This is a genomic window from Ruegeria sp. O5 (genome assembly GCF_056535105.1).
On record NZ_JBQERN010000005.1, the window covers coordinates 1 to 113,721 of the forward strand.

112 protein-coding genes and 3 tRNA genes (1 of these 115 only partly in view) are annotated in these 113,721 nt (G+C 57.3%); 54 read left to right on the forward strand and 61 right to left on the reverse strand.

Annotated elements, in window-relative coordinates:
* The coding region (locus ACR0M3_RS09040; protein ID WP_480910348.1) for a hypothetical protein at nt 1-294 on the forward strand (294 nt) is incomplete at its 5' end.
* Between the two features lie 28 nt (nt 295-322).
* On the opposite strand, the gene ACR0M3_RS09045 is transcribed toward ACR0M3_RS09040, so the two are convergent.
* Nucleotides 323-1,468 (reverse strand): adenylate/guanylate cyclase domain-containing protein, encoded by a 1,146-nt coding sequence (locus tag ACR0M3_RS09045; RefSeq protein ID WP_480910351.1) that lies wholly within the window; start codon nt 1,466-1,468, stop codon nt 323-325.
* Nucleotides 1,469-1,898: 430 nt separating this feature from the next.
* Between ACR0M3_RS09045 and ACR0M3_RS09050 the strand changes: the two genes are divergently transcribed.
* Entirely contained in the window at nt 1,899-2,144 is a 246-nt protein-coding gene (locus ACR0M3_RS09050) for a type II toxin-antitoxin system ParD family antitoxin (protein WP_209504385.1), read from the forward strand.
* A gap of 56 nt (nt 2,145-2,200) precedes the next feature.
* A complete protein-coding gene (locus tag ACR0M3_RS09055) occupies nt 2,201-2,434 on the forward strand; it encodes a type II toxin-antitoxin system RelE/ParE family toxin (RefSeq protein WP_480773609.1) in 234 nt (77 codons plus the stop codon).
* A 257-nt stretch (nt 2,435-2,691) separates the two neighbouring features.
* Here the strand turns inward: ACR0M3_RS09055 and ACR0M3_RS09060 are convergent, their stop codons facing one another.
* Nucleotides 2,692-3,534 carry an SDR family NAD(P)-dependent oxidoreductase gene (locus ACR0M3_RS09060; RefSeq protein ID WP_480910354.1) on the reverse strand — a complete coding sequence of 281 codons (843 nt, stop codon included), beginning with the start codon at nt 3,532-3,534 and terminating at the stop codon, nt 2,692-2,694.
* Between the two features lie 35 nt (nt 3,535-3,569).
* On the reverse strand, nt 3,570-4,382 hold the full coding sequence (locus tag ACR0M3_RS09065; protein WP_480505776.1) for an SDR family oxidoreductase: 813 nt from the start codon (nt 4,380-4,382) through the stop codon (nt 3,570-3,572).
* A gap of 200 nt (nt 4,383-4,582) precedes the next feature.
* Between ACR0M3_RS09065 and ACR0M3_RS09070 the strand changes: the two genes are divergently transcribed.
* The 7 genes from ACR0M3_RS09070 (at nt 4,583) to ACR0M3_RS09100 (ending at nt 12,002) form a co-directional block, all read left to right on the forward strand.
* On the forward strand, nt 4,583-5,290 hold the full coding sequence (locus ACR0M3_RS09070) for an IS6 family transposase (protein WP_480910357.1): 708 nt from the start codon (nt 4,583-4,585) through the stop codon (nt 5,288-5,290).
* Between the two features lie 296 nt (nt 5,291-5,586).
* Nucleotides 5,587-6,057, forward strand: coding sequence for an Rrf2 family transcriptional regulator (locus ACR0M3_RS09075; RefSeq protein WP_480476276.1), 471 nt, complete (start codon nt 5,587-5,589; stop codon nt 6,055-6,057).
* Complete coding sequence (locus ACR0M3_RS09080; protein WP_480505772.1) at nt 6,054-6,719, forward strand: Crp/Fnr family transcriptional regulator; 666 nt, start codon at nt 6,054-6,056, stop codon at nt 6,717-6,719. Before ACR0M3_RS09075 ends, ACR0M3_RS09080 begins: the two co-directional genes overlap by 4 nt.
* A 150-nt stretch (nt 6,720-6,869) precedes the next feature.
* Nucleotides 6,870-7,490 carry a hypothetical protein gene (locus tag ACR0M3_RS09085; protein ID WP_480505770.1) on the forward strand — a complete coding sequence of 207 codons (621 nt, stop codon included), beginning with the start codon at nt 6,870-6,872 and terminating at the stop codon, nt 7,488-7,490.
* 92 nt (nt 7,491-7,582) lie between these two features.
* Entirely contained in the window at nt 7,583-8,467 is an 885-nt protein-coding gene (locus ACR0M3_RS09090; RefSeq protein WP_480486479.1) for an MBL fold metallo-hydrolase, read from the forward strand.
* A gap of 15 nt (nt 8,468-8,482) precedes the next feature.
* Complete coding sequence (locus ACR0M3_RS09095) at nt 8,483-10,165, forward strand: bifunctional protein tyrosine phosphatase family protein/NAD(P)/FAD-dependent oxidoreductase (RefSeq protein WP_480910360.1); 1,683 nt, start codon at nt 8,483-8,485, stop codon at nt 10,163-10,165.
* Nucleotides 10,166-10,265: 100 nt separating this feature from the next.
* On the forward strand, nt 10,266-12,002 hold the full coding sequence (locus tag ACR0M3_RS09100; RefSeq protein ID WP_480910363.1) for a SulP family inorganic anion transporter: 1,737 nt from the start codon (nt 10,266-10,268) through the stop codon (nt 12,000-12,002).
* 61 nt (nt 12,003-12,063) lie between these two features.
* Here the strand turns inward: ACR0M3_RS09100 and ACR0M3_RS09105 are convergent, their stop codons facing one another.
* The 5 genes from ACR0M3_RS09105 to ACR0M3_RS09125 are packed head-to-tail and all read right to left on the reverse strand — an operon-like array spanning nt 12,064 to nt 16,863.
* Nucleotides 12,064-13,542 (reverse strand): aldehyde dehydrogenase, encoded by a 1,479-nt coding sequence (locus ACR0M3_RS09105; protein WP_480910366.1) that lies wholly within the window; start codon nt 13,540-13,542, stop codon nt 12,064-12,066.
* Between the two features lie 9 nt (nt 13,543-13,551).
* Nucleotides 13,552-14,586, reverse strand: a complete 1,035-nt coding sequence (locus ACR0M3_RS09110) for an LLM class flavin-dependent oxidoreductase (protein ID WP_480910369.1) — start codon at nt 14,584-14,586, stop codon at nt 13,552-13,554.
* A 3-nt stretch (nt 14,587-14,589) separates the two neighbouring features.
* Nucleotides 14,590-15,507, reverse strand: coding sequence for a flavin reductase family protein (locus tag ACR0M3_RS09115; protein WP_480773524.1), 918 nt, complete (start codon nt 15,505-15,507; stop codon nt 14,590-14,592).
* Nucleotides 15,504-16,292 carry an alpha/beta fold hydrolase gene (locus tag ACR0M3_RS09120; RefSeq protein WP_480910372.1) on the reverse strand — a complete coding sequence of 263 codons (789 nt, stop codon included), beginning with the start codon at nt 16,290-16,292 and terminating at the stop codon, nt 15,504-15,506. Before ACR0M3_RS09120 ends, ACR0M3_RS09115 begins: the two co-directional genes overlap by 4 nt.
* Nucleotides 16,264-16,863: an amino acid synthesis family protein gene (locus ACR0M3_RS09125; RefSeq protein WP_480481716.1), complete on the reverse strand. Its 600-nt coding sequence runs from the start codon at nt 16,861-16,863 to the stop codon at nt 16,264-16,266. The genes ACR0M3_RS09120 and ACR0M3_RS09125 overlap by 29 nt, the downstream gene beginning before the upstream one ends.
* A gap of 107 nt (nt 16,864-16,970) precedes the next feature.
* Here ACR0M3_RS09125 and ACR0M3_RS09130 point away from each other — a divergent pair, with 107 nt between their 5' ends.
* The 9 genes from ACR0M3_RS09130 (at nt 16,971) to ACR0M3_RS09170 (ending at nt 27,182) form a co-directional block, all read left to right on the forward strand.
* On the forward strand, nt 16,971-17,843 hold the full coding sequence (locus ACR0M3_RS09130) for a LysR family transcriptional regulator (RefSeq protein WP_480481714.1): 873 nt from the start codon (nt 16,971-16,973) through the stop codon (nt 17,841-17,843).
* Between the two features lie 69 nt (nt 17,844-17,912).
* Entirely contained in the window at nt 17,913-18,956 is a 1,044-nt protein-coding gene (locus ACR0M3_RS09135) for a pyridoxal-phosphate dependent enzyme (RefSeq protein ID WP_480910375.1), read from the forward strand.
* Complete coding sequence (locus tag ACR0M3_RS09140; protein WP_480910378.1) at nt 18,953-20,098, forward strand: M24 family metallopeptidase; 1,146 nt, start codon at nt 18,953-18,955, stop codon at nt 20,096-20,098. The genes ACR0M3_RS09135 and ACR0M3_RS09140 overlap by 4 nt, the downstream gene beginning before the upstream one ends.
* Nucleotides 20,095-20,802, forward strand: a complete 708-nt coding sequence (locus tag ACR0M3_RS09145; protein ID WP_480910379.1) for a maleate cis-trans isomerase family protein — start codon at nt 20,095-20,097, stop codon at nt 20,800-20,802. Before ACR0M3_RS09140 ends, ACR0M3_RS09145 begins: the two co-directional genes overlap by 4 nt.
* Before the next feature lie 139 nt (nt 20,803-20,941).
* The gene (locus ACR0M3_RS09150; RefSeq protein ID WP_480486135.1) at nt 20,942-22,042 is read left to right on the forward strand and encodes an ABC transporter ATP-binding protein; all 1,101 of its coding nucleotides are present in this window, start codon (nt 20,942-20,944) and stop codon (nt 22,040-22,042) included.
* Between the two features lie 103 nt (nt 22,043-22,145).
* The gene (locus tag ACR0M3_RS09155; RefSeq protein ID WP_480481704.1) at nt 22,146-23,237 is read left to right on the forward strand and encodes an extracellular solute-binding protein; all 1,092 of its coding nucleotides are present in this window, start codon (nt 22,146-22,148) and stop codon (nt 23,235-23,237) included.
* Nucleotides 23,238-23,307: 70 nt separating this feature from the next.
* Nucleotides 23,308-24,582, forward strand: a complete 1,275-nt coding sequence (locus ACR0M3_RS09160) for an ABC transporter permease (RefSeq protein WP_209504364.1) — start codon at nt 23,308-23,310, stop codon at nt 24,580-24,582.
* A 5-nt stretch (nt 24,583-24,587) separates the two neighbouring features.
* On the forward strand, nt 24,588-25,799 hold the full coding sequence (locus tag ACR0M3_RS09165; protein WP_480537517.1) for an ABC transporter permease: 1,212 nt from the start codon (nt 24,588-24,590) through the stop codon (nt 25,797-25,799).
* A 162-nt stretch (nt 25,800-25,961) separates the two neighbouring features.
* On the forward strand, nt 25,962-27,182 hold the full coding sequence (locus ACR0M3_RS09170) for an aminopeptidase P family protein (protein ID WP_480910381.1): 1,221 nt from the start codon (nt 25,962-25,964) through the stop codon (nt 27,180-27,182).
* Between the two features lie 30 nt (nt 27,183-27,212).
* Here ACR0M3_RS09170 and speB read toward each other — a convergent pair whose 3' ends face one another.
* The 12 genes from speB to ACR0M3_RS09230 all read right to left on the reverse strand — a co-directional run bounded on the left by speB (nt 27,213) and on the right by ACR0M3_RS09230 (nt 40,094).
* Nucleotides 27,213-28,190: an agmatinase gene (gene speB / locus ACR0M3_RS09175; protein WP_480910382.1), complete on the reverse strand. Its 978-nt coding sequence runs from the start codon at nt 28,188-28,190 to the stop codon at nt 27,213-27,215.
* 289 nt (nt 28,191-28,479) lie between these two features.
* The gene (locus tag ACR0M3_RS09180) at nt 28,480-29,769 is read right to left on the reverse strand and encodes a flavin-dependent oxidoreductase (RefSeq protein ID WP_480910384.1); all 1,290 of its coding nucleotides are present in this window, start codon (nt 29,767-29,769) and stop codon (nt 28,480-28,482) included.
* Nucleotides 29,770-29,838: 69 nt separating this feature from the next.
* Nucleotides 29,839-31,368 (reverse strand): acyl-CoA dehydrogenase family protein, encoded by a 1,530-nt coding sequence (locus ACR0M3_RS09185; protein ID WP_480910386.1) that lies wholly within the window; start codon nt 31,366-31,368, stop codon nt 29,839-29,841.
* A 118-nt stretch (nt 31,369-31,486) separates the two neighbouring features.
* Nucleotides 31,487-32,362, reverse strand: a complete 876-nt coding sequence (locus ACR0M3_RS09190; RefSeq protein WP_480486123.1) for an amidohydrolase family protein — start codon at nt 32,360-32,362, stop codon at nt 31,487-31,489.
* A gap of 15 nt (nt 32,363-32,377) precedes the next feature.
* Complete coding sequence (locus tag ACR0M3_RS09195) at nt 32,378-34,195, reverse strand: feruloyl-CoA synthase (protein WP_480910389.1); 1,818 nt, start codon at nt 34,193-34,195, stop codon at nt 32,378-32,380.
* Nucleotides 34,196-34,197: 2 nt separating this feature from the next.
* Nucleotides 34,198-34,680: a MarR family winged helix-turn-helix transcriptional regulator gene (locus ACR0M3_RS09200; protein ID WP_480910391.1), complete on the reverse strand. Its 483-nt coding sequence runs from the start codon at nt 34,678-34,680 to the stop codon at nt 34,198-34,200.
* A gap of 4 nt (nt 34,681-34,684) precedes the next feature.
* A complete protein-coding gene (locus ACR0M3_RS09205) occupies nt 34,685-35,452 on the reverse strand; it encodes a crotonase/enoyl-CoA hydratase family protein (protein ID WP_480910393.1) in 768 nt (255 codons plus the stop codon).
* A 10-nt stretch (nt 35,453-35,462) separates the two neighbouring features.
* Nucleotides 35,463-36,227 (reverse strand): SDR family NAD(P)-dependent oxidoreductase, encoded by a 765-nt coding sequence (locus ACR0M3_RS09210; RefSeq protein ID WP_480910396.1) that lies wholly within the window; start codon nt 36,225-36,227, stop codon nt 35,463-35,465.
* A gap of 91 nt (nt 36,228-36,318) precedes the next feature.
* Nucleotides 36,319-37,632, reverse strand: coding sequence for a TRAP transporter large permease (locus tag ACR0M3_RS09215; RefSeq protein ID WP_209504353.1), 1,314 nt, complete (start codon nt 37,630-37,632; stop codon nt 36,319-36,321).
* On the reverse strand, nt 37,629-38,213 hold the full coding sequence (locus ACR0M3_RS09220) for a TRAP transporter small permease (protein ID WP_480481631.1): 585 nt from the start codon (nt 38,211-38,213) through the stop codon (nt 37,629-37,631). The genes ACR0M3_RS09215 and ACR0M3_RS09220 overlap by 4 nt, the downstream gene beginning before the upstream one ends.
* 58 nt (nt 38,214-38,271) lie before the next feature.
* Nucleotides 38,272-39,312, reverse strand: a complete 1,041-nt coding sequence (locus tag ACR0M3_RS09225; RefSeq protein ID WP_480910399.1) for a TRAP transporter substrate-binding protein — start codon at nt 39,310-39,312, stop codon at nt 38,272-38,274.
* 338 nt (nt 39,313-39,650) lie between these two features.
* On the reverse strand, nt 39,651-40,094 hold the full coding sequence (locus tag ACR0M3_RS09230; protein WP_480486113.1) for a MarR family winged helix-turn-helix transcriptional regulator: 444 nt from the start codon (nt 40,092-40,094) through the stop codon (nt 39,651-39,653).
* Nucleotides 40,095-40,229: 135 nt separating this feature from the next.
* Between ACR0M3_RS09230 and ACR0M3_RS09235 the strand changes: the two genes are divergently transcribed.
* A complete protein-coding gene (locus tag ACR0M3_RS09235; protein ID WP_480910402.1) occupies nt 40,230-42,155 on the forward strand; it encodes an FAD-dependent monooxygenase in 1,926 nt (641 codons plus the stop codon).
* A 167-nt stretch (nt 42,156-42,322) separates the two neighbouring features.
* Here the strand turns inward: ACR0M3_RS09235 and ACR0M3_RS09240 are convergent, their stop codons facing one another.
* Both ACR0M3_RS09240 and ACR0M3_RS09245 read right to left on the reverse strand, forming a co-directional pair.
* On the reverse strand, nt 42,323-43,333 hold the full coding sequence (locus tag ACR0M3_RS09240; protein ID WP_480537521.1) for an Ldh family oxidoreductase: 1,011 nt from the start codon (nt 43,331-43,333) through the stop codon (nt 42,323-42,325).
* 31 nt (nt 43,334-43,364) lie between these two features.
* A complete protein-coding gene (locus ACR0M3_RS09245) occupies nt 43,365-45,794 on the reverse strand; it encodes a GcvT family protein (RefSeq protein WP_480910405.1) in 2,430 nt (809 codons plus the stop codon).
* 342 nt (nt 45,795-46,136) lie between these two features.
* Here ACR0M3_RS09245 and xylB point away from each other — a divergent pair, with 342 nt between their 5' ends.
* The 3 genes from xylB to ACR0M3_RS09260 are packed head-to-tail and all read left to right on the forward strand — an operon-like array spanning nt 46,137 to nt 49,836.
* The gene (gene xylB, locus ACR0M3_RS09250) at nt 46,137-47,594 is read left to right on the forward strand and encodes a xylulokinase (protein ID WP_480910407.1); all 1,458 of its coding nucleotides are present in this window, start codon (nt 46,137-46,139) and stop codon (nt 47,592-47,594) included.
* Nucleotides 47,594-48,541 (forward strand): aldose epimerase family protein, encoded by a 948-nt coding sequence (locus tag ACR0M3_RS09255; protein WP_480910410.1) that lies wholly within the window; start codon nt 47,594-47,596, stop codon nt 48,539-48,541. The genes xylB and ACR0M3_RS09255 overlap by 1 nt, the downstream gene beginning before the upstream one ends.
* Entirely contained in the window at nt 48,538-49,836 is a 1,299-nt protein-coding gene (locus ACR0M3_RS09260; protein WP_480910412.1) for a cytochrome-c peroxidase, read from the forward strand. The genes ACR0M3_RS09255 and ACR0M3_RS09260 overlap by 4 nt, the downstream gene beginning before the upstream one ends.
* On the opposite strand, the gene ACR0M3_RS09265 is transcribed toward ACR0M3_RS09260, so the two are convergent.
* Nucleotides 49,837-51,348: a CRTAC1 family protein gene (locus ACR0M3_RS09265; protein ID WP_480910414.1), complete on the reverse strand. Its 1,512-nt coding sequence runs from the start codon at nt 51,346-51,348 to the stop codon at nt 49,837-49,839.
* Complete coding sequence (locus ACR0M3_RS09270) at nt 51,338-52,555, reverse strand: ROK family transcriptional regulator (RefSeq protein ID WP_480910416.1); 1,218 nt, start codon at nt 52,553-52,555, stop codon at nt 51,338-51,340. Before ACR0M3_RS09270 ends, ACR0M3_RS09265 begins: the two co-directional genes overlap by 11 nt.
* Before the next feature lie 152 nt (nt 52,556-52,707).
* On the opposite strand from ACR0M3_RS09270, the gene xylF reads away from it, so the two are divergent.
* The 5 genes from xylF (at nt 52,708) to ACR0M3_RS09295 (ending at nt 58,770) form a co-directional block, all read left to right on the forward strand.
* Nucleotides 52,708-53,727: a D-xylose ABC transporter substrate-binding protein gene (gene xylF, locus ACR0M3_RS09275; protein ID WP_267364640.1), complete on the forward strand. Its 1,020-nt coding sequence runs from the start codon at nt 52,708-52,710 to the stop codon at nt 53,725-53,727.
* Nucleotides 53,728-53,803: 76 nt separating this feature from the next.
* Nucleotides 53,804-55,102, forward strand: coding sequence for a sugar ABC transporter permease (locus ACR0M3_RS09280; protein ID WP_267364641.1), 1,299 nt, complete (start codon nt 53,804-53,806; stop codon nt 55,100-55,102).
* The gene (locus ACR0M3_RS09285) at nt 55,102-55,899 is read left to right on the forward strand and encodes an ATP-binding cassette domain-containing protein (protein ID WP_267364642.1); all 798 of its coding nucleotides are present in this window, start codon (nt 55,102-55,104) and stop codon (nt 55,897-55,899) included. The genes ACR0M3_RS09280 and ACR0M3_RS09285 overlap by 1 nt, the downstream gene beginning before the upstream one ends.
* Nucleotides 55,900-55,909: 10 nt before the next feature.
* A complete protein-coding gene (gene xylA, locus ACR0M3_RS09290) occupies nt 55,910-57,217 on the forward strand; it encodes a xylose isomerase (RefSeq protein WP_480870350.1) in 1,308 nt (435 codons plus the stop codon).
* 215 nt (nt 57,218-57,432) lie between these two features.
* Nucleotides 57,433-58,770, forward strand: a complete 1,338-nt coding sequence (locus ACR0M3_RS09295) for an MATE family efflux transporter (protein WP_480910419.1) — start codon at nt 57,433-57,435, stop codon at nt 58,768-58,770.
* 9 nt (nt 58,771-58,779) lie between these two features.
* On the opposite strand, the gene ACR0M3_RS09300 is transcribed toward ACR0M3_RS09295, so the two are convergent.
* The 8 genes from ACR0M3_RS09300 to ACR0M3_RS09335 all read right to left on the reverse strand — a co-directional run bounded on the left by ACR0M3_RS09300 (nt 58,780) and on the right by ACR0M3_RS09335 (nt 66,321).
* Entirely contained in the window at nt 58,780-59,877 is a 1,098-nt protein-coding gene (locus ACR0M3_RS09300; protein ID WP_480486090.1) for a M56 family metallopeptidase, read from the reverse strand.
* Nucleotides 59,864-60,259 carry a BlaI/MecI/CopY family transcriptional regulator gene (locus ACR0M3_RS09305; RefSeq protein WP_209504337.1) on the reverse strand — a complete coding sequence of 132 codons (396 nt, stop codon included), beginning with the start codon at nt 60,257-60,259 and terminating at the stop codon, nt 59,864-59,866. Before ACR0M3_RS09305 ends, ACR0M3_RS09300 begins: the two co-directional genes overlap by 14 nt.
* Nucleotides 60,260-60,324: 65 nt before the next feature.
* Nucleotides 60,325-60,729 carry a DUF2160 domain-containing protein gene (locus ACR0M3_RS09310; RefSeq protein ID WP_267364646.1) on the reverse strand — a complete coding sequence of 135 codons (405 nt, stop codon included), beginning with the start codon at nt 60,727-60,729 and terminating at the stop codon, nt 60,325-60,327.
* A gap of 8 nt (nt 60,730-60,737) precedes the next feature.
* Nucleotides 60,738-61,535: a carbohydrate ABC transporter permease gene (locus ACR0M3_RS09315; RefSeq protein WP_155139158.1), complete on the reverse strand. Its 798-nt coding sequence runs from the start codon at nt 61,533-61,535 to the stop codon at nt 60,738-60,740.
* The gene (locus ACR0M3_RS09320) at nt 61,532-62,395 is read right to left on the reverse strand and encodes a carbohydrate ABC transporter permease (RefSeq protein ID WP_209595792.1); all 864 of its coding nucleotides are present in this window, start codon (nt 62,393-62,395) and stop codon (nt 61,532-61,534) included. The genes ACR0M3_RS09315 and ACR0M3_RS09320 overlap by 4 nt, the downstream gene beginning before the upstream one ends.
* Complete coding sequence (locus tag ACR0M3_RS09325; protein WP_480870342.1) at nt 62,392-63,468, reverse strand: ABC transporter ATP-binding protein; 1,077 nt, start codon at nt 63,466-63,468, stop codon at nt 62,392-62,394. Before ACR0M3_RS09325 ends, ACR0M3_RS09320 begins: the two co-directional genes overlap by 4 nt.
* A 1-nt stretch (nt 63,469) precedes the next feature.
* Entirely contained in the window at nt 63,470-64,519 is a 1,050-nt protein-coding gene (locus ACR0M3_RS09330) for an ABC transporter ATP-binding protein (protein ID WP_267364649.1), read from the reverse strand.
* Between the two features lie 62 nt (nt 64,520-64,581).
* Entirely contained in the window at nt 64,582-66,321 is a 1,740-nt protein-coding gene (locus ACR0M3_RS09335) for an ABC transporter substrate-binding protein (protein WP_480481601.1), read from the reverse strand.
* A gap of 474 nt (nt 66,322-66,795) precedes the next feature.
* On the opposite strand from ACR0M3_RS09335, the gene ACR0M3_RS09340 reads away from it, so the two are divergent.
* Nucleotides 66,796-67,578: a DeoR/GlpR family DNA-binding transcription regulator gene (locus ACR0M3_RS09340; RefSeq protein ID WP_480476380.1), complete on the forward strand. Its 783-nt coding sequence runs from the start codon at nt 66,796-66,798 to the stop codon at nt 67,576-67,578.
* 65 nt (nt 67,579-67,643) lie between these two features.
* On the opposite strand, the gene ACR0M3_RS09345 is transcribed toward ACR0M3_RS09340, so the two are convergent.
* The 6 genes from ACR0M3_RS09345 to ACR0M3_RS09370 form a co-directional block, all read right to left on the reverse strand.
* A tRNA-Glu gene (locus tag ACR0M3_RS09345) sits at nt 67,644-67,718 on the reverse strand.
* Nucleotides 67,719-67,744: 26 nt separating this feature from the next.
* Nucleotides 67,745-67,819 (reverse strand) — tRNA-Glu (locus ACR0M3_RS09350).
* Between the two features lie 98 nt (nt 67,820-67,917).
* Nucleotides 67,918-69,660: a single-stranded-DNA-specific exonuclease RecJ gene (recJ, locus tag ACR0M3_RS09355; protein WP_480910423.1), complete on the reverse strand. Its 1,743-nt coding sequence runs from the start codon at nt 69,658-69,660 to the stop codon at nt 67,918-67,920.
* Between the two features lie 93 nt (nt 69,661-69,753).
* The gene (gene glpX, locus ACR0M3_RS09360; protein WP_267366140.1) at nt 69,754-70,737 is read right to left on the reverse strand and encodes a class II fructose-bisphosphatase; all 984 of its coding nucleotides are present in this window, start codon (nt 70,735-70,737) and stop codon (nt 69,754-69,756) included.
* Nucleotides 70,738-70,806: 69 nt separating this feature from the next.
* The gene (locus tag ACR0M3_RS09365; RefSeq protein WP_267366139.1) at nt 70,807-72,093 is read right to left on the reverse strand and encodes a homoserine dehydrogenase; all 1,287 of its coding nucleotides are present in this window, start codon (nt 72,091-72,093) and stop codon (nt 70,807-70,809) included.
* A 126-nt stretch (nt 72,094-72,219) separates the two neighbouring features.
* Entirely contained in the window at nt 72,220-72,468 is a 249-nt protein-coding gene (locus ACR0M3_RS09370) for a hypothetical protein (RefSeq protein WP_480481597.1), read from the reverse strand.
* Between the two features lie 102 nt (nt 72,469-72,570).
* On the opposite strand from ACR0M3_RS09370, the gene ACR0M3_RS09375 reads away from it, so the two are divergent.
* Nucleotides 72,571-73,158, forward strand: coding sequence for a TetR/AcrR family transcriptional regulator (locus tag ACR0M3_RS09375; RefSeq protein ID WP_267366137.1), 588 nt, complete (start codon nt 72,571-72,573; stop codon nt 73,156-73,158).
* A 21-nt stretch (nt 73,159-73,179) separates the two neighbouring features.
* Here the strand turns inward: ACR0M3_RS09375 and ACR0M3_RS09380 are convergent, their stop codons facing one another.
* Nucleotides 73,180-74,091, reverse strand: coding sequence for a pirin family protein (locus ACR0M3_RS09380; protein WP_267366136.1), 912 nt, complete (start codon nt 74,089-74,091; stop codon nt 73,180-73,182).
* Between the two features lie 157 nt (nt 74,092-74,248).
* On the opposite strand from ACR0M3_RS09380, the gene ACR0M3_RS09385 reads away from it, so the two are divergent.
* Nucleotides 74,249-74,728: a hypothetical protein gene (locus ACR0M3_RS09385; RefSeq protein ID WP_480481593.1), complete on the forward strand. Its 480-nt coding sequence runs from the start codon at nt 74,249-74,251 to the stop codon at nt 74,726-74,728.
* Here ACR0M3_RS09385 and ACR0M3_RS09390 read toward each other — a convergent pair.
* Genes ACR0M3_RS09390 through ACR0M3_RS09400 form a run of 3 tightly spaced genes read right to left on the reverse strand, consistent with a single transcriptional unit; the run spans nt 74,690 to nt 77,455 of the window.
* Nucleotides 74,690-75,286: a TadE/TadG family type IV pilus assembly protein gene (locus tag ACR0M3_RS09390; protein ID WP_480481591.1), complete on the reverse strand. Its 597-nt coding sequence runs from the start codon at nt 75,284-75,286 to the stop codon at nt 74,690-74,692. The two genes, ACR0M3_RS09385 and ACR0M3_RS09390, sit on opposite strands and share 39 nt — an antisense overlap.
* Before the next feature lie 4 nt (nt 75,287-75,290).
* Nucleotides 75,291-75,821: a TadE/TadG family type IV pilus assembly protein gene (locus tag ACR0M3_RS09395; RefSeq protein WP_480583474.1), complete on the reverse strand. Its 531-nt coding sequence runs from the start codon at nt 75,819-75,821 to the stop codon at nt 75,291-75,293.
* Nucleotides 75,818-77,455 carry a pilus assembly protein TadG-related protein gene (locus tag ACR0M3_RS09400; protein ID WP_480481587.1) on the reverse strand — a complete coding sequence of 546 codons (1,638 nt, stop codon included), beginning with the start codon at nt 77,453-77,455 and terminating at the stop codon, nt 75,818-75,820. Before ACR0M3_RS09400 ends, ACR0M3_RS09395 begins: the two co-directional genes overlap by 4 nt.
* Nucleotides 77,456-77,790: 335 nt before the next feature.
* On the opposite strand from ACR0M3_RS09400, the gene ACR0M3_RS09405 reads away from it, so the two are divergent.
* From ACR0M3_RS09405 to rpoD, 4 genes are all read left to right on the forward strand, one after another.
* Complete coding sequence (locus ACR0M3_RS09405; protein WP_480481585.1) at nt 77,791-79,221, forward strand: Glu/Leu/Phe/Val family dehydrogenase; 1,431 nt, start codon at nt 77,791-77,793, stop codon at nt 79,219-79,221.
* 119 nt (nt 79,222-79,340) lie between these two features.
* Nucleotides 79,341-79,637, forward strand: coding sequence for a hypothetical protein (locus ACR0M3_RS09410; RefSeq protein ID WP_267366003.1), 297 nt, complete (start codon nt 79,341-79,343; stop codon nt 79,635-79,637).
* 80 nt (nt 79,638-79,717) lie between these two features.
* The gene (dnaG, locus tag ACR0M3_RS09415) at nt 79,718-81,667 is read left to right on the forward strand and encodes a DNA primase (RefSeq protein ID WP_480910428.1); all 1,950 of its coding nucleotides are present in this window, start codon (nt 79,718-79,720) and stop codon (nt 81,665-81,667) included.
* Between the two features lie 114 nt (nt 81,668-81,781).
* Nucleotides 81,782-83,764, forward strand: coding sequence for an RNA polymerase sigma factor RpoD (gene rpoD / locus ACR0M3_RS09420; protein WP_209504318.1), 1,983 nt, complete (start codon nt 81,782-81,784; stop codon nt 83,762-83,764).
* 177 nt (nt 83,765-83,941) lie between these two features.
* Here the strand turns inward: rpoD and ACR0M3_RS09425 are convergent, their stop codons facing one another.
* A complete protein-coding gene (locus ACR0M3_RS09425) occupies nt 83,942-84,961 on the reverse strand; it encodes a helix-turn-helix domain-containing protein (RefSeq protein ID WP_480910429.1) in 1,020 nt (339 codons plus the stop codon).
* A gap of 393 nt (nt 84,962-85,354) precedes the next feature.
* Between ACR0M3_RS09425 and ACR0M3_RS09430 the strand changes: the two genes are divergently transcribed.
* The 6 genes from ACR0M3_RS09430 (at nt 85,355) to ribD (ending at nt 88,897) form a co-directional block, all read left to right on the forward strand.
* A complete protein-coding gene (locus ACR0M3_RS09430; protein ID WP_480910513.1) occupies nt 85,355-85,744 on the forward strand; it encodes a thiol-disulfide oxidoreductase DCC family protein in 390 nt (129 codons plus the stop codon).
* A 2-nt stretch (nt 85,745-85,746) separates the two neighbouring features.
* Entirely contained in the window at nt 85,747-86,292 is a 546-nt protein-coding gene (locus ACR0M3_RS09435; RefSeq protein WP_480505686.1) for a DUF4166 domain-containing protein, read from the forward strand.
* Between the two features lie 77 nt (nt 86,293-86,369).
* Entirely contained in the window at nt 86,370-86,774 is a 405-nt protein-coding gene (locus ACR0M3_RS09440) for a hypothetical protein (RefSeq protein WP_209595818.1), read from the forward strand.
* Nucleotides 86,775-86,795: 21 nt separating this feature from the next.
* On the forward strand, nt 86,796-87,209 hold the full coding sequence (locus ACR0M3_RS09445) for a secondary thiamine-phosphate synthase enzyme YjbQ (protein ID WP_480486070.1): 414 nt from the start codon (nt 86,796-86,798) through the stop codon (nt 87,207-87,209).
* A 120-nt stretch (nt 87,210-87,329) separates the two neighbouring features.
* On the forward strand, nt 87,330-87,800 hold the full coding sequence (gene nrdR / locus ACR0M3_RS09450; RefSeq protein WP_267367325.1) for a transcriptional regulator NrdR: 471 nt from the start codon (nt 87,330-87,332) through the stop codon (nt 87,798-87,800).
* Nucleotides 87,797-88,897, forward strand: a complete 1,101-nt coding sequence (gene ribD, locus ACR0M3_RS09455; RefSeq protein ID WP_480910431.1) for a bifunctional diaminohydroxyphosphoribosylaminopyrimidine deaminase/5-amino-6-(5-phosphoribosylamino)uracil reductase RibD — start codon at nt 87,797-87,799, stop codon at nt 88,895-88,897. The genes nrdR and ribD overlap by 4 nt, the downstream gene beginning before the upstream one ends.
* A gap of 2 nt (nt 88,898-88,899) precedes the next feature.
* Here the strand turns inward: ribD and ACR0M3_RS09460 are convergent, their stop codons facing one another.
* From ACR0M3_RS09460 to ACR0M3_RS09470, 3 genes are all read right to left on the reverse strand, one after another.
* Nucleotides 88,900-90,900, reverse strand: a complete 2,001-nt coding sequence (locus tag ACR0M3_RS09460; protein ID WP_480910434.1) for a capsular polysaccharide biosynthesis protein — start codon at nt 90,898-90,900, stop codon at nt 88,900-88,902.
* 3 nt (nt 90,901-90,903) lie between these two features.
* The gene (locus ACR0M3_RS09465) at nt 90,904-92,037 is read right to left on the reverse strand and encodes a polysaccharide biosynthesis/export family protein (RefSeq protein ID WP_480505676.1); all 1,134 of its coding nucleotides are present in this window, start codon (nt 92,035-92,037) and stop codon (nt 90,904-90,906) included.
* An 80-nt stretch (nt 92,038-92,117) separates the two neighbouring features.
* Complete coding sequence (locus ACR0M3_RS09470) at nt 92,118-93,416, reverse strand: capsule biosynthesis protein (protein ID WP_480910436.1); 1,299 nt, start codon at nt 93,414-93,416, stop codon at nt 92,118-92,120.
* A 141-nt stretch (nt 93,417-93,557) separates the two neighbouring features.
* Here ACR0M3_RS09470 and ACR0M3_RS09475 point away from each other — a divergent pair, with 141 nt between their 5' ends.
* From ACR0M3_RS09475 to ACR0M3_RS09495, 5 genes are all read left to right on the forward strand, one after another.
* Nucleotides 93,558-94,145 (forward strand): riboflavin synthase, encoded by a 588-nt coding sequence (locus ACR0M3_RS09475; protein WP_480910438.1) that lies wholly within the window; start codon nt 93,558-93,560, stop codon nt 94,143-94,145.
* A 104-nt stretch (nt 94,146-94,249) separates the two neighbouring features.
* A complete protein-coding gene (ribB, locus tag ACR0M3_RS09480) occupies nt 94,250-95,371 on the forward strand; it encodes a 3,4-dihydroxy-2-butanone-4-phosphate synthase (protein WP_209504308.1) in 1,122 nt (373 codons plus the stop codon).
* A gap of 2 nt (nt 95,372-95,373) precedes the next feature.
* Nucleotides 95,374-95,925: a 6,7-dimethyl-8-ribityllumazine synthase gene (locus ACR0M3_RS09485; protein WP_480910441.1), complete on the forward strand. Its 552-nt coding sequence runs from the start codon at nt 95,374-95,376 to the stop codon at nt 95,923-95,925.
* A complete protein-coding gene (gene nusB / locus ACR0M3_RS09490; protein WP_209504306.1) occupies nt 95,922-96,404 on the forward strand; it encodes a transcription antitermination factor NusB in 483 nt (160 codons plus the stop codon). Before ACR0M3_RS09485 ends, nusB begins: the two co-directional genes overlap by 4 nt.
* Before the next feature lie 59 nt (nt 96,405-96,463).
* Nucleotides 96,464-96,769, forward strand: a complete 306-nt coding sequence (locus ACR0M3_RS09495; protein WP_209504305.1) for a hypothetical protein — start codon at nt 96,464-96,466, stop codon at nt 96,767-96,769.
* A gap of 214 nt (nt 96,770-96,983) precedes the next feature.
* On the opposite strand, the gene ACR0M3_RS09500 is transcribed toward ACR0M3_RS09495, so the two are convergent.
* Nucleotides 96,984-97,409 carry an SRPBCC family protein gene (locus tag ACR0M3_RS09500; RefSeq protein ID WP_480910444.1) on the reverse strand — a complete coding sequence of 142 codons (426 nt, stop codon included), beginning with the start codon at nt 97,407-97,409 and terminating at the stop codon, nt 96,984-96,986.
* Nucleotides 97,406-97,726 (reverse strand): ArsR/SmtB family transcription factor, encoded by a 321-nt coding sequence (locus ACR0M3_RS09505; RefSeq protein WP_480899657.1) that lies wholly within the window; start codon nt 97,724-97,726, stop codon nt 97,406-97,408. Before ACR0M3_RS09505 ends, ACR0M3_RS09500 begins: the two co-directional genes overlap by 4 nt.
* A 114-nt stretch (nt 97,727-97,840) precedes the next feature.
* Here ACR0M3_RS09505 and ACR0M3_RS09510 point away from each other — a divergent pair, with 114 nt between their 5' ends.
* Complete coding sequence (locus tag ACR0M3_RS09510; RefSeq protein WP_209504302.1) at nt 97,841-98,272, forward strand: MmcB family DNA repair protein; 432 nt, start codon at nt 97,841-97,843, stop codon at nt 98,270-98,272.
* 4 nt (nt 98,273-98,276) lie between these two features.
* On the opposite strand, the gene ACR0M3_RS09515 is transcribed toward ACR0M3_RS09510, so the two are convergent.
* Nucleotides 98,277-98,465 carry a DUF6324 family protein gene (locus tag ACR0M3_RS09515; protein WP_117869403.1) on the reverse strand — a complete coding sequence of 63 codons (189 nt, stop codon included), beginning with the start codon at nt 98,463-98,465 and terminating at the stop codon, nt 98,277-98,279.
* A 77-nt stretch (nt 98,466-98,542) separates the two neighbouring features.
* On the opposite strand from ACR0M3_RS09515, the gene ACR0M3_RS09520 reads away from it, so the two are divergent.
* Nucleotides 98,543-99,025, forward strand: a complete 483-nt coding sequence (locus ACR0M3_RS09520; RefSeq protein ID WP_480486055.1) for a GNAT family N-acetyltransferase — start codon at nt 98,543-98,545, stop codon at nt 99,023-99,025.
* A gap of 48 nt (nt 99,026-99,073) precedes the next feature.
* Nucleotides 99,074-99,150, forward strand: a tRNA-His gene (locus tag ACR0M3_RS09525).
* Nucleotides 99,151-99,242: 92 nt separating this feature from the next.
* Here the strand turns inward: ACR0M3_RS09525 and ACR0M3_RS09530 are convergent.
* The 11 genes from ACR0M3_RS09530 to secG all read right to left on the reverse strand — a co-directional run bounded on the left by ACR0M3_RS09530 (nt 99,243) and on the right by secG (nt 108,320).
* Nucleotides 99,243-100,049 (reverse strand): ABC transporter permease, encoded by an 807-nt coding sequence (locus ACR0M3_RS09530; protein ID WP_209595834.1) that lies wholly within the window; start codon nt 100,047-100,049, stop codon nt 99,243-99,245.
* Nucleotides 100,050-100,140: 91 nt separating this feature from the next.
* Nucleotides 100,141-101,028 carry an ABC transporter permease gene (locus ACR0M3_RS09535; protein WP_480481688.1) on the reverse strand — a complete coding sequence of 296 codons (888 nt, stop codon included), beginning with the start codon at nt 101,026-101,028 and terminating at the stop codon, nt 100,141-100,143.
* Nucleotides 101,029-101,107: 79 nt separating this feature from the next.
* Entirely contained in the window at nt 101,108-101,857 is a 750-nt protein-coding gene (locus ACR0M3_RS09540; protein WP_267365285.1) for a transporter substrate-binding domain-containing protein, read from the reverse strand.
* A gap of 34 nt (nt 101,858-101,891) precedes the next feature.
* Complete coding sequence (locus ACR0M3_RS09545; RefSeq protein WP_267365283.1) at nt 101,892-102,668, reverse strand: ABC transporter ATP-binding protein; 777 nt, start codon at nt 102,666-102,668, stop codon at nt 101,892-101,894.
* Between the two features lie 128 nt (nt 102,669-102,796).
* On the reverse strand, nt 102,797-103,546 hold the full coding sequence (locus ACR0M3_RS09550) for a phosphate/phosphite/phosphonate ABC transporter substrate-binding protein (RefSeq protein ID WP_480910446.1): 750 nt from the start codon (nt 103,544-103,546) through the stop codon (nt 102,797-102,799).
* On the reverse strand, nt 103,543-103,980 hold the full coding sequence (locus tag ACR0M3_RS09555) for a tellurite resistance TerB family protein (protein ID WP_209504296.1): 438 nt from the start codon (nt 103,978-103,980) through the stop codon (nt 103,543-103,545). The genes ACR0M3_RS09550 and ACR0M3_RS09555 overlap by 4 nt, the downstream gene beginning before the upstream one ends.
* A 20-nt stretch (nt 103,981-104,000) precedes the next feature.
* A complete protein-coding gene (locus ACR0M3_RS09560; protein ID WP_209504295.1) occupies nt 104,001-104,450 on the reverse strand; it encodes a tellurite resistance TerB family protein in 450 nt (149 codons plus the stop codon).
* 180 nt (nt 104,451-104,630) lie between these two features.
* Nucleotides 104,631-105,401: an isocitrate lyase/PEP mutase family protein gene (locus ACR0M3_RS09565; protein ID WP_480899595.1), complete on the reverse strand. Its 771-nt coding sequence runs from the start codon at nt 105,399-105,401 to the stop codon at nt 104,631-104,633.
* A 160-nt stretch (nt 105,402-105,561) separates the two neighbouring features.
* Nucleotides 105,562-106,044 carry a bacterioferritin gene (locus ACR0M3_RS09570; protein ID WP_209504293.1) on the reverse strand — a complete coding sequence of 161 codons (483 nt, stop codon included), beginning with the start codon at nt 106,042-106,044 and terminating at the stop codon, nt 105,562-105,564.
* A 112-nt stretch (nt 106,045-106,156) separates the two neighbouring features.
* Nucleotides 106,157-107,800: a CTP synthase gene (locus ACR0M3_RS09575; RefSeq protein WP_480481546.1), complete on the reverse strand. Its 1,644-nt coding sequence runs from the start codon at nt 107,798-107,800 to the stop codon at nt 106,157-106,159.
* Nucleotides 107,801-107,960: 160 nt separating this feature from the next.
* Complete coding sequence (gene secG, locus ACR0M3_RS09580; protein WP_267365950.1) at nt 107,961-108,320, reverse strand: preprotein translocase subunit SecG; 360 nt, start codon at nt 108,318-108,320, stop codon at nt 107,961-107,963.
* A gap of 150 nt (nt 108,321-108,470) precedes the next feature.
* On the opposite strand from secG, the gene nthA reads away from it, so the two are divergent.
* From nthA to ACR0M3_RS09605, 5 genes are all read left to right on the forward strand, one after another.
* On the forward strand, nt 108,471-109,085 hold the full coding sequence (gene nthA / locus ACR0M3_RS09585) for a nitrile hydratase subunit alpha (RefSeq protein WP_480481542.1): 615 nt from the start codon (nt 108,471-108,473) through the stop codon (nt 109,083-109,085).
* The gene (gene nthB / locus ACR0M3_RS09590) at nt 109,082-109,759 is read left to right on the forward strand and encodes a nitrile hydratase subunit beta (RefSeq protein WP_480481540.1); all 678 of its coding nucleotides are present in this window, start codon (nt 109,082-109,084) and stop codon (nt 109,757-109,759) included. Before nthA ends, nthB begins: the two co-directional genes overlap by 4 nt.
* Nucleotides 109,756-110,085, forward strand: coding sequence for a nitrile hydratase accessory protein (locus tag ACR0M3_RS09595; RefSeq protein ID WP_480481538.1), 330 nt, complete (start codon nt 109,756-109,758; stop codon nt 110,083-110,085). Before nthB ends, ACR0M3_RS09595 begins: the two co-directional genes overlap by 4 nt.
* Nucleotides 110,086-110,308: 223 nt before the next feature.
* Nucleotides 110,309-111,604: an adenylosuccinate synthase gene (locus ACR0M3_RS09600; RefSeq protein ID WP_480486046.1), complete on the forward strand. Its 1,296-nt coding sequence runs from the start codon at nt 110,309-110,311 to the stop codon at nt 111,602-111,604.
* Nucleotides 111,604-111,840, forward strand: a complete 237-nt coding sequence (locus ACR0M3_RS09605; RefSeq protein ID WP_480476464.1) for a DUF2842 domain-containing protein — start codon at nt 111,604-111,606, stop codon at nt 111,838-111,840. The genes ACR0M3_RS09600 and ACR0M3_RS09605 overlap by 1 nt, the downstream gene beginning before the upstream one ends.
* Before the next feature lie 200 nt (nt 111,841-112,040).
* Here the strand turns inward: ACR0M3_RS09605 and ACR0M3_RS09610 are convergent, their stop codons facing one another.
* Nucleotides 112,041-113,721, reverse strand: partial view of an RNA polymerase sigma factor gene (locus ACR0M3_RS09610; RefSeq protein WP_480481532.1) — the 3' portion only. 23 nt of this gene lie beyond the right edge of the window; 1,681 of the gene's 1,704 nt are visible here — the last part of the coding sequence; the start codon falls outside the window, past its right edge; the stop codon is at nt 112,041-112,043.

The following is a 113,721-nucleotide window of genomic DNA, read 5'->3' on the forward strand; positions in this document are numbered from 1 at the left end:
CTCAGCATTGGGCTGGAAAAGCCCTGTCGCATTCGAAAGGAAAGTGGCTTAAACGAGCACTTGGGGCGGCAAAAAAACGGGACAGGTCCAAGGCGAGATGAAGAAAAAAACTTCGAGCATGCAGAGCCTTGCAGGCGTTCAGCAAAGAAGTCCGTTGGGAACGTCACGTTTTGCGCACTTGCCGACGTCGCAATGATCGACGACACTAAAAAAACGGATAAGATCCAATGTCTAAAGAATATTTGCATTTTGCTTCTTCAGGTTCCCCGTATTCAGAGAATTGGAATGTACTGATATTTACAACGTCAAAGGCCCGCTTTTATCAGTTAGTACTATCCACGCGCTCAACTTCTAGAATATACCCTCGTGATGATCCGGTGCCGTTTGCATCGTCCCAATACGGTGAAGGCTGATGAACGTAATTGTGGAACCGAACGACGTCCGAGTTCCCGCCATGATTGTTTGGCTGGCCTTCTGACCAGTTCGAAAACGTAACCGGTTCGCCGCTGACCAGCGCCCACCCACCGTCTGGCTCAATAGCACCTTCCTCCTGATATGTGCCGATCCAAGGTCCGAAAGCTTGCCCATCCTGATGCATATCCCACAAGCGCTCATCGTTCTTAATGAGTTCGAAAACAAAACTGTTCTCAGCTTCGGATGTAATGGAAGCTAAATAGCCACCCCTCTCTTTGGCATCTGCAACAGCTGACTGCCAGGAACTGCCCCATGTCAAAATTGCATAATAGGAATGTTCATTCCATTCGCCTGATGCAACTACGTCAGACATCTTAGGCAGTGGAGGTGCATCCAGGTTGCTTTCAGACGTCCACGGCGGCGATCCACCAGAAAGCGTTGTAGTGCTGTCACGAGCAGTAAGAACATACACAAGACCCAAGCAGGCGGCAGCGAAAAAGGCACCTCCCGCGGCCAGAATGCGCGGCTTATTTTCTTTACGCACACTGACATCTTGGACGCCTTCAACGTTGTAAGCGCGCACCGGACGATCAATGTTCCTTAATCGCTTGGTTCCCATGGCACGGAATCCAAGGGATAGCTTGCCTTGTATCTGGTCGTGTACCTCGCCAGACAAGCAGATTCCACCAGGTTCAGCGAGGCTTTCTAGTCGAGCGGCCACATTTACGCTGTCACCTAAAAGATCACCATCTTGAAGGATCACGTCTCCGACATTTATCCCGATGCGAAACTGAACTTGAGAAGACGACGGAACCGAGAGGTTGCGTGTCCGTATTGCTTCCTGAATTTCAACGGCACATCGCACCGCTTCGACAGAGCTCGCAAATTCAGCAATAATGCTGTCACCTGCGGTGTTGGCAATCCGACCACCAAAATTCTCAATAAGCGCATCAGTCACTGATCGATGCTCTAAGAGCATCTTAGCAGTGCCTTCTTCATCGATGCTGGTAAGACGACTATATCCGGCAACGTCGGCAGCCAGTATTCGCTGCAAGACGTCTTGCAATCTTGTTAGAACTCGCTTGCGTTTCGTTATCTTGCGGCAAAATTCATCATCTTCTGATGCAATGGTAAGAGTGTTACGTTCGCGACTAACGCTTACCAAAAAATACCGAGACCAAATCGAAAATCTAGCGCTTTCTCATTTCCAACTCCCGCGGTTTTCCAATGATCAGGCGTTCGTGTAGCTTATTTGCTTCGAGGTGAGTGCCAGCTACATCCGCAGACCACCAGCTCGCCGTACGCTCAATTTTGCCACCGCAGCGAAAGTCTGGTCTGGTGAAGCTATGCCGCAGCGCTTGACCGATCCTCCGATCCGCCGCATGCCACCCCATCGTCAGTTCGATGACGTGCCACTGTACCACGTATCCGGGGATATTAAAAAAATACCGAATATTGGTATATGTGATATCTAGGAGGCAAACATGGCAAAGAACACTTCGATGTCCCTTGGGGACCATTTTGCCGGTTTCATCGACACTCAGGTCAGCAACGGACGCTACGGCTCGGCAAGCGATGTCGTACGGGCAGGCCTAAGGCTTCTCGAGGAGCATGAAGCCAGAATCCAGGCGCTGAAGGACGCATTGATCGTTGGTGAAAACTCGGGTGAACCACGTGCCTTTGACCGCGAGGCGTTTCAGGAACGCATGCGCCAGAAGAACAGCACCTGATATCTCAAAAATATGTGCTTTCACCGATGGCGGAAGCTGATCTCGAAGGGATTTGAATTTACACGGCGCAAGAATGGTCACGCGAACGAGCCGAGGTGTATTCCAACGACATCATCGACGCGTTTGAAGATATCGCGGCGGGGAAGAAGGCGGGCAGACCATCTTTAGTCCGCGAGGGATATCTCAAGACATTGATCGGTAGGCATGCGATTTACTATCAAATTCGAGGCGAGTTGATCGCGATCATCAGAATACTGCATCAAAGTATGGATATGGAACAGCACTTGTAGTCTCGGCGAATGGCAGAAATGCGGGCTGCACACACAGCATTTGATCGCATTGTCCAAGGTATCCTTCGAGCCGGAGCGAAGGCCGGATTTGACTATGGCCAATTTAATGCTGCGAAGCCGAGAACGACGACATTGAGCCCAAAGTCTCAGATGCCGCGCTTCGTACGAATGTTTGCTAGGTATTTCGACGAGGTGTAAGCCCTGTGATTTGGATAGCAGTTTCGTTGGCTCCATTTACGGCCGCACTTTTGGAGCGGCTATTCCGAGACCTCGTGGGTGGCAAAGGCATCCGCATAGTCAGGATGCCAGCGCGACAGCGCGGGCCGGTTATGGACAATATCACCCAGGGCCCATTCGACGCGTTTCCTGTCGCGGGCTTCTGAGACATCGTTGTCGGGGCAGAGAATATAGAAATCTCCGTTCGACATGCGCTTCAGCAGATAGTCGATGGCCTCGACGCTTGACCATGCCGCCGCGGGCTTTTCGGGCATGAACTTCTGGATCATGCCCGTATAGGTAAAGCCGGGCACAAACAAATGGACGCTGATTTCGGCACCCGCCTCGCGCAGCTCGTGGGCCAGCATCTCGGTCATGACCTTCACAGCGGCCTTGCTGGTGTTATAGGCGGCGTTACCGGGTGGCGTGGTGATCCCCTGTTTCGAGCCTGTGTTGATAACCACGGCAGGGCGTGCTGCGGCGATCATCCGCGGCAGGAAGGCGTGCACTCCGCTCATGACGCCAAACAGATTGACCTCTATCAGTTTCCGCCAGTTCTCACTGTTTTCCCAACTGCCGGTCGGCAGCGCAATCCCGGCATTGTTCATCAAAACAGCCACCTCTCCGAGTTCAAAGACCTGATCGGCGAGATCCGTCATGGCTGCGGCGTTGGTCACGTCCGCGGGGATCGCCCGAACCGTCTGGGACGTATCCGCCAGTTCGATCAAATCCGCCTCGGCCTTGTCCAGCGCCTCTCCCGGAAGATCGACCAGCACAACAACCAGACCCGCCTGCAGGAACCGTTTGGCCGCAGCGAGACCCACGCCGCTTGCCGCCCCGGTGACAACGGCCAGGCCGCCTTTTTCGACTGCTTTTTGGTACATTTTTTTCCTCTCATGATGACGGGTCACGTCGTGTTTCAGGGCGCCATCTTTTGTTTAATGCCCCCGATGAACGCCGCATCGTCCTGTTGTTTGCGGGCATCCAGCAAAGCCTCGGCATCAGGTCCTGCGCGATACCGTAAACGGTCGCTGCTATCGTTGGCCGCGTCCCAAATCACCTCAGCAACCGTCTCTGGCGCAGAAGGGTTCGATGCGAGTCTGCCGAACAGGCGCCCCATGGCTTCGGCCATCGGCGTGTAGCCTGACAGATTTTCATCCATCGCAAAATCGAACGAGCTGCCGCCGAAATTCGTCTGGATCATGCCAGGCTGAACAATACGCACCCGTATGCCCAACGGTTCCAACTCGTAGTGCAGGGCTTCGGACAGACCTTCCACCGCAAACTTGGTGCCGTGATAAAGCGCACCCAGTGGGAAGGTGATCTGCCCACCGATGGACGAGATATTGATCACCGTGCCGGAACGGTTTTGACGAAAGTGCGGAAGCACCGCTTTGGTCACCTCTATCAAGCCGATAACGTTGGTGTCGAACTGGCGTCGGATGCGGTCCATCGTAAAGGCTTCGAGCGCGCCATAGGCCCCATAGCCTGCATTGTTCAGCAAAACGTCGATCTGTCCAAAGCGATCGATGCCCTCTGCCACGGCCGTCGCGATTGATTTGGCATCCGTCACGTCCAGCCGCGCCAGGTGGACGTTCTCCAAATTGGCAAGATCCAAGCCGCTGGCAGGGGTCCGCATCGTGGCAACGACGTTCCATCCCCTGGCCTGAAAATACCCGGCCGTTGCCGCGCCGATACCAGACGACGCGCCGGTAATTAGAATGGTCTTCATATCATCGATCCCCTGGTGCCTATAAGCACAATACTCAAGAAATCTGCGTGACTCTTTTTCTATACTCCAAAATTTTTGCACAATTCTCTGGAAACGGAATTTTTTTAAGAAGTAAGTCTGCGTCCATGCAAAAGGAGGGCAAAGGCCTTATCAGAAGAACTTTGCTTGAGCGGGGCAGGGCGGTTGCGCAGCTTTTGCCCATGACCAATCCTGCCTCTTTCAAGTATTTCAAATCCAGTCCCGAGATCATCCGCCTCGCAGTGATGCTGTACATCCGTTTCCCGCTCTCGCTTCGGAATGTCGAAGACATGTTGCACGAGCGAGGCATCGACGTGAGCCACGAAACTGTCCGGTATTGGTGGAACAGGTTTGGCCCAGTGTTTGCTGCTGAAATTCGAAGAATGCGTGTTAAGCAATTGAGAGCATACTGCAAATGGAAGTGGCGCGTAGACGAAGTTTTCGTGAAGGTGAATGGCAAGCGGCATTACCTTTGGCGGGCTGTGGATCATGACGGCGAGGTGCCGGAGGCCGTTGTTGCCAAACGCAGAAACAAAGCTGCAGCGCTGAAATTCCTCAAGAAATTGATGAAGCGACATGGTAAGGCGGAAACCGTCGCCACGGGTCGCTTCGCATCGTACCGGGCCGCTCTCAGAAAGCTTGGCTCTACCGAAAAACAAAGGACGGGTAGGTGGCTCAACAACCGCGTCGAGAATTCGCACCTGCCGTTTCGACGACGCGAACGCGCGATGCAGCGTTTCAGGCGAATGCGAAGTTTGCAGAAATTCGCCTCCGTCCATTCCTCTGTCTACAATCACTTCAACCAGGAAAGATCGCTAGCCAGTCGAGACAACTTCAAGTTGACACGCACCGCCGCTCTCGCCGAGTGGCGTCAGCTTTGTTCTGGATAGGTTCGTGGTTTCTGCGGCAAACTGAGACTGGTTCGAATTCGTCTGACAGCACCGCCACCCATACCGTCTTTGTTCAGCGTTTTTTGCAGAGAATTGAACTGCCGTTCCGGTCGGGTGTCGACAGCTTCCTTATCAGAAAAGTCGTGATGTCCGTTGCGGCCCAGTCAGCGACCCAGTCGCTGCGCAGGTCAGGTAAGTTGGCCTGACTTCACCCTCAGCAAAACACATGGTCAGTGAAAACACACAGAAATTGCAAATAAGTTATATTGCGCCTAGAGCTTTTGCCGGAGGCACGCATGAAACTGACATCCTATTCCAACTATGCGCTGCGATCTTTGCAACTGGCTGCGCTCAAGGCCCCAGATCGCATTCGCGTTGACGATGTCGTGCGGGTGCACGGCCTTGCCCGGCCGCATATTGTAAAAATCGTGCACGAGTTGGGTCGGGCCGGGTATCTGGAAACAGCACGCGGCAGAGGCGGTGGTTTCCGGTTGGCTAAACCCGCGGAACAGATAAAGATCGGCGATGTAATTCGCCTGACCGAAGGGCCCCTGGATGTGGTCGAATGCTTTAACCCTGAAAAAAACACCTGCCCTCTGATCGGTATATGTAAATTGTCCCAAGCGATCCAAAAAGCGACCGGGGCATTCATGGCTGTGCTTGATGATCTGACGCTGGCTGACATTGCCTCAAACAGAAACGAGTTGTTAAACCGTATCGCGCCGATTGAGGAGGGCATCGTGGCACCTATGCGCAACGCAAGATGACAATCCTAGATTGGACTGAGCGATTTCACGGGACTAGTCGCCTTCCGAAAGCTGTGCGTGAAAGGTTGCGTACAGCGGCCCGTATCGTGCGGTGCCCAAAAGGCGCTCAGGTATTCGGCCCTGACAACGTTCCCGACAGCCTATTGTTCTTGTACGACGGACGGATTCGCGTTTCTCAAAGTTCGGATTCGGGCCGCGAGATCGTGCTCTATCGGGTCGAGGCGGGGGAAAGCTGTGTACTGACGACGGCCTGTATGCTGGCAGAAGAAGCATATAACGCTGAAGGTATTGCCGAAACCGACGTAACGGCGGTGACGTTGCCGAAACATGCCTTTGACCGTTTGATCTCGGAAGAAGACGCATTTCGCGAGTTTGTATTCGAGGCCTACTCGCGCCGACTGATTGATCTGTTGCGGGTGGTCGATGACGTGGCATTCGGGCACCTGGATATTCGCCTGGCTGAACGTCTTCTGGTTCTGGCCGGGGGGCGGGAAGACATTCAGGCAACGCATCAGCAACTTGCCAGCGAACTGGGCACCGCGCGTGAAGTTGTCTCGCGGATTTTGCAGGACTTTCAAAAGCGCGAGATGATTACCCAATCGCGGGGGCGCATTACGATAACCGACAAGGCGGCATTGGAACGCTTGGCGCAAAGCACTTGACCATTTCGGGAAATTTTCCGGTTTCGTGACTTTGTCACTGAAGTCAGGATTTCAAAGTTATATTTACTCTTCAACTTTTCAAGCCGCCAAGGTGATTGCAGGTCTGACGTGAAGGCCGGATATGGGCTGGCAGAAACGGAGGAGACGAAGATGAATGAGCGCAAACCCGCCCGGACGTTCGGCGGCATTGCCATTGCGCTGCTAGTTGCTGCTTTGGTCGGCGCGGCTGGCAGTTACATCTTTCTGATGTCCGGGCCCGGGCATCGCCAGGGCATGGCCGGTGAACGGGCAGAGCATCGTCACGGTGCAGATGGGCAAGGCCACGACGAGGTCAACATGCCGGGGCTGCGGGGCGAGAACGCGACGCTCGAGGAAAGCGCCGAGCTGGCTGTGATGTTCCGCAATTTCGATACGATCACACGCGAGGTTGAAAACCTTCCTAACGGTATTCGCACTGTCACACGATCTTCCGACCCGGATGTCATGGATGCTCTGATCTCCCATGTTGCCGGGATGATCGATCGGGTGGGCCGCAAGGATGATCCAATGATCATTATTCAGAGTCCGACCCTCGACATATTTTTTGACCATGGCGACAAGATCACCTCAGACATCGAAGTGACATCCGAAGGAATCGTAGTGGTGCAAACATCCGACGATCCGGAAATAGCCAAAGCCATGCATATCCATGCGGCCGAAGTGAGCGCGATGGCGGATCGCGGCATGGACGCCGTCCACGAAATGATGATGACACGCGGCGGAAACGGGTAACGGATCCGCGCCAGTTAGGAGGCAAGATCATGAATGATCAGAAGTCTATCGAGAGACACAACCAAAAGATGGCCGACGCGATAGCGACGCCGATTGACAGCTACCCGGTGGATCTGAGCGTGAAGCCCGATGTCCAGGGTTTTTACGACGAGGCGACCGCGACAATCAGTTATATCGTTGCAGATCCGACCTCGAATGCCTGTGCGATTATCGACAGTGTCATGGACATCGATTATGCCGCTGGCCGCATTACGTTTGGCCATGCCGACATGCTGATTGCCGAGGTTGAAAAGAGGGGGCTCAAGCTGGAATGGATCATTGAGACCCACGCCCATGCCGACCACCTGTCAGCCGCGCCTTACATTCAGCAAAAGCTGGGCGGTAAGATCGGCATCGGTGAAAACATCAAGATCGTGCAAGACGTGTTTGGCAAAATCTTCAATGAAGGCACCGAATTTCAGCGGGATGGCAGCCAGTTTGATGCCCTGTTCGTCGATGGCATGACCTATAAGATCGGCAACATGACCGCCTTTACCATGCATACACCGGGCCACACACCCGCCTGCATGGTGCATGTTGTCGGGGATGCAGCCTTTGTGGGCGACACGTTGTTCATGCCTGACGGTGGCTCCGCGCGGGCCGATTTCCCCGGTGGCGACGCGGGGACATTATTTGACTCGATCCACAAGGTGCTCAGCCTGCCGGACGAAACCCGGCTGTTCATGTGTCACGATTATGGTCCCAACGGGCGAGACATCCAGTGGGAAACCACGGTGGCCGAGGAGAAGGCCCACAACATTCACGTGGGCGGTGGCAAGACTAGGGACGAGTTCATCAAGATGCGGTCCGAGCGCGACGCGACGCTGGCGATGCCGACGCTGATCGTACCCTCTATTCAGGTCAACATCCGGGCGGGCGGCATTCCAACGGACCAGGATGGGAACCAGATGCTCAAAGTCCCAGTCAACAAGCTCTGAACGCAAGAGGCACCCATGGACATCAGAAAGATATCAGGCGCAGTTTCGGTGTCGCCGCAGGTTACGCCAGGTGACATAGAGGCCATAAAAGGCGCGGGCTTTCGTGCCATCATTTGCAACCGCCCCGATGGCGAAGGTGCCGATCAGCCGACATTCGAGGAGATCGAGGTAGCAGCAGAGAAACTGGGTCTCGAGGTACGCTATGTTCCAGTGCAAACCGGGATCGTCAGGGACGAAGACGCCGATGCCTTTGGCCGCGCGCTGACCGAGTTGCCGGGTCCGGTTCTGGCCTATTGCCGGACCGGCACGCGCTCGGCCACTTTGTGGTCGCTGAACGAGGCGGCGCACAAGCGTCCGGTGTCCGAGATTCTGTCAGCCACAAAGGTAGCCGGTTATGACATGAGCGGCGTTGCCCGCCGCATTGCCAATGGTGGGAAAACGCCGACCGACACGGGCGACGCATCCTTCGACGTGGTTATCGTGGGCGGTGGGGCAGGCGGTATCGCCACTGCGGCCAGCCTGCACGCGCGCAAATCCGACCTGTCCATTGCCATAATTGATCCGTCTGACGTACATTATTATCAGCCCGGCTGGACTTTGGTGGGCGGGGGTGTCTTCTCAGCAGAACAGACCGCCAAGACGATGGGGTCGCTGATCCCGCGCGGGGTGAAGTGGATCAAGGCGGCAGTTGCGGCCTTCGAGCCGCAGAACAATGCCGTAATTCTGGATGGCTGTCGCGTGGTGAAATACGACCGTCTTGTCGTATCTCCGGGGCTCAAGCTGGACTGGGGCGCGGTCGAAGGGCTGGAAGAAACCTTGGGCCGCAACGGGGTGACTTCGAACTACCGTTATGATCTGGCGCCGTACACATGGCAGCTTGTCGAAGGGCTTAAGGAAGGCCGGGCGCTGTTCACACAGCCGCCAATGCCGATCAAATGCGCGGGTGCGCCACAAAAAGCGTTGTACCTGTCGGGCGATGCGTGGTTCCGGCGAGGCGTTCTGAAGGATATCGACATCCAGTTCATGAACGCGGGCGGCGTGCTGTTCGGGGTCAAGGACTATGTCCCGGCGCTAATGGAATATGTCACAAAATACGACGCCTCGTTGAATTTCTTTCACAATCTGGTGTCGGTAGATGGGACGGCAAAAAAAGCGACCTTTAAGGTCGCAGTGCCCGACACCGAGCCCGAGTTGGTCACGGTCGAGTTTGACATGATGCATGTCTGCCCACCACAGGTCGCGCCGGACTTTATTCGCGTGTCGCCGCTGGCGGATGCTGCGGGCTGGGTCGATGTTGATCAGGCGACACTGCGCCACAAGAGTTTCGACAATATCTGGTCGCTGGGTGACGTGATGAACGCGCCCAACGCCAAAACCGCTGCGGCGGCGCGTAAACAGGCACCGACCGTGGCCGATAATATCGTGGCAGACATTCAGGGCCGCGGCCCAGTTGCCGCCTATGACGGCTACGGTTCGTGCCCGTTGACGGTCGAGCGCGGCAAGATCGTTCTGGCCGAGTTTGCCTATGGTGGGGTGATGACACCCAGCTTCCCGAAACTCCTGATCGACGGAACCCAACCCAGCCGGTTGGCGTGGCTGTTGAAAGAGAAGCTGCTGCCACCGATTTACTGGTCCGCGATGCTGAAGGGCAAAGAGTGGTTGGCCAAGCCCGAACCACTGGAGGTGGCGACCGATTAACTCCTTTCGAAACTGACACCGGAAGAACCGGTGTCAGTTCTGGCCTGTCCCGCCTCCGCCAAATGTGCAACGGGCCGCCGCTTTCTCAGGACGTGAACCCATGCAGAGCCTTTTACGTTTCCTTCCTATTCTTGACTGGGGTCGCCAGTATAGCCGTGCGTCGCTGTCGAATGATCTGATCGCGGCTGTGATCGTCACGATCATGCTGATCCCACAGTCCTTGGCCTATGCCTTGCTGGCAGGGCTGCCGCCCGAGGCCGGGATCTATGCTTCGATATTGCCGATCATCCTTTATGCGGTTTTTGGCACCAGTCGGGCGTTGGCGGTGGGGCCTGTCGCGGTAGTGTCACTGCTGACAGCCAGCGCTGTGGGGCAGGTGGCCGAGCAGGGCACGGCCGGATACATGGTGGCGGCGCTGACGCTGGCTTTCCTGTCGGGTGGGTTTCTGGTGCTGCTGGGCGTTTTCCGACTGGGCTTTCTGGCCAATTTCCTCAGCCATCCTGTCATCGCAGGTTTCATTACCGCATCGGGCATCCTGATCGCGACCAGCCAGTTAAAGCACATTCTGGGTGTCAGCGCCCATGGGCATACTCTGCCAGGGATGCTGGGCTCAATCTTCGAAAACCTCGGGCAAACCAATTGGCTGACGGTAATCATCGGCGTGCTGGCCACTGCGTTCCTGTTTTGGGTGCGCAAGAACCTCAAGCCCGCGTTGCGGCGCATGGGGGTGCCGCCCCTGCTGGCTGACGTGCTGACCAAGGCTGGACCAGTTGCCGCCGTGGTGGTGACCACGGTTGTCGTCTGGGGCTTCGGGCTGGATGCGCAGGGCGTCAAGATCGTCGGCGAAGTGCCTCAGAACCTGCCGCCGCTGACTTTGCCGGGGCTGTCCCCGGACCTCATCGGTGCATTGCTGGTGCCAGCGATCCTGATCTCGATCATCGGTTTCGTCGAAAGCATCTCGGTTGCGCAGACGCTGGCTGCCAAGAAACGCCAGCGCGTGGACCCCGATCAGGAGTTGATCGGTCTGGGCGCAGCCAACCTGGGCGCGGCATTTACCGGCGGCTTTCCGGTCACCGGTGGGTTCTCACGCTCGGTCGTGAACTTCGATGCGGGGGCGGAAACCCCGGCGGCAGGCATCTATACCGCTGGTGGTCTGGCGATCGCCGCACTGTTCCTGACACCGCTGGTGTACTTTTTGCCCAAGGCCACGCTGGCCGCGACGATCATTGTTGCGGTGCTGAGCCTTGTGGACCTGTCAATCCTGAAAAAGACCTGGGGATATTCGCGCGCCGATTTTACAGCGGTGGCCGCCACCATCGTCCTGACTTTGTTGGCCGGGGTCGAAACCGGCGTGGCCAGCGGCGTGGCAATTTCGATCCTTCTGCATCTCTACAAAACCTCGCGCCCACATGTGGCCGAGGTCGGGCTTGTGCCGGGTACGCAACACTTCCGCAACATCAATCGCCACAAGGTCGACAACGAGCCGTCACTGGTGACGCTGCGGGTGGATGAAAGCCTGTATTTCGTGAACGCCCGTTTCCTCGAAGACCTGATTCAGGCGCGTGTGACCGAGGGCTGCGAAATCCGCAACGTGGTTTTGATGTTCTCAGCGGTGAACGAAGTCGACTTTTCGGCCCTCGAAAGCCTTGAGGCCATCAACCACCGCCTGCGTGACATGGGCGTTGGTCTGCACCTGTCCGAAGTCAAAGGCCCCGTCATGGACCGCTTGAAACAATCGCATTTCCTCGACGACCTCAACGGGCAGATCTTTCTGGCCCAGTACGACGCTTGGCAGCGGTTGACCGCGCCGGAGAGGGTGAGAACGGCGGCAGAGTAACAGGAGCCGCCGCATTCAGATAAGCGCCCCTTGGGTTATGCTGATCGTGTTGCAGATCACCTCAGCGCATAACAAAGGGGTTCGACATCGGTTTGTCCGATGTATTCAGCCAAACGGTCTTGGTCCGCGTGTAATCGTGAATGGCCTCTATTCCCGCTTCCCTGCCATAACCGGATTGGTTGAAGCCGCCAAAGGGCGCGATGGGTGAGACCGCGCGGTAGGTGTTGATCCAGCAGATGCCCGATTTCAGGCGGGATGAAACACGGTGAGCACGGGCGACATTTTCGGTGAAGATACCCGAGCCAAGCCCGAACGGTGTGTCATTGGCCAGTGCGATTGCCTCTTCCTCGGTGTCGAAGGGCAACAATGACATGACGGGGCCGAACATTTCGACTTTCAGGGTCTCTGTCTCGGCACTGGCGCATTCCACCAGCGTTGGGGCCATGAAATGACCTGACCGATCCAGTGGCGCGCCCCCGAAACGAATACGGGCACCCTGTTCCCTGGCCTTGGCCAGTGTCGCCTGAATTCTAACAATCTGGGCATTGGTGCACAGCGGGCCAATATGGGTTTCAGGTTCCAATGGATCGCCGATGACTATACCCGTCATCTTTTCTTCGATTTTGGCGATAAGAGATTCCATAAGAGGACGATGGATCAGCCCGCGCGATCCTGCGACGCAGCTTTGACCTGAGGCGCCGAAATTGCCCGCGATCAGTCCGTTGGCCGCACCATCCAGATTGGCATCATCGAATACTATGATCGGGGATTTTCCACCCAATTCCAACGTGGTTACGGCAAAGTTCTCAGCCGAGTTGCGCACCACATGACGCGCCGTTTCCGGGCCGCCAGTGAATGCGATCCGGTCTACGTCAGGATGTCGGGTGAGAGGGATCGCACAGTTTTCTGCGTCCCCAGTAATGACGGAAACGACGCCGGGTGGGAATCCCGCTTTGTCGATCAAGCGGGCAAATTCCAGCATTGGGGCGGGCGCAATCTCTGACGCCTTCAGCACAACCGAGCACCCCGCGGCCAGAGCTGGCCCAAGCTTGGTAGCCGTGAGAAACATCTGCGCGTTCCAGGGGACAATTGCGACCACCACGCCAATGGGCTCGCGCCGCGTAAAGACATGCATGTCCGGTTTGTCGATCGGCAGGACCGCGCCTTCGATTTTGTCCGCCAACCCCGCATAGTAGCGGTAATAATCGCCGACATATGCCGTTTGGGTCGCGGTTTCCGCCAGTAGCTTACCACTGTCCTTTGTCTCGATCTCGCCAAGGCGTCGTGCGTTCTGTTCGATCAGGTCTGCAAGCTGGAACAACAGTTTGCCACGTGCAGTTTGCGTCATGTCCCGCCACGCCGGATCATCAAGTGACCGGCGCGCTGCAGAAACGGCGCGCTCTACGTCTTCGGCTGCGGCACAGGCGAAACTGGCCCATTCCTCGCCCGTTGCCGGATTCAACGAGGCCATCACTTGCCCACGTGCGCCTTCGGTCCAAGCGCCGTCGATAAATAGCTGGTAATGTGGCTTCTGGTGCATTGCGGCCCCTCACTGAAACTTTGGCATTACATCATCAATGAAACGGGCAAGCGATGCGCGTTTGCGTTCGAAGTTCATGCCGCTGTCGATCCAAAACGAGTATTCATCAAATCCAAGGTCTTCATAGCGTTTCAGGCGTTCTGTTACCCCGTCCGCCGTGCCGATTGTCAGATCGCGCGCCAGATTTTCGGGTGCCATCACTGCGTTGGCTGCCATTTCTTCTTCGGTTAGCGCCTGAATCAATCCCTGTCGGACTGGTCGCTTGTTTTGGAACCACGCGCCGAAATAGTTGTAAAACCGGGACAAATCCCGCGCTGCCTGATCCAGTTCAGTGTCATCGCGCCCGACATAGGTGTGGTGAAGCAGCATGATCTTGGGGCGCGCTCCGCCGTGATTGGCGCAGGCGGTCTCAAAACGGGTCATCAGTGTCTCAATTTCTTCGATACCTTGCCACAGCGGGGTGACCTGAATGTTGAACCCGTTCTGAACGCCGAACTCGTGGCTGTTCGGATCCCGCGCGGCAATCCAGATGGGCGGCCCGTCGGGTTGCACCGGCTTTGGGGCCGAACTGGTGGCGGGAAACTGAAAGAACTCTCCGTCATGCGCGCAGTCGCCTTCCCACAATTTGGGCAGCAGAGGAGCGATCTCTCGCATTCGCTGACCGGCGGTCCATGCGTCCAGACCGGGCATAAGCCGCTCGTATTCATAAGAGTAGGCCCCGCGCGCTATGCCCAGCTCGATCCGGCCTCCGGTCATGATATCCGCTGCGGCTGCTTCGCCCGCCAGTTTGATCGGATGCCAGAACGGCGCGATCACAGTGCCGGTGCCAAGGCGCACGTTTTTGGTATGATGCGCGATATCCACCAGCGACATCAGCGGGTTGGGTGCGATGGTGAAATCCATCCCGTGATGTTCGCCAGTCCAGACCGCACGCATCCCTGCCTGATCAGCCATCTTGCACAGCTCGATGAACTCTTCATACAATTTCTCATGCGGCTCTTCGGGGCCCAGCCGTTCCATATGGGCAAAAAGGGAAAACTCCATTCGTCAGGTCCTTTCCGACAGGCTGTGCACATCGCCCCGCTGGGCGTCACCCAGATAAAGCGAGAAATTGCGGGTTCGGCTTTCCAGCGCAAAACGAGCCATCATGGTCGCGATGGGTGCTGACGCGTATGGCAGGGTCGCCAGGTCTTTGATTGCGATTGCCTGAAAAGTGCCATGCCGGGGCAGGGACGGCGCAGACGCAAGAATGTAAACATGATGCGTGTTGGCATCGTCATAGACGGAATACGCAACCCCAAGGCGTGCATCGACACCTTTAGCCGTCAGGTCTTGCACAAGGCTGTTTCGCAAATCTTGCCGATCTGACAGCGTGACTTGCGGCGGACGGAAACCGGCTTCTGTTTTCTCCAGCAAGACGTGCCCGTCCTGTTCGATGATTGCGCCGCAGACCACGTTTCGCCCGGATGGTTCCAGCGCGCCACGTTCCAGCCCGAGGCTGAAATACTGCCCGTTCGCATAGCCAAGCCCGGGGGCATCGTCCTGAGAATACGTTTCGACCTGACCGATCAAAACGCAATGGTCCCCGGCTTCGACAACCTGATGAGTGCGGCAGGAAAACGTTGCGACTGCCCCTCTGATCAAAGGGACGTCGTGCGTATCAAAGCAGTGATCGACTTTGGCAAATCGATCACCTTTGAACCCGGCAAACGTATTGGATACATCTTCCTGCCCCTCGGCCAGAATGTTCACCGCGAAACGGGCGCAGGTTGCGAATTCGTGATAAGAAGACAGGTTTTTTCCCGGACAAACCAAAAGCAGCGGCGGGTCGAGAGAAACCGAAGTGAAGGAATTGGCCGTAAAGCCGAGTGGATTGCCTGTGTCATCGCGCGTCGTCACAACCGCTACACCGGTCATGAACCGTCCAAAAGCACGACGAAGGTCACGAGGATCAAGCGCGGTCATTGGCGCAGCTCACTCAGAAAGCTGGAAATGGCGGCGTTGACCTGAGGTGCGTGCGTCATTGGCATCATATGTGCAGCGCCTTCAATGACTTGCGCGCGTCCGTTCATCGCGGTGTCCGCCATGGCGCGTGACATCTCCGGGGTCGAATTGGGTTCAAGACTGCCGGTTAGAAAAAGCGCCGGGCAGCTTAGTTTCTCCAACGCATCGCGTCGGGGGCTCTGACTGTGGGCGAAGACGGAATAGGCCGTTTTATACGCAGCCGGGTCTATCGCCGTCAGCCATCTACGGCAGGCATCGCGCTCGGCCGAGGCGATGTCTCCGAACCATCGATGCAATGTGCTGGTGGGATCAGCGATCGTTTTGCCATCCAGCTGCGCCGCACGGTCGCGCACGGTCTGTGCCGCATTCGCGTCTCTCTCAAAAACCGCGTTCAATGCGACGATCCCACATACCCGGTCTGACGCTTTGGCGGCAAGATCCAGCGCGATCATGGTCCCCATCGAGTGGCCCACCAAAACGACCGGACCACTCAGGCAGTCCAGAACACCCCGTGCCGCTTCGGTGTACGCCGACAACCCCAACCTCATGTCAGCCAAAGGGCTGTTTCCATGTCCGGGCATGTCCGGAGCGGTCATGCAACCTTCAGAAGCCAGCCCGTCCAATTGCGCGCCCCAGGCTTCAGCCCGCAAGCCAACACCATGCAACAGAAGGATATTCTGACCCGAACCGGTCTGGATGGCCGCCAGCCCGCCGATCTCAGACCGCGGCCGGGTTGTCCAGGTCATGGCCCAAATCCTTAAGATCCTGATAGCGGTCACCGATACGGTGGTGCGGTCTGCCCGAGGTTGCTGCGCCTAATACGACCACAACTTCGTCATCGCGCGGTGCGTCAGAAATCGAGAACTGAATTGTCAGGTAGTGCGACCTCCGCCCAGCATCGTTTTTATCCATCAACGGCACCATGATCGGTGCGTTTGCCGGGCCACGTGTGTTGGTGAACGCCAGATAGGATTTCGCGCCGACGGCCTCTCGGTAGTGATTACCAAATCGCAAGGTGTGAATAAGGCCCGAAGCGTGCTCGACCTCACCATTCAGCCCGACCACAGCGGCTTTGCCATAGGCTTCGATTGCCTCTCCACTCCCGGCCAGTTTGATCATGCGTTTCGTCATCATCTCACCCAGAACAGGGCCATAGGCTTGTATCTCGGGTTTAAGGTCTTCCACAAACCGTCCTGCCCAGGGGTTGTGAACCACTGCGGCCACGGCAAACATGCGCCATGGGGTTTTGGCGGCTTGGAAGCCCTCGACAAGGACCTCCTCATCGTAGGTGACAATCTTACGTATTTCCGGTTGCATCAAAGCTCTCCTGTCGCGCTCGCAAACGTTAAAAACGGACAGGGTTTTTGACAAATGATTGAATTATGTGCTTTGCCATTAAAAAGACTAATGGACAGCTTGATCTAATGGGTAAATCTCTTCCACCACTGACCTGGTTCCGATCCTTCGAGGCGGCTGCACGAACGCTTAGTTTTACGGCGGCTGCCGAAGAGATTGGGTTGACGCAATCGGCGGTCAGTCAGCAGGTGAAATCGCTCGAAATGCGTTTGGGGACAGCTCTTTTTGTGAGGCACCCCAGAAGCTTGGCGCTGACGGATGCGGGGCGTAAACTATTGCCCGAGGTTGGCAGCGCGCTTGAAGCACTTGCCGCGGCTGCCGGGCGCGTGGACGCCAGTGCCTCCGGAGACATCTTGACTGTCGCCACGTCTGTTAGCATCGCCCATTGGGTTATTGCCCCATACCTGTCAGATTTTACCAGACGCCATCCTGAAGTTCGCGTTCGGCTTCTCAGTGCGATCTGGCCCGATGATTTCCACGCGTCTCACGCTGATGTTCAGGTTCGGTTCGGGTCAAAGAAACAGGTAGGGCATGGCGCTGTCCGACTGATACCTGACCGGCTGGTTGCTGTGAAATCCCCGGCAGTCGCAGGAGACGTGTTTGACCTGCCGCTGATCGAGGCTGTCGGGACATCAAGTGGGTGGGGCACATGGTTTGAAAAACAGGGCTTGCGCCGCCAACCCGGTGTTTTTGTCGATACATTTGGGATGGCCCTGCAACTGGCCGTTCATGGTAGCGGTGTCGCCTTGGTCAGCGAATTACTGACGACCCATGCGATTGCCGCGGGTCTGGTCGTACGCGTGCATGAATGTTCGGTGGACAGCAACGAAGGGTACTACCTTTCGTCCAACGCTGCCAATCCGGCTGCCCGGCTGTTTCACGACTGGCTGTTGGCGTTGGTTGCAGAACAGGCCTCGAATACCGTCAACGTCCCTGATTGACGTCAGACGTTGGTTGACAGTGTTCCACCGATGGGATCACGTCAACGGGCCTAAACTCAGGGGAGAAGTATGCAGGTCATCACCAATCCACATCGGGCGGGCCAAAAGCTTGCACCGTCTGCGCCGTATCCTTCTACAAATGCTGCCCGTGTTGAAGATTTGCTTTCTCAGTGCCCTGTCGCGAAAGAAACGCCATTGGTGGATGTTGGGAAACTGGCCCCTGTAGCCCAGCTTTGGGTGAAGGATGAGCGGGCGCGGATGAACCTTGGTTCGTTCAAAGCTTTAGGGGCGGCCTATGTAATTGCGCGTCATGCGGCCGAGAGGACAGGTGAGCCGGGTGAACAAACTCTGGCAGGCGCAACCTATGTGACCGCCAGCGCCGGGAACCACGGCATGAGTGTTGCGGCTGGCGCCAGAATTTTCGGTGCGAAAGCTGTTGTTTACATTGCTGAAACTGTGCCCGAAACCTTTGCGGAACGTCTGAAAGGCCAAAAAGCCGAAGTTGTTCGAAGTGGTGCTGACTATGCCGCCAGCATGGAGGCCGCGAGAATGGCTGCCGACGAAAACGGTTGGATATTGCTATCGGACAGTTCGTGGGAAGGATATTATGACCTGCCATGGACGCTTATGGAAGGCTATCTGCAAATGGCGGCAGAGGCAGTCAGGCAGTGTCCCGAGGTTCCGACACATATTCTGTTGCAGGCAGGCGTGGGCGGGCTGGCCGGTGCCGTTGCTGCCTATGCACGACAAATCTGGGGCGACGCACCGAAGATCGTTGTGGTTGAACCCGAAGCGGCACCCGCGTTGCAGGCCAGCATAGCCGCCGGAAAATGTGTTTTCGCGGATGGCCCTGGCAGCATCATGGGGCGTCTGGACTGCAAGGAACCATCGTTGATCGCGTTAAACGGATTGGCTCGCGACGCAGACCTGTTCCTGACCCTGTCAGACGACGATGTGACGGCAAAGCTTGACGCGATGGCAAATGCCGGGCTGGCCACCACGGCGTCCGGCGGGGCAGGCCTTGCGGCGGTGATGAACGAAACCGCACGGAAAGCCATAGGGATCGACGAACACTCACGCGTTTTGTGCTTTCTGTCGGAGATCGCGGAATGAGGGGGTTCGATCAGGCAGAATTCGAGGCGCGCACCAAACGCGCGCAGGAGCTGATGCGAGCCGCGGATATATCGGCGCTGCTGCTGACGACAGAAACTGATGTGCGCTACTTTACCGGCTATCTGACCCGATTTTGGGAAAGCCCAACCCGGCCATGGTTTCTGGTGGTACCGGCCACGGGCAAACCGGTGGCCGTGATCCCTTCGATCGGGGCCGCGCTCATGGGGCAGACCTGGATCGATGACATCCGAACCTGGAGTGCGCCCGACTTGCAAGACGACGGTATCTCGCTTCTGGCCGACGTCCTGGCCGAACTGACGCCCGTTTCGGGCAATATCGGGGTGCCGGATGGTCATGAGACACACGTGCGGATGCCCATGGCGGACATTGAACGCTTGCGCGGCGCTCTCGGTTCGCGTCGCATTACCGGTGATCAGAGTATCCTGCGCCGGTTGCGCATGATCAAATCCGAGGCTGAAATTACGAAGATCCAAACCGCCTGCGATATCGCTGGACGCGCGTTCGCCCGCGTGCCCGAGGTTGCCCGCGCAGGAGTGCCTTTGGACATGGTTTTTCGCCGGTTCCAGATGCTCTGCCTTGAGGAAGAGGCCGATTGGGTGCCGTATCTTGCAGGCGGGGCAGAGCAGGGCGGTTACAGTGATGTAATATCACCTGCAACTTCGGCGCCGTTGGAACCTGGCGACGTGCTTATGCTGGATACAGGTCTGGTTTGGGATGGCTACTTCTGTGATTTTGATCGCAATTGGTCCGTCGGCCCAGCCCGGCCCGAGGTGAGATCAGCGCACGCCAGACTGGTAGAAGCCTCGGATGCCGCGCTCGAGATCGCACGGCCCGGTGCTACTGCCTCGGATTTGTTTCATGCCATGAACACGGTTCTGACCAAAGAGGCGGAAGGCACAGATGCGGGGCGGTTGGGTCATGGGTTGGGGATGTCACTGACAGAGTGGCCGTCCCTTATCCCGGCAGACCAGACCATGCTGGAACCCGGCATGGTTTTGACGTTGGAGCCGGGCATCGCCGTTGGTACAAAAATACTTGTCCATGAAGAAAACATTGTCATCACCGAAGGCACCCCACGTTTTCTAAGCCCACGCATAGGGCCAGAGGTGATCGAGATATGACCCGGATCCATTACGCTCTTGATGAAGACGATCCCAAGGCCACCCCGCTTGGTCTGATCGTGTTGCAGACAGATGAAACGTTGGAGCCTGAGTTCAGTTCGTATTTTTCGGACCACAAGTATCCAATCTACGTGACGCGAATTCCCAGCGGGATCGAGGTGACGACGGAAAGCCTTGCGGAAATGGAGAAGGCGCTGCCAGCCGCCGCCGCATTGCTACCCAGTGCGCGACCTTATCGCGTTGTCGGGTACGGATGCACGTCTGCAAGCTCGGTTATCGGGTCCGACCGCGTAGCAGAACTTGTCAAACAAACATGCCAGACCGCCGAGGTTACAAACCCTTTGCGTGCGGCAACGGCCTGTGCGCGACACCTGGGCGTTTCGAAATTCGCGCTGCTGTCGCCCTATATTGAAGAGGTAAACCTTCCCCTGCGCCGGGCCTTTGCCCAAGGCGGAGTGGAGATGGATGTTTTTGGGACATTCGGGGAATCAGAAGAGGCCAAAGTTGTTCGGATTTCGGTGCAATCCGTCATCGACGCCGCCACGAAACTGGGCTCGGACCCGTCGGTTGATGCGGTTTTTCTGAGTTGCACAAACCTTCGCACGCAAAAGGCTATTCCCGAGATACGCGCACGGATTGGCAAGCCAGTTTTGTCGAGTAATCAAAGTCTTGCGTGGCACATGCGTGTTCTGAACGAGACCTGATGAGATATTATGTCCGGATATTGTACAACAAAACCGGAATTCACTGTTGCAATGTGAACATCGCTTGGTCTTAACTAACGGCTACAGATCAATGAAATCCGCAGAAGACGGATAATCATTTGACGTAACAGGGGGTCTTGTGGCCGATACAATGAACGACGCCGCGTTTGTCGAATTCCAACGCGTACAGAAGTCTTATGACGGCGAGAACCTCGTCGTAAAAGACCTAAACCTTGCAATGCCCAAAGGTGAGTTTCTAACAATGCTTGGGCCGTCAGGCTCGGGCAAGACGACTTGCCTTATGATGCTCGCCGGATTTGAAACCGCCACGCATGGTGAAATCCTCCTGGGCGGCAAGCCCATCAACAATATCCCGCCGCACAAGCGCGGTATTGGCATGGTTTTTCAGAACTACGCTTTGTTCCCGCATATGACGGTGGCCGAAAACCTGTCGTTTCCACTGGAAGTCCGTAAACTGGGCAAGTCGGAGCGGGATGAAAAGGTCAAGCGCGCACTGGATATGGTTCAGATGGGCGCCTTTGGTGGCCGACGTCCTGCTCAGCTGTCGGGCGGGCAACAACAGCGGATTGCTCTGGCTCGTGCCTTGGTATTCGAACCCGAACTGGTCTTGATGGACGAGCCATTGGGGGCATTGGACAAGCAGCTGCGTGAACATATGCAGTTCGAAATCACGCGTCTGGCCCATGAGCTTGGGATCACAACAGTCTACGTGACCCACGACCAGACCGAAGCGCTGACCATGTCAGATCGGGTGGCTGTATTTGATGACGGCCGCATTCAACAGCTGGCGCCGCCTGATCAGCTTTACGAAGAGCCGGAAAACAGTTTTGTCGCGCAATTCATTGGTGAAAACAACACGTTGGAAGGTGTTGTTAAATCAATTGACGGCGACACTTGCGTCGTACGTCTGGATGATGGCTCGGAAATCGACGCGGTTCCGATCAACGTCCACAGCGCAGGCGACCGGACCAAAGTTTCGATCCGCCCTGAACGTGTGGAATTCAACAAAGACCGACTGCATGCTGACGCGCATACTTTGAAAGCAAGGGTCGAAGAGTTCATTTACATGGGCGACGTATTCCGGTTCCGCATGTCCGTTGCCGGAAACAACGAATTCATCGCCAAAACTCGAAATGCGCCTGACGCCGTACGCCTGACCCCAGGTCAAGAGATCGAGATCGGCTGGCTGGCACAGGATTGTCGTGCGCTCGACGCATAGACCAAACCGCGCGGGACAAGCGCGGTTAAGCTGAGGGACCGGCCGGTGAAAACCCGTGCATCGGCTGACCACCACATAAAACGGGATGAACTGGGAGTAACACATGAAACCAACCAAGATCATGCTCACTGCGGCTGCGATTGCGACGGCTGCGGGCACTGTTTCAGCCGAGGAGATGACCATCGTTTCCTGGGGCGGTGCCTATTCAAAGTCGCAGTTGAAGGCGTATCACGAGCCCTATTCGGAAAAGACCGGCATCACCATTCTGAACGATGACAGCTCGGCCGAAGCCGTTGCCAAACTGCGCGCAATGAACGAAGCGGGCAACATCACATGGGATGTGGTAGATGTTGTAGCCGCTGACGCGATCCGTCTTTGCGACGAAGGTCTGGCGCTTGAGATCGATTTCGACAGCCAGTTGGCCGCAGCTCCGGATGGCACGCCCGCCTCTGAGGATTTCGGCGACCTGCTGGTCAGCGACTGCTTTATCCCGCAGATCGTCTATTCGACCACATTCGGCTACCGCACTGATCTGGTTGGTGACACCCCGCCGACCGACATCTGCGCAGTGTTCGATCTGGAAACCTATCCGGGCAAACGTTCGCTGGAGAAGCGTCCGATCAACAACATGGAATGGGCGCTGTTGTGTGACGGTGTCGCCAAGGATGATGTCTATGACGTTCTGGCGACGTCGGAAGGTCAGGATCAGGCCTTGGCCAAGCTGGGCACCATCAAAGACAGCGTTGTCTGGTGGTCTGCCGGTGCGGACACGCCACAACTGCTGGCTGACGGCGAAGTCATCATGGGATCGACCTATAACGGCCGTCTGTTCAGCGTGATTGAAGAGCAGAAACAGCCGGTTGCAATGTTGTGGGACGCGCAGGTGTTCGATCTGGACGGCTGGATCATTCCTGCCGGTCTGAGCGATGAGCGCAAGCAGCGCGCGCTGGACTATATCATGTTCGCAACCGACACTCAGCGTCTGGCGGATCAGGCCAAGTACATCTCGTACGGTCCGGCCCGCGCCTCGTCGGCTCCGCTGGTAGGTCAGCACGCCGATCTGGGGATCGACATGGCCCCGCATATGCCGACCGATCCGGAAAACGCCAAGAACACGTTCTTGTACAACTACGAGTTCTGGGCGGATTACCGTGATGACATCGACGCCAAATTCCAGGCGTGGCTGGCGCAATAAGCGTCTGATTTCATGACACAGTCGGGGGCGGTGCGCCGCCCCTGAACCAAGACAGATCCAAGGGGCTCCAATGACTGACGCAAGCCAAAATGCCGGACCCATGCTGGCAGCGGATGGAACACCGCTCAAGCTATCGCTGGCACGCTCGTTGCGGCGGCAAAAGCTGCGTGCCTTGCTGTTGATCGCTCCTTTGCTTCTGTTCGTTCTGTTTTCCTTTATTGTTCCAATAGCTGCGATGCTATTCCGTTCAGTAGAAAACAACATCGTCTCTGACACTCTGCCTCTTACCGTCGAGGCGCTTCAAAACTGGGATGAACAGTCTGGAGAATTGCCGGGCGAGGGCGTGTATGATGCCTTTGTGCGGGACATGATTGTTGCGATTGACAATAAAGAGCACACACGGCTTGGTTCGCGTTTGAACTACGAAGAAACCGGTATGTCTTCGATGTTCCGCAAGTCAGGTCGTCAGATCAAGAAACTGGATCCTGAAACGGATGGTCCGTTTAAAGAGCAACTAATAGATATTCACGACGGATGGGGCGATACACAAACGTGGCGCGTGATCAAAACCCATTCGCCGAAGATCACCAACGGGTATTTTCTGAACGCGGTAGATATGCGCAGAACCCCCGACGGCGCGCAGGCACAACCCGAAGACAAGCAAATCCTTGTTAAGCTGTTCGGTCGAACGCTGTTTATGTCTCTGGTAATAACGGGTGCCTGTATCCTGCTGGCTTATCCGGTCAGCTATTTGCTGGCGACGTTGCCGATGCGTGTCTCAAATCTGCTGATGATCCTTGTGCTTCTGCCGTTCTGGACGTCACTGTTGGTGCGGACGTCGGCGTGGAAGGTGATGCTGCAACAGCAAGGCGTGATCAACGAAACGCTGGTCTGGCTGGGGTTAGTGGCTGACGATGCGCGACTGGTGATCATCAATAACCAGATCGGTACGATCACCGCAATGACGCATATCCTGCTGCCATTCATGATCCTGCCCATGTATTCGGTGATGCAGACCATTCCGGAATCCTACACGCGTGCCGCGAAATCCATGGGTGCGACCAACTGGACGACGTTCTGGCGCATCTACTTCCCTCAATCCATTCCGGGTATCGGCGCGGGTTCAATCCTCGTGTTCATTTTGGCGATTGGCTACTACATCACGCCTGAAATCGTGGGCGGTACCAAAGGTGTCTTCATCTCGAACCGGATCGCCTATCACATCTCGTCCTCACTGAACTGGGGACTGGCGGCGGCGCTGGGAACGATACTTCTGGCGGTCGTTCTGCTGCTCTACTGGGTCTACGACAAGATCGTGGGCATTGATAACGTGAAGCTGGGATAATCGACATGGCCGCACTTACTCCGATATCCCGTAAACCTATGTCGATGGTTCTGCCCAGCGTTGCATTGGCCGGAGCGTTCGCTGGTATCTTTGTCGGCGCCGGAAACGGCTCGGTCCTGCTAGGGATCGTGGGCGGTGCCATCGTGATTGCCGGACTGGCATGGACTTACATCAACATTCTAAAGAATGAGCAGTTGGCCCGCTGGATCAATATCCTCGGCTTTGGCATCGCGGGCTTTTTGATGTCCGGCCCAATGGGGGGAGTACTTGGCCTGCTGGGGGGCTGGTTCTTCGCCTGGTTTACTTATTGGTTGTACGAAGGGCGATACCGGCGCAAGCTGTTGCCGTACCTGACCGCGCAGCAGGTGTTTTACCACTACCTGTTCCGGGTGATCTGCGGTGCAATCTTTGTCTTCCTGATCACACCGATCCTTGTGGTCTTGCCGCTGTCGTTCAACGCACAGGACTTTTTTACCTTCACGCCCGAGATGTTGCGGCTTGACCCTGAAGGGTATTCGCTGAAGCACTACCGCGATTTCTTTACCAACAATGAATGGCAACGCAGCTTCAAGAACTCGCTGATCATTGCCCCGATTGCCACAATCATCTCGGTCTCGCTTGGCACCTTGGCGGCCATTGGCCTCAGCCAGAGCCACGTCCCCGGCCGCCGTGCTATCATGGGAATCCTGATTTCGCCGATGATCGTTCCGCTGATCATCTCGGCCACTGGCATGTTCTTTTTCTACAGCGATATCGGTCGGTTCCTTGAAGGGACCCTGGGCATGAACAAGAACTTTGTGGGCTATCTGAAAGTCATCCTGGCGCACGCCGTACTGGGTATCCCGTTCGTGATCATCACTGTGACCGCCACGCTTGTGAGCTTTGATCGTTCACTGACGCGTGCGGCTGCCAACATGGGGGCAGGGCCGGTGCGGACCTTCTTCAAGATCCAGATGCCGCTGATCCTGCCGGGTGTGATTTCGGGTGGTCTGTTCGCCTTCATCACCTCGTTCGACGAAGTTGTGGTGGTTCTGTTCGTGGGCTCGGCCAGTCAGAAGACTCTGCCGTGGCAGATGTTCACGGGCCTGCGGGAACAGATTAGCCCGACCATTCTGGCGGTTGCGACGATCCTTGTGGTTCTGTCGATTGCGTTACTGACCACGGTTGAGTTGCTGCGTCGTCGGTCCGAACGTTTGCGGGGGCTTTCACCCGCTTGACGGAGCATTCTGTCTGATCTAACGATTCTCGTGTTCATCTCCGCTGCGATGGCGTCGCGGCGTTTAAGGGGATGATCGGCTCTCGGACCCCGAGACCGCCTGTCCTGAACGCCGGGACATGTGGCCGGGATTTGTCGCCCGGCAAAGATGAGAGACCAAGTGATGACCGACACAACAAAACGCCCCGAATTCTTTACCTGTCACAATGGTGACAAAGCGCCTTTGCCGTTCAGCAAGGGTGAGTATGATCGCCGTCTCAGGAGGCTTCGCAGCATTATGGCCGCACGTGATATTCCTGCGGTTCTGCTGACATCAATGCAAAATATCGCCTACTACTCGGGCTTTCTGTATTGTTCCTTTGGCCGTCCGTATGGCTGCGTGGTCACCCAAGAGGCCTGCACCACCGTTTCGGCCAACATCGACGCCGGGCAACCGTGGCGCCGGTCGGTCGAAGACAACGTGATTTATACTGACTGGAGGCGCGACAACTATTGGCGTGCGGTTGCAAGTCTGATCGGCAACGCCAAGCGGATCGGCATTGAAGGCGACCACATGACGCTGGCCGCTCGCGACACTGCCCTGCGGATGCTGGGTACCCCCGAGCTGGTAGACATCGCGTCGGATACAATGACCGCGCGCATGGTCAAATCCGCTGAAGAGATTGAATTGATCAAGGGTGGGGCACGCACCGCGGATGTTGGCGGGGCGGCGATCCATGCCGCCATCCGTGAAGGCGCAACTGAGATCGAGATTGCCATGGCGGGCCGTGACGCAATGGAAGAGGAAATCGCGCGCGCTTATCCAGACGCCGAATATCGCGACACCTGGGTTTGGTTCCAGTCCGGGCTGAACACCGATGGCGCACATAACCCGGTTACAAAACGCGCTCTGCAAAAAGGCGATATCCTGTCGCTGAACACTTTCCCGATGATCTCGGGCTATTACACCGCGCTGGAACGTACCCTGTTTCTGGGTGAGCCGGACGCTGACAGCCTGCGCCTTTGGAAGGCCAATGTGGCGGCCCATGAACTGGGCCTGAGCCTGATCAAACCCGGTGCGACCTGTTCAGGCATCACCGCCGAGATCAACCGTTTCTTTGCCGATGAGGGGCTGCTGCAATACCGCTCGTTCGGGTATGGCCATTCGTTCGGCATTCTCAGCCACTATTACGGGCGTGAGGCCGGTCTGGAACTGCGCGAGGATATCGACACCGTGCTGGAACCTGGCATGGTCGTTTCAATCGAGCCCATGCTGTGGATCCCCGAAGGGCAACCCGGTGCAGGGGGCTACCGCGAGCATGATATTCTGGTGGTGGGCGAAGACGGGGCCGAGAACATCACCGGCTTCCCATATGGGCCCGGCCACAACATCATCGATGCCTGATACAAAGAAGGGGGAGCAAACGCTCCCCCTTCATTTTTCGCGACCGGCGCGTTCGTGAAAGATAAAACCCAGGAAATTCAACAATAGCTGCGCGGCCAAAATCTGCGTGCTTTCGCTGGGGTCATAGGCTGGTGCCACTTCGACAAGGTCGATGCCGACGACATTGCCGCGTTTAGCGAGGCCCTGAAGGATTTCCAGAACGTCATAATACAAAAATCCCCCATGGCTTGGCGTCCCGGTCCCCGCCGCGATAGAGGGGCAAAAGGCGTCGATATCTATTGTCACATAATACCGAGCACCTTCGGGGATGCGTTCAAGAACGCCCCCGGTTCCCAGCTTTCTCGCCTGACGCACGGACAGGATGTCTGATCCACGTGCGCGTGCGTCCTCGTATCCTTCCTTGGCGGTTGACGAGACGTTTCGAATGCCCAATTGGGTCATCCCTGAGACATAGTCTTTCTCGATTGCCCGCCGCATGGGGTTGCCGTGGCCATTGGTGACACCGTGACGCTCGTCCACGAAATCCAGATGCGCATCGATTTGAACCACGTGGATCGGGCCGTTCTGTGCACAATCATCTTCAAACGCGGAAATGCAGGGAATGTTGACAGAGTGATCGCCGCCGATCACAAGCGGCAGCGCCCCGGCGGTCAGGATTTTGCGAACACCATAGGCGATGTTTTCGTGGCTGACCTCGGTCTTTGTGTGGACGATATCCGCATCCCCCAAATCCACGATACGCACGGAACTGTCCAGATAGGTTGCGTCGTCTTCGTGGTCATAGGCACCGGCATGTCCAAAACTGAACAGGGTCGAAGCCTCGCGCACGGCCCGAGGTCCGAACCTTGCCCCGGCGCGCCATTGCGTGCCGAAATCAAAGGGGGCACCAAGGACACAAACATCCGCATCAATATTATCCCAATCCTCGACATACGGAGATTTTCCAAAGGTCGATATTCCAACGAAAGGTAGGTTCAGTCGTCCTGACGCATATCCATGATCCTGCATTATCAATCCTTTCGCTGGTCATGCCGCCTTGCGTGCAATTGAACATGAGAAGGCGGTGCAATGAAATTAATTTTCTTCGATCAAACCATGTCTGGCGTTCAGACAGGTCTGATCCGGTGCATTCTTTCCGTTTAGCTGTTGGTCGTTTCGCCACAAACGAAAATTCAGAGGGGCAAGCTGGGGTACCGCAAAATCGTTCACGGCAGCGAGTGATTTTGCGGGCGATACACAGGTCCGGCGAAGCGGTGTTTTCATGGGTGCAGATGTTCAATCCCCGAAGGCTTTTACATCATGCCTGCCGCACAAGTTGCGAGCCGGGCGCAATCGTTGGCGGTGCGCTGTTCAGGGCGTCACGCGCGAAACCGGCGGCAGCTTTGTATTTGGCCATGAAACTGGCTCTTTCAGCCAAGGGAATGACCGTTTCAATATCGTCGAACACACCGGCACAGCGGTCGTTGACCAAATTCAACAGGCCAAAAGGCCCGGCACCCCGATTGCGAAGGACAAGGTTTGAAACCGGCCCGCACAGCGTGTCATCATAAGCCGCCAGCGCGGTTGGACCCACGCCATGCTTGAGCAAGCTGGCCCCCAAAACGCGGGCGTCCATGATCGCCTGGCTGGCCCCATTCGAACCGGTGGGGTACATCGGGTGGGCGGCGTCTCCGATCAAGGCAACCGGCCCGTCAACCCACGTTTCAACCGGATCGCGGTCGATCATTGGGTTTTCATATGTCACACCCGCACCGCGGATCAGAGCTGGAACATCCAGCCAATCATAGGTCCATCCGTCAAAATGATGCGCAAAATCCTTGGCCTCAACCTGCCGGAACCATCCGGTTGCCGCATGCGCGGCCGGGTCATCGTGGGTGACTTCGGCAATCCAGTTTATCAGCGCCAAGCCGGTTTCGGGGTCGGGGTGCGAGATCGGGTAGATCACCATTCGTTTCTTATGCGTACCCAGTCCGACAAAGGAGGAACCCGTGCGCACAGGCTTTGCCAGTGTTGTGCCGCGCCACATGACGGCACCTCCCCAATGGATCGGAGGTTGGCTTGGATGCATTTGGGCGCGGAGGGCTGAATGGATACCGTCGGCGCCGATCAGAATGGCACCGGTTTCGCGGATAGCCCCCTCGTCAGTTTGCAGCCGCACTGTAACCGTCCCATCCGCATTGATCTGGTACCCAGTGGCCCGAGCGCCAAGGCGTACGGCATCCGGGCCTGCGCGTTCGACAAACCGCTTGTAAAGCGCCATGTGAAACGCGCCGCGATGTACTGCGTATTGCGGCCAGTTGTAACCGGCGAAAGTTCCGCGCGGTTCCGAGTAAATCTCGCGCCCGTTCAACCCGACAAGCGCCCATTCCTGCGCAGGGACGCCGAACCCGTCCAGATCCTGAGCCGTGAAACCCAGATCGTACAACTCGCGCACGGCGTTGGGTTGCAGGTTTATTCCGACACCCAGCGGGCGCAGTTGCCGAACGCTTTCAAAGACGGTGCAGTCGATGCCAATCTGATGCAGTGTCAGTGCCAGTGACAACCCGGCAATTCCACCACCCGCGATAAGCACTTTTGGATCTGTCATGTTGTGTGCCTTTCAGTCCGATTGGTGGCGGGAATTGGTTGTCGATAATCGGCGCGTGTGGATCAAGCCTCAACCGCAAATGCGTTTGATCCGTTTCGGGGATGGATGAAGGCTCGCGGCGTTGCGCAGCCGCGCCCGTAGGCAGATCAGAGCGGTATCAATCGTCGTTTGCATGAACCCATGCGCCATCGCCGCGCTGTCACCCTGTTTCAGCTTTCGGCGAGCGGATTGCCAAGTGTTCAGTGCGTCCGAAATCGCATTGCATGTCCAATGCTCGGCTTCTTGTGAAACAAATTCGGCAAAGGCGTCGCCCGCAGGCCCTGCGGCCAGACGTGTTGCCAGCATACGCGCGTGTATGCCGTTGGCCCCTTCGTAAATCGAGGTAATTCGGGCATCACGATAGGTCTGCTCCAGCCGGTATTCGCGCAAATAGCCATAGCCGCCCAGTACCTGCATACCCAATTCGGCGGCCTTGATACCGGCTTCGGTGCAATAGACCTTGGCAACCGGGGTCAGAAAATCAACCAGGTCAGGTGACGTAGCCCGTTCCATGGTGACAAATGCAAGATGTGCAAGACTGCGGCTACTCATTGCCAGCCAGTCGATTTGATCCAGCATTCGGCGGATGTCGGCATGCTGATCCAGTTTCGCCGGTTGACCGTCGGCATTGCGTCCCTGCACCCTTTCACTGGCATAATCACTGGCAATGTCATAGGCCCGCGCGGCGTGCGCGACGCCCTGCAGGGCGACATCAAGCCGGGCGTGGTTCATCATGGTGAACATGGCCATCAGGCCTTCACCCTCGGCCCCAATCAATTCGGCTTTGGCACCATCAAATGCCAGCTGGCACGTGGGCGAGGCATGCAGGCCCATCTTTTCCTCGATGCGCGTTACGGTAGCTTGGTTGCGGCTGCCGTCTGTGCAGGAGCTGGGGCATAGAAACAGCGATAAACCTCTGACGCCGTCATCGGACGTGCGCGCAAGCACAAGATGCAGGATGTGATCGCTCATGTCCTGGTCACCGCCAGAGATAAAGATTTTTCCGCCCGTGACCTTCCAGCCATCCTCGGCAGGTTCCGCCCGGCAGCGCACGCGTGAAAGGTCAGATCCGGCCCCGGGTTCGGTCAGGCACATGGTGGCCAGAGTTTCACCCGAGGCCAGAGACGGAATGTACCGGTATTGCTGATCCTCTGTGCCAAAGCGCAACAAGGTACGCACCGCGCCCGGAACCAACCCCGTAACCATCTGAAGGCTGTGGTTTGCGCCCGAAAAAACCTCGGACGTGATGGCCAGCATCAAGGCTCCAAGCCCTTGACCGCCATATTCCTCAGGCACGGTGAGAGAGGGCCAGCCCTGTTCCGAATACGTGGCATAAACTTGGGCAAAGCCAGCCGGCATGGATACGCGACCGTTTTCCAGCGTGCATCCCTGCCTGTCTCCCGGCTCGTCCAGCGGGGCAATTTCACCTTGTGCGAAGGCGGCAAAATGTTCGCCGATCTCACCAGCCAGGTCAGCGTCCCAGTCTGGAAGCTCGGCAGCCCGGGCTACGTGGTTCAACGTGAATAAGATGTCCGTAAGCGGGGCTTCGAATGGCTTCATGATCATATCACCCGACAGCTGGTAAGTTCGGCGGTCACGACGCGGCCCGGTTCTGGCGGTTTGGCACTGTCGAATCTCAAAGTGACTGGGTAGGGACGCGATGGGGCAGGGGGCAGCATCACGGGGTCAGTCCCAGCAGGCGCGCGGCATTGCCTTTGATGATGTCCGGGCGCAGTTCGTCCTTGATATTGATCTTCTCGAAATCCGACAGCCAGCGTTCAGGAGTGATCATTGGCCAGTCGGACCCAAACAGAACCTTTTTCCTGAGGATCGAGTTGCAGTATTTCACCAGGATCTCGGGGAAGTACTTTGGTGACCAACCGGACAGGTCGATATAGACGTTGGGCTTGTGCTGCGCCACGGACAGAGCCTCTTCCTGCCAGGGAAATGACGGGTGGGCGAGGATAATCTTCATATCCGGAAAATCGACGGCGACGTCATCCATGAACATCGGGTTCGAGTATTTAAGCCGCATTCCGTTACCGCCGCGCATGCCCGAACCGACACCGGTCTGGCCCGTGTGAAACAGGGCGATGCAGCCTTCCTCGGCGATTGCCTCGTAAAGGTCATAAGCCATACGGTCATTGGGGTAGAACCCCTGCATCGTCGGATGAAACTTGAACCCTTTGATACCAAATTCGCGGATCAGGCGGCGCGCCTCGCGTGCGCCCATCTTGCCCTTGTGCGGATCGATTGACGCAAACGGGATGAGCACATCGTCATTTTCCGCCGCCAAAGCGGCAACTTCTTCGTTCTTGTAGCGCCGATAGCCGGTCTCCCGCTCGGCATCGACCGGGAAGATCACCGCGGCTATGTTTTGCTCACGATAGTGCTGTGCAGTTTCGGGAACCGTAGGCGGGTGGCTCCACGGAGCGCCAAAGTAGTTGGCCATGGTTGCCTGCAGGTCGTCATAGCCATCATCCGAGTGGCACCCGCAGGGTTCTTCAGCGTGGGTGTGAATGTCGATTGCGCGAACCTTGGAGATATCGACCATCTGTTCGTTCCTTTCTCAGATCTTTACGATTGCCGGGTCGGCGTCGTCATAAAGACGCACAAGTAAATTTTGCCGCCGTGTCAGTATTTTGCGGAAATTGAGGTTCCCCTTGGCGGTCATTTCGCCCTCGGGCATCGAGGCGGGCTCGCTAAGGACAATGGCGCGACCGATCCGTGTGGAACTGCCCGGTAACTCGCGTGCGCGCTCTGTCAGGCGGCGGTGGATTTCGCCTTGCAACAGTGCGCAGCGGTAGGCGCCACTGTCGTCGCTCAGGTCAAATCCTTCCCGCTTCAACTCGGCGACATCGGGAAAGACCAGGACGCCGATCTCATTTCGGTCGGCACCTGTAATGACCAGATCTGAGGCAAGAGGCGCAAGACAGGTCAACAAGTCCATCCGCAATTGCGCGGCACGCACCCATGTACCGGTCAGCAACTTGAAATCTTCAGAAATCCGGCCATCGAATTTCATACCTTTGTTTACGTCCTGCGGGTCGATGAACCGCATGGCGTCGCCGGTAATGAAAAACCCTTCTTCATCGAAAACACTGGCCGTCTTTTCGGGTTCGTTGAAATACCCGGGCATCACGTTTGGCCCTTTGATGCGCATTTCGCACCGCATGTCTTCATCCGGTATCAGCTTGAGTGTCACGCCGTTCATCGGAACGCCAACAACCCCGGAACGATCAATGGGCTCGGACTGCATCATTGTGGCGGGCGCTGTCTCGGTCAGTCCCCAGGATGAGGTCATCAGCGGTATCTCACCTTTGACATCCAGCACCATCTGTTCAAATCCAGACCAGATGTCCTGTGGCAGTGAAGCGCCCGCATAAAAGATCAGATCAAGTTCTTCGAAGAACCGCTGACGCAATTCGCCATCCCGCTGCAATGCGCCCAGCAGCATGCCGTAACCTACGGGAACATTGAAGCTGAGCGTGCCGGTGACCATGGACAGGTTTTCCAGCGTCCGCTCAAACAGACCAGCTACCGGTTTGCCGTCGTCGATGTAGAAGCTTCCGCCGTTGGCGAGCATCATGTTGAAATTATGTGATCCGCCAAAGACGTGGTTCCATGGCAGCCAATCGACCACACGGGGCGGACGCGTGCGCAGAAATGGCAACGCGTCGGCCAGCATGGTCTGGTTCACACACATCATGCGTTGGGTCGTGATGACCCCCTTCGGGGCCGAGGTTGAACCGCTGGTCATCAGGATCTTGGCGACGGAATCGGGGCCAACCAGTTCATAGGCGGCCGCAAGATCGACACTGACATCCCCTTTGAGAAGTTCGTCGAACGCTGTGACCTGACTGTTCCTGCCTTGTCGGCTGGCTACGATTTCGACCCCTTGAAGCGCATCCAGTTCCAGCGCCTCTCGGTATTGATCCCCATCGACGACATAGGCCATCTTCGGGCGCACCAGTTCGATGGCATGGCGCAGGCGGCCGTGCGCGCCATGGATCAACGCGTACTGCTCAGCCACGGGGGCTGTTGGTATGCCGATATACTGAGCAGCAAGGCTTAGCAGACCGTGATCGACACCGTTACCGCTCATGATCAGGATCGGTGTGTCAGGCCCCATCCCACGCCCCAATAGCGAGCTTGCGATGGCTCGCACCTTTTCAAGCGTGGTCGCATAGCTTTCCTTGCGCCATCCCGCGCCGCTGCGTTCAGCAATGAACGTGCGGTCAGGCGCGTCCGAGGCCCAGGCGTGCAGCCAGACACCGGTTTTGTCGACGACAGGACCAAGAGTGTGGTTCGATTTTAGCAGGATGGAGCCGTCGGCCCGATCTTCGCGCGAAACAGAATGCACCAGGTATTCCGATGTGCGTTGCATGATCAGCCCCTTTCCCTCGCTTTTTCGATCGTCCTGAGGGCATCGAAAACGGTGGTGATGGTTGCGTCATCCAAACCGGCCAGCAGCTTGCCTTCGTGGGCGGTAACCGCGGCGACGGCCTTTTCATATAATTGCCTGCCCGCCAGTGTCGTCCTGAGGGCATAGGCGCGCCGGTCGGTGGGTACCCGGTCGCGGACGATCAGTTCCCTGCGCTCCAGCTCGTCAATGATGACGACAAGGTTTGGGCGCTCGATATCCATTGCGTCAGCCAGTTGGGACTGCCGCAAACCGGGGTTATCGACGATGAGAACCAGTGCCGTATATGTCAGCATTCGCAGATCAAAGGGCCGCAGAGTTGTTGTCAGGTCTTCCTGCACCACATTGAAGGCCCGTTTCATGCGATAACCGACAAAGCCCCGCAGCGTGGCATCGCTGATCGTGTTTGGCGCGCTGTCTTCTGGCGTGTGTTCATGTTTCCTTTTCATGTGTTCACCTGAAGTTCGGGGCGCGCTTTTCAAGAAAGGCCCGCAGTCCTTCCTGGGCATCCGGTGTTGTTTGCGACAGGGCCGCGGCCAGCGATTCAGTAAACAGCCCGTCGTTTTGCGACATTTCATTGATCCGCGCGACCGCCTGAATCATCAGATAGTTTGACAGTGGCGCGTTTCGGGAAATCTTACCTGCCAGCTTTTGGGCCAGCGCCAAAGCCTCGCCTTCACCCACGCTATAATGTGCAAGCCCCAGCGATACCCCTTCGTCGGCACCATATTTGCGGCCGGTCAACATCATCTCGGTCATCCGATCGGCCCCCAGCAGGCGACCGACCCGCGCGGTCGCACCGCCGCCGACAAATATTCCGCGTCGGCCTTCGGGAAGCTGAAAGATCGTCGAAGGTTCAGCGATGCGAACATGTGTTGCCGCGGCAAGTTCCAGCCCGCCGCCGATCACGGCACCAAACATGGCCGAGACAACCGCAAGCCCACCAAACTGGATCTTGTCCATGACACTGTGCCAGTGGCGGGAATGATGCAGGTTTTCCTCGGCTGTACGATGAACATGCTCGGACAGGTCCAATCCGGAACAATAGTGCCCTTCAGTTCCGATCAGTATCACCACACGTACATTTTTGGGTGGTGCAGAAAAGAAATCATCCAGCGCGCCCAACAGTTCCTCGCACATCGCGTTTCGCTTGTCGGGGCGGTTCATGGTCAGGGTCGCGATGGATCCGTTGACCTCAATGTTCAGGATTTGGCTGTCCATGGGGAACTCCTTACCGGGTCGGCAGACGAACGGCGCCGTCAAGTCGAATAGTGGTGCCATTCAAAAACGGGTTTTCAACGATCTGTTCGGCGAGCATTGCGAACTCGCGCGCTTCGCCAAGGCGGGCCGGGAAGGGAATGTTCGCAGTGATCTTGGCAGTGACCTCTTCCGGCAAGCCTTCCATCATTGGCGTGTGGAACAGGCCAGGTGCGATGGCCATCACCCGAATACCCGACTGTGCGAGTTCCCGTGCGGCAGGCAGGCACATCGAAGCGATTGCCCCTTTGGACGCGGCATATGCCGCTTGACCCAATTGACCGTCCTGCCACGCAACCGACGCCGTGTTGATGATCACACCGCGTTCACCGTCAGCCAGCGGGTCCAGCTCGGCCATGAGTCTCGCTGCGTGGCTCATCACGTTGTAAGTGCCAAAAAGATTTACGCGCAGAGTTTTCTCGAACACGTCGAAGGACAGCTTGCCTTCGCGCCCGACGATCCTGGCCGCCATGCCGACGCCTGCACAACTGACGGCGATTCTGGGCGCCGACCCGAAATGGGTTATTGCCTTCCCAAACGCGGCACTCACGGCGGCCTCGTCACTGACATCGGCTTGCAGGGCAAGGCCACCAATTTCGTCAGCGACTGCATTCGCACCTTCAGCATTGAAATCCAAAACGGCAACGTTTGCTCCGCTGGCGGCGAAATGCCTTGCCGTTGCAGCACCCAGTCCGCTTCCGCCACCGGTTACCAGGGCGATACATCCACTTAACTGCATGGTGCTCTCTCCAGTTTGGTATGTTCAATCATTGTTGTGCCTCATATCTATTGTCGGATGAGCCCGCCTCGGACCGCTGATGGTGATTTAGCTAGGGGATCAGGAACAGAGTAATGGCCGGAAACAGCACCAGGATCATGACCCGAATGATGTCAGAGGTGACAAACCACATCACCGCCTTGTAAGTTTGGGTCATCGGGGTTGAACGATCCATGGCGTTGATAATGAACAGATTCATTCCGACCGGAGGGGTGATCAGCCCGACCTCGACAACGATCAGAACCAGAATACCGAACCAGATGGCCACATGTTCGGGGCTCATGCCGAAATCCAGTGCGCTGATGACCGGAAAGAAGATCGGGATTGTCAGCAGGATCATTGACAGGCTGTCCATAAGACATCCAAAGATCAGATAGAACACCAGGATCAGGCACAACACCATCCACGGGCTGAGCCCAAGTCCAACGACCCAGCCAGACAGTTCCTGCGGTACCTGAGTGAGCGCTAGGAAACTGTTGTACAGCCCCGCGCCCAACACGATGAAGAAGATCATCGCCGTGCTTGAGGCCGTGGCAATGATGCTTTCGACGAAGACCTGCCAGTTCAGATTGCCCGAGATCAATGCGATCAGCCCGGTTCCCGCCGCCCCCACGGCTGCGCCTTCGGTTGGGGTGAACCAGCCAAGATAGATGCCACCAACAACAAGGCCAAAAACCAGCAGGACAGGCCAGACATCCAGCAGTGCCCGTACGCGTTCAGGATAAGGGATCGCTTCGCGGGTGCCGGCGGCGTCAGGATACATGCGCACATAGATCGAAATCGTGATGATATAGCCGAGCGCTGCCAGAATGCCGGGGACAAAGGCCGCGAGAAACAGCTTGGCGATATTCTGTTCCGTCAGGATCGCATAGATCACAAGGATCACCGAAGGCGGGATCAGAATGCCCAATGTGCCGCCAGCAGCAAGCGTTGCGGTCGAAAACCCGCCGGAATAGCCGTAGCGGCGCAGTTCGGGCAGCGCGACACGGCTCATCGTCGCGGCGGTGGCCAGGGAGGACCCGCAGATTGCGCCAAATCCGGCACAAGCGCCAACTGCCGCCATGGCGACGCCCCCTTTACGGTGGCCCAACCAGCTTTCGGCCGCTTTGAACAAGGCCGAAGACATGCCCGACAATGTCGCGAACTGCCCCATCAGCAGGAACATCGGAATGATCGTCAGCGAATAGCTGGAGAAGGTAGAGTAGGTTTCGGTTTTGAGCTTGGCCATGAACATGCTGGTGCCACCCATGGCAAAATACAGCCCGCCAATCCCGCACAGCAACATGGCAAGGCCAATCGGCGCGCGCAGGAAAATCATGATAAGAAGTACGGGAAAGGACACGTAGCCCAGTTCGAGCATGGTCAATGTGCGGCCTCCCCGCGATAGGGCAGGATATGACGCCCGGTGACAAGCTCGATGACCTGCGCGACGGCGCAATAGACAGCAACAAGTGATGCGACAAGGGCGGCAACAAAGCTTAGCCCATAGGCCCACCAAACAGGAAATTGCAGCAGAAAGGTCGTTTCACCATAGTCCAGCTTGTTTTGCATGCCGACAAACAGGCGCCATGTAATCAAAAGGATGACAAGCGACAGGATGATTTCCCAGAACGTGATGATCACCTTGTTCACCTTAGCCGGAAGGGCGTTTGTGAATACATCGACCGTGGCGTGAGAGCCGTAGAGCTGGCAGATCGGCAGGAACGAGAAAATGGCGAATGCAACGCCGGCTTCGACCAGTTCAAAATCGCCATTCACCGGCCCGACGCCCGATGCAATCAGCGCATTTGCTGCTGCTTCCGACAGTGACGTCAGAATGTCCGAGTGACCCAGCGTGTTCAAGCCGCGCCCCAGCACGCTGACACAGGTCAGCAGGACCAGCGCAGTCAGAACCACACCGCCGAGAACGGCCATGAAGCGCGCGATGCGCTCAACCAGTTTCTGCATGATCAACTCCAAAGGGATTGCTCTCCCAGCGGGAAATAGCGCCGGAAGAGCGACCGGATCAGTTGCCGGAGTATTGCGAAATCAGTTCGAGCGCGCGGGCGCGCAAGCCGGTTCCGTCCAGACCTTTTTCATCCATCTCGGCGATCCAGGCGTCAGTGGTCGGCTGTGATGCTGCCTTCCATTCCGCAACCTGTTCCGGGCTCAGCGTGATGATGTTGTTGTCGCGTTCCATCGCCTGCTTGTGTGGCCCGTCATCATCGGCCTGCATCTGCTTGCCTGCGAAGGCCGAGAATTCAGCGCCCGAGTTGGCGTCGATGATGGCCTTCAGATCATCCGGCAATGCATCCCAGCGGTCCTTGTTCATCGCGAAGATGAAGGTGGTGGTATATAGCGTGTCGTCGCCAAAGGTCGTGTGGTTCCCGACCAGCTCGTTGACCTTCAGGGCGCCTGTCACTTCCCAGGGAATCACAGTTGCGTCGATCACGCCTTTAGACAGCGCTTCAGGTACCGCGGGAACAGGCATGCCAACGGGGGTTGCCCCAAGCGAGCTGAAAAGGCCGTTCGTTACGCGTGTCGGTGCGCGCAGCTTTACACCGTTCAGATCTTCGATGCTTTCGATCGGCTCCTTTGAATGGATTAGACCGGGCCCGTGCACCCAGAGCCCGAGAACTTTGAACTGCTTGAAGTCATCGTCCATCATGGTTTCTTCGGCCAGATCCCAATAGGCGCGTGAGACGGCTTCTGCATTCGTCATGGTGAACGGCAGTTCGAACACTTCGGTCCGGGGAAAGCGGCCCGGCGTATATCCGGACACCGTCCAGACAATGTCGGCCACACCATCAATGGCCTGGTCGATCAGTTCGGGGGGTTTGCCCCCAAGCTGCATGGACGGAAACCTTTGAATTTCGATCCGGCCATCCGAATCCGCTTCGACCTTGTCGGCCCAGACATCCAGAACGTTCTTGGGTACGTTGGCTTGTGCTGGCAGGAATTGGTGCATCCGCAGTGTCACTTCGGCCGCAATGGCAGTGGTTGACATGGCGCCAAAAGCAATCGCCGCCACTGCAGATTTGAGTATGGTTCTGCGCAAGTTGGTCATGGTCTCCTCCCTAGATGACCTATGAGTATCATCCCCTGTTCATGATTGCTCATATTAGTTATGTTTTATAACGATTTTGATCCACTTTCTTAGTGTTTGGTTTCAGGTCCTTTTCGGAAAACAGAATGCTCACACATGTGAACCTTTTCGTCGAAACGCTACGCAACAGACAGGTTATGCGCGGACGCCAAGTTATCCTCTCAGGATTACATTGCCCTCGGTTGGCTCAAAGGTAAATTGAGATTTCTTAGATTTTAGTTTCTGTTTTCGGTAACTAAAGCGCGAAAACGGTGGATTTGCTTTCCCTGTTTCAATTGGACCAGCGCCCGCGGTGGAATTCAAGACCGTGTGTTATCGTCGGTGACAGCTTCAACTGCCTTGCCTGCGAGCTTCAGGAAAGTTTCGCGTTCATTCGGAGTTAGCCCTTCGAGTATCTCGTTTTGCAGGTCAATTACGACTGGCGCAGCTGCCGCTAGGATGTCTTTTCCTTTTTCGGATAAGGTGACCTCTCGCGCGCGTCTGTCACGTTGACTGACCGAGCGTTTGACGTAGTTTTTCTGCTCCAGCCGGTCGATAACCCCGCCGATTGTTGCGCGGTCATAGGCGATTTTCGCTGCGACTGTCGCCTGATCAATGCCGGGTTCGGCGCGAATTGTTTCAAGTGCTGCGTACTGAACGGATGTAAGGTCGATCCCGGCCTCCTGCATCCGGACCGAGAACACGTGGGTTGAAATCTGATTGAGCCTGCGGATGAGGTGACCCGCCATTCCGTAAATACTCATTCAAAACCTCCGAAATCACTTTACACCGTCACTTTTTCAGAACTACCGCGGCAATTAGTGAGTGTACATATCTTTGTTGACAAGAAATAGTAAGTATAGTTATTAAAATTGCAGGAACCTGCGGAGGAGGGGACAATGCAATATTACGTTGATGGATTTCGTCCGGGTGATCCGGATATCAAACCGGCTGCGTTCGGTCACCACAACCACCCCACAACCCTCCCCGAAAAGGTTGATGTTCTGATCGCGGGTTGTGGACCGGCCGGGCTTTGCCTTGCGGCGCAACTGGCCGGGTTCGCCGAAATTTCGACAATGATCGTGGATCAAAAACCGGGTCCGATGGAGAAAGGCCAGGCGGACGGTGTCAACGTCCGTTCGATGGAGATGTTTCAGGCGTTTGGTTTCGCTGAGAGAGTGAAGCGCGAAGCGTATTGGGTCAACCAAACGGCATTCTGGACGCCCAATCCCGCAAACCCGGACCACATCCGCCGGGCGGGCACGGTGCAGGACGTGGCCGACGATCAATCCGAGATGCCACATACCTTGATGAATCAGGCCCGGATTCATGAGCTGTTTCTGGACGTGATGAGAAACGCTCCAACGCGGCTGCAACCCCATTACGGGCTTCGTGTCAGCGATTTGACGATTGATACCGGTTCCACGGATCACCCTGTCACGGCCGAGCTTGAACGCCTGGGCGATGATGGTGACGTGGTAAAACGGCTTACAGTACGTGCGAATTATGTCGTAGGCTGTGACGGTGCACGCAGCAATGTGCGCAGGGCTATCGGGGGTAAGCTGCAAGGCGACGCCGCACACCAGGCGTGGGGCGTTATGGACATATTGGCGAATTCCGATTTCCCCGACTTGCGGCGGAAATGTCTTGTTCAATCGGCATCGGAAGGAAACGTTCTGATCCTTCCGCGCGAAGGCGGATACCTGTTCCGAATGTATGTCGAGCTTGACAAACTGAACCCGGATGAGCGGGTCGCCAACCGCAATCTAACGGCTGACCATATCATCGCTGCCGCGAACCGGATCATGCGTCCTTATTCCATCGACGTAAAAGAAGTCGTTTGGTGGTCGGTCTACGAGATCGGCCACAGGTTGACCGACAAGTTCGACGATGTCCCGCAGCATGAAATTGCAACACGTACCCCACGCGTGTTCACGGCGGGCGACGCCTGCCACACCCATAGCCCCAAGGCGGGTCAGGGGATGAACGTGTCGATGGGCGATACATTCAACCTGGGTTGGAAACTGGTGCATGTGCTGACAGGAAGGTCAATGCCTGACCTTCTTCACAGCTACTCGGCCGAGCGTTTGCAAGAGGCCAAAAGACTGGTCGAAACCGACCATAAATGGGCCCGGATCATGAGTGCGCCACCGGGCGAGTCAGAGCTTGACGGCACCGACATGCCCCGATTTCAAAAACAGTTTATCGAAAATCTGGAATTCACCGGCGGGCTTTCGGTTCACTATGGGCCTTCGGACTTGGTCGCCGAACCGGTTCACCAGCATCTGGCGCGTGGGCTGGTTATAGGCAAGCGATTTCATTCCGCACCAGTTGTCCGGCTTGCGGATGCCATGCCTATGCAATTGGGACATGTGGCCGAAGCGGATGCGCGTTGGAGGCTCTATGCCTTCGCTGGACAGGGAGACGCAGGTACGCAAGGCGGATCGATCCATCACCTTTGCGAGGCTTTGCAAAGCGATCCGAACTCTCCTCTGCGACGGTTTGCGCGCCCATACGAAGACATCGACGGTTTGATAGACCTTCGGGCCATCTTCCCGCAGGATTTCAAATCGCTGAATTATGAAGATATGCCGTCTCTTTTGAAACCCGAGAAGGGCAGGTACCGCCTGCGCGACTTCGAAAAGGTTTTTTGTGTTGATCACAAGAGGCGCGAAGACATCTACGAAATGCGCGGAATTGACCGGATAAAGGGCTGTATGGTCGTCGTCAGGCCGGACCAATATGTGGCGCATATCCTGCCATTAGAGTGTCACGCTGACCTGTTTGACTTCTTCTCCAGGCTGTTTGTTTCGGGCGGCGGTTGATAAGTGCGACGTCTTAGACCGCAATGGACAGAGGCTCCGGGGGGAGAATGGATTGTTGCATCGGTGCATGGTTCGGCAAGATTACCGCCTGGGCAAATCTGGATTGGCGCTTGAAGCCGCCCGTGTCGCAGGAAGGCTCTCTAGCCAGTCAGCTAAGCGCGGGTATTTCAGGACGCGTTTAACGCGGCCAGAACCTCGGTGCTCACCACAACACCGTCAGCCTCGGCTGCCGCCCGTTTGGCCAGACGCCCATCACCCGGAACACGGGCGTTCCCATTGCCGACAATTTCTGCGCAAATGCGCGCGATATATTGATTGAAGTCCGCGTTGCCGAACCGCGTCGGATCAATCGCTATCAGTGTCGCACCGCCTTTGATGTTAAGGGCTCCGAACGTCTCGCGTTCTTGATTGTCCACGGAAAGGGTTCCACCAGCCAGGGCGGCACCCAACACCTCAACCATGAAAGCGATTGCGGCGCCCTTGTGCTCGCCAAAAGGTAACAGGCTGCGGGTTTCCAGGATGGCGTTCGGGTCCGTACTGGGTTGGCCGTCAGGATCCAGCCCGGAGGGGCGGGGCAGGTCGTGCCCCTCGGCTGCGGCCATGCGGATATCCATCAAAGCAACCATTGAAGACGCCTGATCCCAGACTATCGGCGCACCGTCCTCGCGCGGGCAGGCAAAAGACATCGGGTTGGTGCCAAAAACCGGGCGCACCCCGCCTTGCGGCACCACCATGGACAATGAGTTGATCACGGCGAAAGCTACCAGACCAGCCTCGGCCAGCGGTTCGGTGTCAAACCGCAACGCGCCCAGATGGTGGCAATTTGCGCAGGTGAACGCGGCAATGCCGTATTCCTGCGCCATTTCGATCAACGTGTCGCGGGCTTCTGCTGCGGCGACCTGATAATATCCGTTATCGGCATCACCGCGCAAAACGCCCGGGGCAGCCTTTTCTACCTTGGGTTTCGCATTGCCGTTTGCATAGCCCGAGGTGAAGCTTTGGACATAGACCGGTAGCATACGCAATCCGTGGCTGCGCGGTCCGTCCCGCTCGGACCGGGTAACAATGTCGGCCAAAATATCGCTGCCCTGTGCATTAACTCCGGCAGAAACAAGTACGGATTTCGCCAGCGCCCGAACCTCGGCAAGAGTAAGCGTTTTGGTCGATTGTTCGGTCATCATTTCAAATCCAGTCTTTTTACTTCAGGGGTTAGGCACGCGCACGCGCGTTGGTGGGATCAACGGCGCAAGTATCGATCACCTCGGCATCGCGCATTTCGTAATGGACCAACACCTGCATCCTTGTACCCGGCGCGGTCATATCGTTTGGTACAAGTGCCATCGCTATGTCGTGGTTGCAATAATAAGAGAACCCACCCGACGTAACGCGCCCGATCAGTTCACCGTTTGCATAAACACCCTCATCGAACATCACCGAAGTTTCGCCAAAGGGAAGTTTCAACGTGACCAGCCGTTTGTGATTGCCCTCGCTTCTCTGCTTCTCCAGCGCCGCTTTTCCGATGAACTCGCGCCCCTCGGTGACGACAAACCGATCAAGGCTGGCCTCATACGGTGTCATGTCCTTGCAAATCTCGCGGTTGATGGCGCGATAGGATTTTTCAAGGCGCATGGACTCCAATGCCTCAAGACCGAAGGGTTTTACACCGGCTTTCAAAAGCAGGTCGACAAGGTGTCGGTTATACCCGACAGGATGGTGCAGTTCCCAACCCAGCTCGCCTGTGTAAGATACCCGAAGCAGGTGTACGTCTTTGGCATAGCCCACTTCACCCTTTTGCGCAGAGAGCCAGGGAAAAGCAGCATTCGACAAATCGTTGTCGGTCAGCGGTTGCAAAATCTCGCGCGCCTTGGGACCGGCCAGAGCGATCACACCCAACTGTTCCGAAACGTCTTCAAGGATAACCGATTGATCTTGTGGTAACAGACGTTGCAGCTGATCCCAGTTATAGGCGCGCCAATTCGGGGTCGAGACCAGATAGAAATCATTCTCGGCATAGCGGACAACTGTGTATTCCGCATCCATGCCACCATTGGGGTTTAGCAAAAGCGACAGGCTCATCCGGCCCACCTTGGGCATTTTGTTTGCCATCAGACCGCCCAGCCACCGCGCTGCGCCGGGTCCGCGTACAGTAAACTTGGTCATCGGCGACATCTCGATGAACCCGGCCTCTTCGCGGGTGGTGTGCACTTCCTCCTGAACGCGTTCCAAGTGGTTGGTGCGGCGGAAAGAATGTTCGGGGATCGCCTCTTGCGGCGATTTGGCGAACCAGCGCGGGAATTCATAGCCGTTGAAGCTGGTCCAGACTGCGCCATGCGCCGTCAGCAGATCGTAAGACCCCACGGTTTTCATCGGACGCGCGTTCGGGAAATCTTCGCCGGGGATATGCGCGTTCATATGCGTGCCCCAGGTTTCGCGAACCTTGTCCATGGTCCAGCGTTTGGAGGCGTAGTCAGAGAAACGGCGCGGATCCAGCTCCGACATGTCCATGCCCGGATCACCATCGACGATCCAGCGAGCCAGCCGTTCGCCCACGGTGCCGCCCCACAGAATGCCACCGGGCATCCCTTCGGCCAGCCACAGGTTTTTGTGCCCCGGAGCTGGCCCGGCAAGTGGCAATTCGTCCGGCGTCATTTGGAAGGGGCCGCGCGTGTTGGCCTTGATGCCCACCTCGCCAAGAACCGGCACCCGTTCGATTGCCCGTTCCCATTGGGTTTCCACGGCATCGAAATCCTCGGGCAAGAGGTCTGCGCCAAAGTCAGGCGGCACGCGGTCTTCGGCAAACAGTTTTAGGTCCTTGGTGAATTCATAGGGCCCGAACTGAATGCCACCGACATCTTCGCGCATATATGCGCCGTAATCTTCATCCCGCAGGATCGGGAACTCGGGCAAACCCTGCGCACGACGTTCCTTGAGCAGCGGAACGGTTTCCGTGGTCCAGTACTGGTGAACGATGGGAATGCAGGGCAGGTCCAGCCCAACGCGCCGGGCATTTTCACGGGCATAGTTGCCGGTGGCAAAAACCAGATGCTCGCACGTGATCTCTCCCTGATTGGTGGTCACTTTCCAATGACCGCTTTCCAGCTTTTCATACGCCTGTGCTTCGGTGTTCTGATAGACTGTGGCGCCCGCATCCCGCGCCAGCTTTGCCATTGCCATGGTGATGTCGGCCGGGTTCACATAGCCGTCCTCGGTATGCAGGATACCGCCGCGAATATGCTCGGACTGGTTCAGAAGGGGATGAACATCGGCAATTTCCGCGGGCGTCAGCAGTTTGCAGGGCACACCTGCAGCCTCGGCAATCGAGATATATGACTGGAATTCATCCCAACGTTCCTGTGTGTTGGCAACGCGCAGCTGACCCACTTTACGCAAGCCTACCGACGTACCCATCTTCTGTTCGACTTCTGAATAGATGCGGATGGTTTCTATCGTCATCTTCGACACGTTATGGGACCGCACGAAGGTGACCAGCAGACCGGCGGCATGCCAGGTCGAGCCTGAGGTCAGCGTGGTTCGTTCCAGCATCACCGCATCGCTACAGCCGTGCTGTGTCAGACCGTACAGAAGGGACGCGCCCACACATCCGCCGCCAACGACAACAACTTTGGCATGTGATTTCATTTGCCGATTTCCTTCTTGCGACTGATCATGGTGTCAGACGCTCTGCCTGCCCGAAATCAGTAAGATGAGAACGTTCCGAAGTTTTTACGGAAACATGGCGCCAGACAATCGCAAAAAATCTCTCCTGCGGCTTAGTTCAGGTCACCTCTCACCGGGTGCCTTCGCATTGGTCGCTGTCTGGGTCCCGGTCATTCGGTGCTGTCCAGCACGGCATCAATTTTTATGTGCCTTGTGTTGTTTCACCTTGTTATGTTAGCGCAAACTGTGCCAGTGAAGCCTGATACCTTTGCAAAACTGGGTTTCTGTTGCCTACGTATTGCGGCTTACAAGTGGGAGGAACAGGTGTATCTCGGTCTTGATTTGGGGACGTCAGGTCTTCGGGGAATTGTGGTCAGTGAAGACGGCGACGTCGTTGCCGAGGCCGAAGCAAGCGTGAATACATCGACACCGCATCCGGGCTGGTCAGAGCAAGAACCTGCGGATTGGGTTGAAGCGTGTCAAAAGGTCGTTGCCCAGTTGCGCGGGCAAAACAACGCTGCGGTTTCGGCAGTGCGTGGCATTGGTCTTAGCGGGCATATGCATGGCGCGACGCTTCTGGACCGAAATGGTAGCGTCTTGAGGCCCTGTATCCTTTGGAACGACACCAGGTCTGCCCGTGAAGCTGCCGAACTGGATGCGCTTTCCGCGATGCGATCAATCACCGGAAACATCGTTTTTCCCGGCTTCACTGCGCCTAAACTGGAATGGGTGCGCAGGCATGAACCTGACGTTTTTGAAAAGACTGCCAAAGTGTTGCTCCCCAAAGATTATTTGCGCTTCTGGTTGACCGGAGAATACATCAGCGACATGTCTGACAGCGCGGGTACCGCGTGGTTGGACGTCGGATGCCGTGAATGGTCGGAAACAGCGCTTGAGCTAAGCCACATGCGTCGGGATCAGATGCCCGAACTGGTCGAAGGCAGCGCCGCCGGGGGCGAGCTGAGGGCGGAGATTTTGCAGCACTGGGGTCTGACCGGACCCGTTGTTGTTGCAGGTGGGGCAGGTGACAACGCAGCGGCGGCCTGTGGTATTGGAAGCATCGCCGAAGGCAGCGGTTTTCTATCGCTGGGAACGTCGGGTGTGCTGCTGGTTGCCAAGGACAGTTACGCGCCCGCACCGGAAACGGCGGTTCATTGCTTCTGCCACGCGGTGCCGGAGCGCTGGATTCAAATGGGCGTCATCCTGTCGGCGACCAACAGCCTGAACTGGCTGTCCCGGAACCTCGGCCAATCCGTTGGCGCACTCGCATCGGCGTTGCCGGATACCGTCACCGGGCCGTCGAAGACAATGTTCCTGCCATACCTGTCGGGGGAACGTACCCCTCATAATGACAGCGCCATCCGGGGGGCATTCATGGGGCTGGATATTGCGTCAGATCCAGCGGATCTTGCACAGTCCGTGATGGAAGGTGTCTCGTTCGCGCTGCGTGATTGCCTTGAAGCCCTCAGGAGCACGGGAACAAAGCCTGAAAGCCTGATGGTCGTCGGCGGGGGTGCACGATCCCGGTTCTGGGTCGAGACGCTGGCAACTGTTCTGAACATTCCGCTTGCCTTGCCCAAAGGCAGTGAATTCGGAGCCGCCATCGGAGCGGCGCGCCTTGCTGCCTGTTCAGTAATTGGTGCAGACCCGGCGGAGCTCATGACATCGCCAGAAACCTCAGAAATTGTTCAGCCGCGCGCGGGGTTATTCGACGCCTATGAGGCTGAATATCAAAGATACCGCCGGTTCTATGCCGCTCTATCCCCCCTGTCTGCGCCATGATGAAGGGCGCCACTTCCGTACCCATCGAACAGGTTGTTCTGGAAGATGGCGCGATGTCAGTTTCCCTGCTGAGCTATGGGGCGATCACACAAGGGTGGTGGATCGGTGAAACGCCCCTGATCCTGGGCTATCCAAACCCGCAGGAATATCTGACCGACCCTTATTACATAGGCGCAATCGTGGGTCGCGTCGCCAATCGGATCGGTGGCGCAAAGTTTAAAATGCAGGATGGCGCTTATCGCCTGTCAACGAATGAAGGGGAAAACACGCTGCATGGCGGTGTGGTCGGGCTGTCACGCAGCCACTGGATTATCAGGAAGACCAAGCAGAACCGTGCAGTTCTGTCCTTGACGTCACCTGACGGCGCTGACGGTTTTCCCGGAGAAATCAGGTTCGAGATTCATGTCGAGCTGGCTTTTCCACGGCTGAATTACACGATCACCGCATGGCCGGACCGGCCTACGCCGATCAGCATTGCGCAGCACAATTACTATACTCTTGGGTGCCAAAGCGGTATTCTTGACAGCCGATTGACCCTGAATTCCAAGCGGGTACTGGAACTGGACGACAGCTCCACTCCGACAGGCGTCGTGGATGAGATCGAAAACCAAGCGCTGGATTTCTCATCCCCGCGCGTTATCGGTGATGAGGGGCGTGGCATTGACCACTACTTCGTGTTTGAAGAGGCGGGCAATTTCGATCGACCGGTTGCCACAGTCGAAACACCGTCAGGTTTGCGCATGAATACCTACTCTGATCAGCCCGGCGCGCAGGTCTATTCCGCCGCGCACCTGTCCGATCCTTTCACGCCATGCGCAGGGCTTTGCATTGAGCCTTCCGGTTACACGGACGCTGTGAACCACCCATTGTTTCCGTCCGTCATCTATTCTCCGGACAATCCGTATAAACAAGTTCTGACGTTGGAAATCGCAGAGGATCAGGCATGAAAGTTGCGATATCGGTGTATGCTCTGGCCCTTTGCGTGACACTGTCGGCGGCGCAGGCGCAAGACCTCGGGCCGCTTCCTCAATTTGTAGAACCGGACCTTGTCAAGGTCGAACTGGGACAGTTGCTGTTTTACGACCCGATCCTGTCGGGGAACAAAAACATCAGCTGCGCCACTTGTCATCATCCGAAACTGGGAACGTCAGACGCGCTGTCTCTGGGTATCGGCGAAGGCGGTGTGGGGCTGGGGGCAGCGCGCAGGCTTGATCAGGAAAACATGCCCGAGCAGCGCATTCCCCGAAATGCACCGGGGCTGTGGAACCTTGGGGCGCTGGAATTCACCACCTTCTTTCATGACGGGCGTCTTGAGGCAGACCCGTCACAGCCTGACGGGTTCCGAACGCCCTTGGGCACAGATATGAGGCCGGGCTTCCAATCTGCACTGGCCGCGCAAGCGATGTTCCCGGTCTTGTCGGCTGACGAAATGGCCGGCCACTATTCGGAAAACGAAGTGAGCAAAGCCGTACGTCTTGGGTTGCTGACCCAAAAGGACGGCGCATGGGAGCTTATCGCGGCGCGTGTTGCCGCAATCCCGGAATACAGGGCGCGCTTTGACCAGCTCGCGCCCGGAGAAGAGATCACTTTTACCGCAATCGCCAATATCATTGCCGATTTCATCGCCTTTGAATGGCGCGCTGACAACAGCCTGTTTGATCGCGCGATGCAGGGGAAAGAGGCGCTGCCCGAACAGGCACAAATGGGGCTCGACCTTTTTTACGGCAAAGCCGGGTGCAGCACCTGCCATTCCGGTTGGTTCCAGACGGATCATGGATTTCATTCTATCGCCATGCCGCAAATCGGGCCGGGAAAAGCCGCCCGGTTCGAGAACCATTTTCGCGACGACGGGCGATTGCGTGTGACGGGCAATGCGGATGACGCCTTCACATTTCGCACGCCATCCTTGCGCAATGTGACCCTTACGGCACCCTATGGTCACAACGGAGCCTACGCGCGGCTTGAAGATGTTGTCCGTCATCATCTGGATCCGGTCGCAGCTTTGCGCAGCTATTCGGTCGAAAAAGCAGCGTTGCCAGAGTTTCCGGGCGCGGAAGATCAAAAAGCCTTGCTCGACCCCACGCTGACCGAGGCGATTGCCGTGTCGAATGATCTGGCCCCAATCAGCCTGAGTGATGATGAAGTAAACGCCATTTTGAGCTTTCTCAGCACATTGGAAGACCCGGCGGTCCGGCTGGGTGTGCCAGCGCATGTTCCCAGCGGTTTGCCTGTTGATCAATGATCAGCGGTCGATGCGAAGCACTTGGTTGCTTCTGAAGGTCTGCCAATCACCAACTGTACCGTCCGGCCAGATAACCCGCAGCTCCAGTTCGTCCGCGTTGCCCAGGCCAAAGTGGTGAAGTCCAGAGATGCCACTTGCGTGACCACCGCCAATGGTCACTTCCCGCGTTTGGACTCTGTCGGAGGTTTTGACTTCAATGAAGCTGCCGACAGCTGCGCGGTTGGGACGATCCTGGCCAAGATCAACCTGAACCCAGTTTCCAAGCTGTTGTTCGTTCTGAAATATCTCAAGTTCCGACCCGCGATTGACCACGACCAGATCAAGCGATCCATCCCCATTCAGGTCGGCCAAGGCTCCACCGCGGGACTTGCCCATGGAGGCGACACCCGCCGCTGAGGCAGCTTCGAAAAACTGGCCATTTGCGGATTGCAGCAACAGGTTGTTGGGGTCGGTTTGCGCCGCATCAGGCATCTGTTCGACATTGCCCTTGGCGACAAATATGTCGTCGCGCGCGTCGTTATTGACGTCGCCGAACTGCGCATGCCAGCCGGTTGACGGGCGACCATCGCCACCGACATGCGGCCTGTGCGCCGTTGTCCCCCGGTCATAAGTCGCGTCGCGCCATGTCGGCCCCTCGGCCGTGGGATCAAAGATCTGAAACTTTTGATCCCCCATCGAGGTCAGGTAAACATCAGGGAAGCCGTCCCCTGATATATCCCTTGATGCAATCCCCATGCCCCAGATCGAATAGGGCAGCCACCCATCTTCCGGCGCGTAAAGGCGTGGCGTGTCTTCCATAGCCCAAAGCTGCTCTTGCCCGCCGCGTACATAGTAATGGCGGTCGTTACTGACACGCAGGTCCGCGCGCCCGCTGCGCGCCCAGTCGGAAAACAGTATGGACAAGGAACAATGTCCCGGTACCAGGTGGAGAGGTGGGCCATAAGCCGTCCCTTCGGGGCGATACAAAAGCGTCGGCCCGCAGGCTTCAAACGGGCCATCGGGATTGGTTCGGTCGACATATGTTCCAAAAGCCAGTGTCGGCAGGGATTGACCGCTTTCCCAAGTGGCGGAAAAACCGGTGGTCCAGTGTTCCTGAGACTGGAAATTCAACGAGGTGAACGGTTCGAATGCGCAATTCGCCTTGCCACGCAACAAAACGTCTTCACCAACACGCAAAACCGCCAAGTCCACAAATCCGTCCCCGTCGATATCCACTGGGTAGGCGCCGGTCACGCCGGTCAGGGACAGTGCGCTTGGCGTTTCTGACCGAAAACTGACATTGGGTCCTGATGTGTTGACAAACAATTGCGCCGGATTGGTTCCCCCTGCGGCAAACAGCTCGGGCCGATCATCGCCGTTGCAATCGAAAACGGCGACGCCTCCGCCGACGAAGTGCTCCCATCCGCCGTCGTAAACATGGCTCGGGACGTCGATACTGTGAAACTGCGGCAGGCTGATGTCAGCCATGGCGGTGGAAGCTGTCGCTAGCAGGATCGTCAGTTCAACTTGCATTTTCCGCCAGTTCCCTGACTTTCAGGATCGAGACTTGTTCGATCCCATAGGCCGCTGCCCCTTTTGCCCACATTGAATCCCCCCAATGGTTTACGTTGATTTCAGGCAGTGGCGCGTCAACGCTGACGACACCGTTTTTGATGCGGGTCATCACTGCGTCGGAATGCAGGTATTCAAAGCTGCCTCGGGTGCCGGACAGAATGATACATTCCGGGTCGAACAGATTGATCAGGTTGGAAAGCCCCATTCCAAACATCTGGCCAGCGCGGGACAGAACTGAAATGGACCGGGCATCACCGGATTGGGCGGCGGCGTGAATATCAGCAAGAGTGTGCGGGTCAGTAGCCTGGCTGGCAATGGTTGCCTCGCGGATCAGGGCATATTCCCCAACATAAGCTTCAAGGCATCCGCGTTGCCCACACTGACATAACGCGCCATCCAGCTGAACTTTGACATGCCCGAATTCCGCGCCGCAGCCGCGCTCGCCGCGATATAGTTTGCCATCCAACACAATGCCCAGACCAATGCCGTGTTCTATCGTGACAACCAGAAAGTTCTTCAGCCCTTTGCCAAGCCCGAAAAGCTGTTCGGCCTTTGCAACCAGATTGGCGTCATTCTCGATAAACGCGGGGCAGGGGAGCACTTGGGACAGAAGCGGGCTCAGATCCACATTGCGCACTGTCAGCGAAGATGACCAATGTACAAAATTCCGCTCTGCGTCGACCAGTCCGGCAATTCCGATGCAGACGCCGGAAACCTCTGTCAGGGACCTGCTTGCAGAGGCGCAGGCCTGTTCCAGCGCCGTGCAAATCTTTTTTGCAAACGCTTCCGGGGCCATCCGGGCCTCTTCCAACGGATGTGTGTAGGAGATGATCTCAGTGCCTTCAAAATCGACCAGGATGACTGAAATCTGGTGCCGGGCCACTTTTACACCGGCAATCAGGTGACATCCGCCATGCAGTTTCAGCAGCACACGTGGTCTGCCGCGGCGCGCGGATTTTGACGGTGTTTCGCTTTCGATTTCCTGAATCAGACCAGCCGAAAGCAGATCTGAAGTTGCTGTTGTCACTGTCGCCGGGCTGGTCTCAAGCGCGCTTGCAATGTCGATCCGCGATATCGCTCCGGTCGACCGGATTTGTTCCAGCACGCGCAAACGGGTGATGTTTCGTTGATCCGTAGCGTTTGAAGAAACCTTGCTTTTCAGCATTCTGCCCTCGCGAATCTGGTGATTTCCCAAACGTAAGCGGTTTTTCTTCTTTCGGGTAGCATAAATATTTTACTGACTGAAATAAATATGCTACTCAGAATTGTGAGAGCCACGAATCATGAAGCGATGGCTCGATAAACCGGGAGGAAATCATGAAACGAATTCTCAGCGCTTCTGCTGTGGCCGTCCTGATGGGGACGGTTGCGTTTGCAGAAACCACGGTCGGTGTCAGCTGGTCGAACTTCCAGGAAGAGCGCTGGAAAACCGACGAAGCGGCAATCAAAGCCGCGCTTGAGGCAGGCGGTGCCGAGTATATTTCGGCAGATGCGCAATCGTCGTCGGCCAAGCAGTTGTCGGATATTGAAAGCCTGATCGCCCAGGGTGTTGATGCACTGATCATTCTGGCCCAGGATTCTCAGGCCATTGGACCGGCTGTTCAGGCAGCGGCCGACGAAGGTATCCCAGTCATCGCGTATGACCGTCTGATCGAAGATGATCGGGCCTTCTACCTGACTTTTGACAATGTCGAAGTCGGTCGTATGCAGGCGCGTGCGGTGTTCGACGCCATGCCCAAAGGCAACTATGTGATGATCAAGGGCTCGCCCACCGACCCGAACGCGGATTTCCTGCGCGGTGGTCAACAGGAGATCATTCAGGGCGCTGTTGACAGTGGTGACATTGTTATCGTTGGCGAAGCCTATACCGACGGCTGGCTGCCTGCGAACGCGCAGCGCAACATGGAACAGATTCTGACCGCCAACGAAAACAAAGTTGATGCAGTGGTCGCGTCAAATGACGGAACCGCAGGCGGTGTAGTTGCTGCACTGACCGCACAAGGTATGGACGGCATTCCGGTGTCGGGTCAGGATGGCGACCATGCGGCTCTGAACCGGGTGGCCAAAGGCACGCAAACCGTTTCGGTCTGGAAAGACGCACGTGAGCTGGGCAAGGCCGCAGGTGAGATCGCAGTCGCGCTGAGCGGTGGAACGGCTGCGGCGGACGTCGAAGGCGCGGTCAGTTGGACTTCGCCCGGTGGGACTGAGATGACGTCAGTCTTCCTGGCGCCTGTGCCGATCACAAAAGACAACCTTTCCGTTGTGGTCGATGCTGGCTGGATTCCGCTGGAAGACCTGTGCCAGGGCGTCGAAAACGGCCCTGCACCCTGCAACTAAGTCAAGTCTCCAAACCATAACGTCTCTGGCCCGCAAGGCCGGGCCAGAGACCATAGCTGAACATGAAAGATCGGATATGACCGAAACTTCGTCTCAGCCGGTACCCCAAAAAGCAAAGGCCAACCTGTTCCAGCAACTGGAACTGGACATGCGGCTATTGGGCATGATCGGCGCCTTTATCATCCTGTGCATCGGCTTCAACATCGTAACGGATGGCCGTTTTCTGACGCCCAGAAACCTGTTCAACCTGTCGATCCAGACCGTCTCGGTCGCGATAATGGCCTGCGGCATGGTGTTCATTATCGTGATGCGCCACATTGATCTTTCGGTCGGCGCGCTGCTGGCGACCACATCCGCCGTCATGGCGATGACCCAAACCGAGCTTCTGCCGAACGTGCTGGGGTTAGGTTTAAATCACCCGGCGACTTGGGCAATCACCCTTGTTGTCGGCCTCGCAGTCGGAACCTTGATCGGCGCATTCCACGGTTGGATGGTAGGCTATCTGACGATACCGGCCTTTATCGTGACGCTTGGCGGTTTTCTGGTCTGGCGCAACGTCGCCTGGTACATGACCGATGGCCAGACAATCGGCCCGCTGGACAGCACGTTCCTGATATTTGGCGGAACCAACGGGACGTTGGGAACAACGGTCAGCCTTCTGTTCGGCCTTGCCGCCACCGCTATTGCGGTCTGGGCGTTGTGGAGCGGACGCCGCTCCAAGGCTGCCCATGGGTTCCCTGTGAAACCGGTTTGGGCCGAAACAACTTTGGCGGGGATCATTGGCATCGCCATTATGGGCTATGTCTTGATTGTCAACAGTTACTCGATCCCCACACGCAGGCTGGAACGTATGTTCGAAGCGCGGGGCGAGACCATGCCTGAGGGGCTTGTTGTGGGTTATGGTATCCCGATCTCGGTTCTGATCCTGATCCTTGTTGCAGTAACCTTGACTGTTGTCGCCCGCAAAACCCGATTTGGCCGCTATATCTTTGCTACGGGGGGCAACCCGGATGCGGCGGAACTGTCGGGCATCAATACCCGTATGATGACCGTCAAGATCTTTGCGCTGATGGGGTTCCTGTGTGCGCTGTCGGCGGTCGTGGCCTCGGCCCGTCTGGCCAACCACTCGAACGATATCGGCACATTGGATGAGCTTCGCGTGATTGCTGCGGCCGTGATCGGCGGCACCGCCTTGTCCGGCGGTATTGGTACGATCTACGGCGCGATCCTAGGCGCGCTGATCATGCAGGCGCTGCAATCGGGCATGGCCATGGTTGGCGTGGACGCACCCTTTCAGAACATCGTCGTGGGCACCGTTCTGGTTTTGGCCGTCTATATCGACATCGTCTATCGCAAACGTCTGGGAGCGAAATGATGCAAGCACAAGAAACACAGAACCAAACTTCGGGCCGTGGGTCCGGCCAGCCTCCGCTTGTCGAAATGCGCGATATCTCAATTTCGTTCGGCGGCATCAAGGCGGTGGACCGTGTCTCGGTCGACTTGTATCCGGGCGAGGTTGTGGGCCTTCTGGGCCACAACGGGGCCGGTAAATCTACGCTGATCAAGGTGCTTTCCGGCGCCTATCAGATGGACCACGGAGAGATTCTGATCGACGGCAAGAAGGTTGAGATCAACAACCCCCGCGATGCGCGTGCCAACAATATCGAGACGATCTACCAGACGCTGGCCTTGGCGGACAATCTGGATGCAAGTTCGAACCTTTTCCTGGGGCGGGAGATGGTCACGCCCTTCGGGTTGGTCAACGATGCCGCGATGGAGGCCGAATGCCGCAAGATCATGGCACAGTTGAACCCGAACTTTCAGAAGTTCAATGACCCGGTCTCGGCGCTATCCGGCGGTCAGCGGCAGTCGGTGGCCATCGCGCGTGCGGTGTACTTCAACGCGCGTATCCTGATCATGGACGAGCCCACAGCCGCGCTTGGCCCACACGAAACACAGATGGTGGCGGACCTGATCCAACAGCTCAAGGCGCAGGGGATCGGGATATTCCTGATCGACCACGACGTGCATGCAGTGATGGAGTTGTGCGACCGGGCTTCGGTCATGAAAAACGGGCAACTGGTTGGCACTGTCGACATCGCCGATGTCACGGACGACGATCTGCTGTCGATGATCATTCTGGGCAAAAAGCCTGGCGAAAAGACGGAATGAGGTAAACGAGATGACGAGCGGTTTCTTTCAGGGGATCGAGCAGGTCCAATTCGAGGGCGAGAACAGTAAGAACCCACTCGCATTCCGTCACTACAACCCGGACGAGATCGTGATGGGTAAGCGCATGGAGGATCACCTGCGTTTTGCCGTGGCGTGGTGGCACTCGTTCGCCTGGGAAGGCGGGGATCCGTTTGGTGGCTCGACTTTTGAACGTCCATGGCATCCGCAAGATGACATGGGCCGCGCCAAAATGAAGGCCGATGTTGCCTTTGAGATGTTCGAGATCATTGGCCAGCCCTATTTCTGCTGGCATGACGCGGATGTCCGTCCCGAACAGGGCAGTTTTGCAGAAAACCTGCGAACGCTGAATGAGATCACTGACTATATCGGTGAAAAGATGCAGGTGTCTGGCACCAAGCTGTTGTGGGGCACAGCCAATATGTTCAGCCACCGTCGCTGGATGGGGGGTGCCAGCACCAACCCCGACCCTGATGTCTTTGCATTTGCCGCCGCCACGGTGAAATCCTGTTTGGACGCGACCCACAAGCTTGGCGGCGAGAATTATGTGCTTTGGGGCGGGCGCGAGGGCTACGAGACGCTGCTCAATACCGACATGAAGGCCGAACTGGATCATATGGGCCGGTTCCTGAACATGGTGGTCGAGTACAAGCACAAGATCGGCTTCAACGGCACGATCCTTGTAGAACCCAAACCGCAGGAGCCGTCCAAGCATCAATATGATTTCGATGCAGCAACCTGCATCGGTTTCCTGCGCAAGTACGGCCTTGAGGATGAGGTAAAGCTGAACCTGGAACAAGGGCACGCAATCCTGGCAGGACACAGCTTTGAACATGAGATCGCTGTTGCCTCGGCCGAAGGTATGCTTGGGTCCATCGACATGAACCGAAACGATTACCAGTCCGGGTGGGATACGGATCAGTTCCCCAACAACACGCCTGAAGTCGCGCTGGCTTATTACCACATCCTGAAAGCGGGCGGGTTTACCACGGGTGGTACCAATTTCGACGCCAAGCTTCGCAGGCAATCCATCGATGCCGAAGACCTGATCGCGGCGCATGTGGGCGGGATGGATATCTGCGCCCGGGGCCTGAAAGCGGCAGCTGCGATGCTTGAAGATGGTGGTCTGGAACAGGCGCTGGCCGACCGGTATGCAGGCTGGAAAACGCCTAAAGCTCAGGCGATGCTAACCTCTGGCCTCGACGAGATTGCAGCGCGGGTGCTTGCCGAAGACCTCAATCCTCAGCCACGCTCGGGGCGTCAGGAAGTGCTTGAGAACTACGTGAACCGCTTTGTGTAATTTCGGTCGGCTGAGCCTGAACTAAAATATTCGGTGTACAAAGCCCCGGAAACGCGTGAGTTTACTTAGGCGTTGTCCGGGGTTTTCCCTTGTCGAACGCAGTGGCATCATGGGCCCGTCCGGGTCGCGCAGGTGGGACGACCAAAGACTTGGTGGAAAAATCGGCAGGTAAGGCAATCTTTCTAAGTGGCAACCTGATGCTACATGTGACGCGCATGTCGCTGACCACGAGCATTGGATTGATGGCGATATTTGCTGTCGATTTTGTCGATATGGTCTTTATCTCGATGCTGGGCAACGACGCGCTGGCCGCAGCGGTAGGTTATGCCGGGACGCTGCTGTTTTTCACCAACGCAATCAATATCGGTCTGTCGATTTCTGCCGGGGCGCTGGTCGCGCGTGAGTTGGGCGGCGGGCGGGCTGAACAGGCAAGGCAATACGCATCCAGTGTCGCCGTTCTGGGGCTGATCGTCGGGTTGGTAACCTCTGTTCTGGTGTTGCTGAACGTCAGCTTTCTGCTGTCGCTGCTTGGCGCAGAAGGCGAGGTTTTGCGGCTGGCGACGCGCTATGTGTCGATCATTCTGCCGACCATGTGGGTGATGTCGATTGCGATGGCAGCGATGGCTGTGCTGCGCGCCCACGGCGATGCGCGCCGATCAATGATGGCAACGATTTACGGCGGCATTGTGAATGCAGTTCTTGACCCGATTTTGATCTTTGCCGTCGGGCTGGGGTTGGATGGCGCCGCGATAGCCTCGGTTCTGGCGCGGCTATGCATGTTGGGAGCAGCATTGTGGCCCGCGCTGCGGGTGCATCAGGGATTTGCACGCCCATCGCTGAAACAGGTGGCACAGGATTTTCGGCCCGTGCGGGCCATCGCAATCCCTGCCGTTCTGACGAATGTCGCCACGCCGATCGGGAATGCCATCGTAGTGCGGGAAATTGCACAGTTTGGAACGGATGCGGTTGCGGGCATGGCGGTGATTGGGCGGCTGTTGCCGGTGGCGTTTTCGGTCATCTTTGCGCTGTCCGGCGCGATAGGGCCAATCATCGGGCAGAATTTCGGGGCAGAAAAATTTGATCGCGTGCGTGCCGCGTTTTTGGCCGGGATCAAGTTCACCGCAATCTACGTTCTTTGCATGTCGGCCATTTTGTTTTTACTGCGTTCGCCAATTGCGAATTTGTTCGCAGCCCAGGGGGAAACGCGCGTACTGATTTATCTGTTCTGCGGCCCGCTGGCATTGGCTTCGTTCTTCAACGGTGTGATTTTTGTGACAAATGCCAGTTTCAACAATCTGGGCCATCCGGTCTATTCCACATGGATAAACTGGGGTCGTCACACTATTGGCACATGGGTGTTTGCCATGATTGGCTCACAAATCGCCGGGGCCTCGGGCGTTCTGCTGGGTCAGGCTTTTGGGGGCGTCATCTTTGCTGTCATAGGATGGGTTCTTGTCGCGCGCGTAGTGGCACGGCTGGAACGGGTGCAAACGCCCGAGCCTTTTGCCGATCAGGGGCGGCTTCACTCGCTGTTCGGGCGTCGCGGCTGGTAAGCGATCAGGTCAGTTCCCCTGATTGCGCGCTTCCAGCCGTTCCAGGTTGACCACTGTCGACAGCATCAGGCGGTCATGGCTCCAATCCCGTGTCTGCTGGATTGAGGCCGACCCCAGAGCCAAAAGCGCACCAAAGATCAGCGTCATTCCAAGGAACACTGCCGGTAGGGCAGGTACCGATGGCTGAACATCGGTCAGCGCGATTACACGTTGCCGCAACACGCGTTTTGCCTTGCCGCCTGTCACAAAGGCAACATTCAGAACGCGTGGGCTGTTGGTTGAGATTGTCCGGGCGCAATAGTCCAGCAGGCACGCCGTGTATTCCCGCGCATCAATCCGTTTGCGCGCAACAACCGACTGGTCGCAGGCCAACTCGCGCAGCCGGCCGAACTGATACTTGAGCATCAGATAGGCGGGGTTCCAGAACAACAGCGGCCGCAGCAGCTCAAACCCCAGTTCCCATTCGACGTCACCTGTACGGATATGCTGAAACTCGTGGGCAAGTGCAAAACGCAACTCGCGCGGGGTGTCCAGCAGATGGCTGGGCAGAACGACGTGGCGGCGGCGAAGTCCTCGCACGGCAAAGGGCACAGTGATGCGATCGGACAGTCGAATATCCACCTTGGCGGACCGCCGCCAAAGAAAACTGGAATTGACAGTCTGACGGATCGTCATTGCGTCCCGCAAGGCACGCGCAGCGTACACGGCTGCGATACAGGCAAGTATGGCGGCAACGAGGGTGATCACAGGCTGCTGTCCGGACAATGCCAGATCAACCCACCTTTCGCGGGTGTTCAGCAGTGCTTCGAACTGCGTGGCAGGCATTGCGATGTCACCGCGCAGATAGGCTGCAACGGCGATATCACCAAGGGCCACGACACTGCCCGGCCAAGCGTATGTCGCCAGCGACGACACGCAAACCGCGAGAAACGGACTGGCAAGAACACAGATGCACAAGGTCTTGAGCGCCCGCAACTGTGCGACATAGCCATTGCGCAGGGCGGTGCGGCTTAGGGCTGTGCGGGTCACCAGCCAGATCACCGCCGAAAAGGCCAGCACGATGTTGAGTTCGATGAATGCGTCGAGAACCGGTCTAACCGCTGTCATTTTGCAGTCTCCTCTCTACCAGTGCTCGAATTTCCTCCAGGTCGGCTTCGCTCAGCCCCGCGTCGTCGACCAGCCGCGCCACCAGTGTGGCGGGGGTGTCGTCGAAAAGCGTGCGCGACAGATTTTGAAGCGAACGGGCCTGATATCTGTCCTTTTCCAGAAGCGGCGTATAGATCAGGGTCTTTCCCGACTTGTGGCTTTCCACAAAACCCTTCTCGTCCAGAATGCGCAGGATCGTGGCCCCGGATGTATAGGCCAGGTTGCGTTCTGACGGCAGGCGGTCCAGGACATCACGCACCGAGCCTTGCCCGAGGGCCCAGAGCTCGTTCATGAACTCCAGTTCGACCTCGGTCAGCAGATTTGTTGTCTTTTTCTTTCGCATTGGTCTCGGTGTCGTCATGGTTAGTATGCCTGACAGACAAGCATCCTTTCGCGATTTCTCAAAGTCTAAACTTTCCAGAAAACAAAAACGCCCCAGCCAATGGACAGGAACAGCGGTGTCCAGACGGGTTGCCCGACCAGCCCAAGCCACGCCAGGAAAATATATGCGGACCCCAGAAGGGTGATGAACAGGCGATCCCCCAGTGTGGTTGTCAGCCCCAGAACCCCGCGCCGTTCAATTCCGTCGCGGAATTTGAAGCCTTCCAGCAAGCCAATGCATGCTATGGCCGAGAAGATACCGACAAACACGGCCAGCGTGGCAGGTGTCCATGCCATCCAGAAATCGGGCCACAAGGGGTCCGTCCACGAGAACCCTTTTTCGGCCTCCTGTCCGACATTGCCCCATCCGGCCTTGGCCTGGGCAAAGGCTGTTGAGGGCAGGAAGGGGAGGGTGAGAAGCAGTTTTCGCATGTCGAACCTCACACACGTCCCATCGCGAAGCCACGCGCGATGTAGTTGCGAACAAACCAGATGACAATGGCACCGGGGATGATGGTCAGGGTGCCCGCGGCGGCCAGCAGACCCAATTCGTACCCGGCACTGGATGCTGTACGGGTCATCACGGCAGCGATGGGTTTGGCCTCGACCGCGGTCAGGGTCTTGGCCAGCAGCATTTCCACCCAAGAGAACATGAAGCAGAAGAATGCCGCGACACCGACACCTGCCTTGATGTTGGGCAGGAAGATTGTCACGAAGAAGCGCGGGAACGAATATCCATCCACATAGGCGGTTTCATCCAGCTCTTTTGGGATACCACGCATGAAACCTTCCAGAATCCACACCGCCAGCGGCACGTTGAACAGCGTATGGGCCAAAGCCACGGCCAGATAGGTGTCGAAAAGGTGGATCGACGAATAGAGCTGGAAGAACGGCAGGGCGAACACCGCCGCTGGGGCCATGCGGTTGGTCAACAGCCAGAAGAACAGTTGCTTGTCACCGAGGAACCGATAGCGCGAGAAGGCGTAAGCCGCAGGCAGGGCAACGCAGACGGAAAGTACTGTGTTCAGAGTCACATAGGTGATCGAGTTGATGTAACCCCAATACCAGGTTGGGTCTGTGAAGATTGTAATATAGTTTTCCAGCGTAAAAGTCTGGGGAAACAGGGAAAAGCCCGACAGAATCTCGTTCGTTGTCTTGAAGGACATCGCCACCAGCCAATAGATCGGCAGCATCAGGAACGCGATATAGAGGATCGGGATGATGGACCGCTTTTTCATTCTGCGTCGTCCTTTGTCATCAGAGTGTAGAAGAGCCACGACACCAGCAGCGTGATGGCGAAGTAGATCAGGCTCATCGCTGCCGCCGGGCCAAGGTCGAACTGCCCCAGTGCGATCTTCACAAGGTCAATCGACAGCAGGGTGGTCGAGTTGCCGGGACCGCCGCCGGTCAGAACAAAAGGCTCGGTATAGATATTGAAGCTGTCCATAAACCGCAGCAGAACAGCGATGGTCAGAACCGTCTTCATCTTGGGCAACTGGATATAGCGGAACACCGACCACGGGCTGGCGCCGTCGATCTTGGCAGCCTGATAATAGGCGTCGGGGATCGACACGAGGCCGGCATAGCACAGCAGCACGACCAGCGACGTCCAGTGCCACACATCCATGACGATGACGGTGATCCAGGCCGAAAGCGGCTGTTGCGTCATGTCATAGTTGATGCCCAGCACGTCATTCAGGAAATATCCCAGCAATCCGATTTTGGGCAGAGTGAAGATGTTCCACATCGAACCCACAACGTTCCATGGGATCAGCATCGGCAAAGCCATCAGCACCAGACAGACCGGCACCCAAAAGCCCTTGCGCGGCATAGACAGGGCAACGATGATGCCCAGCGGAACCTCGATCAGCAGGATTAGGAAGGTGAATAGGAATTGCCGACCAAGTGCTGCCTGAAACCGGTCGGATCGCAGGATCTGTTCGAACCAGCCCAAACCTTCCCAGAAGAACTGGTTGTTGCCGAAGGTTTCCTGCACCGAGTAGTTGACCACCGTCATCATGGGCACCAGCGCGTTGAACGCCACCAGCGCAAGAACGGGCAGGACAAAGAACCATGCTTTTTGGTTTTCCGTTCTCATTGCGCCCGCTCCTGAGTTGCGATCCAGCCGTCGCGGTAGACGCGGGATTGTTCGGGTTTGAATTGCAAGAAGACCTGTGATCCCGGTTCCGGTACACTGTGTTCGGTCACAACCTTGAGGGCGGTGTTGCCGACCACGGCGCTGACCACATAGTGGCGGCCGATATCGGCGACCTTGGTCACATGTGCCGGAATGCCGGAGTCGCCGAAACCTACATATTCCGGGCGGATACCCAGATCGGTACGGCCGCCGTCACCATGTGTGGGACCTTCCAGCATGACCTCGTGCCCTTCAAAAACGGCGCGGTCGCCTTTGGCTTCACATGGAAGGACATTCATACCCGGCGAGCCGATGAAATGGCCGACAAATGTGTGCTGTGGCCGTTCGAAAAGTTCGACCGGCGTTCCGATCTGAACCACTTCACCGTCCTGCATTACCACCACTTCGTCGGCGAAGGTCAGCGCCTCGGTCTGGTCGTGTGTCACGTAGATCATGGTTGCCTGCACGCGCTGATGCAGCTCTTTCAGCTTGGACCGCAGTTTCCATTTCAGGTGCGGGTCGATCACGGTCAGCGGTTCATCAAACATCACCGCATTCACGTCGTCGCGAACAAGGCCGCGACCCATCGAGATCTTCTGTTTGTTGTCCGGGCTCAGACCTGACGCGCGGGTGTTCAGCATGTCCGTGACGTCCAACATCTCGGCGATTTCCAGAACGCGACGCTTGATGGTTTCGGCGTCGACACCCCGGTTCTTCAACGGGAAGGCCAGGTTTTCGCCCACGGTCATCGTGTCGTAGATCACCGGGAACTGAAATACCTGCGCGATGTTGCGTTGGTCCGGGGGCAGGGCGGTGACGTCCTTATCATCGAACAGTATCCGACCTTCTGAGGGGGTAAGAAGACCGGATATGATGTTCAGCAGCGTGGACTTGCCACAACCTGATGGCCCCAAAAGCGCATAGGCCCCGCCATCGCGCCATGTCACGTCGATTTCCTTCAGCGCATAATCCTCGGGGCCTTTTGGTGACGGCATATAGCTGTGTCGAAGGTTTGAAAGCTTGATCTGTGCCATGTCAGGCCACCCTTTTGCCGTCTTGGCTGAAGTACCGGCAATGCGCTGGGTTCATGTAGAAACTGTGATCTTCACCGACCTGATAGGGATGCACACCAGCGGCGAGTGAAACCCAGGCTTCATCACCATGCTGGAAATGCGCGCTGGAATCAGAACCTGACAGTTCGGTCACGATCACACGTCCGGTCAGTTCGACATCGGCGTCAGACGTACGAAATGGCGTCACGCGATGAGGGCGCACGGCGACCATATATTCCCCGTCGGACATGTCCGAGACTGCCCAGCCGACATTACCTGCCAACTGCGCACGGGCGCTGGCAACGGTGATACGGGCCACATTGATAGGCGGGTCCGAGAATACACGCGCCGCGGCGATGTTTTCCGGATTGCGATAGATGTCGGTGGTTGGGCCGAACTGGGTCACGCGGCCGTCTTCCATCAGCGCGGTGTAGCCTCCCAGCAGCAATGCCTCTTCAGGCTCCGAGGTGGCGTAGACAACGACGGCCCCGCGACCAGCGAACAGATCGGGCAGTTGTTCGCGCAACTCTTCGCGCAGTTTATAATCAAGGTTCGCCAGCGGCTCATCCAGGAAGACGGCGCGGCTTTCTTTTGCGATGGCACGCGCCAGCGCGGTTCGTTGTTGTTGCCCGCCCGACAGCTCGTGTGGGCGGCGGTGCAGCATGGGGCGCAGTTGCAGCAGATCGGCGGCCTCTTCCACGCGGCCATCGATCTCCGATTTAGCCATGCCAGCCACGCGCAGGGGCGAGGCGATATTGTCGAATACAGTCATATGCGGGTAGTTCACGAAGAACTGGTGCACCAGACTGATCTGCCGCTTTTGCGTGTTCAACCGTGTCACGTCCTGCCCGTCCATCAGGACCTTGCCTGAGGCGATCGGGTCCAACCCGGCCATCATTTTGATCAGTGACGTTTTTCCGGAACCTGTCGCGCCCAATAGCACGTTGAAATGGCCGGTTTGCAGCGTCAGGTTGGTTGGCTTGATATGGATGACGTTGCCGACCCGTTTGGTCGCGTCTTGAAGTTCAATCATCTGGGAAACTCGCGGGGCATTCAGGGGTAGGCCGGGCTTAAGCCCGGCCTACGATGTTGCTTTTACTGGGACTGCCAGCGCTTAACCAGTTCGTCATAGTTGACGGTCTGGCCCTGCGGCTTTTCGTTCTCCAGCTTGGCCTTGGGCGAGCCCGCTTTTTCCAGCCAGAAAGATGGGTCCTGCGGTTCATTCAAACGCGGGCCACAGCCACCGTAGACACCGGCGCTTTCATCCGCGGCCTGCATACGGGCCATGGTGATGTCCATCTCTTCGGCCAGACGGTCCATCGCCTCTTGCGGTGTGAAGGCGCCCGAGTTCACGTCACCGATCTGCTGCCACCAGATCTGTGCCAGCTTTGGATAGTCCGGTACGTTGATGCCGGTTGGCGACCATGCCACGCGGTCAGGCGAGCGATAGAATTCGACCAGACCACCCAGCTTGGATGCGCGTTCGGTGAACGACTCGTGGTTGACCGAGCTGTCGCGGATGAAGGTCAGACCCACATGGGACTTCTTCACATCAACAGTCTTGGATGTCACGAACTGGGCATAAAGCCAGGCTGCCTGCGCACGATCCGAGGGGGTCGATTTCAGGAACGTCCAGGAACCCACGTCCTGATAGCCAACCTTCTGACCTTCTTCCCAGTAGGGGCCGTGCGGGCTGGGCGCCATCCGCCACAGCGGCGTGCCTTCGTCATCCACGGTGTTGTTGCCTTCGGATTTCGGCTTCACCATGTCGGCGGTAAATGCGGTGTACCAGAAAATCTGCTGGGCCACGTTGCCCTGGCTCAGTGCCGGCAGCGACTGATAGAAGTCATAAGACGCCGCACCCGGAGGCGCGTAGGCCCGCAGCCATTCGTCCCATTTGCGGATCGCATAGACCGCAGCCGGACCGTTTGCAGCACCACCGCGCGACACCGAGGCGCCGACCGGGTTACAGGTGCCCGCTTCCATGCGGATGCCCCATTCGTCAACCGGAATACCGTTCGGCTCGCCCTTGTCACCAGCACCGGCCATCGAAAGCCAGGCGTCGGTCATGCGCCAGCCAAGGTCGGGCGCGCGCTTGCCGTAATCCATGTGGCCGTAGATCGCAACGCCGTCGACTTCTTTCACGTCATTGGTGAAGAACTCGGCGATGTCTTCATAGGCCGACCAGTTGACCGGAACGCCCAGATCATAGCCGTATTTCTCTTTGAACGCGGCCTTGTTGGCCTCGTCATCGAACCAGTCCTTGCGGAACCAGTAAAGGTTCGCAAACTGCTGGTCGGGCAGCTGATACAGCTTGCCGTCCGGCCCGGTGGTGAACTGAATGCCCATGAAGTCATCCAGATCGATTGTCGGCGAGGTTGTCGCCGCCCAGTCGCCGCCCATCATGTCGGTCAGCGGATAGGCCAGTTGCAGACGCGAGTGGGTACCAATCAGGTCACTGTCGTTGACATAGCCGTCATACAGGTTCCGACCTGTCTGCATCTGGGTCTGAACAGCCTGGACCACTTCGCCTTCGCCAAGGATCTGGTGATTGACCTTGATGCCGGTGATTTCTTCAAACGCCTTGGTCAGAACCTCCGACTCGTAGGAATGCGTCGGAATACCTTCGGACAGGACGTTGATTTCCATGCCAGCGTAGGGCTGTGCAGCTTGGATAAACCATTGCATCTCGGCCATCTGTTCGTCTTTCGACAAGGTCGATGGCTGGAATTCGTCGTCGATCCAACGTTGTGCTGCGGCTTCGTCGGCCCAAGCGGACCCGTGCCCCGCAATGACGGCAGCCGCCGCCACTGCGGAAAGTAGATGTCTCCGCATCTGTCTCCTCCCAAAAATTATGGTTCTCCGGCGGGAACCGGATGCAGAACAGCATCAGCGATTTTTTGCGTATGTGTCAAACTAAATTTTTAGTAATTGACGTTCAGGCACTCCGGAGCCGCATGAATTGAATTTGTTTCCACCGCTGTAAATGATTGTAACTATATAATTATGTTATCGAAATTTCAAAATTTCTCCGCGAGGGAAATAGGGAACTCCACTGAGACCCATTGCAAGCAAGAGATGACAGAGGGTGCGTTGAATTGCATTCGCGTTGCGAGAGGCATGGACACTGATCCGGCACTCGTGAGAAGTCAGGCAAACCAGCTTCCCGGATCACTACTGCTGAAACTCAGTGCTCACATGGCACCAATCCGTTCCGACAAAAGGCCAGTTGTGGCAATGCGGATGTAGCACTGCCTTGCCGTTCACGGTATTCCGTGTCCATATAAAGGAAAATTCCGGAGCCGGTTCGTGAAGAAGAATACCCTCAACACCCATCGTGAGCTGGAATTGCTTGATGCCCTCAGACGTTTGGGTGGAACGGCCCGGAATTCGGATTTGGCGAATATGCTCGGCGTATCCGAAGAGACGGTGCGCCGAACGATCAAAGCCTTGTCAAAGGCGGGTACAGTCGAACGCGTTCATGGCGGAGCTTACCTTGCCGGAGTGCAGGGCGCCCCCAACTTCTTTCACCGGATATCACAAGACGCTGATGAAAAGCGTTTGATCGCCGGGCATACCGCGAAACTGGTTCGCGATCAGATGACCGTTTTCCTGGATGTGGGATCGACAACCGCCTTCGTCGCAGAAGAGCTGCGACAGGTCAGCAACCTCACGGTTGTCAGCAACTCCATCGGTGTCGTTCAGACCTTGGCCGGGGTCAACGGAAACCGGGTGCACCTTTTGGGGGGTGAGTTGCAGATCGATGAAAGGGGGACGTTTGGTCACGTCACCCACAAGCAGCTGCAACGCTATGCTTTTGACATCGTGATCCTGAGCACGGACGCGATTTCCGACAGCAAAGGGTTTCTCTACCACAGCGCGGTCGAAGCGGATCTTGCATCGGTGGTGGTCAGGTGTGCGGACCAGGTTGTCATGGCTGCAGCACATTCCAAGTTTGGTGAAAGGGCACCTTATGTGGGGCCGGATCCTCGGCTGGTGCATTCGCTGGTCACGGATGCTGTGCCAAAGGGTGGGGTGGCCAGATTCCTTGACCGTTGGGGCATCGAAATTCAGATCGCTGATGACAGCTAGGTTGCTGTTTCCAGACGCGGCCCGGATGATCTTGCTGCTTTGGGATGGAAGAAGCTAAGGAAGAGTGGCAGCCCGTAGGGGAATCGAACCCCTCTTTCCAGGTTGAAAACCTGGCGTCCTAACCGATAGACGAACGGGCCACTTGGTATCAGGTCACAAGCGCAAATGGCAGCCCGTAGGGGAATCGAACCCCTCTTTCCAGGTTGAAAACCTGGCGTCCTAACCGATAGACGAACGGGCCACGCTGGCTTGTGGAGGGCCTTTTACGGTTTCGCCGTGACCCCCGCAAGCGTAAAAACGCAGGGACGGGAAAGTTTTTTAACGCACCAAAGCCGCGTGTTAACGGGCTTCCGCCGCGTCCTCCAGCCTGAGCTGCACAGATTGGCGACCGCCCCAGGTGTTGACCTCTAGCCGACCCGCAAAATGAAAGCGTGCACCGCCGTGATTTGACAGTTTTTCGCCCATCGGCCCGTCAAAAGCACCAAAGGCAATCGCATCCAGCCCGCCGCCCATTCCATCGGTCAGCGACAGTTTCAGATGCGATTCACCGACCCGCTTGGCAAAGCGAACCTGCAGGTCAGGCAACGCATAGCGCGGGGCCGGGGCACCGGCGCCAAACGGTCCGGCCTGTTCGATCTGCTCGATCAGTTCCACGGTTGCCGCGCCGGGCATCAACGCGCCATCCAATTTCAGATCCGCATGTCCACCCTGGCTCGCCCCTTGTCTGGCCAGCAGCTCGCTCAGGCGCTCCATTGCGGGTTCCAGCTGATCGCGCATGACGGTCAAACCCGCGGCCATCTTGTGGCCGCCTCCTTTGACCAGCAACCCTTCGGCCGCCAGACGCTGGATCGAAGCCCCAAGATCGACGCCGGAAACCGAGCGGCCCGAACCCTTGCCTTCATCCCCGTCAAAGCCGATCACAATTGCGGGTCGATTGGCTGTCTCCTTCAGCCGAGAGGCCACGATACCAACGACACCGGGGTGCCAGCCTTCTCCTGCCGCCCAGACCAAAGGGGCGTCCAAGCCACGCGCCTCGGCTTGCTTCAGCGCGGCGGCACGCACCGCGTTTTCAATGTCGCGGCGCTCAGTGTTCAAGGCATCCAGACGTTCGGACAACGCCTGCGCCTCTTGCTGGGAATCGGTGCTCAGCAGGCGTGCGCCCAAATCGGCCTGACCGATCCGCCCACCGGCATTCACGCGGGGCCCAAGCAGAAACCCCAGGTGATAACTGTTCGGCGCGGTATCCATGCGCGAGATATCAGAGAGCGCGACAAGACCGGGGCGCTGCCGCTGTGCCATCACCTTCAACCCCTGCCGCACCAGCGCGCGGTTGGCTTCGATCAGCGGTGCCACATCGGCAACGGTCGCCAGGGCCACCAGATCCAGAAGGGCCATCAGGTCCGGCCCCCTTGCGCCTGCGTCGCGCAACTGACGACCAGCTTCGACCAGCATCAGAAACACCACGCCCGCCGCGCAAAGATAACCAAGATCACCGCTTTCATCTTGTCGGTTTGGGTTCACCACTGCGATACAATCGGGCAGCGTCTCGCCCCCCAGGTGGTGGTCCAGAACGATCACATCCGCCCCCGTCGCCGCCGCAATCGGATCATGGCTGAGCGTGCCGCAATCAACGCAGATGATCAGATCATGCGTAGCCGCAAGCTCCTGCATCGCGGGAACGTTGGGGCCATACCCTTCGTCGATCCGGTCCGGCACATAAAGCGTCGCCTGCACGCCCATCTGCCGCAGCCAGACCAGCAGCAACGCGGCAGAGCTGCCGCCATCGACATCGTAATCCGCAAACACCGCAATTTTCTGGCGATTGCGGACGGCTTCCAGAAAGCGCGTGGCAGCAACTTCCATATCCTTGATGGCCCGCGGATCAGGCAGCAATTCCTTCAGCTTTGGGTCAAGAAAGCCGGGCGCCTCCGATACGGGCACGCCGCGCCGGGCCAGAACCTGGCAAACGGCACGGGGCAGGTCGGTTTGTTGCGCCATCATCTCGGCCGCCCGCTCAATCTCCGGGCTGGGTCCAACCCAAAGCCGTCCCGTCAGTGATTGCTCGACTCCAAGAAAACTCATTGCTCGCCTCTCATGCGCCAAGGCCGGACCCTTGCGGACCCGGCCTCTTCACCTTTTCAGAAATACTCTCGCCGAAGGCAACGGCGCAAGCCGTTATGTGTTGTCATGCGGCCATGTCGGCGTGCGGTAGGACATGCGGCGCACCGACCCGGTCTTGGACCGCATCAGCAGCGTCGTGGTTTCCACCCAGCCGGGCTCGCGCTTGATCCGTGGCAGCAAAGAGCCACCGGTCACGCCGGTGGCGGCAAAGATCACATCCGCCGTCACCATCTCATCGCGTGCATAAACACGGTCCAGATCGGTGATGCCTGCCTTTGCGGCCCGGCCACGTTCGTCATCGTTACGGAACAACAGGCGACCAAAAATCTGCCCACCCATACATTTCAGCGCAGCGGCGGCCAGCACACCCTCGGGCGCGCCACCCTGGCCCATATACATGTCGATGCCGGTTACTTCGCTTTCAGCGCAATGCATGACTCCCGCCACGTCACCATCAGTGATCAGACGGATCGCGGCGCCGGTTTCGCGCACTTCGGCAATCATCGCTTCGTGGCGCGGGCGTTCCAGAATGCAGACGGTGATGTCAGCGGCTTTACATCCCTTGGCCTTGGCCAGCGCTTCGACACGCTCGCGTGGCGACATGTCCAGGTTGACGACACCTTCAGGCAGCCCCGGGCCAACCGCCAGTTTGTCCATATACACATCCGGCGCGTGCAGCATCGAGCCGCGCGGGCCCATGGCGATGACGGTCAGTGCGTTCGGCATGTCCTTGGCAGTCAGCGTGGTGCCTTCCAGCGGATCCAGTGCAATATCCACACCGGGGCCATTGCCGGTGCCAACCTCTTCGCCGATATACAGCATCGGCGCCTCATCGCGCTCGCCTTCACCGATGACAACGACACCTGCGATATCCAGCAGGTTCAGCTGTTCGCGCATTGCGTTCACAGCGGCCTGATCCGCGGCTTTCTCATCGCCCCGGCCTACCAGCGAAGCCGAGGCCAGTGCAGCCTGTTCCGCCACCCTGGCCAGCCCCAGAGACAGCAGGCGGTCATTGAAATCGGTCTTGGCAGCACTCATGTTTCTGTATCCTCTGGTCAGTATAGCCGTGTCTTCCGGCATAGCTTGCGTTTCATGCAGGCCGCAAGGTCAAACCGCTTCAATCCGCAATGCAACTGGGTCGCCTGCAACCACATCGGTTTCGCGGAAACCCTCCAACGCGACGTCCAGCGCCGTTCGGGTGGTCTTATGGGTGACGATCAGCACAGGCGCTGTGCTTTCGGCATGTGCATATTGGCGCATCCGGTCGATTGACACCCCGGCATTGCCCAGAATAGCCGCAACCTTGGCCAATGCACCAGGTTTATCCAGCAGGCCCAGCCGCAGATAATACGGCGCAGGTCGACCGGTGACGGCGGGAACTGCGGTTTCAAGCGTGGTGGCTGGGCGGCCAAAGGTCGGGATCTGCAATCCACGCGCCAGATCGCAGACATCACCCATCACAGCGCTGGCTGTCGGACCTTCGCCTGCGCCGGGGCCGCGCAGAACAACCTGCTCAACCGCGTCGCCTTCGATCACGACCATATTGGTGCCGCCTTCCAGCTGGCCCAGTGGCGAGTCGCTGGGTACCAGGCAAGGCTGCATGCGTTGCTCCAGCCCGCGCGCGGTGCGCTGCGCCACGCCAAGCAATTTAATGCGAAAGCCCATATCTTCGGCCTGATCAATGTCGTCCAGGCTGATCTGCTGAATACCCTCAATCTCGATCCCGTCGAAATTCGGCTTGGTCCCAAACGCAATCGAGGATAGCAGAGCCAGCTTGTGCGCAGCGTCGATACCTCCGACATCCAGATTGGGGTCGGCCTCAAGGTATCCCAATTCGGCGCATTCATCGAAAAGGGCATTGTAGCCCTGACGCTGCGATTGCATCCGGGTCAGGATGTAGTTGCACGTTCCGTTCATGACACCCATCACGCGGGTGATCTCGTTCCCCGCCAGACCTTCGGTCAGGGATTTGATTACCGGGATACCACCAGCGACAGCGGCCTCAAACCGGATCACACGACCGGCGGCCTCGGCCTTTTCAGCCAGTTCCTGCCCGTGGATGGCCAGCAACGCCTTGTTGGCGGTGACCACATCCTTGCCACTGGCCAACGCTGCTTCGACCGAGGCTTTGGCAGGACCGTTCTCGCCACCCATCAATTCGACGTAAACGTCTATGTCGTCGCGTTTTGCCAGTGCAACCGGATCGGTTTCCCAGGCATAATCCGACAGATTCACGCCACGGTCCTTGTTCGGGTCGCGCGCGGATACAGCCACGATTTCAATCGAACGGCCTGTGCGGGCCTGCAACAATTCTGCATGGCGGCGGACGATCTTGACGACACCCACGCCGACCGTTCCCAAGCCCGCAATTCCCAGCCGCAGTGCCTGTGTCATGTCGTGGGTCCTCTTCCGCTCGAATTCTTCTGGTGTCGGATGCTTGTCCAATCAGCGCTGCCTTAGCGGGTTCAGGCCAAGGGTGCAATCCGTCACCGGGGGATAGTGGGGGTGATTTATGACGCGTCAGTTGGTTTGCGCGTTTTGTAGCGCCTGCGCCTTTTGGGCCAAGGCATTGCTGCGTTGGGTCAGATCGTCTTCGACTGCTGCTGCCTGATGGATCGGGTCCACCGGTGGCCCTAAGGTTTCCTGCAACGGAATAAGGCGCGGGTAGGGGGCGGATCTGACTGCAGCCGGTTCGCTGCCTTCCAACTCGGGAATGTCCGCACAGGCGGCGCAAAATAGAATAAGGGGCAAAACAGGCAGCAGTTTCATGTCGCAGGCTTTTCGGTCTTTGTTGCCCCATCGTGATGCACGTTTTGACGACATCGTTCAAGCGGGGTTCTATATGAACATCTGTTCATATACTGTAGACCCATGGCACGCACTCAAGGCTCACATTCCGACATAACCGGCCCGCGAATCCGCAAGGCCGCGCTGCACCTGTTTGCCCGCTATGGGTATGCCGCTGTCTCGATGCGGCAGATCGCAAAAGAGGTCGGCGTACAGGCAGGCGCGCTTTATAACTATACGCCCGACAAACAGAGCCTTTTGCACCGGTTGATGCGCGAACACATGCAGGACCTGCTTGAGGCGCTTGATGCAATGGGCCGTTGCGACGATGCCGAAGACGCTTTGCGCCAGTTTATCGGCTTTCACATCCGCTTCCATTTGCAACGCCCCGACGAAGTTTTCATCGCCTATATGGAGTTGCGCAATCTTTCGCCCGAAAACTTTGCTGAAATCGAAGACTTGCGGCGCCAATACGAAAACGTGCTGGAAAGCATCCTTGACTCAGGGCAGCAGGCCGGACAATTCGCAATTTCGGACACGAAGATTGCAACGCTGGCCGTGATTGCCATGCTGAACGGCGTGATGACCTGGTACCGTTCGGGTGGTCGCCTGTCACTGGACGAGGTCGAAGAGATCTATTGGAACATGGTGCACAAGGCCGTGACGGCCTGACAGGGTCAAACCGTCACGCTGTTAGTGCGCGGGGCGAATGAACGTGCCATTGCGCAGCTCGCGAAAGGCCTGTTCCAGTTCGGCCCGCGTGTTCATCACGATGGGGCCATGCCACGCGACGGGTTCATTGATCGGAGCCCCAGAGATCAGCAGGAACCGCACACCTTGGGGGCCAGCCTGAACGGTGATTTCATCGCCCGTGCCAAAACGGACAAGCGTGCGATCCCCTGACATGTCGCGGATATTGACCTCTTGCCCGGCGATTTCCTTTTCCAACAGCACACCTGTCGGCTGCGAGGCATCGGCAAAGGCGGCCTGACCCTGAAACACATAGGCGAAAGCACGGCGGTACGTATCGATCCGGAGGGTTTTCTTCACACCTGCCGGGACAGAGATATCCAGATACTGCGGGTCAGCAGCTATCCCGTCTACGGGTCCGGTCTTACCCCAGAACTCACCTACGATCACCCGCACTGTGGTGCCATCGTCATCGGTGATTTCGGGGATGTCCTTGCTTTGAACGTCCTGATAGCGCGGGGCGGTCATCTTCTGATCCGAGGGCAGGTTGCCCCACAACTGGAAGCCGTGCATCTGGCCCGAGATGTTGCCGCTTGGCATTTCCTGATGCAGAATACCGGATCCTGCGGTCATCCATTGCACATCACCGGCGCCAAGCGTGCCGGTGTTACCCAGCGAATCCGAATGCTCGACTGTGCCGGTCAGAACGTAAGTGATCGTTTCAATTCCCCGGTGCGGGTGCCACGGAAACCCGGCCTGGTAATCCTGCGGGCGTTCATTTCTGAAATCATCGAACAGCAGAAAAGGATCCAGTTCGGACGGATCCTGAAACCCGAATGCACGGTGAAGTTTGACACCAGCCCCTTCCATTGTGGGGATGGCTTTGCGTGTTTCCAACGTCGGTCTAAGGGACATGTTCACCTCCGTTTCATCCGGGCAGCATGTAATCTCTGCGCCACGGCAGTCAATTTGCATGAAATAACCGGACCTGTGCGAAATTGTTTTGCGGCCAAGCCTCTGTTGTTTCCGGCGCAAAATGGCTAGATCGAAGCGGATCAGACAGGAGACTTCCATGCAGGACGACGTGTTGGCAACGATTCAGGCCTCATCCCCCAGACGATGGACCGGGGTAGGGATGCTGACAACGGTTGGAATGCTGGTTACCTATGTCGCGCTGGCATCGCCACCCGAACCGGTTTGGCAGGTGTTTCTGTTTGTCGTTGGCGGTGCATCGCTTTGGCTGGCGCTTCGTGTCTGGCGCGCCACAGAAGACTGGATCGAACTGACGCGGACCGAGTTGCGAACGGGGTCGGGTCAGATCATCGCAGAAGTGGCCGATATTGAAACGGTAGATCGGGGTGTGTTCGCGTTCAAACCGTCAAACGGCTTTCTGGTCCGTACGCGAAACAAAGCAGCGAACCGCTGGGCTCCGGGATTGTGGTGGCGGGTTGGTCACCGGGTTGGCGTGGGCGGCATGACATCTGCCGCCGAAGCCAAGTTCATGTCCGAAATTCTATCCGCTATTTGTGCAGACGAACGGGGTCTGGGTTAAGTTACAAGCAACTTCGTTTGTAAAGCGGGGACGGGTAAAGATGAAGTTCTCAAAGGTGATACCTGTCGCAAAATCCCAGCCCGGTCGGAACGTGGGGATGTATTCATTGGACGTTTCAACCAGAATAACGGTGTCCTGATTGGGCATTGGCGGCAGGCGGTCTTCGATTTCATCGATCCTGTTGTCATCCCACTCCTGATCAAAGCCGCGTACGGTCGACCAGCGCACATAGTGGCGTTTATCGTCCTCATCGTAAACGATAAGAGAAACCCGCATTTTCACGTCTGACCGGTTATTGATCATCTTGCCCGCTAAATCGTGCAGCGAGTCGATATACACATCGGTCACGGCCTGCGTTTCACGCGAAATCAGGTCGCTGATCGTATAAGCTGCCTTCAGATTGGATGCGCTTTGACGAAACCCCTCGAATGCTGTGAACGTGAACGTGATCGTCCATAACATCAGCGGAAAAATCATGAGGGCTTCTACGGTCAGAATGCCACTTTCGTCTTTCTTGAAGACTTTGAAGCGCTTCTTCAGGTTTCGGAATACAGACATGATCTTACAGTGGCTCCTGTACGAATGCCGTCGTTGCGGTCACCGCGTAGTGACCGGTAGCGTCCGGGACAAGCTTGGCAATGGCTGAGGTCTCAAGAACCGGATCTATGCGCAAACAGGCCCGCAAGATCATCAACTCGTTGGATTGGCCGCTTTTGAAATCCAGAACCGGTTTGGGATCTTCGGAACTGTCCGTGCAGGGGATGCTGTCTGAAAGCACGATACCAGCGAACGCGTCCTGCTTGACCATTTGCAGTCGCAAATTCCCTGTACAATCCTTGATTCCGGACACTTCGCAAATCCGATCCCTGATCACGTCGTGATTCCAGTCCGTACCCGTACCCAGCCGAATATCCCTTACGATCAGGTCCACCCCACGCTCCAAAGCAGCATGCCGCATTGTGATGATGGACAGTTCGGCTCCTGCCACGAGAAGCGCCAGGAAGAAGGGTACGAGCATGATGAACTCGATTGTCGCATTGCCTGCCTCGGATTGTCGAAACAGGCGGAGCATCGACAGCTTTCTGCTGATCATTGGGTTAGCCTCAGCTTGCGGATCGACGATGCGATGGATTCAAAGGCTTTCTCAAGGTTCAGGCCACTTACGTCATAGACGTGGCTGTCAGAGCTGGCACAGTCTTTGAGGGTCCTGTACCCGCTTCTGGGCGCCTCGAACGCGATACCGTAAACGATGATGCCCTGATCCTTGGCCGCATCACAAATGTGCTTGGTGCGCTGGTTCTTGGCCGACGTTTCAACTTTCGCGTAGGCCTTGGAATACCATTCCGCCCAACCGCTGGACTGCCAGTAATAGTTGTACCGTGCGTTCCATGCCAAAGATACTCGGTTAAACAGTTCAGGATATGACAACCGAACAGCTGTTCCAGGTTCTTCGTTCAGCTGCGTCTCAGGTTCCGGGTTTCCGTAGGGATGATCCGCCCAAACGTCTTGCTGAGGCCAGAAAAAATTCGGACGACCCTGAGAATGGTACACGGTGTATTCATCAGCTTCCGGGTTGTACCAGACGTCTGACATACCTTCACGCAGTGATGGGTTAAGCATGTATTGATCGGTGTTCTGACCATCGGTCATAACAATGGCGATCTTGAGAACGTCGGTGCCATAATCCGAGGGACGGACCGAGAATTTTGATGGCACAATTGTTGTACCTGCATAGGATGGATCCTGTTCCAGCGACAGGTCGCGAACAATTCCGCGCATGCTCGGGTCCAGCAGGGCAGTACCCCACTTCATCCCAATATCGATCGATGTGTTCCCACCGGGGGTGAGGGACGCAATCTGAGCAAGCAGTTTGTTCATATTGTCGGTGACAGGGGTGATTGCGCTTCCTGCGCGGACCGGACAAACGGGCAGGTCGATTGACCCTTCAGAATAGGTGAAAGGATCGAAATGGGCGGTGCGCTCCAACGTGTCATCGCGTTCCAGATCAGAATCGCTGTACTGTTCCGGAATGAAGTTTACGCAGTGCGAATAGCTGTGCTCCTGCGTGACATTTGTGAACTTGTCCAGGATTGGCGCACCCGCGTTGACCTGCGTTGCATAAGGAACAATCGAGATTGAAATCTGTGTTTCGTCAGGTTTGTCCAGCATGAGCCTTACAAATTCCGACGCAGCCTCTCTCAACACTGCGATTTTTGTTTTCGATGGTGTGGCAGACGAGCGCGACATAGAGCCGGAAATGTCGAGAACCAACGAGATTTCTACAGCGCCAATGGATTCTTCAGCCGCACTGCTGGCAACGAGACCCAGTTCAGTGACTTTGCCGAACCTCAGATAGCGGGTCGGAACGACCGCTTCGGCTGTAGCACTTACTTTTTTGGAGCCGAACCCTTCAACAACCGTCGTAATGGCGTTCAGATTGCCCAGCCCGGCCTTGTCCATGTAAGAATCGACAACCGCCTTGGCAGGAAGATCCTGGTCAAGGTCAGCGGCAGCAAGCACAGCGCGGTCCAGGGTGGATTGCAGGCTGGCGCGGTCACGCTCATACTTCATGACATCCATGGCCATGCCGGTAATTGCCAGCATCAGGACCACCATGAACAATACGAAAATAGTGAAGACGCCATCTTCGTTCCGAGCGAACTGCTCTAACTTGAACGTTTTGCGCTTCGGTTTCGAGCCGTCGTTACAAAGCAAGGAATTTAGCATTCTGGTTACTCCGCCTCACACGTCGAATTCGTGCGTCAAAGAAAAAGAGATTTGGGACAAAGTTAATTTTCAAACGTGGCGTGAATTGGGCGAAAAAGGCTTGGTTTTGGCCTTTTTACGCGCCGAAGGGGTATAATTTGGACCGTTTCAGGTGATCTGTCGATGAAATGAAAACAATTCGTTAAGGAGTTGGCCGATCTGAGCGACTCACCCTAGGGCAACTAAGCGTGCGTTCATAAAATGATTAAAAAAAGTGCATTGTTTGATTGCAGCAGGCCGCCAGTGGTGCGACAAAACGTCGTGACGCATCGTCATGTACCGCTACGGAGGATTTTATGACCGGCATCAAAGAACCCAGCTTTCGAGAAAGTGTTGACCTGATGTTCAACAGGGCAGCCGCCCTTATGGAACTGCCGCCGGGGTTGGAGCAAAAGATCCGTGTCTGCAACGCAACCTACACAGTTCGATTTGGCGTGCGGCTGCGTGGTGAAATCCATACCTTCACTGGTTACAGGTCTGTCCACTCGGAGCATATGGAACCGGTCAAGGGCGGTATTCGATATGCCACTGCGGTTAACCAGGACGAAGTCGAAGCTCTGGCTGCGCTGATGACGTATAAGTGCGCACTTGTCGAAACACCGTTTGGTGGCTCCAAGGGTGGGCTTTGCATTGATCCACGAGAATATGAAGAGCATGAGCTTGAACAGATCACGCGGCGCTTTGCGTATGAGCTTGCAAAGCGAGACCTGATAAACCCATCGCAAAACGTGCCTGCGCCCGATATGGGCACTGGGGAGCGTGAAATGGCTTGGATGGCTGACCAATACGCGCGGATGAACACAACGGACATCAATGCGCGCGCCTGTGTGACAGGAAAGCCGCTGAATGCCGGTGGTATCGCGGGGCGGGTCGAAGCGACTGGGCGCGGTGTTCAATACGCGTTGCGCGAGTTTTTCCGCCACCCTGAAGACATCCAGAAAGCAGGCTTGTCAGGTAAACTGGATGGTAAGCGCATTATCGTGCAGGGGCTTGGTAATGTAGGTTATCACGCTGCAAAGTTCCTCAGCGAGGAAGATGGCGCGCGCATCACCGGAATCATCGAATGGGACGGTGCGCTATTTAATCCCGACGGGATTGACGTCGAAGCCGTGCGTCAGTGGATTGTCAAACACGGTGGCGTAAAGGACTATCCCGATGCGACCCATTCCGCTGAAGGCGCGGCAGTGCTGGAGGCTGAATGCGACATTCTGATCCCGGCGGCTTTGGAAGGTGTCATCAACCTGTCGAACGCCGATCGGATCAAGGCACCGCTGATTATCGAAGCTGCCAATGGTCCGGTTACCGCTGGCGCGGATGAAGTCCTGCGTAAGAAGGGCACAGTGATCATCCCCGACATGTATGCCAACGCAGGCGGTGTGACAGTATCCTATTTCGAATGGGTCAAGAACCTTAGCCATATCCGCTTTGGCCGGATGCAGCGTCGTCAGGAAGAGTCGCGTCACGAACTGATCGTCAGCGAGCTGGAAAGGCTGGACCGGTACCTGGGGGATGCGTGGTCGATGTCGCCGGACTTCAAGGCCAAGTACCTCAAAGGCGCGGATGAGCTTGAGTTGGTGCGCTCGGGTCTCGATGACACAATGCGTATTGCTTATCAGTCGATGCGTGAGGTTTGGCACAGCCGTGATGATGTCGAGGACCTGCGTACGGCGGCTTATATCGTGGCGATTGACCGCGTTGCGAAAAGCTACCGCGCCAAGGGGCTGTGAATTAGGTGGGCGGGGTGATCATTTCATCCCGCCAGTACGCGCTGCGGCTTGAATGTCCATGACAGCCCGTTAGGTTGACGGGCAATCTACTTCAAAGAAACGAATCTCCGGAGAATTCCATGTTGCGTATCGCTTTTGTCGCGGCTCTGTTGGCCACCCCTTTGGCCGCTCAGGAAACCAAGGAACAAAGCTGCAAGTACCAAGCTGATGTGGTGGCTGCGGTTCAAAAGGCGCGACTGGACCGTGTAAAAGAACGTGACGTTGTACAAGCGGTGGCGGATAGCGGCCCGACATGGCCCGAAAACTACAATGCTGCAATCCCGCTGATCACACCTTGGGTTTATGAGCAAAAGATGCGGGACGTGCGCAAGAAAGACCTGGGCGCGGCGTGGCTTGAACTGTGCCTGCAACAATAATCCACAACTCGGACATTTCCTTGTGGACAACCGCGCGCCTTCCTCTTGGCGCGCGTTTTCATTTCTGGCAGGTTTAGCAGATGTCATTGCCCCCCGGATTTCTGGACGAATTGCGCACGCGGCTCAGCCTGTCTCAGGTTGTCGGGCGCAAAGTCATGTGGGACCAGCGCAAGTCCAATCAGGGCAAAGGGGACATGTGGGCGCCTTGCCCGTTCCATCATGAAAAGACGGCCTCGTTCCACGTGGATGATCAGAAGGGGTTTTATTACTGCTTTGGCTGTCACGCCAAAGGCGACGCGATCAGTTTTGTGAAAGAGACCGAGAATGTCTCGTTCATCGAAGCAGTCGAGATTCTGGCCCGCGAAGCCGGGATGCCGATGCCTGCGCGCGATCCGAAGGCGCAGGAAAAACAGGACCACCGCACACAGCTGGCTGAAGTGATGGAGCAGGCAGCGCAGTTCTTCCGCCTGCAGCTCAAGACCGGGGCAGGAGCCGCCGCACGAGACTACCTCGCGCGCCGCGGGTTGAACGCGCAAGCGCTGGACCGGTGGGAGATTGGATATGCCCCGGACGATTGGCAGGCGCTGTGGGACCATCTGCGCGGCAAGAACGTGGCCGAGGACCTGATCCTTGGGGCCGGGCTGGCCAAGCCCTCGAACAAGGGCAAAAAGCCTTATGACACCTTCCGCAACCGCATCATGTACCCGATCCGCGATCCGCGCGGGCGTTGTATCGCGTTTGGCGGGCGGGCGATGGACCCCAATGACAACGCGAAATACCTGAACTCGCCCGAGACCGAGCTGTTCGACAAAGGGCGCAGTCTTTACAATCAAGGCCCGGCTCGACAGGCAGCAGGTAAGGGGCAGCCGCTGATCGTGGCCGAAGGTTATATGGATGTGATCGCGCTGGCCGAAGCAGGTTTTGGCGCGTCGGTTGCCCCTTTGGGAACGGCCATCACCGAACATCAATTGCAACTGCTGTGGCGGATATCGGACGAGCCGATCATTGCGCTGGACGGCGACACAGCAGGTCTGCGCGCTGCGATGCGGGTGGTTGATCTGGCTTTGCCGATGCTCGAAGCTGGAAAGTCGCTGCGGTTTGCCCTGATGCCCGAGGGCAAAGACCCCGACGACCTGCTGCGCGCCGAGGGGGCAGGTGCCGTGAAGGCCGTGCTGGATGGTGCCATTCCGATGGTCAGGCTGCTGTGGCAGCGCGAGACCGACGGCAAGGTGTTCGACAGTCCTGAACGCAAGGCGGCTTTGGACAAGTCCCTGCGCGAGAAAATCAAGCTGATCCGCGACCCATCGATACGGGCGCATTATGGGCAAGAAATCAAGGACCTGCGCTGGCAGTTGTTCCGTCCGCAACGGCAGCCGCAATCCCGGCAATGGCAACCGCGCGGCAAATGGGTGCCGCCAAAACAACCCGCCACGCCCGGCGCGCGGTCCTCGTTTCTGGCCTCGTCCGAGAATGCCGAGATTCAACTGCGCGAAGCGGCCATTCTGGCTATTGCCGCGCTTAACCCCCAAGTCGTCGTGCAGTTCGAACACCAACTGGAAGAGATGGAATGCCGCGATGTTGATCACGCCGCATTGCGAACTGCAATTCTGCGCCACGCGATCGATGACCCGGACAATCTGAAGGACCACATTGCCGAAACTTTAGGGCCTGAGGCCCTTGAAAACCTGCTGGCCCTTCGCCATGTCGCCGTAATCCCCTGTGTGTTCAAACCGGGCGACGTTGAAAAGGCCGAGATGACTCTGGCCGAAGAACTCGCGAAAATCAAAGCGCTCCGGGGGTTGGATGCTGAGATTGCCGAAGCCGCAGAGGAGTTGTCCGATCTGGCCGATGAGGCGCTGACATATCGGCTGGCGCAAGCGGCAGAAGAACGCAACCGGACAAACCGAAGCCAGAATGAAGACAGGGCCATATTCGACATCGCCGACAACGGGGCGCGAATCAACCGCGACGAGAAAGACGCGTTCGAGGCAATCATGTCCGGCATCAAATTCGAGCGGAAACGCCGGTAAAATGGTGTTTTCGTAAGGCACTGGAAAAGAAAAACGGGTAAACGGGTGGCCGAATCACTTCTACGCGCTAATGATTCGGTTCAATCGAATCACCCATCCCTGCAGGAGCATTGAATGGCCGCCAAAGACACGACCGAAGATCGCAAATCCGACGAGCAGGACCAGGAAATCTCGCTGGACATGAGCCAGGCCAACGTCAAGAAGATGATCGCCGAGGCCCGCGAGAAAGGTTACATCACCTACGATCAGCTCAATCAGGTTTTACCGCCCGATCAGGTCAGCTCGGAACAGATCGAAGACGTTATGTCTATGCTCTCCGAGATGGGCATCAACATCATCGAAGATGAAGAGGCTGAAGAAGAAGAGAACAAGGGCTCGACCGAACTGACGACCACCGAAAGCAACCGCGAGGTTGCGTTGGCCGGGGCCGCCACCGAAAAGCTGGACCGCACCGACGATCCCGTACGCATGTATCTGCGCGAGATGGGTTCGGTCGAACTGCTGAGCCGTGAGGGCGAGATTGCCATCGCCAAGCGGATCGAAGCAGGGCGCAATACCATGATTGCCGGCCTGTGCGAAAGCCCGCTGACCTTTCAGGCGATCACCATCTGGCATGACGAATTGCTGTCCGAGGATATTCTGCTGCGGGATGTCATCGATCTGGAAACCACATTCGGCAACCAGCTGGACGAAGATGGCGACGCGCCAGTCGTTGACGCGTCTGCCGTGCAGGCTGCGAAACCCGCGAAAGAGGCTGGGCCGGAACTGGATGCCGATGGCAACCCGATCACCAGCGACGACGACGATGACGAAGACGATCAGGCCAACATGTCGCTGGCTGCGATGGAAGCGGCATTGAAGGATCAGGTTCTGACCACGCTGGAGCGGATCTCAACCGATTTCGCGATGCTGTCCGAAATGCAGGACAGCCGCATTTCGGCCACCTTGAACGAGGATGGCACGTTCAGCGAAAAAGACGAAGAGACCTATCAGAAGTTGCGGGCCGAGATTGTGCAACTGGTGAATGGTCTTCACCTGCACAACAACCGGATCGAAGCGCTGATCGACCAACTTTACGGTATCAACCGTCGCGTCATGTCGCTGGACAGTTCGATGGTGAAGCTGGCCGATCAGGCACGGATCAACCGTCGCGAGTTCATCGACGAATACCGCGGGCGTGAACTGGACCCCAACTGGCTGGCCGAAATGGCGGAAAAGCCGGGCCGGGGCTGGCAGATGTTCATCGAACGCTCGACCGCGAAGGTCGAAGAGCTGCGCAACGACATGGCTCAGGTCGGCCAATATGTGGGTCTGGACATCAGCGAATTCCGCCGCATCGTTCAGCAGGTCCAGAAGGGCGAAAAAGAGGCGCGGCAGGCCAAGAAGGAAATGGTCGAAGCCAACCTGCGTCTGGTGATTTCGATCGCCAAGAAGTACACGAACCGCGGCCTGCAATTCCTTGATCTTATTCAGGAAGGTAATATCGGCCTGATGAAGGCGGTAGACAAGTTCGAATACCGCCGCGGCTATAAGTTCTCGACCTATGCAACGTGGTGGATTCGTCAGGCTATCACGCGTTCAATCGCGGATCAGGCGCGCACGATCCGTATTCCGGTTCATATGATCGAAACGATCAACAAGCTGGTCCGGACCGGTCGCCAGATGTTGCACGAGATCGGCCGCGAACCGACACCTGAGGAACTGGCCGAAAAGCTGCAAATGCCGCTTGAGAAGGTTCGCAAGGTGATGAAAATCGCCAAAGAGCCGATTTCGCTGGAAACTCCGATTGGTGACGAAGAAGACAGCCAGCTGGGTGATTTCATCGAGGATAAGAATGCCGTGCTGCCTCTGGACAGCGCCATTCAGGAGAACCTCAAGGAAACCACCACACGGGTCTTGGCCTCGCTCACCCCGCGTGAAGAACGTGTGCTGCGGATGCGTTTCGGCATCGGTATGAACACCGACCACACGCTGGAAGAGGTGGGTCAGCAGTTCAGCGTGACCCGCGAACGTATCCGCCAGATCGAAGCGAAGGCGCTGCGGAAGCTGAAGCACCCCAGCCGATCCCGAAAACTTCGGTCCTTCCTGGATCAGTAAGTATCAAGGCGCCTCTCCCGAGGCGCCTTTTTTAATCCGGACACTCTTCACGATGGCCTGTTCTCCCATCACATTGGCGGGAACGCACAAGGGCTGGACCTTCTGTCCTTCTATATCCGTTCTGTCCACTCATGGGACGGGCCGGGGCGAGGTTTTTCAAGCTGATGACCCCCGGTCTCACGTCCGTATCGGGTGTCCCAATCGCGTCTTGAACGCGCTGGGCGGCTGGCCTGTCCAACGTTTGAAAGCGGTCGAAAATGCGGCCTGATCGGCATAGCCCAGCGAATAGGCGATTTCGGACAAGGGCATTTCATTCTTGATAAAGGTCTGCGCCAGGTCGCACCGCAGATCGTCGACAACATCGCGATAGCTGGTGCCTTCGTCCCTGAGGCGCCTGCTGAAGGTTCTAAGGCTCATCCCCAGATCAGCCGCGAGGCTTTCGGCCTGCGGGATTGCGCCGGGCAGGGAACGGGTAACCAGCCCTTCGACCTTGGCGCGGGTCAGATGTTTGGGCGCGCCTCTCTCAGAAAGCAGGCGATCTGCATATTCCAGCAAATGCTCTCTGAGTTGGGGGTCATAAGTCGGTACGGGCAGGTCCAGCGCTGAAAGAGGCAGGATAATCTCGAGGTTCTCAGCCCCAAAGGTCACGGGAAAACCGGCAAGCTTTTCAAATCTTCGGGCGTGGTCGCCGACCCTGTGCTGAAACCGAATTTCTATCGGATAGAGATTGACTTGCGTCAGGTTCCGCATTCTGGCCAGGGCAGCAAAAATCAGGAATTCGGTGCGTCTGTGATACCGCGCATACCCGGGATCTTTCCACTCGGCTTCCAAGGTCGCAAAATTACCCGCGACGCGCAGGTTAAGCGCGATGGCAGGGTCGATGATGCCGTGAAAGCGCGTGAGGTTCTCCATCACCTGTTTCAGGTCGCGGGAATACTTGCTGATATAGGCGGTCACGGTCGAGGCTGACGTAACCTCAAGCCCCGTGCGGGCAGCAAATGTGACGTCGTGGGTGGCGTCACATGCATAACGGATAAACAAAGCCTCGCTTTGTACGCTGTAGGTAGTGACCGGCGGTGCGATATCCTGAGGGCGCAGCCCCGCCATATTCAGGACATCGCGGGACATGTCGCCATTACCAGAATGGCGGTCCAGTGCCTGAATAAACAAATGAAGACGGCCGATATCGACATCCATCGCGAAACAGTACCTCAAATTTTCAAATACATAGGCAGACTATCAGAGAATTTTCTTTCATGATCGACGGTGCTGACAAGTGGGTTCTTCGCTAAAACAAGCCATCTCTGGCGGTATCTCGAAAATTTTTGACCAATATGGACAAGCGTCGCCACGTGTGACGAACCACTTCAGCAGTGTTGCCGGGTCCAGACCTTTATGGGGATGAGGTCAGAGCCTCGGGGAAATCACCAGCCTCTGGTCAAGGCTCCCCGGCACGCCCCCACACCTTTCATAGATGTCGCATTGCTTCGCTCAAGTGGTTTTGTCAGGCTGGCTTCAAGTCAATAGTTCCGGTGTAAAACCTTGCAGGATATTTTTGAGAATACAGTGGTTTATGACCAAAACCTAATTGTGTTTGACAGCGAATGCGTGCTGTGTTCGAGGTTTTTCCAGTTTATGCTGAAACGTGACCAGCGCCATGTTTTCCAATTTGCAACGGCGCAGTCCCCGCTTGGGCAAAAGCTATATCGTGATCTCGGCCTTCCCACACAGGATTTTCAAACAAATCTGGTGGTCGTGAATGGCGCTGTTTTTCAGCATCTGGATGCGTTTGCGGCGGCGATGCGACAGTTGCGCGGCCCATGGTCGCTGTTATCAATGTGTCGGTTTCTGCCTCGGCTTATCAAGGATCCGGCCTATCGCCTGATCGCACGAAACAGATACGCTTTCTTTGGGCGTTCCGAGACATGTCTGGTTCCCGGTCCCTATATCAGGGCTCGTTTTGCCGAAAACGGGTACTAGCGATGGACGATCCCTTTCTTAAGGCGATAGGATCGACCGAAAGGTTGCCAGGGGCGGTTCGAGTATTGCACATGAGCGAGGGCTGCTTTGCAGGACGTTGCGACATCGAACGTGGCAAAGGGATATGGGTTGCCCTTGCAACACGTCTGGCCGGGTTTCCGCAAAGCGGCAAAGACGTCCCCGTCTCCGTGCACATTGATACTGATGGCGAATTCTGGTCATGGGATCGGAATTTCGCGGGCCACAAAACCCGATCAACTCTGAAATATGATACGAAAAGAGAGTGTGTCCGTGAATCTTTTGGCGCGATCTCGATCTGGTTAAAGCCCGTTTGGTGGGAAAATGGGATGCATATCAAAATCCTCCGCCTGACCGTGTTTGGCATCCCGATGCCATCTTTTACCTTGCCGCGATCAAGAACGCGCGAATGGCAGGACAAAGCGGGGCGCTTTCGGTTTGATGTGTCTGCAGACGCGCCGGGACTGGGAATGTTGATCAGATACCAGGGCTGGCTCACGCCGGTTCACGCATCGCACGAGACGGACTAAACAGAACGTGAGCGACCCTGTGCCGACGGAGCTTATGGCCTAACCTTTTTGAGACACACAATCAGGGAATTATGACAATGAAACATACACGGACATTTGCCGCGCTTGCCGCCCTGGCGTTCAGCATTCCAATGACGGCTGACGCGGCGCCGCACGGTTACCGGACCGAGCCGATAAACGCCACTGACTTCGAGGTTATTCCGCGAGGCGACCGGCGCACCGAAGGATACTGGTGCGCCGCAGCGGATTATGCTCGGCGTACATTGGGCGCGGGTTGGCGCGATCCGATCTATGTGTTGCGTGGGTATGGGCCAAGCGTCACCACCGGGCGCAAGACGGCGGTTCAGTTTTCGACCAAGCCGCCCCAGAATGTCGATGTACAGCCAAGCAGTTTTGTTACAATCGGTTTTCAACCTGGCGACAGCATGTCTGTACAAGGCGCGAATGCCAGGTGTAACTATCGACCGTTCTATAACGACTGACAAAACGGCGAGACACCGCGAATGCAGACTGAATTTGTAATCCGGACCCAAGGATCAGGTCTTTACGAATTCACGTCCGAGGTGACGCAGTGGCTGGGGCAGGTGGCGACGGATGGCTTACTGACGCTTTTTGTTCGCCACACCTCCTGTTCATTGCTTGTTCAGGAAAACGCAGACCCCGAAGTTCAAACTGATCTTCGGGCGTTTTTCGAAAGGCTGGTGCCGCCGTCCAATCACCCGGCAATGTCGTATCTTCGGCATACTTATGAAGGCCCCGACGACATGCCAGCGCATATAAAGGCTGCGCTGTTGCCGGTATCCTTGTCGATACCTGTGGTGCAGGGTCGCCCGTGCCTTGGAACATGGCAGGGGATATATCTGTTTGAACACCGCACGGCACCACACCAGAGACGGATTGCAGCGCACCTTGTCTGACCCTTTATCTAGCGGTTGAAATTTCCGACTACCCAAACTCTAGTTGCTGCCCTATAGTTGTGGATAAGTAAGTCGCAGCGCTTACAAAAAGAGGCGGAACAAGGGACGAGGAGACGGCGGATGCGCTGCCCGTTTTGCGGAAATATCGATACTCAGGTAAAAGATTCACGTCCGGCAGAGGACCACGTGGCAATCCGCCGACGCCGGTTCTGCCCGGCCTGTGGCGGGCGGTTCACGACCTATGAGCGTGTGCAGCTGCGTGATTTGGTTGTCATAAAGACCAATGGTAAGCGCGAGGATTTCGACCGCGACAAACTGGAACGTTCGATCCGCATCTCGATGCAGAAACGGCCAGTTGATCCCGAGCGGATCGATCAGATGATTTCGGGTATCGTGCGTCGACTGGAAAGCATGGGCGACACGGATATCCCGTCCCACAAGATCGGTGAGATCGTTATGGAAGCTCTGGCGCGGATCGATACCGTCGCGTATGTTCGCTTTGCGAGTGTGTACAAGAATTTCCAGGCGGCCGATGATTTTGAGGAGTTTGTCCACGAACTGCGCCCGCCGCAGCCACCGACGGACGAGTGAGCGAAAAAGATAAGCGTTTCATGGCGCTGGCCCTGTCACTGGGGCGGCGCGGTCAGGGGATGTGCTGGCCAAACCCTGCGGTGGGGTGTGTTATCGTGCGCAAAGGCCGGATTGTCGGGCGCGGTTGGACCCAGCCGGGCGGCCGCCCCCATGCCGAGACCGAGGCATTGGCGCAAGCCGGGCAGGCCGCACATGGCGCGACCGCCTATGTGACTTTGGAACCCTGCGCCCATCACGGCAAAACACCCCCCTGTGCCGAGGCTTTGATTGCTGCGGGTGTCGCCCGTGTCGTGGCAGCCGTGGAAGACAGCGACCCACGTGTCGCGGGGCAGGGCTTTGCCAAGTTGCGCGAGGCCGGAATTAAGGTCGTAACCGGTGTCCTCGCAGAGCAGGCGGAACGTGATCTGGCGGGCTTTTTTCTGAAGACCGAACAGGGACGACCTTTCGTGACCCTCAAGTTGGCCAGCAGTTTTGACGGGCGGATCGCAACCTCGACCGGGCACAGCCAATGGATTACCGGGCCACAGGCGCGCCGCGTTGTCCATGCCATGCGTGCGCGACACGATGCAGTGATGGTCGGAGCGGGTACAGCGCGGGCTGACGATCCCTCACTGACAGTTCGGGATCTTGGCATTGATCATCAGCCCGTGCGCGTTGTGGTTTCGCGCCATATGGATATTTCCCTGATGGGGCATTTGGCCCGCACGGCATCAAAGACACCTGTGTGGCTCTGCCATGCGCATCACCCGGATGCCGAGCGCGCGAAAGCCTGGGAAGGATTGGGCGCAAGGCTGATCCCCTGCGCGTTGAAGGATCATCAGATTGACGCGGTCGATCTGCTCCAACAGTTGGGGCAAGCCGGTCTGACCAGCGTCTTCTGCGAAGGCGGGGCTGCGCTGGCTGCATCGCTGCTGGCCGAGGATCTGGTGGATGAATTGGTCGGATTTACCGCTGGATTGACCATTGGGGCCGAAGGTCTGGCTGCTGTGGGAACATTGGCTTTAACGACACTTGACGCCGCGCCACGGTTCGAACTGGTTGAAGCGAAAGTGGTGGGTGGGGATATCCTGCACCGTTGGCGCAGGGCGTCTGACTAGGTTTAGCGCCACAAGTGCGCATGTGTCGCAAACACGCCCTGAAGTTTTGACAGAACTCGATTGAACGGACCGGTCGGAGCACAAGTGCCCTGCGCCAGACGTTCAACGGCAACCTCGACCGGGCAGGGTTGCCCTGTGACCGGGTCGAAATAACGAGGGTAATCAATCAAGGTGGCATGGACGAGGCCCATCAACGTCGGTCGTGCGCCTCGCCGGGCGGGAACAGCCCCCAGATCCGTGGTCAGCCCCCAACCCGCATAAAAGGGCGCGCCCAGAGTTGTAACCTTCACGCCGCGTAGCAAAGCCTCGAACCCCAGAAGCGACGTCATGGTCCATACTTCCTGCACGTGCGGCAACAATGATGCGGGGTCTGTTTGGGTTACGACAATGTCTGCAATCGCCTCGGCATCGATCCTGCCTTCGCGCAGACCCGCTTCGACATCGGGGTGGGGTTTGTAAATCAGGATCGCGTCGGGATTGGCATCGCGCACAGTTTTCAGCAGGTCCAGATTGTTGCGGACCGCGCTGGTACCCAACAGGATCGAGGCGTCGTCCTCGACCTGTCCGGGCACAAGAATACGATGGCCTTCGGGCAGGGTGCTGGTCGGATTGCCGGTATTGTATTTGCTCAGGCCGGCGGCCAAAAGGTTTTCGACAAGACGTTCCGCGCGCAGGTCCTGATCCGGCCTCAACGTTTCACGCAAAGTGATCAGCTCTTCCAACTGGCTGGGTTTTGTCGGGTCGTAATAAATTCCGCTCTCGTCCGTCACCAGCGACAATGGCGGGACCAGTGCCGCCCCAAGCCCGCGTGAACGCATGAACCCGTCTTCGACCCGAACCGCCCCTTCGGTGTTCCTTGCCTGGCTGGCCCAGACCATGTGGGGGCGGTCCAGTGTGCCGGGTTGAGATGCCGTAAAGCGCAGCTTTCCATGTTGCCCGAAAAACTGTTGCAGATGCCTGCGTTTCCACAAGCGCATCCCGGATGCCGTCCAGCCGTTCTTGTCCTGTCGCCAGGCGCGGGTCTGTGCCTCTAACGTGTCCAGCACCGTTTCCAGCTCGCACAATTGATCACGATAGGGATCGAACCAAGTCGGGTACAGCAGCATGGCGGCCGCGAACAATTGCGCCCGTGTCAGACTGCGCTGGCGGCGCGGAACGGGTCTGTCATCCTGCGTCAGGCCCCATCCGGCATAGAAAGGTTGGCCGAACACACGCGGTTTGTGGCCCGCCAGAATTGCCTCGAACCCCAGTTGCGAGGACACGGTGTAAACAGCAATAGCCCCTTCAAGCAACGGCCATGGGCTGATCGGATCGCTGAACCGAGATATCCGGTCTGACAGGTCCTGATCGGTGAAATGCCCCTGACGGTGACCCGCCAGTGTTTCAGGATGTGTCTTGATCAGGATACGCGCGCCGGGGTTTTCCTCCTGCGCCAAGACAAGCATTTCAAGAAACCGGGCGCGGTCCGCTCCGCTTGCAGTTACTGAAGCATCGCCGACCGTCTGATCGATCACCAGAACATAGCCCGGATCGGGTGAATCAAGATCGAGATCGAAGGCGGAATATTTGCTGAGGTTAAGCTCTCTGATCCGCGTGATCGCGGCGCGGGCACGGTCCAGCAGGGCCGTGTCATCCAGAGGGTGCGTGGTCAGCACTGTCTCAAGTTCAGACGGCGTGGCGGCATCGAAATGCAGGCCGGAACGATCCAGCAACAGCCCCAAGGGGGGCTCGCCATTCCGGCCCGGGTGCAGAGATCTGAGAAAGGCGTCCTCGACCCGCAGAACCGGGGCAGCGTGTTTTTCGGCGATCTTAAGGCCGCGATGTGCTGTCGGGCTGTTGCCCCAGACGCCTACGCAATCGCCTTCTTTCGGAATTCCCAGACGAATGTCGTAACCCGAAAGCGCCAGTATTCGTCTCAGACGTTTCTGGGTCAGAAAGCCGCCGTTATAGACGAACAGCCGATTTTGCCCGCTCCCGGCTGACGTGTCGGGATCGGGCCGCATGCATCAATTGCCGGTTAGCGTGGCAACGTTTGCAACGGGCGTCAGACCGCCTGCGATAAGTGAGATCGACTTGCTCCACTGCGCATAGGGCGCTTCGGTCACGTAGATTGTATCATCATCCCGGATCACGAAATCGCGTGCAATGAACAGGCCGTTGGGGGCTGTCAGGTTCAGCAGGTAGATCATGCGCTGATCCCCTTTGAGGTCGGCGCGTCCGGTGATACTGCGGGCGACATCCTGACGTTCCTTGCGCAGAATGAATATTCCCGTTGGATCCGAGGAAAGCGTCAGCAGACCACCGACCTGCGCCAAGGCTTCCAGAGCCGACAGGTCCTGACTTTCAAATGCCACGCGCGACTGGCCCCCGGTTGCGCCAAGGGCGATATACGATCTGCTGTCCTCTTCCACCAGAATGCGGTCGCCACCGCGCAGGGCGACGTCCAGCTTGGGGTTGCGGAACAGGTCCTCGTACCAAACGGTACCCTTCTGATCGCCCCGGATCAGGGTCACCAGCGCGATGTCCGACGCGACCGAGACCCCGCCCGCCTGGGACAACATACCAAGCAGCGATCGGGTTGGCCGTTCAATCGGATAAATGCCCGGTGCGGCGACCGTGCCCGTCAGCGAGACGGTGGACCCGTCACCCGCGACGCGCCGCACTTCGACTTGTGGGTCCGGCGTTTGTTCCTGAAGCTTGTCTGTGATCAGAACGCGCAGCTGTTCCGGCGTGTTTCCCGCGGCCCGAATCCGGCCTGCATAGGGGACAAAGATAAATCCGTCACTATCGACCTGAACCTCGTTCAACGCGGTCGCAAGACCGGTTTCGCCTGACAGCAAGCCATCGTCGACGTTTTCCCAGATGGTCAGCCCCAGCACGTCACCAGGGCGGACGGTATCTGCGGTCAATGTCTGGGCACTGCTGAAGGAGGACGAAAAGCCATACTGAGGAATGGCGGACGTCGCGCGTGTGACATTGTCGTCAACTTCAACGACATATGCGTTGCCCCCGTTTTGAACTGAACCGGCCAGAATTTCGGATTTGTTCGGTCCGGATTTTGGCAACTGGCACGCAGCCAGCAGACCAATTGCAGCCACAAGGGACACACCCCGCATCCATCGCCTAAGAGAGACTTTCACCGCCCGATATCCTCAGTCTTTTGTAGTTGCGTGCAGATTAGCTGGTAAGTTGCTTAACTTCCAGTCACACACCACCCGTTTCATTCGACGACTTTCAACTGTGTCGTTCGCGCCTCGTTCGTATTCAGAACCGATTGGTAAGGATCGTTGGTGTCCAAAAGCATATCCACGGCGCGACGCAGCAGCTGACGGCGGCCACGTCTTGAGTAGAACCCACCGGGTACCTGACTGGTTTCCAGAAGAAATTGCCGATAACAGCGATAGGCTTCGGCATCCGGGTGGCGGGGATCGGCGAAAAACGCTGCGATCGGCTGCTGTGAGACGAAATCGGGCTTGTCGTAAACCGAACGCCCGAAAATGCGCAATGGAATACCCCGCCACAGGACCTGCTGTCCGGCGGTGGAATTCACGGTGACGGCTGAACTCGCCTCATCCAGCAATCTGGCCAGCTTGCCGCCCGGCACATAATGAACACGGTTGTCGATGCCATGTTTTCTGGCAATTTCGCGGGCCCGGCGTCGCAACGGTTCGCGATGGTTTTCCAACGGGTGTTCCTTTACCACCAGCCTGTGATGGGCAGGCGCGCCTTGCGCAAATCCTTCGATTACCAGCTCAAGAAATTCACACATGCCCGAAAAGCTGGAATGAGCCTGCACCGAGCTGTCATGCCCAAGCTGCAACAGTACCAGATGATAGGGGTATCCGCCCCATCTGACCCGCGCGGTCGCCACACTTCGCTGAAGGTGGTGAAAAGGCATCAAAAACAGTCGCTTGAGGTACAATCTGAATTCTTGCGAGACAGGTAATTCCCTGTGCGGTTGAAAGTTGCGGTAGCGACTGTTCAGGGCCATCACGAACCAATGATAAAGGGCGCCATAGAAGATATGGTGCCGCATGTCTCCCCAATGCGACGGGGGCGGCGGCGCCTTTCGGTCGGACAGGGCCAAGGCCTGGCGCATTTGCTGAACGTCCAGCGACATCAGCCGGGAATTTCCGTTTGACCCGTCCCGCTCATAAGTCACCCACCAGGGGCGCAGATACCCCTCCTCGAATACATGTACGGTAACTCCGCAAGACCGCGCGATTTCGACCGCACGCGCATGTATGGGTCTGGTGTCGCCATATAGAACAATATCCGTAACTGCTTTTTCAGCGATCAAAGAGGACAGTGTTGCAGGCCAGTTTTCCGGTTTGTCCTGAAACGGGATGTAGCTTGCCTTGTCAAACCAGAACGCCTGATCGCCTGCATTGAACCCAACCCGCCAGACCCGAGCCCCCGTGGCGCGCAACATACGCCCCAAGGCCGGGAAAAAAGGTCCGTGCGGGCCCTGAAGGAACAGGAAGACCCGATCATGAGACCTTGAAGGCGGGTGCGGCATCCGAACTGCTCGTATTGTTGTTGTTGCCAAAACTATGCCCGTTTGGTGGGTGTACGGCAAGGCAGGGCTTGCCCGCGCGGCCCGTTGGCCTTACCTCGACGGTGAAAGTCAGGCACAGGTTAGGAACTGAGGGTTAACGGAATGTTTACAGGGATCGTCACCGACATGGGCACCGTCGCCGAGCTGGAGCAGCAGGGAGACCTGCGTGCGCGGATCAGGACTGCGTATGACACTGCGGGCATCGATATCGGGGCCTCGATTGCCAGTGACGGTGTTTGTCTGACCGTGATCGCGCTGGGCGACGATTGGTATGACGTCCAGATCAGCGCGGAAACCGTCTCGAAAACCAATCTCGACACCTGGACTGTCGGCAAGCGTGTCAATCTTGAACGTGCCCTGAAGGTTGGTGACGAATTGGGCGGTCACATCGTCTCGGGCCATGTGGATGGCGTAGCCGAGGTGATCGCGATTAAGGAAGACGGCGACAGCACACGCGTCACCTTGCGCGCGCCAAAGGATCTTGCACGGTTCATCGCGCCCAAAGGATCGGTGGCATTGAATGGCACATCCCTGACGGTCAATGACGTGACAGATTGCGATTTCGGCATCAACTTCATTCCACACACCAAAGAGGTCACCACCTGGGGTGACGTGCAGGTCGGGGACCGGGTCAATCTTGAGATCGATACACTGGCCCGTTATGTGGCGCGTCTGGCCGAGATGTCCTGATACCATACGTCGCGTCGGAGCAGACCTGCGCCGTTTGTGGACTGGTCTTTGTGCCCTCAGTGGTCTATTCCGCCGTTCAAACATGCCATGCGAAAGGCTGCCCAATGAGCTTTGAGACACCCGGCCCGGTCGAGGCCCGGCTGCGCGACGCGATCAGCCCGATCGAAGACATTATTGAAGAGGCGCGTGCTGGCCGGATGTATATTCTGGTCGATCACGAGGATCGCGAAAACGAGGGCGATCTGGTGATTGCTGCCGAGTTCGCAGATGCCGAGGCCATTAACTTTATGGCCACTCATGGCCGTGGCCTGATCTGTCTGCCGATGACAGCTGAACGTGTCGAAGCGCTTGGGCTGCCGATGATGGCGGTGAACAACTCGTCCCGGCACGAAACCGCATTCACCGTGTCCATCGAGGCGCGCGAAGGGGTCAGTACCGGGATCTCTGCCGCCGACCGTGCGCTGACCGTGGCGACTGCGATTAACGAACAGAACACAATGGCCCATATCGCAACACCAGGCCACGTCTTCCCCTTGCGCGCCAAGCGGGGTGGGGTGCTGGTGCGTGCTGGTCATACCGAGGCTGCCGTTGATATCTCGCGTCTGGCCGGTCTAAACCCCTCGGGCGTGATCTGCGAGATCATGAAACCCGACGGCACCATGGCGCGTCTGCCTGATCTGGTTGAGTTTGCGCAAGAGCACAACATGAAGATCGGCACGATCAGTGACCTGATTGCCTACCGGTCGCGCAACGACAATCTGGTGGTTGAAACCTCGCGTCAGATGGTGACGTCAGAATATGGCGGCGAGTGGGAGATGCGGCTGTTCACCGATCAGACCCATGGCATCGAACATGTGGTCATGATCAAGGGCGACATCACCACACCCGAACCGGTGTTGACCCGCACCCATGCTCTGCACGAGGCCCCCGATATTCTGGGTCTTGGTCCGAAATCCTCGCGCGAACTGCCGCGCGCCATGGAAAAGATTGCTGAAGAAGGACGGGGCGTGGTCTGCCTGTTCCGTCAACCGCGCAACTCGCTATATGCGACGGGTGATGAGGGGCCGCGCACCATTAAACAAACCGGTCTGGGGGCCCAGATCCTGTCCAAGATGGGAATTCAGGAACTGGTTCTACTGACCGACTCGCCGCAAACCGTATATCTGGGGCTTGACGCGTTTGGCCTGTCCATCGTTGGCACCCGTTCGATTTTGAAGGAAGACTGATCATGGCTGCTCAAGACGAACATGGCGTTCTGCCGACACCGACATTTGACAAGCCGGTCAAGCTGCTGATCGTGGCGGCGCCGTTTTATCGTGCGATTGCCGATAACCTGATTGCGGGCGCGAAGGCCGAAATCGAAGCCGCGGGCGGAACCTGCGAAGTGGTCGAGGTGCCCGGCGCGCTGGAAATCCCGACCGCCATCGCAATGGCCGATCGTCAGTGCAGCTTTGACGGCTATGTCGCGCTCGGCTGCGTCATTCGTGGCGAGACAACGCATTATGAAACCGTTTGCAACGACTCTAGCCGGGCCATCCAGTTGATGGGCCTGCAGGGCCTGTGCATCGGTAACGGTATTCTGACCGTAGAAAATGATGCGCAGGCCGAAGTCCGCGCGAACCCCAAAAAGATGAATAAAGGGGGTGGGGCTGCTGCTGCGGCCTTGCATCTGATCGCGCTCAGCCGTAAGTGGGGCTCTTCCAAAAAGGGCGTCGGTTTCAAACCGCCGTCCGAGTCCATCCTCGTGGCGGGCGACAGCAACGGACCCTCGACAGCATGACCAAGACAGACGCGCCGAAACCGGCCAACCAGAAACGCCTGATGAAATCCGCCGCCCGGCTTTATGCCGTGCAGGCGCTGTTCCAGATGGAACAGTCCGGGCAAACGACCGAAGCTGTCGTGAATGAGTTTCTGGATCACCGTTTTGGCGCTGTCTATGAGGGTGAGGAGATGTTGGATGGCGACATCTCGGTTTTCCGGTCCCTGGTTGACAATGCGGTGAACTATCAGGCCGCCATCGACCAGATGACCGACCGTGCACTGGTGGCCAAATGGCCGATTGCGCGCATCGATCCAACCCTTCGTGCGGTGTTCCGTGCCGCAGGTGCCGAGCTGACCCAAAGCGACACGCCGCCAAAGGTTGTCATTACCGAATTCGTCGATGTGGCGCGTGCGTTTTTCCCGGAAGGCAAAGAGCCGAAATTCGTCAACGCAGTGCTGGATCACATGGCGCGTGAGGCACAGCCCGAGGCATTCTGACGCCTTTACGAGAACCAAATATGCGCTAACTTGAATGTCATTGCGCAAAGAGGTTCGCCATGCCCAAACTGATCCGCCTTTATATCACGCAAGTTGCCTGGGGCTTTGTCATTTCGGCTGTGTTTGTCGGCGTCCTGTTGGCGCTGAATGTTGCAAACCTGCGCCATCTGATAACCAGTTCGGAAATCGGCCTTATCGCTTTGGTGATGATCTGGTTCATGAACGGCATTGTCTTTGCGGGTGTCCAGTTCGCCTACAAGATCATGAGCATGGCAGAAAAGCCGCAAGGCCCGCGCCGGGGCACCCCTGTTGTACACAGCTTTAAACCGGCGGTCGCAAAGCAGGAAGCCCCAGCAGGGCGCTGAATTTCAGGGGAAAATGTGGCGGGACCACCAAACAACCGTGTGGTTTGATTCCCGAGGACCTGTATATACAGGTGGGCGCCAGGTAATCAGGCCAGGACCTGAACAGAGCCAGCCCCCTCGGAATTGCTTAAGGCCACCAGAATGCTACCTGTCACAAGAAGGGCAGAACCCGCCACGCGCTTAAGTAGGGCGTCTGACGGGTTCGCACAAGGGGTCAGGCATCAACAGTTTCTTGCAATGCCGTGCGCATCTTGCCAAAGTGTTCGTCCCATCCCTTGTCTAGCGCCAGGATCAGGCCAAAGGCATCGGCCCCCTGCGGCAGGCCTTCATGCCGCAGGTCAAGGCGCGTCCCTCCTGCGACGGGTTCCAGGGTCCACTTGACCACGCTCACCGCGTCGCCCATCGGTTTTACGGTGAACGTGTATTCCAGATATTTGGGAGGGTTGGCAACGCGAACCTCACCCCAAATCAACAGGTCGCCGCTTGTCGTGCCAAACATCTCCAACTTTTGACCCGCGGACAGAGGGTGTTGAGGTTTGTGGAACCATTCCGCCAGACGATCCGGGTCTGTAAGATAAGCCCATACCGTTTCCGGTTCGGCCCTCAGAAAGATCGATTTCTTCAGAACTGCATCGGTCATTTCGATTTCCTTTCAACAGCTTCCTTGAGAGAGTTGAGGCGATCGTCCCAGAACTGGTCAAAATACCTGAGCCAGTCCAGAACGGGGGCCATTCCCTGTGGTTCAAGACGGTTAATGCGTTCGCGGCCACGGGTTTCGACGGTGATCAAGCCGCCGTCGGATAGCACGGTCAGATGCTTTTTGACCGCGGCCCGAGTCATGTCGAACTGGTCTGTCAACTGCCCGATGGTCATGTCCTGAGACGAAAGCAATTGTACAATGTCCCTACGTGTGGGATCGGCCAGCGCTCGGAACGCGTTTTGAGTTTGGTTATCCATAAGCAACCCCAGAAGAGATACCATTTGGTATCATATTAATGCGATACCTAATGGTGTCATGTCAAGCGCGATGGAGCACTTTACTTTTGTTCACCAATTGTTCACATTTGGGGTATGTTGTTAGATTTGCAGCCCGGACAGAAACTGGCGCGTGGCGTCGCACGCCACCTTGCCGCGCATGGTTTTGTTTCTGTTGAAGAATTCGTTCCGGCACGTGGTTTGCGTGTCGATGTGATGGGGCTGGGTCCCAAAGGTGAGATTTGGGTGATCGAATGCAAATCCAGCCGTGCCGATTATCAATCGGATGCCAAATGGCAGGGCTATTTGGAATGGTGTGATCGATTCTTCTGGGCCGTGGATACCGAGTTTCCGACCGATCTGTTACCTGATGAAACGGGCTTGATCATTGCTGACGCCTATGATGCCGAGATCGTGCGCATGGCGCCCGAGGACAAGCTTGCCCCGGCGCGGCGCAAGAAGATGATCCAGAAATTTGCAACAGATGCAGCACGCCGTCTGCATGCGCTGCGCGATCCGCGCTTGTAAAAGCTCAGCCTTTGACGGCGAGGGCGGCCTGTATCGCGGCGCGGATCTCATCGGCGATTTCTTCGGCTTCCTCGGGGTCGAAATCCATCGGAATCTCGATGCCGTCGGCTTCGATGAACAAGCGTACCATCCCCTGATCGGTCGGACCGATTTGCAGGTTGGCCTGAATATCGCGTTCGGTATTGATGCCCATCTATGCCTCCGAGACTGAGCATTCGTGCTAGCGCGCACGGGGTTGAGAATCAAGTCACCTTTGCGGTCAGATAAGACATGGAAAATGTGGTTCTCAGAACGTTTCGCCCCGATGATGCCGCGTGGCTGGTTGGACAGCACGGGTTACTCTATGCGCGCGACGAAGGATTTGATGACAGCTTTGCCCCATTGGTTGCGCGCATCCTTGAGGAGTTCATTGCCAACAATGACCCGTCCTTTGAAAAAGGCTGGATTGCTGAACGGGCTGGGCAAAGATTGGGTAGCATCTTCTGCGTGCGTGTTGACCAGACAACCGCCAAACTGCGCCTCTTCCTGCTTGTCCCCGAAGCGCGCGGACTTGGGTTGGGGAAACGGCTGTTACAGACCTGTACAGACTTCGCACGCGAGGCTGGATATCGGGAAATGGTTTTGTGGACCCATGAAAGTCATACGGCTGCCTGCGCGCTTTACAGGGCGTTTGGCTGGGAACTGATCGACAGCAAACCGGTGCATTCCTTTGGCGTCGATCTTGTCGAACAAAGCTGGAGAATTAGGCTTTAATCCTCTTGCATTCCCCCGGCGCGTTCGGTACATCGCCCCTCACAAAGTGCCGCCTTAGCTCAGTTGGTTAGAGCGCTGGATTGTGGATCCAGAGGTCCCCTGTTCAAGCCAGGGAGGCGGTACCATTCCCCCCAAATCGACTGTCCGTGCTCGCATCACCAAGCGTATTACAAGCGTAGTGTAGGCTTGAACGCCGGAATTTGCGGCGCGCCGTCTTTTAGCGCGCCAGGTTCAGTTTGAACCGCATTTTTGCCCGTTTGGCGGTGGGCAGGTGGCGGTTCAGGCGTTTGTTGATCAGGCCAAATCCCCCGACAATCACCAATGTCAGCAGGATGAAATAGAACGCCAGAATTGGATAGGGGATGAAGGGGTTGAACGTTTTGTCCGCGAAATAGCTGGCGTAATAGAGCGCGTCGCCACGTTGTTGCCAGGCCGGAAAGGCCGAGAAGAAGACCAGCGTGGTGGCATGGAACAGAAAGATCGCTTCGTTCGTATAGGCCGGCCAGGCCAGACGCAGCATGGTGGGCCAGACGATCCGCCGAAACCGCGACCAGCCGGACATGCCATAGGCATCTGCCGCTTCGATATCTCCCTTGGGGATCGAGCGCAGGGCACCGTAAAAAATCTCACCCGAATAGGCTGCGGTGTTCAGGAACAGCACGATCAGCGCCCCCAGCCAGGCCGAGGTGAAGGCGTCGAACATCGGATATGTTTTCTTCAGCGACAGGAAGAAGAAATAAGCAAAGAAGAACTGGATAAAGAGAGGCGAGCCCCGGAACAGAAAGATGAACCATTCGGCAGGTTTGCGCAGCCATTTGTTGGTCGAGGCTTTGCCGACGGCCAGCGCGGTGGCCAGAAAGAACCCGGTCGCCAGCGCCATGACGCCGAAATAGATGTTCCAGATCATGCCCGAGCCGATCAGGGTGAACTGTTCGCACAGGGTGAAATCGGTCTTGGGCAGCAGGCGTTCGCCAAAGCCAAGCGACCGCAGGCCGTAATCCTGAATGGTCTGGATGCAGCTCATGATCGGGCTCCTTGGAAAGGAGATTGCGGGCGCGAGAGAGATTGCTGTGCAATCGCGTGCGGCACCTGGTTGCGGTCTTGAACGCGGATCATCATGCCGTGGTCTCCTTGCGCAGAAGCTCTCCGCCGGAAGTGGCCTGTCCGTGGGACAATCGCCGCATCAGTTTTTCAAGCCCAAGTTCCGAGAAACGGGTCATGCCAAGGTAAAAGATCAGCAGGAACAGGAAATACCACATGCGCCAGTCGCCATGCGGGTATTGCGTGAATTTCGAGGTTTTGGTGCCGCCCAGTTCGCGCGCCCAATACACGATATCTTCGACGCCCAGCAGGAAGAGCAGGGGTGTCGCCTTGATCAGCACCATCCACAGATTGGACAGGCCGGGCAGCGCGTAAACCCACATCTGAGGTACGAGGATTTTCCAGAAGGTCTGGCGGCGATTCATGCCATAAGCTTCGGCCGTTTCCAGTTGCGCATGTGGTACGGCGCGCATTCCGCCGAACAGGACATTGGCCGCGAAAGCACCAAAAACGATAGAGAAGGTGATGACCGCAAGGAAAAACCCATAGGTTTCATGCACCCATTCAGGCGCGGTTCCAAGTGGCAGCTTGGCGGCCTGACAAACGAGGAAGTCATTGCCCTGGCGGATTGGGTCGGTCCAGTCCGGGCACAATATCTTATGCCGCGTCCACTCAAACGCCTGATCCAACGCGATGACGAAGAACAGGAAAAACGCAATGTCGGGCACGCCGCGCACAATCGCGATATATCCTTTGCCCAACCAGCTGAGGGGCGGGAAATGCGAGCGCGCCGCCATGGCTCCAGCAAACCCGAAGCCAAGAGCGACGGGCGCGGTCACAGCCAGCAAGGCCAAAACCTTGATGAAAGACAGGTAGAACGACCAGTGGACGCCATTGGTCAGGTAGCATGAAAACCAGCGGAACGTGCCCAGCGTGTCAGGATCAGCGCAGTACGAGAACATATGGCGTCTTTCCAACGTCTGTTCCGGCTAGGCCGGAAGCGGCCCGGCGCCAAAGCACCGGACCGGGATTGGTCAGGTCTTAGTTGGTGACGACCGAACCGTCAGTACCGTATGTGGCGGTGCCCTCACCGAACCACTTGATCAGCATCTCGTTCAGCGTGCCGTCAGCTTTCATCGAAGTGATGGCTTCGTCGAATTTGCCGCGCAGTTCACCGTCGCTTTCACGCAGGCCCATGCCGACACCGCCGCCCAGCGGAACCGGATCGCCGATAAAGACCAGCTCACCGCCCGATTCCTCGACCAGCGGCACCAGATAGTCGCGGTCGGCCAGAACGGCATCGGCTTCACCGTTACGGACGGCTGCAATGGTTTCTTCCGGGGTCGCGAATTCGACCAGGGTTGCACCGGATTCGGCAACGTGGCCTGCCTGGATCGTGGCGGTTTGCGCAGCAACGACACCGCCGGTTACGTCTGCCGAGTCAGAGGTCGCGACATAGGCCGACGCGGTCGGCGGGTAATAGTCTTGGGTAAAGTCGATGACCTCATCACGTTCGGCTGTGATCGACATACCGGCAATGATGGTGTCGTAGTTGCCCGAGACCAGGTTCGGAATGATCGAATCCCAGTCGTTCTTGACCCATTCACACTCCAGGTTAGCGCGTTTGCACAGCTCGTCGCCGACTTCACGCTCGAACCCGTCGATTTCACCTGCATCGTTGATGAAGTTGTACGGAGGGTAGGCGCCCTCGGTGCCCATGCGGACCGTGTCGGCCATCGCGATACCAGCAGTCAGCGCCAGGGCTGCAGTGGACAGAATCAGGTTTTTCATTGGTTACTCCCCAGTTTTGGTTCTGTTCTTGAAGTTAAGCCGCTTGAGTAGCGGAGAGAAAGCCCCGAAGCCGTTCGGATTCGGGTGATGTAAAGATATCTTCGGGCAAACCTTCTTCCTCGATCAGGCCCTGATGAAGAAATACCACGTGGCTCGAGATATCTGCCGCCATTTTCATGTCATGGGTCACGATGATCATGGTGCGCCCTTCTGCGGCCAGATCCTTGATCACCTTGATCACTTCCTGTTCAAGTTCGGGATCCAGCGCCGAGGTCGGTTCGTCGAACAACAGCGCCTGCGGTTCCATGCACAGCCCCCGCGCGATCGCGGCACGCTGTTGCTGACCGCCGGACAATTGCGCCGGATAGGCGTCGCATTTGTCGCCAATCCCAACTTTCTCAAGGTATTTGCGCGCGCTGTCTTCCACTTCGGCCTTGTCGCGGCCCAGAACGGTCACGGGGGCTTCCATCACATTTTGCAGGATGGTCATATGCGCCCACAGATTGAACTGCTGAAACACCATCGACAGGTTGGTGCGGATGCGCAGAACCTGCTTGGGGTCCGCGGGGCGGCGCCCATGGCTATCGCCCGACCATTTGACAGGTTCGCCTTTGAACAGGATTTCGCCCTGCTGGCTGTCTTCCAACAGATTGCAGCAGCGCAGCAAAGTTGATTTTCCTGACCCCGATGACCCGATCAGCGAGACCACGTCGCCGCCATGCGCTGTGATATCCACCCCCTTCAACACTTCCAGATTGCCGAAGCTTTTGTGAAGGTTTTTGATTTCGATGACGGGAGCGATTTCTGTCACGGGCAGTCCAGTAGTTTGTGGTGTTGGTGCGGTAATAGGGCCGAAAAATTTGCTCAATGCAATGCGCAATTCGCAAATTCAGGGTCGGAAACAGCCAAAATGACCAAATGCACCGGACAATTTGGTCATCAGATTATCCGCTGTGCGCATGGCGGTGGCGGGGTCGGTACGGACAGGTACTCCTCCGCCGGGATGTCGACCAAATCCTGAATGTGCAGCGTTTTGCGGTCGTGTTCGGTAAGGCTGTTTATCGCAGCTCGAACTGCGTCTGCGACCTGATCAACGTTTTGGTCGGGTCCGGTAATATAGGGCAGGGTCGGTGTCGGAGAGGTTTTTGCCAATTCGCGCAGGCTTTCGCCCAGATCGGTATGTTCCTGCAACATCATCCAGGTCAACGCATCCAGCGCGGCGAAATCTGCCTTCCCGTCCGAGACCGCCTGCGCTGACAGCGCGTGACCGCCTGTTTCCAACAATGACGCAGGATTCAGGTTCTCCCGGGATAGATGCGTGATCGGTGCTGCCCAGCCGGATTGAGACAGCGCTTCGTTATACGCGAAGATACCGTCAGTCATGCCCGCCAGCGTGCGGTTGTCGTCGCGCCGCGCCACAAAGACCGAGCAATAATGCCCGGCAGGACAACCGGGCAGGCCGTAATCCGGGGTGCCCACCAGTTGAACCCGACCATGCAAGCGTGTGCGATAGGGCATTCCACAGGTCTGCGCCAGCACCAGTTCGGGATCAAGCCAGACCTGCCAAACATCGGTGTCTCGGGTCAGCTGTTCTGGCCCGCATCCCAAATGCGCACGAATCAACCCCCAGAACCGATCATTGGCGGCCTGAACCTCGGGCATGTCATACATGCCAAGCATGGCGATCAAGATTTAGCGGCCTTTTGCCGGGCCAAAGCCGAATCCACGTCGCTGACCCCTAGTAAGCTGACAACCAGACGCAGCAGCGAGTCCTCCTCACCCGTACGGTGGCCATCAGCCAGCGCCACCGACCACAGCGCCTGAACCACCGCCAGCCGGTTTTCATAAGCGACAGCTTCTTTGATGGCACGGGTAAAACGGACCGTGTCGGGGGCCTCGGCCTCAAGATCTTCGGCACGGGCGCGCAAAGCCGCGCTTTCGAACGGGGACAAACCGTATCGTTCAGCCGAGATGCGGTCGATGCGCGCCATCTCAGAATCAGAATAATCGTTGTCAGATCGTGCCAGACGCACCAGCAGGGCCGTCAGGGCCAGGCGGGCATCATCTTCGACAAGCGGGTCGGGCTTGGGCTGTGTGAGCCTGGAAAGAAAGTCGCTGAACATGGGTAAGATATAGCGGGCGCTTAACTCACATCCAAGCGGCTTTGGACGCGCTCGCGCGCTGCCTGACTGTCATTATAGCTCAGGCCCATGGCAATGCGGGCTTCTTCGACGATCTTTATCTCGCCCTCGTCCGAACTGCCATCTGCCAGAACGATTTCCCACAACGCGTCAAGGGCTGCCAGCCGCTCTTTTAGGTCCGTGGTTTCCCGGATCAGTTTGCCGAACGTATCAGTTTCCGGTGCCGCAGCATGGAGCTTTTCGCAGGTGGCCCGAACCTTGGCCGCCTCAATCGCGTTATGCTGGTAAAGACGAGCCAGTATCTTGTCGATCAGACTGATCTCTTCCAGCTTATAATCGCGATCTGCCTGCGCGACGCGCACCATCAGAGCACCCAGAGCAAGTTCTGCATCCGGGTCCGGCAATTGTTCATGATGAGGCGGTCTGAGCGCCTTAAAGAACCTTTTCAACATAACAAACACCTAGACGACAGGTCGTGATCGGCCAAGCACGAAATGCCGGTCTTGCTATAGTATTGCGTGTGTCCCGCGCTGAACCAGAGCTGCGCGGCACCGGGTACACACCGGCCAACAATCAATCATTGCCCAATATCCATGAGTTTCAATTTGTCCTTAAGAAACAAAGGCCTGCGTTTACCAGGTCAGCGCCTCTTTGGCTGCGTTCTGCAACCAGGCCAGCATCTGGCGATAGGGGACCGGGCCGTAGCTGATCCGCGCGACCCCGAGCTTTGCCAGAGTGGCCGTATCCGGCGTGCCGGGCAGAGCGATGATATTGACCGGCAACGTGGTGGATTCGCAAAGCCGGGCGATCAGGGCTTCGTTCTTTAGCCCGGGGGCAAAGAATCCGCTGGCGCCTGCGTCAGCATAGGCATTGGCACGGGCAATGGCCTCATCCAGCATCGTGTCGTCATGGGTGTCCGCTGCGGCCTTCAGGAAGATATCTGTGCGCGCATTGACATAGCCGGGAATGCTTGCGCGCGCGCAAGCGTCGCACATCGCTTCAACGCGTTTGGCCTGAGTGGCGATATCGTAGAGACCGTCACCACCGATGATCTGGTCTTCAAAGTTGAACCCGACAACACCGCAGTCAAGTGCGCGCCGAACGTTTTGCGCGATCCCTTGCGGGTCTTCGGCATAAGCCCCCTCGAAATCCAGTGTTACCGGCAAATCAATCGCCGCAACGATGCGGCGTACATTGTCCAACGCGGCCTCAAGTGGAATGTTCTGCCCGTCGCCATAGCCCTGCGCCATGGCAACAGGGGCACTGCCGGTCGCGATGGCCTGGGCACCAGCGTCCCGAACGGCGCCAGCGCTGCCAGCGTCCCAGATATTGAACAGAATGACAGGATCGCCCTTCTTGTGAAGGCTGGTAAAGGTCACGGCTTTCTGGGACTGGCTGGTCATCGGAACTCTCCTGTTGTCACGTATCCTACAGCTAACGCTGAGAAAATGACCCGGCCAGAGTTTTTGCACCCAGCCAGGTCAATTTAAGGTGACGGCACAGGCACAGATTGCGTCAGCTTCGCAAAGCACCTGTGACATCCACCGGTTTGAAACCAAGGTCTCAGGCTTCGCCCACGGCGCCAGAGACGAATTTCGCGCTAAACGCAGATTCGCCCAGACGTTGCAGAAGACTCAGCTGTGTCTCCAGCCAGGCTTTGTGACCTTCTTCTTCCATCAGGATGCGTTCGAAAAGTGTACGCGAACCAACATCACCGGCCTCAGCCGCCTGTTGCGCTGCATTGGTGTAGAAGTCGACGGCCTCACTCTCGTCTTTGAGATCAGAGGCGAACATCTCCTCTAGTGTGCCTGCTGCGGCCGGGCTTTTCTGAAACGCAAGCTCGGGGGTTCCACCCAGAAACAGGATACGTTCGATAAAGGCGTCAGAATGCACCAGTTCTTCCTGCATCTCGCCCCGCATTTTCTCGGCCAGAATATCAAGGCCCCAGTCGTCCAGTACGTGCGCGTGCAACTGGTATTGGTGCGCGGCAGTAAGCTCCATATGAAGCGCTTGCTGAAGGTTGGTGATCGTTGTTGCGTTGCTCATCGGAAATCTCCTGAAACCGTGAAATGCAAAAGCAGAAAACCTGCCTCTCCACACAGTTAAGAGGTCAGCCCCCACGAAACAACGTGGGGTGACAGTCCGACACAGTCAGAGATTAGACCAGCCGCGAAGTGTCTTTCGCGGCCCGCACAAATTCGCGAAACAGCGGATGCGGGTCAAACGGCTTGGACTTCAGTTCCGGGTGGTACTGAACGCCGATGAACCACGGATGATCCGCCCATTCCACGATTTCAGGCAGACGTCCGTCCGGCGACATGCCCGAAAACTTCAGGCCCGCTTTTTCAAGCTTGTCGCGATACTTGATGTCCACCTCATAGCGGTGGCGGTGTCGTTCCTCGATCTGCGTGCCGCCATAAACCTCGGCCACTTTGGATCCATCCGCCAATACTGCGTTGTAAGCCCCAAGGCGCATTGTGCCGCCTTTGTCGTCGCCGACCTTGCGCTCGACCTTGTGGTTGCCCTGTACCCACTCCTTGAGGTGATAGACCACCGGTTCAAACCGTTTCTTCCCGGCCTCATGGTCGAATTCCTCGGACCCGGCTTCGGCGATTCCCGCAGCGTTCCGCGCAGCCTCGATCACCGCCATCTGCATGCCGAGACAAATGCCCAGATAGGGAACCTTGTGCTCGCGCGCATATTGCGCCGCCTTGATCTTGCCTTCGGTGCCACGCTCGCCAAACCCACCGGGGACGAGGATGGCGTGGAAGCCTTCCAGATACGGGGCCGCGTCTTCGGTATCGAAAACCTCGGCATCCACCCACTCGATCTTGACCTTCACGCGGTTGGCCATACCGCCATGGGTCAGCGCCTCGGCAATCGACTTATAGGCGTCTTCAAGCTGCGTATATTTGCCGACAATGGCCACTTTCACTTCGCCTTCGGCGTTGTGGATGCGGTCGCTCACATCTTCCCATTTGGCCAGATCGGGCTTGGGGGCGGGGCTGATCTGGAAGGCATCAAGAACGGCCTGATCCAGCCCCTCGCGGTGATAGGCCAGCGGGGCGTCGTAGATGGTCGACAGGTCCTGCGCTGCGATCACGCTGTCCGGACGCACGTTACAGAACAGGGCCAGTTTTTCCCGTTCCTTGGTCGGGATCGGCCCTTCGGACCGGCAGACCAGAATATCGGGGGCCAGACCGATCGAACGCAGTTCTTTCACCGAGTGCTGGGTCGGCTTGGTTTTCAACTCACCCGACGCTTTGATGTAGGGCAGCAACGTCAGATGCATAAAGATACACTGGCCGCGCGGTTTGTCCTGACTGAACTGACGAATGGCTTCAAAGAAGGGCAGGCCTTCGATATCGCCCACGGTACCGCCAATCTCACACAGCATGAAATCAACCTCATCCTCGCCGATGGCGATGAAATCCTTGATCTCGTTTGTGACGTGCGGGATCACCTGAATGGTCTTGCCAAGGTAATCGCCACGGCGTTCTTTCTCGAGCACGTTCGAATAGATCCGCCCGGAACTGACCGAGTCGGTCTTGCGCGCGGCGACTCCGGTGAACCGTTCGTAGTGGCCAAGGTCCAGATCGGTCTCGGCACCATCATCGGTGACAAACACTTCGCCATGCTCAAAGGGCGACATCGTACCGGGATCGACGTTCAGATAGGGGTCCAGCTTGCGCAGACGCACCGAGTAACCGCGGGCTTGCAACAAAGCGCCCAATGCTGCCGAAGCCAGCCCTTTGCCCAAGGACGAAACCACACCACCGGTGATGAAAATAAAACGTGCCATAGTTTTTCGGCTGCTCCCGTGAGACGTCAAAATCAGCTGCCCGACGGTTCCGAAAAACCGCTGCATCACGGGACTTCACATATAAAGGATTCGCGCCAAAAGCGCAAGAGAACCGCAAGATGCTGTTGCAGTCCTCTTTCAGGTTTCTAGGTTTTGTGGATCAATCCGCCTGCGGGATCAGTGGCGCGTTGTCGTCCTGTGCCGGCGGCAGAAGATCATCAACCGACGGAATCGCCGGTGTGCTTTCTTCTGTCGAAGCCGGCGCTGGAACGCCCAGACGATCGATTACCGAGCTGCCCGAAGATTTCTGAGCCGCAAGAATGGTCAGCGTGATCGAGGTGACGATGAAACAGGCCGCCAGAATCCAGGTCACCTTGCCCAATGCCGTCGCTGCTGCGCGACCAGCCATGGCACCGCCACCACCCATACCCAGGCCGCCGCCTTCGGACCGCTGCATCAGGACGACGGCGATCAGGCCCAGAGCCAGAAGAAGATGGATGATGAGAACGACGTTTTCCATGGTGGTCCTGTACAGCGTGGCGTGTATCGCGTGGTACTTATGCAAGTTTGCCAGCGGGGGCAAGTCAGGAGTTGGCATCAACTTCTTTGATGTATCCCATCACGTCAAAGGGACTGGACAGTGTGTCGATTTGTGACGCAGGCTGCGGCCATGCCACATGACGATCACGACCACCCGCATGCCCTGTTGCCACCTGAACCCGCATTGCGCGTCAAAGCGCTCGAGACGATTCTGACCCGCAAAGGGCTGATCGATCCAGCGGCTCTGGATGAGATTATCGACACTTATCAGAACAGGATCGGGCCGCAAAACGGCGCGCGCGTCGTTGCCAAAGCCTGGAGCGACCCTGCCTTCAAAGCTGCCCTGCTGGAAGACGCCACTCCGGTCGTGGCCGACCTTGGCTACTATGGCCGCCAGGGTGAACATATGGTGGTGGTTGAGAACACACCGGACCGGCACAATATGGTCGTCTGCACGCTGTGCAGCTGTTACCCTTGGCCGCTGCTGGGCATACCGCCCGGATGGTACAAATCCGACGCCTACCGCGCCCGCGCAGTGCGAGAACCGCGCAAGGTGCTGGCCGAATTCGGCGTCACCTTGCCCCAAGACACATCTGTACGGGTTTGGGATTCGACAGCCGAGGTTCGCTATCTCGTCTTACCCATGCGCCCTGTAGGCACAGACGGGATGAGCGAAGAGGGGCTTGCCGCGCTTGTGACGCGCGACAGCATGATTGGCACGGGCCTTCCAAGGGTGCCCGCATGACCCGCGTTCACGATATGGGAGGACGTTTCGGTGACGGTCCGATAAACCCCGAGACAGAGGATGCGCCGGTCTTTGCCGAAGACTGGCACGCCCGCGCTCTTGCGGTGACACTTGCATCCGGTTTTCTGGGGCAGTGGAACATCGACGTTTCGCGCCACGCGCGCGAACGCCTCTCCCCGAAGGATTACACCCGGTTTTCCTATTATGAGAAATGGATATCCGGTCTGACCGATCTGCTGGTCGAAAAGGGTGTTCTGACATTGGATGATCTGCGTGGCGTGAGCGGCGACGAACCGCACCCCTTGGCGGACAGAGCACTCAAGGCGGAAGCGGTGTCCGCTGCGCTGGCCAAAGGCGGGCCTGCGGACAGGCCTTCCAATGTCGCGGCGCTGTATTCTGTGGGGCAAGAGGTTGTCACGGTCCGACCGGCGGCAAATCGCCTCGTGGATGGAGGTCACACGCGCCTGCCTGTCTATGCATCCGGTGCCAGGGGCCGAATCCTGCGCCTGCACGGAACCCATGTTCTGCCCGATTCCAATGCGCATGGGTTGGGTGAGGCGCCAGAGCCGATTTATGCAGTGGTCTTTGCGGCATCAGAACTCTGGGCCGCCCCCGAACATCCCGCTGACCAGGTGGTTCTGGACCTCTGGCAAAGCTACCTGCAACCGGAATGAACGACTGCATCACATACGGAGCCCCCGAGCCGGTTTTTGCTGAGCCCTGGCACGCTCAGGTCTTTGCCGTCACAGTCGCGCTGAACGAGGCCGGGCGGTTCGAATGGGCGGATTGGGCGGCGCGTTTTTCAGCGACATTGAAACGCAACGGGCTTGCCCGGGAACTGGATGGCGGTGACGATTACTTCCACGCATGGCTGGAAACGCTTGAGGCATTGCTGGTCGAACAGGGCGCTGCCATGCCGAAAGATGTGCAGGATCTGCATAAGGCCTGGGAAGAGGCTTACCTGACCACTCCGCACGGACAACCTGTCCACTTACGATGACAGGGTAGGGGGCTCTGCCCCCGCCGCCCGTTCCGGGCGCCTCCCCCGGGATATTTAAAGCCAGATGAAGCAGGGGATCCGCTCTTCATCTGGCTACAAATATCCCCGCCGGAGGCATCGCGCGCCTGCGCGATTTTCCTCTGCGGCGAAATATCGGTTTCCCTGCCGTTTTTGCCCCGCTATATGAGCCGGGTTTGATCACTCAGCACGAAAAGGACCGGATATGGCCAACGTGGTTGTTGTCGGCGCCCAATGGGGCGACGAAGGAAAAGGCAAGATTGTCGACTGGCTCAGCGAAAGGGCGGACGTAATCGCGCGTTTTCAGGGCGGTCACAATGCCGGTCATACGCTGGTGATCGACGGTGAGGTCTATAAGCTGCACGCGCTTCCTTCGGGTGTGGTACGCGGCGGCAAGTTGAGTGTTATTGGCAATGGGGTGGTTCTGGACCCCTGGCATCTGGTCAATGAGATCGCAACCATCCGGGCGCAGGGTGTTGAGATTACGCCCGACACGCTGATGATTGCCGAAAACACGCCGTTGATTCTGCCGATTCACGGCGAGTTGGATCGTGCGCGCGAGGAAGCTGCGAGCAAAGGCACCAAGATCGGAACAACCGGTCGTGGAATTGGCCCGGCCTATGAAGACAAGGTTGGGCGGCGTTCCGTTCGCGTTGCCGATCTGGCGGACGAAGCCACGCTGGAGGCCCGCGTGGACCGCGCATTGCAACATCACGATCCGTTGCGCAAGGGTCTGGGTATCGAACCGGTTGACCGCGACGCGCTGGTTGCTCAGCTCAAAGAGATCGCGCAACAAATTCTGCCGTTTGCGGCACCTGTCTGGAAAGTGCTGAACGAAAAGCGCAAGGCCGGGAAACGCATCCTGTTTGAAGGGGCGCAGGGCGCGCTGCTGGATATCGATTTTGGCACTTATCCCTTTGTGACGTCGTCGAACGTGATTGCGGGGCAGGCGGCAACCGGTGTTGGAATCGGACCGGGCTCGATCAATTTCGTGCTTGGCATTGTTAAGGCCTATACCACCCGCGTTGGAGAAGGGCCGTTCCCGACCGAGTTGGAAGACGCAGACGGTCAGCGTCTGGGTGAACGCGGGCACGAATTCGGGACGACAACAGGCCGCAAGCGCCGCTGCGGCTGGTTCGACGCCTGTCTGGTGCGCCAGACCTGCGCCACCAGCGGCGTGAACGGCATTTCGCTGACAAAGCTGGATGTTCTGGACGGGTTTGAGACCCTTAAGATCTGCACCGGGTATGAGCTGGATGGCGAGCGTTTGGATTACCTTCCAACCGCAGCTGATCAGCAAGCCCGCTGTACCCCGATTTATGAAGAAATGCCGGGGTGGAGCGAATCGACCGAAGGCGCGCGCAGCTGGGCGGATTTACCTGCAAATGCGATCAAATATGTACGTCGGGTCGAAGAACTGATCGAGTGCCCGGTAGCGCTTTTGTCCACCAGCCCGGAACGGGATGACACCATTCTGGTGACAGACCCCTTTGCCGACTGATGCGCGAAAAACAGAAGACAGGGTTGAGTTACAAGGCACGCCGGCGCTGGTCGCTGGTGATCCTTGTGCTTGGCCTTCCGCTGTACATCATCGCTGTTGTGACGATCGTGAACTTGCTGGGGCGTCCTCCGATCTGGATCGAACTGCTGGTTTATATCGTGCTGGGCATCCTTTGGGCCCTGCCGTTCAAGTTTGTGTTTCGCGGCGTCGGTAAAGAAGACCCCGATCAGTCCTAGCGCTCGTCAGGTACGTGTAAATGACCGGGCCTGCTGAGCACTGCGCAGGATTACGCGCGGTCCTCGGAGGTATATTGTCGGCTGTCTGGTATCAGTCGAAATGCTCGGGCTTTGTCATTCAGGGCAGGAGTATGGTCCAATGGCAAAAAGCAAAAAGGCCGGGGGTAAACCCGGCCTCGCTTGTGAACCTTCCGGTGTGATCAGCCCACGGCACGCTCGTCATCGGGGCGAAAACCGATCAGGTTGGACGCCGCGAAACGCCCGCCTCCGGCTTTCTCGATTTTACCATCGCGCAGCAACTGTCCAAAAGAACGCAGGCTTTCTTCGCGATTGAACTCGTCCTGTTTCAGTGAACGCACCTTGTTCATCAGCTGCGGGCGCGAAAACTGCTCCTGACCTTCGATGAAGGACAGATATGCGGCAGCCGCTTCCAGAAGATCAGGCAGCGATTGCGCACCCTGTTCCTGTGCAAACTGTGCGAAACCGCCTTCCTCCGATCCGGTTGCTTCCTGGTCTGCGGTGACACGACGTGGCGAGACCGGGCTTGCGGATGTTCCGTGTTCATCCACCCGCTGCTCGGCCACCAGCTTGAGCGGCGCTGGAGCTTCCGGTGCCGGACGCATGCTGGTTACCTTGATTTCGGGTCGCCGTGGGCTGACCACGGATGCCAGATCGCCGCGATATTCCCGGTCGGCCGCCTCTTCCGAGCGTGCCTGACCGTCGCGGTCGGCTTCGGTGGCTGCGACGGCGGTGCGCAAGTGCGAATAGGTTTCGCGCGCATCGCTGCTGCTGGGGTCATCCATATGCTCGCCGGTCTTTGCCATCAGGCGCGACATATCCTGATCGGGATCCGCATCGTCCGCCAGTTTTTGGCTCGAACGACCGGACAGGTGCTGTTCGATCTCGGAAATTTCGGTCAGCAGGTGCATTTCGTCGTCTGCCGTCAAAACACCCTGCGCCAGGTCTTCCTCGACCGGTTCATCGTCGGATTCAATTGCTACGTCTTCTACGTTGAGGATGTTGGGGGCATCCTCTTCGTCGAAATCGTCTTCGGCAACGTCTGCAAGATCAGCGAACAGAGGCTCGGCGGCGGTCTGATCCGCCACCGGTGTGTCTTCGATCTCGTCGATTTGCAAGGGCTGGGGGGTCAGGGGCGCCTGCAGGTCAACGTCTTCTTCGATCTGAGTTTCAGCAACTTCGGGGATCAGCGCATCAGCTGTCTCAGCCGCTTGCGGTTCTTCAGCTTCCTGATCCTGCATCTCGTCAATCGCAGGTGCCGCAGGCACTTCGGTTTCCTGGGCTTCAGGCTCTGTGGGCTCGGCAAAGTCTTCCGCGCTGAGCGCACCGGCCTCAAACGCGGCGGCCACTGCATCTACCGGGGGGGCGGTATTGGCCAACAGCGGTGAGTCTTCGTCTTCGGAATACTCGGCCGCGGGCACATCGGAATGAGAGACGACTGCGCGAATGCGTTGCAGTTTCGCCGCGATGCTGTCAGCGGCCGGGGGTGGGGTGTCCGCGACAGGTTCCGCTTCGGCGAACCCGGTCTGCGCAGGGGCCGGTTGTGGCTGAACGTGAGCGGGAGTTTCGGCAACATTGATCGTGGCCGTGTGCGGGGCCGGCTCTTCAGCAGCGACAGGGGTTTCGGTTGTCTGAGTGGCGCGCAGCAACAGGCCGGATTCGTTCTGACGGGCTTCGACGCGCTGCGACGCATCGCGCCGGGCGATGCGGGTCAGCATTTCGGCATCAGGTTGCGGGGGTTCCGAGCCGAAGTAACGGTCATCCGCTGCGAGATCGCGGAAATACTCGGCGATGGCTTTCATCGTTTCAAAGGAATCATCAAATCCTTCCAAAGTGCAGGAGAAGGTTCCATATGAAACGGTT

Coding starts and splice junctions, on each gene's coding strand:
- nusB (WP_209504306.1), top strand. CDS start 95,922: ATGACCAAGACAGACGCGCCGAAACCGGCCAACCAGAAACGCCTGATG.
- ACR0M3_RS09370 (WP_480481597.1), bottom strand. CDS start 72,468: ATGAAACTGCTGCCTGTTTTGCCCCTTATTCTATTTTGCGCCGCCTGT.
- ACR0M3_RS09270 (WP_480910416.1), bottom strand. CDS start 52,555: ATGCTGAAAAGCAAGGTTTCTTCAAACGCTACGGATCAACGAAACATC.
- ACR0M3_RS09115 (WP_480773524.1), bottom strand. CDS start 15,507: ATGACCGCGCTTGATCCTCGTGACCTTCGTCGTGCTTTTGGACGGTTC.
- ACR0M3_RS09145 (WP_480910379.1), top strand. CDS start 20,095: ATGACCCGGATCCATTACGCTCTTGATGAAGACGATCCCAAGGCCACC.
- ACR0M3_RS09070 (WP_480910357.1), top strand. CDS start 4,583: ATGACCAATCCTGCCTCTTTCAAGTATTTCAAATCCAGTCCCGAGATC.
- ACR0M3_RS09160 (WP_209504364.1), top strand. CDS start 23,308: ATGACTGACGCAAGCCAAAATGCCGGACCCATGCTGGCAGCGGATGGA.
- ACR0M3_RS09185 (WP_480910386.1), bottom strand. CDS start 31,368: ATGAAGCCATTCGAAGCCCCGCTTACGGACATCTTATTCACGTTGAAC.
- ACR0M3_RS09575 (WP_480481546.1), bottom strand. CDS start 107,800: ATGGCACGTTTTATTTTCATCACCGGTGGTGTGGTTTCGTCCTTGGGC.
- ACR0M3_RS09155 (WP_480481704.1), top strand. CDS start 22,146: ATGAAACCAACCAAGATCATGCTCACTGCGGCTGCGATTGCGACGGCT.
- ACR0M3_RS09130 (WP_480481714.1), top strand. CDS start 16,971: ATGGGTAAATCTCTTCCACCACTGACCTGGTTCCGATCCTTCGAGGCG.
- ACR0M3_RS09225 (WP_480910399.1), bottom strand. CDS start 39,312: ATGACCAACTTGCGCAGAACCATACTCAAATCTGCAGTGGCGGCGATT.
- ACR0M3_RS09505 (WP_480899657.1), bottom strand. CDS start 97,726: ATGGATAACCAAACTCAAAACGCGTTCCGAGCGCTGGCCGATCCCACA.
- ACR0M3_RS09425 (WP_480910429.1), bottom strand. CDS start 84,961: ATGGATGTCGATATCGGCCGTCTTCATTTGTTTATTCAGGCACTGGAC.
- ACR0M3_RS09570 (WP_209504293.1), bottom strand. CDS start 106,044: ATGAGCAACGCAACAACGATCACCAACCTTCAGCAAGCGCTTCATATG.
- ACR0M3_RS09435 (WP_480505686.1), top strand. CDS start 85,747: ATGGACGATCCCTTTCTTAAGGCGATAGGATCGACCGAAAGGTTGCCA.
- ACR0M3_RS09220 (WP_480481631.1), bottom strand. CDS start 38,213: ATGCAGAAACTGGTTGAGCGCATCGCGCGCTTCATGGCCGTTCTCGGC.
- rpoD (WP_209504318.1), top strand. CDS start 81,782: ATGGCCGCCAAAGACACGACCGAAGATCGCAAATCCGACGAGCAGGAC.
- xylF (WP_267364640.1), top strand. CDS start 52,708: ATGAAACGAATTCTCAGCGCTTCTGCTGTGGCCGTCCTGATGGGGACG.
- ACR0M3_RS09325 (WP_480870342.1), bottom strand. CDS start 63,468: ATGGCACAGATCAAGCTTTCAAACCTTCGACACAGCTATATGCCGTCA.
- ACR0M3_RS09445 (WP_480486070.1), top strand. CDS start 86,796: ATGCAGACTGAATTTGTAATCCGGACCCAAGGATCAGGTCTTTACGAA.
- ACR0M3_RS09390 (WP_480481591.1), bottom strand. CDS start 75,286: ATGTCTGTATTCCGAAACCTGAAGAAGCGCTTCAAAGTCTTCAAGAAA.
- ACR0M3_RS09555 (WP_209504296.1), bottom strand. CDS start 103,980: ATGTTCAGCGACTTTCTTTCCAGGCTCACACAGCCCAAGCCCGACCCG.
- ACR0M3_RS09485 (WP_480910441.1), top strand. CDS start 95,374: ATGGCTGCTCAAGACGAACATGGCGTTCTGCCGACACCGACATTTGAC.
- ACR0M3_RS09200 (WP_480910391.1), bottom strand. CDS start 34,680: ATGAAAAGGAAACATGAACACACGCCAGAAGACAGCGCGCCAAACACG.
- ACR0M3_RS09410 (WP_267366003.1), top strand. CDS start 79,341: ATGTTGCGTATCGCTTTTGTCGCGGCTCTGTTGGCCACCCCTTTGGCC.
- ACR0M3_RS09285 (WP_267364642.1), top strand. CDS start 55,102: ATGCAAGCACAAGAAACACAGAACCAAACTTCGGGCCGTGGGTCCGGC.
- ACR0M3_RS09210 (WP_480910396.1), bottom strand. CDS start 36,227: ATGCAGTTAAGTGGATGTATCGCCCTGGTAACCGGTGGCGGAAGCGGA.
- ACR0M3_RS09230 (WP_480486113.1), bottom strand. CDS start 40,094: ATGAGTATTTACGGAATGGCGGGTCACCTCATCCGCAGGCTCAATCAG.
- ACR0M3_RS09605 (WP_480476464.1), top strand. CDS start 111,604: ATGCGCGAAAAACAGAAGACAGGGTTGAGTTACAAGGCACGCCGGCGC.
- ACR0M3_RS09385 (WP_480481593.1), top strand. CDS start 74,249: ATGCAGGACGACGTGTTGGCAACGATTCAGGCCTCATCCCCCAGACGA.
- speB (WP_480910382.1), bottom strand. CDS start 28,190: ATGCAGGATCATGGATATGCGTCAGGACGACTGAACCTACCTTTCGTT.
- ACR0M3_RS09205 (WP_480910393.1), bottom strand. CDS start 35,452: ATGGACAGCCAAATCCTGAACATTGAGGTCAACGGATCCATCGCGACC.
- ACR0M3_RS09080 (WP_480505772.1), top strand. CDS start 6,054: ATGACAATCCTAGATTGGACTGAGCGATTTCACGGGACTAGTCGCCTT.
- ACR0M3_RS09600 (WP_480486046.1), top strand. CDS start 110,309: ATGGCCAACGTGGTTGTTGTCGGCGCCCAATGGGGCGACGAAGGAAAA.
- ACR0M3_RS09475 (WP_480910438.1), top strand. CDS start 93,558: ATGTTTACAGGGATCGTCACCGACATGGGCACCGTCGCCGAGCTGGAG.
- ACR0M3_RS09095 (WP_480910360.1), top strand. CDS start 8,483: ATGGACATCAGAAAGATATCAGGCGCAGTTTCGGTGTCGCCGCAGGTT.
- xylA (WP_480870350.1), top strand. CDS start 55,910: ATGACGAGCGGTTTCTTTCAGGGGATCGAGCAGGTCCAATTCGAGGGC.
- ACR0M3_RS09140 (WP_480910378.1), top strand. CDS start 18,953: ATGAGGGGGTTCGATCAGGCAGAATTCGAGGCGCGCACCAAACGCGCG.
- ACR0M3_RS09165 (WP_480537517.1), top strand. CDS start 24,588: ATGGCCGCACTTACTCCGATATCCCGTAAACCTATGTCGATGGTTCTG.
- nthA (WP_480481542.1), top strand. CDS start 108,471: ATGCCACATGACGATCACGACCACCCGCATGCCCTGTTGCCACCTGAA.
- ACR0M3_RS09310 (WP_267364646.1), bottom strand. CDS start 60,729: ATGCGAAAACTGCTTCTCACCCTCCCCTTCCTGCCCTCAACAGCCTTT.
- ACR0M3_RS09120 (WP_480910372.1), bottom strand. CDS start 16,292: ATGACCTGGACAACCCGGCCGCGGTCTGAGATCGGCGGGCTGGCGGCC.
- ACR0M3_RS09105 (WP_480910366.1), bottom strand. CDS start 13,542: ATGCACCAGAAGCCACATTACCAGCTATTTATCGACGGCGCTTGGACC.
- ACR0M3_RS09320 (WP_209595792.1), bottom strand. CDS start 62,395: ATGAGAACGGAAAACCAAAAAGCATGGTTCTTTGTCCTGCCCGTTCTT.
- ACR0M3_RS09300 (WP_480486090.1), bottom strand. CDS start 59,877: ATGACAGCGGTTAGACCGGTTCTCGACGCATTCATCGAACTCAACATC.
- glpX (WP_267366140.1), bottom strand. CDS start 70,737: ATGAGTGCTGCCAAGACCGATTTCAATGACCGCCTGCTGTCTCTGGGG.
- ACR0M3_RS09535 (WP_480481688.1), bottom strand. CDS start 101,028: ATGTTCTCGTACTGCGCTGATCCTGACACGCTGGGCACGTTCCGCTGG.
- ribB (WP_209504308.1), top strand. CDS start 94,250: ATGAGCTTTGAGACACCCGGCCCGGTCGAGGCCCGGCTGCGCGACGCG.
- ACR0M3_RS09515 (WP_117869403.1), bottom strand. CDS start 98,465: ATGGGCATCAATACCGAACGCGATATTCAGGCCAACCTGCAAATCGGT.
- ACR0M3_RS09540 (WP_267365285.1), bottom strand. CDS start 101,857: ATGAAAAACCTGATTCTGTCCACTGCAGCCCTGGCGCTGACTGCTGGT.
- ACR0M3_RS09255 (WP_480910410.1), top strand. CDS start 47,594: ATGAAGGGCGCCACTTCCGTACCCATCGAACAGGTTGTTCTGGAAGAT.
- ACR0M3_RS09195 (WP_480910389.1), bottom strand. CDS start 34,195: ATGCAACGCACATCGGAATACCTGGTGCATTCTGTTTCGCGCGAAGAT.
- ACR0M3_RS09125 (WP_480481716.1), bottom strand. CDS start 16,863: ATGCAACCGGAAATACGTAAGATTGTCACCTACGATGAGGAGGTCCTT.
- ACR0M3_RS09500 (WP_480910444.1), bottom strand. CDS start 97,409: ATGACCGATGCAGTTCTGAAGAAATCGATCTTTCTGAGGGCCGAACCG.
- ACR0M3_RS09060 (WP_480910354.1), bottom strand. CDS start 3,534: ATGTACCAAAAAGCAGTCGAAAAAGGCGGCCTGGCCGTTGTCACCGGG.
- ACR0M3_RS09440 (WP_209595818.1), top strand. CDS start 86,370: ATGAAACATACACGGACATTTGCCGCGCTTGCCGCCCTGGCGTTCAGC.
- ACR0M3_RS09085 (WP_480505770.1), top strand. CDS start 6,870: ATGAATGAGCGCAAACCCGCCCGGACGTTCGGCGGCATTGCCATTGCG.
- ACR0M3_RS09395 (WP_480583474.1), bottom strand. CDS start 75,821: ATGATCAGCAGAAAGCTGTCGATGCTCCGCCTGTTTCGACAATCCGAG.
- ACR0M3_RS09405 (WP_480481585.1), top strand. CDS start 77,791: ATGACCGGCATCAAAGAACCCAGCTTTCGAGAAAGTGTTGACCTGATG.
- nrdR (WP_267367325.1), top strand. CDS start 87,330: ATGCGCTGCCCGTTTTGCGGAAATATCGATACTCAGGTAAAAGATTCA.
- ACR0M3_RS09305 (WP_209504337.1), bottom strand. CDS start 60,259: ATGCGAAAGAAAAAGACAACAAATCTGCTGACCGAGGTCGAACTGGAG.
- ACR0M3_RS09495 (WP_209504305.1), top strand. CDS start 96,464: ATGCCCAAACTGATCCGCCTTTATATCACGCAAGTTGCCTGGGGCTTT.
- ACR0M3_RS09050 (WP_209504385.1), top strand. CDS start 1,899: ATGGCAAAGAACACTTCGATGTCCCTTGGGGACCATTTTGCCGGTTTC.
- ACR0M3_RS09075 (WP_480476276.1), top strand. CDS start 5,587: ATGAAACTGACATCCTATTCCAACTATGCGCTGCGATCTTTGCAACTG.
- ACR0M3_RS09235 (WP_480910402.1), top strand. CDS start 40,230: ATGCAATATTACGTTGATGGATTTCGTCCGGGTGATCCGGATATCAAA.
- ACR0M3_RS09170 (WP_480910381.1), top strand. CDS start 25,962: ATGACCGACACAACAAAACGCCCCGAATTCTTTACCTGTCACAATGGT.
- secG (WP_267365950.1), bottom strand. CDS start 108,320: ATGGAAAACGTCGTTCTCATCATCCATCTTCTTCTGGCTCTGGGCCTG.
- ACR0M3_RS09180 (WP_480910384.1), bottom strand. CDS start 29,769: ATGACAGATCCAAAAGTGCTTATCGCGGGTGGTGGAATTGCCGGGTTG.
- ACR0M3_RS09595 (WP_480481538.1), top strand. CDS start 109,756: ATGAACGACTGCATCACATACGGAGCCCCCGAGCCGGTTTTTGCTGAG.
- recJ (WP_480910423.1), bottom strand. CDS start 69,660: ATGAGTTTTCTTGGAGTCGAGCAATCACTGACGGGACGGCTTTGGGTT.
- ACR0M3_RS09190 (WP_480486123.1), bottom strand. CDS start 32,362: ATGGTCGATATCTCCAAGGTTCGCGCAATCGACATTCACACCCACGCT.
- nthB (WP_480481540.1), top strand. CDS start 109,082: ATGACCCGCGTTCACGATATGGGAGGACGTTTCGGTGACGGTCCGATA.
- ACR0M3_RS09100 (WP_480910363.1), top strand. CDS start 10,266: ATGCAGAGCCTTTTACGTTTCCTTCCTATTCTTGACTGGGGTCGCCAG.
- ACR0M3_RS09260 (WP_480910412.1), top strand. CDS start 48,538: ATGAAAGTTGCGATATCGGTGTATGCTCTGGCCCTTTGCGTGACACTG.
- ACR0M3_RS09375 (WP_267366137.1), top strand. CDS start 72,571: ATGGCACGCACTCAAGGCTCACATTCCGACATAACCGGCCCGCGAATC.
- ACR0M3_RS09365 (WP_267366139.1), bottom strand. CDS start 72,093: ATGACACAGGCACTGCGGCTGGGAATTGCGGGCTTGGGAACGGTCGGC.
- ACR0M3_RS09460 (WP_480910434.1), bottom strand. CDS start 90,900: ATGCGGCCCGATCCCGACACGTCAGCCGGGAGCGGGCAAAATCGGCTG.
- ACR0M3_RS09510 (WP_209504302.1), top strand. CDS start 97,841: ATGTTGTTAGATTTGCAGCCCGGACAGAAACTGGCGCGTGGCGTCGCA.
- dnaG (WP_480910428.1), top strand. CDS start 79,718: ATGTCATTGCCCCCCGGATTTCTGGACGAATTGCGCACGCGGCTCAGC.
- ACR0M3_RS09470 (WP_480910436.1), bottom strand. CDS start 93,416: ATGCCGCACCCGCCTTCAAGGTCTCATGATCGGGTCTTCCTGTTCCTT.
- ACR0M3_RS09265 (WP_480910414.1), bottom strand. CDS start 51,348: ATGCAAGTTGAACTGACGATCCTGCTAGCGACAGCTTCCACCGCCATG.
- ACR0M3_RS09380 (WP_267366136.1), bottom strand. CDS start 74,091: ATGTCCCTTAGACCGACGTTGGAAACACGCAAAGCCATCCCCACAATG.
- ACR0M3_RS09295 (WP_480910419.1), top strand. CDS start 57,433: ATGTCGCTGACCACGAGCATTGGATTGATGGCGATATTTGCTGTCGAT.
- ACR0M3_RS09530 (WP_209595834.1), bottom strand. CDS start 100,049: ATGAGCTGCATCCAGACCATTCAGGATTACGGCCTGCGGTCGCTTGGC.
- ACR0M3_RS09245 (WP_480910405.1), bottom strand. CDS start 45,794: ATGAAATCACATGCCAAAGTTGTTGTCGTTGGCGGCGGATGTGTGGGC.
- ACR0M3_RS09335 (WP_480481601.1), bottom strand. CDS start 66,321: ATGCGGAGACATCTACTTTCCGCAGTGGCGGCGGCTGCCGTCATTGCG.
- ACR0M3_RS09065 (WP_480505776.1), bottom strand. CDS start 4,382: ATGAAGACCATTCTAATTACCGGCGCGTCGTCTGGTATCGGCGCGGCA.
- ACR0M3_RS09560 (WP_209504295.1), bottom strand. CDS start 104,450: ATGTTGAAAAGGTTCTTTAAGGCGCTCAGACCGCCTCATCATGAACAA.
- ACR0M3_RS09520 (WP_480486055.1), top strand. CDS start 98,543: ATGGAAAATGTGGTTCTCAGAACGTTTCGCCCCGATGATGCCGCGTGG.
- ACR0M3_RS09400 (WP_480481587.1), bottom strand. CDS start 77,455: ATGCTAAATTCCTTGCTTTGTAACGACGGCTCGAAACCGAAGCGCAAA.
- ACR0M3_RS09330 (WP_267364649.1), bottom strand. CDS start 64,519: ATGATTGAACTTCAAGACGCGACCAAACGGGTCGGCAACGTCATCCAT.
- ACR0M3_RS09565 (WP_480899595.1), bottom strand. CDS start 105,401: ATGACCAGCCAGTCCCAGAAAGCCGTGACCTTTACCAGCCTTCACAAG.
- ACR0M3_RS09315 (WP_155139158.1), bottom strand. CDS start 61,535: ATGAAAAAGCGGTCCATCATCCCGATCCTCTATATCGCGTTCCTGATG.
- ACR0M3_RS09240 (WP_480537521.1), bottom strand. CDS start 43,333: ATGACCGAACAATCGACCAAAACGCTTACTCTTGCCGAGGTTCGGGCG.
- ACR0M3_RS09280 (WP_267364641.1), top strand. CDS start 53,804: ATGACCGAAACTTCGTCTCAGCCGGTACCCCAAAAAGCAAAGGCCAAC.
- ACR0M3_RS09110 (WP_480910369.1), bottom strand. CDS start 14,586: ATGGAGTTTTCCCTTTTTGCCCATATGGAACGGCTGGGCCCCGAAGAG.
- ACR0M3_RS09135 (WP_480910375.1), top strand. CDS start 17,913: ATGCAGGTCATCACCAATCCACATCGGGCGGGCCAAAAGCTTGCACCG.